Origin of the sequence: Pedobacter sp. ASV28 (assembly GCF_016428855.1) — a bacterium.
Classification (GTDB): domain Bacteria; phylum Bacteroidota; class Bacteroidia; order Sphingobacteriales; family Sphingobacteriaceae; genus Pedobacter.
This window is the reverse complement of record NZ_JAELTN010000009.1, coordinates 1-114,677: the sequence shown is the minus strand read 5'-3', so window position 1 is coordinate 114,677 and position 114,677 is coordinate 1. Positions and strand designations below refer to the sequence as shown.

At 40.4% G+C, this 114,677-nt stretch carries 91 protein-coding genes; 43 read left to right on the top strand and 48 right to left on the bottom strand.

The features are described 5' to 3' along the window. Nucleotides 1-118 precede the first annotated feature (118 nt). A complete protein-coding gene (locus tag JHD79_RS05180; RefSeq protein WP_199118143.1) occupies nt 119-1,897 on the bottom strand; it encodes a carboxypeptidase-like regulatory domain-containing protein in 1,779 nt (592 codons plus the stop codon). A 400-nt stretch (nt 1,898-2,297) separates the two neighbouring features. Here JHD79_RS05180 and JHD79_RS05175 point away from each other — a divergent pair, with 400 nt between their 5' ends. Continuing rightward, nucleotides 2,298-4,589: a helix-turn-helix domain-containing protein gene (locus tag JHD79_RS05175; RefSeq protein WP_199118142.1), complete on the top strand. Its 2,292-nt coding sequence runs from the start codon at nt 2,298-2,300 to the stop codon at nt 4,587-4,589. Nucleotides 4,590-4,919: 330 nt separating this feature from the next. Here JHD79_RS05175 and JHD79_RS05170 read toward each other — a convergent pair whose 3' ends face one another. The 5 genes from JHD79_RS05170 to dapF form a co-directional block, all read right to left on the bottom strand. Then, nucleotides 4,920-6,326, bottom strand: a complete 1,407-nt coding sequence (locus JHD79_RS05170; RefSeq protein ID WP_199118141.1) for an efflux transporter outer membrane subunit — start codon at nt 6,324-6,326, stop codon at nt 4,920-4,922. A gap of 17 nt (nt 6,327-6,343) precedes the next feature. After that, entirely contained in the window at nt 6,344-9,523 is a 3,180-nt protein-coding gene (locus JHD79_RS05165) for an efflux RND transporter permease subunit (protein ID WP_199118140.1), read from the bottom strand. Between the two features lie 37 nt (nt 9,524-9,560). Then, nucleotides 9,561-10,733: an efflux RND transporter periplasmic adaptor subunit gene (locus tag JHD79_RS05160; RefSeq protein ID WP_199118139.1), complete on the bottom strand. Its 1,173-nt coding sequence runs from the start codon at nt 10,731-10,733 to the stop codon at nt 9,561-9,563. Nucleotides 10,734-10,754: 21 nt separating this feature from the next. Beyond that, entirely contained in the window at nt 10,755-11,327 is a 573-nt protein-coding gene (locus JHD79_RS05155) for a TetR/AcrR family transcriptional regulator (RefSeq protein WP_199118138.1), read from the bottom strand. Nucleotides 11,328-11,473: 146 nt separating this feature from the next. Further along, entirely contained in the window at nt 11,474-12,259 is a 786-nt protein-coding gene (gene dapF, locus JHD79_RS05150; protein WP_199118137.1) for a diaminopimelate epimerase, read from the bottom strand. A 177-nt stretch (nt 12,260-12,436) separates the two neighbouring features. Here dapF and JHD79_RS05145 point away from each other — a divergent pair, with 177 nt between their 5' ends. Beyond that, nucleotides 12,437-13,987 (top strand): Do family serine endopeptidase, encoded by a 1,551-nt coding sequence (locus JHD79_RS05145; RefSeq protein WP_233164573.1) that lies wholly within the window; start codon nt 12,437-12,439, stop codon nt 13,985-13,987. A gap of 354 nt (nt 13,988-14,341) precedes the next feature. Here the strand turns inward: JHD79_RS05145 and JHD79_RS05140 are convergent, their stop codons facing one another. The 3 genes from JHD79_RS05140 to JHD79_RS05130 all read right to left on the bottom strand — a co-directional run bounded on the left by JHD79_RS05140 (nt 14,342) and on the right by JHD79_RS05130 (nt 18,003). After that, complete coding sequence (locus tag JHD79_RS05140) at nt 14,342-15,085, bottom strand: DUF4197 domain-containing protein (RefSeq protein WP_199118136.1); 744 nt, start codon at nt 15,083-15,085, stop codon at nt 14,342-14,344. Between the two features lie 95 nt (nt 15,086-15,180). Then, nucleotides 15,181-17,082, bottom strand: a complete 1,902-nt coding sequence (locus JHD79_RS05135; RefSeq protein ID WP_199118135.1) for a VWA domain-containing protein — start codon at nt 17,080-17,082, stop codon at nt 15,181-15,183. Nucleotides 17,083-17,133: 51 nt separating this feature from the next. Next, on the bottom strand, nt 17,134-18,003 hold the full coding sequence (locus JHD79_RS05130; protein WP_199118134.1) for a DUF4349 domain-containing protein: 870 nt from the start codon (nt 18,001-18,003) through the stop codon (nt 17,134-17,136). A gap of 166 nt (nt 18,004-18,169) precedes the next feature. Between JHD79_RS05130 and JHD79_RS05125 the strand changes: the two genes are divergently transcribed. The 3 genes from JHD79_RS05125 to JHD79_RS05115 all read left to right on the top strand — a co-directional run bounded on the left by JHD79_RS05125 (nt 18,170) and on the right by JHD79_RS05115 (nt 20,745). After that, on the top strand, nt 18,170-18,748 hold the full coding sequence (locus JHD79_RS05125) for an RNA polymerase sigma factor (protein WP_199118133.1): 579 nt from the start codon (nt 18,170-18,172) through the stop codon (nt 18,746-18,748). Next, nucleotides 18,738-20,069: a carboxypeptidase-like regulatory domain-containing protein gene (locus JHD79_RS23120; protein WP_199118132.1), complete on the top strand. Its 1,332-nt coding sequence runs from the start codon at nt 18,738-18,740 to the stop codon at nt 20,067-20,069. The genes JHD79_RS05125 and JHD79_RS23120 overlap by 11 nt, the downstream gene beginning before the upstream one ends. A 61-nt stretch (nt 20,070-20,130) precedes the next feature. Beyond that, a complete protein-coding gene (locus tag JHD79_RS05115) occupies nt 20,131-20,745 on the top strand; it encodes an FMN-binding negative transcriptional regulator (RefSeq protein ID WP_199118131.1) in 615 nt (204 codons plus the stop codon). A gap of 97 nt (nt 20,746-20,842) precedes the next feature. On the opposite strand, the gene JHD79_RS05110 is transcribed toward JHD79_RS05115, so the two are convergent. Further along, entirely contained in the window at nt 20,843-22,270 is a 1,428-nt protein-coding gene (locus JHD79_RS05110; protein WP_199118130.1) for an L-serine ammonia-lyase, read from the bottom strand. 169 nt (nt 22,271-22,439) lie between these two features. On the opposite strand from JHD79_RS05110, the gene JHD79_RS05105 reads away from it, so the two are divergent. The 3 genes from JHD79_RS05105 to JHD79_RS05095 are packed head-to-tail and all read left to right on the top strand — an operon-like array spanning nt 22,440 to nt 24,368. Continuing rightward, the gene (locus JHD79_RS05105; protein WP_199118129.1) at nt 22,440-22,934 is read left to right on the top strand and encodes an RDD family protein; all 495 of its coding nucleotides are present in this window, start codon (nt 22,440-22,442) and stop codon (nt 22,932-22,934) included. Nucleotides 22,935-22,969: 35 nt separating this feature from the next. Next, nucleotides 22,970-23,944, top strand: coding sequence for an energy transducer TonB (locus tag JHD79_RS05100; RefSeq protein WP_199118128.1), 975 nt, complete (start codon nt 22,970-22,972; stop codon nt 23,942-23,944). Between the two features lie 25 nt (nt 23,945-23,969). Then, entirely contained in the window at nt 23,970-24,368 is a 399-nt protein-coding gene (locus JHD79_RS05095) for a VOC family protein (RefSeq protein WP_199118127.1), read from the top strand. Nucleotides 24,369-24,512: 144 nt separating this feature from the next. On the opposite strand, the gene JHD79_RS05090 is transcribed toward JHD79_RS05095, so the two are convergent. Then, nucleotides 24,513-25,187, bottom strand: a complete 675-nt coding sequence (locus JHD79_RS05090) for a helix-turn-helix transcriptional regulator (RefSeq protein ID WP_199118126.1) — start codon at nt 25,185-25,187, stop codon at nt 24,513-24,515. Between the two features lie 102 nt (nt 25,188-25,289). Between JHD79_RS05090 and JHD79_RS05085 the strand changes: the two genes are divergently transcribed. Both JHD79_RS05085 and JHD79_RS05080 read left to right on the top strand, forming a co-directional pair. Then, complete coding sequence (locus JHD79_RS05085) at nt 25,290-26,168, top strand: hypothetical protein (RefSeq protein WP_199118125.1); 879 nt, start codon at nt 25,290-25,292, stop codon at nt 26,166-26,168. An 8-nt stretch (nt 26,169-26,176) separates the two neighbouring features. Beyond that, nucleotides 26,177-27,262, top strand: coding sequence for a HEPN domain-containing protein (locus JHD79_RS05080; RefSeq protein WP_199118124.1), 1,086 nt, complete (start codon nt 26,177-26,179; stop codon nt 27,260-27,262). A gap of 9 nt (nt 27,263-27,271) precedes the next feature. On the opposite strand, the gene JHD79_RS05075 is transcribed toward JHD79_RS05080, so the two are convergent. The 13 genes from JHD79_RS05075 to JHD79_RS05015 all read right to left on the bottom strand — a co-directional run bounded on the left by JHD79_RS05075 (nt 27,272) and on the right by JHD79_RS05015 (nt 43,635). Further along, the gene (locus JHD79_RS05075; RefSeq protein ID WP_199118123.1) at nt 27,272-28,966 is read right to left on the bottom strand and encodes a hypothetical protein; all 1,695 of its coding nucleotides are present in this window, start codon (nt 28,964-28,966) and stop codon (nt 27,272-27,274) included. Between the two features lie 3 nt (nt 28,967-28,969). Next, entirely contained in the window at nt 28,970-29,629 is a 660-nt protein-coding gene (locus tag JHD79_RS05070) for an MgtC/SapB family protein (RefSeq protein ID WP_199118122.1), read from the bottom strand. A gap of 220 nt (nt 29,630-29,849) precedes the next feature. Continuing rightward, nucleotides 29,850-31,130 (bottom strand): CotH kinase family protein, encoded by a 1,281-nt coding sequence (locus JHD79_RS05065; RefSeq protein ID WP_199118121.1) that lies wholly within the window; start codon nt 31,128-31,130, stop codon nt 29,850-29,852. A 334-nt stretch (nt 31,131-31,464) separates the two neighbouring features. After that, complete coding sequence (gene groL, locus JHD79_RS05060) at nt 31,465-33,105, bottom strand: chaperonin GroEL (protein WP_199118120.1); 1,641 nt, start codon at nt 33,103-33,105, stop codon at nt 31,465-31,467. A gap of 102 nt (nt 33,106-33,207) precedes the next feature. Beyond that, a complete protein-coding gene (gene groES, locus JHD79_RS05055; RefSeq protein ID WP_199118119.1) occupies nt 33,208-33,486 on the bottom strand; it encodes a co-chaperone GroES in 279 nt (92 codons plus the stop codon). A 233-nt stretch (nt 33,487-33,719) separates the two neighbouring features. Next, nucleotides 33,720-34,706: a methionyl-tRNA formyltransferase gene (locus tag JHD79_RS05050; protein ID WP_199118118.1), complete on the bottom strand. Its 987-nt coding sequence runs from the start codon at nt 34,704-34,706 to the stop codon at nt 33,720-33,722. Further along, nucleotides 34,699-35,442 (bottom strand): hypothetical protein, encoded by a 744-nt coding sequence (locus tag JHD79_RS05045; protein WP_199118117.1) that lies wholly within the window; start codon nt 35,440-35,442, stop codon nt 34,699-34,701. Before JHD79_RS05045 ends, JHD79_RS05050 begins: the two co-directional genes overlap by 8 nt. Before the next feature lie 72 nt (nt 35,443-35,514). Next, nucleotides 35,515-38,103, bottom strand: a complete 2,589-nt coding sequence (locus JHD79_RS05040) for a BamA/TamA family outer membrane protein (protein ID WP_199118116.1) — start codon at nt 38,101-38,103, stop codon at nt 35,515-35,517. A 223-nt stretch (nt 38,104-38,326) separates the two neighbouring features. Then, complete coding sequence (secG, locus tag JHD79_RS05035) at nt 38,327-38,689, bottom strand: preprotein translocase subunit SecG (protein ID WP_199118115.1); 363 nt, start codon at nt 38,687-38,689, stop codon at nt 38,327-38,329. Between the two features lie 13 nt (nt 38,690-38,702). Next, complete coding sequence (locus tag JHD79_RS05030; RefSeq protein ID WP_199118114.1) at nt 38,703-40,229, bottom strand: hypothetical protein; 1,527 nt, start codon at nt 40,227-40,229, stop codon at nt 38,703-38,705. A gap of 34 nt (nt 40,230-40,263) precedes the next feature. Continuing rightward, nucleotides 40,264-40,773 carry an LptE family protein gene (locus tag JHD79_RS05025; protein ID WP_199118113.1) on the bottom strand — a complete coding sequence of 170 codons (510 nt, stop codon included), beginning with the start codon at nt 40,771-40,773 and terminating at the stop codon, nt 40,264-40,266. 2 nt (nt 40,774-40,775) lie between these two features. Further along, nucleotides 40,776-42,008, bottom strand: coding sequence for a sigma-54-dependent Fis family transcriptional regulator (locus JHD79_RS05020; protein WP_199118112.1), 1,233 nt, complete (start codon nt 42,006-42,008; stop codon nt 40,776-40,778). 94 nt (nt 42,009-42,102) lie between these two features. Next, the gene (locus tag JHD79_RS05015) at nt 42,103-43,635 is read right to left on the bottom strand and encodes a MiaB/RimO family radical SAM methylthiotransferase (RefSeq protein WP_199118111.1); all 1,533 of its coding nucleotides are present in this window, start codon (nt 43,633-43,635) and stop codon (nt 42,103-42,105) included. A gap of 143 nt (nt 43,636-43,778) precedes the next feature. Here JHD79_RS05015 and JHD79_RS05010 point away from each other — a divergent pair, with 143 nt between their 5' ends. Together JHD79_RS05010 and JHD79_RS05005 are read left to right on the top strand one after the other, a co-directional pair. Then, entirely contained in the window at nt 43,779-45,494 is a 1,716-nt protein-coding gene (locus tag JHD79_RS05010) for a hypothetical protein (RefSeq protein WP_199118110.1), read from the top strand. Between the two features lie 113 nt (nt 45,495-45,607). Further along, a complete protein-coding gene (locus tag JHD79_RS05005) occupies nt 45,608-47,380 on the top strand; it encodes a hypothetical protein (protein ID WP_199118109.1) in 1,773 nt (590 codons plus the stop codon). Between the two features lie 36 nt (nt 47,381-47,416). On the opposite strand, the gene JHD79_RS05000 is transcribed toward JHD79_RS05005, so the two are convergent. From JHD79_RS05000 to JHD79_RS04985, 4 genes are all read right to left on the bottom strand, one after another. Then, nucleotides 47,417-48,481, bottom strand: a complete 1,065-nt coding sequence (locus JHD79_RS05000) for a branched-chain amino acid aminotransferase (protein WP_199118108.1) — start codon at nt 48,479-48,481, stop codon at nt 47,417-47,419. A 133-nt stretch (nt 48,482-48,614) separates the two neighbouring features. Then, the gene (locus JHD79_RS04995) at nt 48,615-49,580 is read right to left on the bottom strand and encodes a tryptophan 2,3-dioxygenase family protein (RefSeq protein WP_199118107.1); all 966 of its coding nucleotides are present in this window, start codon (nt 49,578-49,580) and stop codon (nt 48,615-48,617) included. A 355-nt stretch (nt 49,581-49,935) separates the two neighbouring features. Beyond that, nucleotides 49,936-51,234, bottom strand: a complete 1,299-nt coding sequence (locus tag JHD79_RS04990) for an HAD-IB family phosphatase (RefSeq protein WP_199118106.1) — start codon at nt 51,232-51,234, stop codon at nt 49,936-49,938. Nucleotides 51,235-51,240: 6 nt separating this feature from the next. Then, nucleotides 51,241-52,203 (bottom strand): NAD-dependent epimerase/dehydratase family protein, encoded by a 963-nt coding sequence (locus tag JHD79_RS04985; RefSeq protein ID WP_199118105.1) that lies wholly within the window; start codon nt 52,201-52,203, stop codon nt 51,241-51,243. Between the two features lie 75 nt (nt 52,204-52,278). On the opposite strand from JHD79_RS04985, the gene JHD79_RS04980 reads away from it, so the two are divergent. Together JHD79_RS04980 and JHD79_RS04975 are read left to right on the top strand one after the other, a co-directional pair. After that, nucleotides 52,279-53,460 (top strand): formimidoylglutamase, encoded by a 1,182-nt coding sequence (locus JHD79_RS04980; RefSeq protein ID WP_199118104.1) that lies wholly within the window; start codon nt 52,279-52,281, stop codon nt 53,458-53,460. Nucleotides 53,461-53,598: 138 nt separating this feature from the next. Beyond that, on the top strand, nt 53,599-54,756 hold the full coding sequence (locus tag JHD79_RS04975; RefSeq protein WP_199118103.1) for a TlpA disulfide reductase family protein: 1,158 nt from the start codon (nt 53,599-53,601) through the stop codon (nt 54,754-54,756). Nucleotides 54,757-55,010: 254 nt separating this feature from the next. Here JHD79_RS04975 and JHD79_RS04970 read toward each other — a convergent pair whose 3' ends face one another. The 6 genes from JHD79_RS04970 to JHD79_RS04945 all read right to left on the bottom strand — a co-directional run bounded on the left by JHD79_RS04970 (nt 55,011) and on the right by JHD79_RS04945 (nt 59,429). Further along, a complete protein-coding gene (locus tag JHD79_RS04970) occupies nt 55,011-55,757 on the bottom strand; it encodes a hypothetical protein (RefSeq protein WP_199118102.1) in 747 nt (248 codons plus the stop codon). 180 nt (nt 55,758-55,937) lie between these two features. Then, complete coding sequence (gene purD, locus JHD79_RS04965; RefSeq protein ID WP_199118101.1) at nt 55,938-57,209, bottom strand: phosphoribosylamine--glycine ligase; 1,272 nt, start codon at nt 57,207-57,209, stop codon at nt 55,938-55,940. Nucleotides 57,210-57,277: 68 nt separating this feature from the next. Then, complete coding sequence (locus JHD79_RS04960) at nt 57,278-57,967, bottom strand: hypothetical protein (RefSeq protein ID WP_199118100.1); 690 nt, start codon at nt 57,965-57,967, stop codon at nt 57,278-57,280. Further along, nucleotides 57,964-58,473 carry a hypothetical protein gene (locus JHD79_RS04955; RefSeq protein WP_199118099.1) on the bottom strand — a complete coding sequence of 170 codons (510 nt, stop codon included), beginning with the start codon at nt 58,471-58,473 and terminating at the stop codon, nt 57,964-57,966. Before JHD79_RS04955 ends, JHD79_RS04960 begins: the two co-directional genes overlap by 4 nt. Next, nucleotides 58,439-58,693 (bottom strand): hypothetical protein, encoded by a 255-nt coding sequence (locus tag JHD79_RS04950; RefSeq protein ID WP_199118098.1) that lies wholly within the window; start codon nt 58,691-58,693, stop codon nt 58,439-58,441. The genes JHD79_RS04955 and JHD79_RS04950 overlap by 35 nt, the downstream gene beginning before the upstream one ends. Before the next feature lie 10 nt (nt 58,694-58,703). Continuing rightward, nucleotides 58,704-59,429, bottom strand: coding sequence for an intradiol ring-cleavage dioxygenase (locus JHD79_RS04945; protein ID WP_199118097.1), 726 nt, complete (start codon nt 59,427-59,429; stop codon nt 58,704-58,706). Nucleotides 59,430-59,639: 210 nt separating this feature from the next. Here JHD79_RS04945 and JHD79_RS04940 point away from each other — a divergent pair, with 210 nt between their 5' ends. Further along, nucleotides 59,640-59,945, top strand: a complete 306-nt coding sequence (locus tag JHD79_RS04940; protein ID WP_199118096.1) for a hypothetical protein — start codon at nt 59,640-59,642, stop codon at nt 59,943-59,945. Between the two features lie 143 nt (nt 59,946-60,088). Beyond that, a complete protein-coding gene (secA, locus tag JHD79_RS04935) occupies nt 60,089-63,397 on the top strand; it encodes a preprotein translocase subunit SecA (RefSeq protein WP_199118095.1) in 3,309 nt (1,102 codons plus the stop codon). Between the two features lie 243 nt (nt 63,398-63,640). Here the strand turns inward: secA and JHD79_RS04930 are convergent, their stop codons facing one another. Next, a complete protein-coding gene (locus tag JHD79_RS04930; RefSeq protein WP_233164572.1) occupies nt 63,641-65,521 on the bottom strand; it encodes a right-handed parallel beta-helix repeat-containing protein in 1,881 nt (626 codons plus the stop codon). Between the two features lie 355 nt (nt 65,522-65,876). Here JHD79_RS04930 and JHD79_RS04925 point away from each other — a divergent pair, with 355 nt between their 5' ends. The 4 genes from JHD79_RS04925 to JHD79_RS04910 all read left to right on the top strand — a co-directional run bounded on the left by JHD79_RS04925 (nt 65,877) and on the right by JHD79_RS04910 (nt 70,186). After that, entirely contained in the window at nt 65,877-66,305 is a 429-nt protein-coding gene (locus JHD79_RS04925) for an SPOR domain-containing protein (RefSeq protein ID WP_199118094.1), read from the top strand. Nucleotides 66,306-66,376: 71 nt separating this feature from the next. Next, nucleotides 66,377-67,561: a M20 family metallopeptidase gene (locus JHD79_RS04920; RefSeq protein ID WP_199118146.1), complete on the top strand. Its 1,185-nt coding sequence runs from the start codon at nt 66,377-66,379 to the stop codon at nt 67,559-67,561. A 56-nt stretch (nt 67,562-67,617) separates the two neighbouring features. After that, complete coding sequence (locus JHD79_RS04915) at nt 67,618-68,565, top strand: hypothetical protein (RefSeq protein ID WP_199118145.1); 948 nt, start codon at nt 67,618-67,620, stop codon at nt 68,563-68,565. 55 nt (nt 68,566-68,620) lie between these two features. Then, the gene (locus JHD79_RS04910) at nt 68,621-70,186 is read left to right on the top strand and encodes a serine hydrolase (protein WP_199118093.1); all 1,566 of its coding nucleotides are present in this window, start codon (nt 68,621-68,623) and stop codon (nt 70,184-70,186) included. Here JHD79_RS04910 and JHD79_RS04905 read toward each other — a convergent pair. Beyond that, nucleotides 70,183-70,683, bottom strand: a complete 501-nt coding sequence (locus tag JHD79_RS04905) for a hypothetical protein (RefSeq protein ID WP_233164570.1) — start codon at nt 70,681-70,683, stop codon at nt 70,183-70,185. The genes JHD79_RS04910 and JHD79_RS04905 overlap by 4 nt on opposite strands. A 92-nt stretch (nt 70,684-70,775) precedes the next feature. Here JHD79_RS04905 and JHD79_RS04900 point away from each other — a divergent pair, with 92 nt between their 5' ends. The 4 genes from JHD79_RS04900 to JHD79_RS04885 all read left to right on the top strand — a co-directional run bounded on the left by JHD79_RS04900 (nt 70,776) and on the right by JHD79_RS04885 (nt 75,022). Then, the gene (locus tag JHD79_RS04900; protein WP_199118091.1) at nt 70,776-71,432 is read left to right on the top strand and encodes an SGNH/GDSL hydrolase family protein; all 657 of its coding nucleotides are present in this window, start codon (nt 70,776-70,778) and stop codon (nt 71,430-71,432) included. 77 nt (nt 71,433-71,509) lie between these two features. Continuing rightward, on the top strand, nt 71,510-73,483 hold the full coding sequence (gene dnaG, locus JHD79_RS04895; RefSeq protein WP_199118090.1) for a DNA primase: 1,974 nt from the start codon (nt 71,510-71,512) through the stop codon (nt 73,481-73,483). Between the two features lie 116 nt (nt 73,484-73,599). Next, nucleotides 73,600-73,965, top strand: a complete 366-nt coding sequence (locus JHD79_RS04890) for a YraN family protein (RefSeq protein WP_199118089.1) — start codon at nt 73,600-73,602, stop codon at nt 73,963-73,965. Next, entirely contained in the window at nt 73,943-75,022 is a 1,080-nt protein-coding gene (locus JHD79_RS04885; protein ID WP_233164576.1) for a glutaminyl-peptide cyclotransferase, read from the top strand. The genes JHD79_RS04890 and JHD79_RS04885 overlap by 23 nt, the downstream gene beginning before the upstream one ends. Nucleotides 75,023-75,094: 72 nt before the next feature. Here JHD79_RS04885 and JHD79_RS04880 read toward each other — a convergent pair whose 3' ends face one another. From JHD79_RS04880 to JHD79_RS04870, 3 genes are all read right to left on the bottom strand, one after another. After that, nucleotides 75,095-75,625, bottom strand: coding sequence for a DUF4251 domain-containing protein (locus JHD79_RS04880; RefSeq protein WP_199118087.1), 531 nt, complete (start codon nt 75,623-75,625; stop codon nt 75,095-75,097). A 79-nt stretch (nt 75,626-75,704) separates the two neighbouring features. Continuing rightward, nucleotides 75,705-77,351, bottom strand: coding sequence for a glucose-6-phosphate isomerase (pgi, locus tag JHD79_RS04875; protein WP_199118086.1), 1,647 nt, complete (start codon nt 77,349-77,351; stop codon nt 75,705-75,707). Between the two features lie 199 nt (nt 77,352-77,550). Further along, nucleotides 77,551-78,855 carry an erythromycin esterase family protein gene (locus JHD79_RS04870; RefSeq protein WP_199118085.1) on the bottom strand — a complete coding sequence of 435 codons (1,305 nt, stop codon included), beginning with the start codon at nt 78,853-78,855 and terminating at the stop codon, nt 77,551-77,553. 171 nt (nt 78,856-79,026) lie between these two features. Between JHD79_RS04870 and JHD79_RS23115 the strand changes: the two genes are divergently transcribed. The 5 genes from JHD79_RS23115 to JHD79_RS04845 all read left to right on the top strand — a co-directional run bounded on the left by JHD79_RS23115 (nt 79,027) and on the right by JHD79_RS04845 (nt 84,786). After that, nucleotides 79,027-80,085 (top strand): histidine kinase, encoded by a 1,059-nt coding sequence (locus JHD79_RS23115; protein ID WP_199118084.1) that lies wholly within the window; start codon nt 79,027-79,029, stop codon nt 80,083-80,085. After that, entirely contained in the window at nt 80,082-80,762 is a 681-nt protein-coding gene (locus JHD79_RS04860; protein WP_199118083.1) for a LytTR family DNA-binding domain-containing protein, read from the top strand. The genes JHD79_RS23115 and JHD79_RS04860 overlap by 4 nt, the downstream gene beginning before the upstream one ends. Nucleotides 80,763-80,839: 77 nt before the next feature. Further along, a complete protein-coding gene (locus JHD79_RS04855) occupies nt 80,840-82,147 on the top strand; it encodes an amidohydrolase (protein WP_199118082.1) in 1,308 nt (435 codons plus the stop codon). Nucleotides 82,148-82,541: 394 nt separating this feature from the next. Continuing rightward, nucleotides 82,542-83,616, top strand: a protein-coding gene (gene prfB / locus JHD79_RS04850) for a peptide chain release factor 2 (RefSeq protein ID WP_199118081.1) whose coding sequence is annotated in 2 segments (ribosomal slippage) — nt 82,542-82,601 and nt 82,603-83,616 — 1,074 coding nt in all. Because the reading frame shifts where the segments join, the coding sequence is not laid out codon by codon here. Between the two features lie 231 nt (nt 83,617-83,847). Then, on the top strand, nt 83,848-84,786 hold the full coding sequence (locus JHD79_RS04845) for an alpha/beta hydrolase (RefSeq protein ID WP_199118080.1): 939 nt from the start codon (nt 83,848-83,850) through the stop codon (nt 84,784-84,786). A gap of 40 nt (nt 84,787-84,826) precedes the next feature. Here the strand turns inward: JHD79_RS04845 and rsgA are convergent, their stop codons facing one another. Both rsgA and JHD79_RS04835 read right to left on the bottom strand, forming a co-directional pair. After that, on the bottom strand, nt 84,827-85,747 hold the full coding sequence (rsgA, locus tag JHD79_RS04840) for a ribosome small subunit-dependent GTPase A (protein WP_199118144.1): 921 nt from the start codon (nt 85,745-85,747) through the stop codon (nt 84,827-84,829). Between the two features lie 178 nt (nt 85,748-85,925). Then, the gene (locus tag JHD79_RS04835) at nt 85,926-86,714 is read right to left on the bottom strand and encodes an HAD-IIA family hydrolase (RefSeq protein WP_199118079.1); all 789 of its coding nucleotides are present in this window, start codon (nt 86,712-86,714) and stop codon (nt 85,926-85,928) included. A 259-nt stretch (nt 86,715-86,973) separates the two neighbouring features. On the opposite strand from JHD79_RS04835, the gene JHD79_RS04830 reads away from it, so the two are divergent. From JHD79_RS04830 to JHD79_RS04815, 4 genes are all read left to right on the top strand, one after another. Further along, nucleotides 86,974-87,252, top strand: coding sequence for a SelT/SelW/SelH family protein (locus JHD79_RS04830; protein ID WP_199118078.1), 279 nt, complete (start codon nt 86,974-86,976; stop codon nt 87,250-87,252). 135 nt (nt 87,253-87,387) lie between these two features. Beyond that, nucleotides 87,388-90,318, top strand: a complete 2,931-nt coding sequence (locus JHD79_RS04825) for a DEAD/DEAH box helicase (RefSeq protein WP_199118077.1) — start codon at nt 87,388-87,390, stop codon at nt 90,316-90,318. A gap of 315 nt (nt 90,319-90,633) precedes the next feature. Next, complete coding sequence (locus JHD79_RS04820) at nt 90,634-91,395, top strand: carboxypeptidase-like regulatory domain-containing protein (protein WP_233164569.1); 762 nt, start codon at nt 90,634-90,636, stop codon at nt 91,393-91,395. A 133-nt stretch (nt 91,396-91,528) separates the two neighbouring features. After that, the gene (locus JHD79_RS04815; RefSeq protein WP_199118075.1) at nt 91,529-92,719 is read left to right on the top strand and encodes a GEVED domain-containing protein; all 1,191 of its coding nucleotides are present in this window, start codon (nt 91,529-91,531) and stop codon (nt 92,717-92,719) included. 237 nt (nt 92,720-92,956) lie between these two features. Here the strand turns inward: JHD79_RS04815 and JHD79_RS04810 are convergent, their stop codons facing one another. Beyond that, nucleotides 92,957-93,595, bottom strand: coding sequence for a TetR/AcrR family transcriptional regulator (locus tag JHD79_RS04810; protein WP_199118074.1), 639 nt, complete (start codon nt 93,593-93,595; stop codon nt 92,957-92,959). A 140-nt stretch (nt 93,596-93,735) separates the two neighbouring features. Here JHD79_RS04810 and JHD79_RS04805 point away from each other — a divergent pair, with 140 nt between their 5' ends. Next, nucleotides 93,736-94,791, top strand: coding sequence for a hypothetical protein (locus JHD79_RS04805; RefSeq protein ID WP_199118073.1), 1,056 nt, complete (start codon nt 93,736-93,738; stop codon nt 94,789-94,791). A 35-nt stretch (nt 94,792-94,826) separates the two neighbouring features. After that, nucleotides 94,827-95,027, top strand: a complete 201-nt coding sequence (locus tag JHD79_RS04800; RefSeq protein WP_199118072.1) for a hypothetical protein — start codon at nt 94,827-94,829, stop codon at nt 95,025-95,027. Between the two features lie 43 nt (nt 95,028-95,070). On the opposite strand, the gene JHD79_RS04795 is transcribed toward JHD79_RS04800, so the two are convergent. The 4 genes from JHD79_RS04795 to JHD79_RS04780 all read right to left on the bottom strand — a co-directional run bounded on the left by JHD79_RS04795 (nt 95,071) and on the right by JHD79_RS04780 (nt 97,749). After that, on the bottom strand, nt 95,071-96,384 hold the full coding sequence (locus tag JHD79_RS04795) for a hypothetical protein (protein ID WP_199118071.1): 1,314 nt from the start codon (nt 96,382-96,384) through the stop codon (nt 95,071-95,073). A gap of 212 nt (nt 96,385-96,596) precedes the next feature. Next, complete coding sequence (locus JHD79_RS04790) at nt 96,597-96,770, bottom strand: YtxH domain-containing protein (protein ID WP_199118070.1); 174 nt, start codon at nt 96,768-96,770, stop codon at nt 96,597-96,599. Between the two features lie 137 nt (nt 96,771-96,907). Next, nucleotides 96,908-97,354 carry a hypothetical protein gene (locus JHD79_RS04785; protein ID WP_199118069.1) on the bottom strand — a complete coding sequence of 149 codons (447 nt, stop codon included), beginning with the start codon at nt 97,352-97,354 and terminating at the stop codon, nt 96,908-96,910. A 188-nt stretch (nt 97,355-97,542) separates the two neighbouring features. Continuing rightward, a complete protein-coding gene (locus tag JHD79_RS04780) occupies nt 97,543-97,749 on the bottom strand; it encodes a helix-turn-helix transcriptional regulator (RefSeq protein WP_199118068.1) in 207 nt (68 codons plus the stop codon). 1,419 nt (nt 97,750-99,168) lie between these two features. On the opposite strand from JHD79_RS04780, the gene JHD79_RS04775 reads away from it, so the two are divergent. Together JHD79_RS04775 and JHD79_RS04770 are read left to right on the top strand one after the other, a co-directional pair. Continuing rightward, entirely contained in the window at nt 99,169-101,454 is a 2,286-nt protein-coding gene (locus tag JHD79_RS04775; protein ID WP_199118067.1) for a cadherin-like beta sandwich domain-containing protein, read from the top strand. Nucleotides 101,455-101,976: 522 nt separating this feature from the next. Next, the gene (locus tag JHD79_RS04770; RefSeq protein ID WP_199118066.1) at nt 101,977-102,306 is read left to right on the top strand and encodes a hypothetical protein; all 330 of its coding nucleotides are present in this window, start codon (nt 101,977-101,979) and stop codon (nt 102,304-102,306) included. Nucleotides 102,307-102,570: 264 nt separating this feature from the next. Here JHD79_RS04770 and JHD79_RS04765 read toward each other — a convergent pair whose 3' ends face one another. Beyond that, nucleotides 102,571-102,978, bottom strand: coding sequence for a hypothetical protein (locus JHD79_RS04765; RefSeq protein WP_199118065.1), 408 nt, complete (start codon nt 102,976-102,978; stop codon nt 102,571-102,573). 310 nt (nt 102,979-103,288) lie between these two features. On the opposite strand from JHD79_RS04765, the gene JHD79_RS04760 reads away from it, so the two are divergent. The 6 genes from JHD79_RS04760 (at nt 103,289) to JHD79_RS04735 (ending at nt 113,286) form a co-directional block, all read left to right on the top strand. Then, nucleotides 103,289-104,983, top strand: coding sequence for an alpha/beta fold hydrolase (locus tag JHD79_RS04760; protein WP_233164568.1), 1,695 nt, complete (start codon nt 103,289-103,291; stop codon nt 104,981-104,983). A gap of 325 nt (nt 104,984-105,308) precedes the next feature. After that, nucleotides 105,309-105,869, top strand: a complete 561-nt coding sequence (locus JHD79_RS04755) for a hypothetical protein (RefSeq protein ID WP_199118063.1) — start codon at nt 105,309-105,311, stop codon at nt 105,867-105,869. A 588-nt stretch (nt 105,870-106,457) separates the two neighbouring features. Next, nucleotides 106,458-106,877, top strand: coding sequence for a hypothetical protein (locus JHD79_RS04750; protein ID WP_199118062.1), 420 nt, complete (start codon nt 106,458-106,460; stop codon nt 106,875-106,877). 550 nt (nt 106,878-107,427) lie between these two features. Then, nucleotides 107,428-109,998: a cadherin-like beta sandwich domain-containing protein gene (locus tag JHD79_RS04745; protein ID WP_199118061.1), complete on the top strand. Its 2,571-nt coding sequence runs from the start codon at nt 107,428-107,430 to the stop codon at nt 109,996-109,998. 717 nt (nt 109,999-110,715) lie between these two features. Next, complete coding sequence (locus JHD79_RS04740; protein ID WP_199118060.1) at nt 110,716-111,666, top strand: HNH endonuclease; 951 nt, start codon at nt 110,716-110,718, stop codon at nt 111,664-111,666. A 372-nt stretch (nt 111,667-112,038) separates the two neighbouring features. Beyond that, nucleotides 112,039-113,286: a DNA (cytosine-5-)-methyltransferase gene (locus JHD79_RS04735; protein ID WP_199118059.1), complete on the top strand. Its 1,248-nt coding sequence runs from the start codon at nt 112,039-112,041 to the stop codon at nt 113,284-113,286. Here the strand turns inward: JHD79_RS04735 and drmB are convergent. Then, on the bottom strand, nt 113,276-114,677 hold a 1,402-nt coding region (gene drmB / locus JHD79_RS04730), incomplete at its 5' end, for a DUF1998 domain-containing protein (RefSeq protein ID WP_199118058.1). The genes JHD79_RS04735 and drmB overlap by 11 nt on opposite strands.

Below are 114,677 nucleotides of genomic sequence, written 5' to 3'. Positions count from 1 at the left end.
CCCCCCCCCCCCCCCCCCCCCCCCCCCCCCCCCCCCCCCCCCCCCCCCCCCCCCCCCCCCCCCCCCCCCCCCCCCCCCCCCCCCCCCCCCCCCCCCCCCCCCCCCCCCCCCCCCCCTTTTACACACGCAGGTCTCGTGGGCTCGGAGATGTGTATAAGAGACAGGCCCCAATCTGGTTGATCAGTTGGTCTGCTTGGAAATTATTGCTGAATTCAGTGTTCAATTGATCATAACGGCCATCAATAGATGCATCATAAGTTTTTCTATCGGCCTTGCTATTGCTAAAGGTTATACCATAATTGGCCACTAGATTTAAGAATTTGCTGAGCGGTTCGTTATAGGTAATGTTCGATGCCAGTCTGTTGGTGATAATATCGTTATCCTTAAACTGATTGATCAGCTCATTTCTTGTCAACACCTCATCTTCATTAAAGAAATTGTTGTCCGATTTCATATAGCCTTCGCTATTTGATTTATTAAAGGCTTGACTAATGTTGATGGAATAATTTCTGCCGGCTTTTTTTAATTTTTTGGTATAAAATGCATTTAGATTAAATAGTTGTTGTTTGCTTTCGTTGTTGGCCGATCTAGAAGAAGTGTTGAGTAAAGAATTATCTCCCCTTGTGCCAATAGAGGTATAGCTGTTGTTGCTTTCGGTGTTTTTTATGCTTCCATCTATGGTGACTTTTAGGTTGGAAGTGGTATCGATTTTTAAGTTGTAGGTGGCATCGACTTTCTGTCTAAACATATCGCTTTCCGTGATGTTATCACTATTGGTGTTAAAAATACCAGTTGGAAGGTTGTTTTGGCTAATGGTATTTTTGTTTGTTTTTACATTCAGGCCGCCAACTTTGTAGTTGGTGTTAATGCTCTGCTTATCGCTATTCCATTTGTTTTCATAATGTAGACCACCATTATTGGCCTTTGGAATTCCCTCTCCCCAATATCTTCCTCCACCATCCAGCTCATCACTTGAAGACATCATGATCATGCCATCATCCGTTACTTCCATATTCCCACTAGCACCATATTTTCCGGCATCGTCCCAACCTAAGCCTGTTTTACCTGTATTACTCGTAGTGAAATAGGCGGCTATTTTTTCTTTTGCCTTAAATTTGTTGAACATGGCTTGTACCTGATAAAAATCGTCTGTACCATATCCGGCATCTACCTTCCCAAAATAGCCTTGCTTTTTATCTTCTTTTAGCACGATATTTAAGGTTTGCTTTTTCTGCCCATCATCTACGCCGGTAAAGGCAGCCTGATCACTAGATTTTTCAAATAATTGCACCTTGTCTACCATATCGGCACGTAAATTTTTGGTAACAAGGGTAGGGTCGTCACCAAAAAATTCCTCTCCATCTACCAAAACTTTTTCTACCGTTTTTCCTTGTGCGGTAATTTTACCTTGTGCATCAACCGTTACGCCTGGAAACTTTTTTAATAGATCTTCTACACGATCATTAGGCTGTATTTTGTAAGCTGCTGCATTAAATTCAGTCGTATCTCCTTTAATTTTAATCGCTGCTGCCTGACCTTTGATAATTACCTCGTTTAACAACTTGGCCTTTGTCTTCATGTCAATCGTTTTAAAGTCGATAGATTTATTGACGGAATCCAAGGTGAACTTGTTCACAAAATCGGCATATTCAGGATAGGTAACCAATAAAATAAAGTCGCCCTTTTTTAGGTTCTGAAAATTAAAGGCGCCATTTTCGGCTACCCTTGAAAATTTGTATAAGGTAGAGTCTTTGGCATTTAAGATGCTGATGGTTGCGTTCTTTAAATTTACATTTGAAGAAAGGTCTGTTACGCTGCCTCGTATTGAATTGACTTGCGAATAGGCAAAAGTACCGATCAATAAAAGTACCGCTAAGCTAAGTAACGTTTTTTTCATAAAAGAAGTTTGGTGTGCACTAAAATATAACTAATAAGTTAGTTTAAGAAATTAATTTACGATCTTAACATTATTTAACATGTCTTGGTATATTTAAGTCATGATTCAAGGCGGTAGGGCACTGTTTATCCATGACAAAATATTTTTCCTTTCCGCTAAGGTTTTAAGTTGCTACACTGGTAATTGGCATTTTGAACTGTTTGGTCCAGCTCCGTTTGGATAATAAAAGGACTGGTGCTTGGTAAATTAATGTAACTATCAAAGTAAAGCTTGGCTTAATACTTTTACTTTTGTAGTAAGCCGTTGATAAAAGAGACTACCTGTATCAAAATATTTAAATGGCTTAATTTTGATGGCTATTTATTGATCAAGAAACCGAGCTAGATGAGGAGAAACTGATTTGGAAGAAAATAAACACTTACAGCCTGCGGAACTTGCAGCCCGATTTATCAACCATACCGCCAGGCATATTTTTCTGACGGGCAAGGCGGGGACGGGTAAGACTACCTTTTTACGGAATATTGTTGCCCATACCCATAAAAAGGCGGTCATTGTGGCACCTACAGGTATTGCAGCCATTAATGCGGCCGGAGTTACCATTCATTCGTTGTTTCAACTGCCTTTTGGAGCATATGTGCCTAGAATTACACCAGAACAAGAATTGCCCTCCGGTGTACATTACAATACGCCCAAAAGTATTGTTCGGCACCTGAATATGAATTCGATAAAGCGAAGGATACTATTGGATCTGGAGCTTTTGATCATTGATGAGGTGAGTATGCTGCGGGCCGACCTGCTCGATGCCATAGATATGGTATTGCGCTATGTCCGTAAAAATAACGCTCAGAGCTTTGGCGGTGTGCAGTTATTATTTATTGGTGACCTATATCAATTGCCTCCGGTAGTGAAAAATCAAGAATGGGAATTGTTGGGCAAATTTTATCAAAGCGCCTTCTTTTTTGATGCCCTGGCCCTGCAATCTAATCCTCCAATTTACATTGAACTGGAAAAAATCTACCGCCAAGCGGACGAAACATTTATCAGGCTATTGAACAATTTAAGAAATAACATCAGTACTGAAGAAGATTTTTTACTGCTAAAGAGTTATTATAAAGAGCACTATAAGTCTAGTCCAAATGATAATTATATTACCCTGACTACGCACAATAGCAAGGCTGATCGCATGAACCGTGATCATCTTAAAGCTTTGCAGGGTAAGTCTTTTTTTTATCATGCCAATATTGAAAGGGAATTTGCAGAAGGTGCTTATCCGATTGAAAAAACCTTAGAACTTAAAATTGGTGCACAGGTCATGTTCATTAAAAATGATCCTAAAGGAGAAATGCGGTTTTTTAATGGAAAACTAGCCATTGTAACTAATTTAGGCAGCGACTTTATAGAGGTGCTGCCAGATGGGAATAAGTATCCTTTGGTACTGGACCAATATAGCTGGAAAAATATCAGATACACTACCAACAAGACCACAAACGAAATTGAGGAAGAAGAAATAGGTACGTTTACCCATTACCCCTTGAAATTGGCCTGGGCAATTACCGTACATAAAAGTCAGGGTTTAACTTTTGATAAAGCAATTATTGACATAGGTGATGCCTTTGCACCTGGCCAAATTTATGTAGCCTTATCCAGATTGCGCTCATTGGATGGATTGGTATTGACTTCACATCTCAATAGTAGGGCAATTAAACAGGATCAGCATGTAACCTATTATACACGTACCAAAGAACTGCAAGAGAGTTTAAGCGTTCAGATTGTTAAAGAAGCAGATGCTTTTCTAAAGCAATCATTGTTGCAAGCCTTTAATTTGGGCATGTTGGACAATTATGTTTATGAACATGTGTTCAGCTATAGCAAAGATGAAAAACGTTCGGTTAAGCAGACTCATTTACAATGGGCGGTAAAACTACAGCAGGAAGTAATTGCCCTGAAAGTACATGCAGATAAATTTCTGAAGCAAATAGAACGCTTGTTTACATTGAATGATATGGACGGCTTCCATTTATTGATGGAACGCACCCATGCGGCAGCGCATTATTTTAATCCCATTTTGGTTAAATTGAGCGATTATATTTTTGTACATATAGAACAGGTAAAACAGCAGAAACAGACTAAAGAATACTTATATGAGCTTATAGATCTGGAAGCCATGTTCTATGAGCAGTTTAAGAAAATTCGTAAGGCCAAGGCCATGTTGCAGGCTAAACTAGCGGATGAGGAAATCTCAAAGGAAAACCTGGCCGACCTATATGAACTGGCCAAGCGTGAGGAGCAGATGAAAAAGGTATACAGCCTTCCAAATAAAGAGGAATTGGTTAGGGAAGATGTCGCGCTAAAAAGTAAACCTAAAAAGAAAACAGGAGGAGCAAAGGCTCCTAAAATAGATACTAAAGAGGTTACCCTGGCACTCTTTAACGAAGGCAAAACACCAACGGAAATTGCCTTGGAAAGAAAAATGACAAGAGCTACTATAGAAGGTCATTTGGCGCACTATATTGCCAAACAAGAGATTAGTGCCGATAAGGTTATTCCTAAGCATAAGCTTGAAACCATTTTGCATGCCATTAGGAAGTTGAAGAGCATTAAGCTTAATGAACTTAGAGATCATTTGGGCAAAAGCTATGATTTTGGTGAAATTAAAATTGCCATTGCGGCTTTTATGGTAGAAGGGGAATAAGCAAAATATTTAATGGAGACTTATGAAGTTTAACTTTTGTTGGTTATTACTTTTTAAGGGTAAAGTTGAGGCTGTGCCGTTTTAAAACCTCGTAAGCCTGAGTTGTAATGTCATTGTGAGGTACAGCCTACCCCGATTATCGGGGAAGCAATCCTAAAACTAAGGTTTTAACCCTTCAAAAGTTGGTGGATTTCTCCTGGCGTCGAAATGACGATACAAACAAAAACAGCTCCGAATTTTGGTTCGGAGCTGTTTTATTTAGGGATAAATGTAGACAGAAAGTTTCTCAGCTACACTGCATTCCGAGCGAAATGCAGTGTAGCCCGTAAATTACTCCTTCCAGCCTCCCCCTAAAGCGCGGTATAGGTTAACTATGGCCTGAAGCTTTTGAAGTTTATCATTAACCCCACTTAATTGAGCGGCCAATAAACTTTGCTCGGAGGTCAGTACATCGGTGTAATTTGTGGCTGAACTATATTTAAGCAATTCTTTGGTGTAATCAACTGCTTTTTCTAACGAAACTACTTGCTTCGCCCTCGAGTTTTCTTTGTCTAGGGCCGTTTGATAGGCGTACAAAGAATTAGAAACTTCGGTGCCTGCAGTTAACAACGATTTTTGAAAATTGTAATAAGATTCTTGTTGTGCAGCCTTGGCGGAAGTTAACCTTGCTTTATTTTGCCACCTATTGAAAATAGGTTGGGTCAAACCGGCTACAACACTGTAAAAAATAGAATTGTCGAAAAGGTTTTGAAGTTTTAGGCTTGAAATACCCCCATTTGCAGTTAATGTTAATGCTGGATAGAAGTAGGTTTTGGCCAAGTTTGTATTTTCAAAAGCCACCCTAAATGCAAGCTCTGCCTGTTGCACATCGGGCCTGTTTTTTAGCAGCTGCGTAGGAATGCCAATCTGCAAATCTTTGTATTCCTGTTGCGCATCCAAGCTATTTCGATTGATTACGCCCGATGTCCTTACCAATAATATATTTAAGGTATTTTCAGTTTCCCTAATGCTCCTTTTAAGATCGGGAATGGTGACTTCTGCGGCATACCTGTTCGCTTCGCTCTGTACAACTGCCGCCCCATTTACAATACCTGCTTCCTTCAGTTCCTTAATGGTCTCTACACTTTTAATGCGGTTTTGTAAGGTCTGCTCCGTAATTTTTAGTTGCTTGTCAAGTGCCAATAACAGGTAATAGTTGTTGGCAATATTGCTAATCAACTGGGTTTGTACCGCACGTTTGGCCGCATCGGTCTGTAGATAGGAGGCCAGGGCAGAACGTTTTGCGCTACCCAGTTTCCCCCAAACATCAATTTCCCAAGAAGAGCTAAGTTGCGCCCGGTACAGTTGGGTTTCGGTATTGATATTGATCCCGGCAGGAAAGTTTAGTGCCGCTACAGACTGTTTATTGTCGGTAACATTTACATCGGCAGTTAAGGTAGGCAAGAAAGCGGTTTTGCTTAGACGTAAATTGGCTTCGGCACTTTTCATTCTTTCTATAGCACTTTTAAGGTCCAGGTTATTTTCCAGCCCTTCCTTGATCAAGGCCTGCAACGCAGGGTCTGTAAACAAGGTTGAAGTCGGCAGATCGGCAATACTAGTTGTATCGCTGCTCTTTGCATTGCCATACAAACCTTCCGATTTTAAAGTCGGCTGTTCATATTTTTGCGTTATACAAGCTCCCAAACTAAGTAGTACGACGCTTATGGTTAATATCGATATTTTATGATTTCGTGTCATATTTGATAAGCTGAAATTTATGCTTCAGGATCTTTTAATTGTTCAAAATTTAAGTGTGTTTGTGCTTCAATCACACTTTGGTCAAAAGGAGATTTGCTGCTTACCTTTTCTTGCAGAGTTTGGAAAACAATGAACAGTACCGGAATAACGAATACGCCGAATACGGTACCAAACAACATTCCTCCAACAGCACCTGTACCAATAGAGGTATTACCTGCCGCACCTACACCAAATGATAGCATTAAAGGCATAATACCCAGGATAAAGGCAAATGAAGTCATCAAAATAGGACGTAACCTTGCTGTGGCGCCTTCTAAGGCTGCCTGTAAAATGGTCATTCCCCTTCTGCGTCTTTCTACGGCAAATTCTACAATCAGAATAGCATTTTTAGCCAATAGACCAATCAGCATGATGACGGTAATCTGCGTATAGATATTGTTGTCTATGCCAAAAATCTTATCAAAGATGAAAACTCCCGCCAATCCAACAGGAAGAGATAGAATTACAGCGAGAGGCAGTACATAGCTTTCATATTGGGCACAAAGTAGGAAGTAGACAAAAATCAGACACAGTAAGAAGATGAATACGGTTTGGCTTCCTGCCGACTGTTCTTCTCTCGATAAACCAGAGAACTCATAGCCATAACCCTGAGGTAAAATTTTTGCCGCTTCTTCTTGTACAGCCTTCAGGGCATCGCCAGAACTATATCCTGGTTTAGGGTTTCCGGTTATGGCAATTGAGGTATAAAGGTTAAATCTCGAAATGGCTTGTGGCCCATATACCCTTTCAGTAGAGATAAATCCTGTAATCGGTGCCATCACACCACTTGGTGTACGTACGTATACATTGTTCAAACTTTCTAAGTTGGCCCTATACTGTGGGTCGGCCTGATAAACTACCCGATATTGCTTGCCGAATTTGTTGAAATTGGAAGCGTAAACACCGCCATAATAACCTTGCATAACGTTCATCACATCATTTACGTTCAATCTGGCCTGCTTAATTTTAGCAACGTTGGCCGTAATTAAATACTGAGGGAAATTTGGGTTAAATGATGTTGCCGCATACTGAATTTCGGGGCGTTGGTTCAACGCGGCCAAAAACTGATTGCTTACTTGCGCAAAATTTGCAATAGTACCGCCAGTTTTATCCTGCAGCTGGAACTCAAATCCACCGCCAGTACCAAAACCTTGAATGGTTGGTGGGGCGAAGAAGATAATTTTGGCTTCTTTCATATTGGCGGTTTTTGCAAATAGCTCGCCAATAATGGTTTTTACATCACGTTTACGTTCGTTCCATGGTTTTAAACGACTAATTACCATACCATATGAGCTGCCCGAACCACTAATCAGTGCCCTTCCCACTACTTTAAGTGTCAACCTTACTTCTGGAACAGTCCTTACAATACTATCTATTTTACTTACCACTTCATCGGTTCTTTCTTGTGAAGTACCCGGTGGCAGCGATATATCAGAAAATATAGAGCCTAAATCTTCGTTAGGGACAAAACCTTTGGGCGTAGTATTCATGGCCCATACTAGGGCTACAATAAAGGCCAAAAGCCCTATGCCCGCCATCCATTTTCTTTTGGCCAAGAAATAAACGGAACCTTTATACTTACGGGTCATGGTTTCAAAGGAGGTATTGAAAGCGGCGTAAAAGCGCTTAACAAAGCCTTTCTTGCCATGTTCTGCATCATCTTTATGCGGTTTTAGGAACAAGGCACATAATGCAGGGCTTAAAGTTAGGGCATTGATAGCCGATAGGATAATGGAAATGGCCAAGGTTAATCCGAATTGCTTAAAGAATACACCCGACGAACCACTGATGAAACTCACCGGAATAAATACGGCAGCCATAACCAAGGTGATGGAGATAATGGCCCCGGTGATCTCGTCCATCGCATCAATGGTGGCTTTTCTGGCAGATTTATAGCCTTGGTCTAACTTGGCGTGTACGGCCTCGACCACCACAATGGCATCATCTACCACAATACCGATGGCAAGTACTAGTGCAAATAAGGTAAGCAGGTTTATGGTAAAGCCAAATAAGCTTAAGAAAAAGAAGGTACCTACAATGGCTACTGGTACAGAAATAGCAGGAATCAAGGTAGATTTAAAATCCTGTAGGAATATAAATACGACAATAAACACCAGGATAAAGGCTTCTACCAGGGTATGCAGCACCTTTTCTATAGAGGCATCCAAAAAGTCGTTCACATTGGTTAGTACCTCATAGTTAATGCCTTTTGGAAAATCAACTTTTGCATTTTCCAACGCTTTAAGTGCGCCATCTATTACCTCTTTTGCATTAGATCCGGCCGTTTGGTTAACGGCAAAGCCTAGGGCCGATTTGCCATTGAGCTTCACAGAACTGGCATAGCTCTGTGCACCCATCTCAATTCTGGCTACATCTTTTAGCTTTAAAACCTGTCCATTCTCTGCCGTTCTAATAATAATATCGCCAAACTGTGCTTCATCCTTTAATCTACCAGTATATTTTAAGGTGTATTGAAAAGATTGCTGGCCCTGTTCGCCTAGCTGGCCTGGCGCTGCTTCTATATTCTGATCGGCCAATGCGGCATTAATGTCACTAGGTATTAGACTGTAAGCGGCCATTACATCTGGCTTGAGCCATAAACGCATGGTATAAATAGACTGGCCAAAGGCATTTACATCGCCCACACCATTAATCCTTTTTACTTGGGGAATAAGGTTAATCTCTGCATAGTTCTGTAAGAACTTCTGGTCATATGCCGGGTCATCGCTGTACAGCGCAAAGATCAGTACGTTACTGGACTGTCTTTTTGCCGTAATTACCCCAGCTCGGGTTACCTCTGCGGGAAGTAAGCTGGTTGCCCTTGCCACACGGTTTTGTACATTTACTGCCGCCAAATCTGGATTGGTACCTAATTTAAAATTGATGGTAATGGTAGCCGAACCATCATTTCCTGCCGAAGAGGTCATGTAGGTCATGTCTTCCACTCCGTTGATCTGCTCTTCGAGAGGAACGACAACGCTGCTCATTACCACATCGGCATTGGCACCTTGGTACGATGCCGATACCTGTACGGTAGGCGGCGCAATTTCTGGATATTGCGAAATAGGCAAGGTTAAAATACCTAGTATCCCTAATATTAAAATAATGATAGAGATAACGGTAGATAGAACCGGCCTTTCGATAAATTTCTTAAACATATTTTCTTATGAAAAGTTGAATGACAAATGAGCTACTTTATTTTTTTGCGTCGGCAAATACAGAGTCTGCAGGTTTGATTACAGGTTTTATTTTGTCGCCATCTTTTAAGGAAGCGAAGCCTTCCAATATAATTTTATCTCCTGCCTTTAAACCACTGGTTACCACAAAGAAGTTGCCCTTGGTCAGCTCCATAATCTCAATATTGGTACTTTTTATTCCACCCGTATCGGTAACCAGGTAAACAAACTTTTTACCCTGAATATCGGTGGTAGATTTTTGAGGAACCAATAAGGCATTTTGAAGATGCTGTGGAAGTCTGATCGAAGCACTAGATCCAGATCTTAATAAACCGTTTGGATTGGGAAATGTAGCCCTTAAGCTAGAGGAACCCGTTTGGGTGTTGATTTGACCGCTAATCGTTTCAATTTTTCCCTTTTCTGCGTAGGTAGTGCCGTCTGCCAATACCAACGATACACTTGGAATTTGCCTGATTTTATCTTCTAAGGTTTTGCCCTTGGTATTTCTTGAGATGGTCAATAGCTGCTTTTCGTTTAAAGAAAAATAGGCATATATTTTTGAAATGCTCGAAACGGTAGTTAAGGGTAGTTGGCTATTGCTGCTCACTAAAGCGCCAACTTTGTAGGGGATGGTGCCTATTACGCCATTTACTGGACTGGAAACAATGGTATAGCCCAAGTTTACCTGTGCATTTACCAATGCAGCTTTAGCTTGTGCAAGATTAGCCTTTTTACTGGTAAGTGTAAGTGCTGCATTTTCTAGGTCAAACTTGCTGATGATATCCTTGTCTACCAATGGTTTGGTTTTGTTATACTGTAATTGTGCCGCATTAACTTCAGCTTCTGCACTTTTAATGGAAGCCTGCGCAGTTCTCACGGCTTGTTCATACTGAGGGGCATTAATGGCAAATAAGGGCTGTCCCTGTTTTACGGTAGCACCTTCATCAACATATATTTTTTCAATGAACCCGTCTATTTTCGGTCTGATGTCGACATTTTGTTGGCCCTCTAGCGTTGCAGGGTAGTCACTCTCTAAGGTGGTGTTCTGCTCGTCAATTTGAACAACAGGATAGGATTGTGGTCCGGTAGGTTTGCCTGCGGCTCCTTTGGCATTTTTGTCGCCCGAGCCACAAGATGCTAAAAATAGGCCTGTTGCGCCGCTTAATAATACTAAAAGTGAGGATTGTTTCATTATGGTGTGGTATTGAGGTTTTTAATTGAAAATAGTTGCTAAAATAAGTTGCTTTCTTTCTGCAATGAGGGTATTGTATTTTTCCTTAGAGAGGTCCAATAACTTTCTATATAATGGGGCCATAATAACTGGAAAGGCCATTAGGGAGAACAGGTTGAACAAGAATTGTATGGGCTCTGATTTTCTGATGGTACCCTTTTCCATTTCAAGGGTAACTTCGTCCATGAAATGAATGAGTGCAGTACTTTTCTTCTTTTCTTTCAGGGCGAAATTTTTACTGCATATTTCCGTAATGAGAAAGGATTCGCGATAAGGATATTTCAAGAGCTCCTTCATATAGACATCTATAAAGAGCTCTATTTTATTCCTAAAAGGAACCAATGAATAGATGACTTTGTCCAATTGTGATTTCAGATCTTCTACGGCTTCTCTATATACCGTTTGGAATAAGAGATCACGAGACCGGAAATAATAGTTGATCAGCGAGCGGTTTACGCCTGCTTCGTCGGCAATTTCCTGTGTGGTGGCATGTAGATATCCCTTATTGAAAAATAATTCCTTTGCAGTTTCCTTAATGAGTTGTTCTTTGTTCAAAGTAAACGTTAACTTAATTGTTTAACAATTTTGTTAACAAAAATAGAATGTGCGGTGACTTTGAAAGTCAGAGAAATCTCATTTAATCAATTGATTAAATTTTGTTACAAAAGTGCCTACCTATAACAATTGTTTAAGCCAAAAGTTTATAGGTTCAGCTCTCCTTCAAAAACCCTTTCGGCAGGGCCACATAAAAATACATCGGTAAATTTTTTGCCATCATAGTTGAAGTTGATCTGTAGGTTGCCGCCTAGTACCTTAATGGGCGTTTCTATATGGCCGAGCTGGTTTTGCTGTGCGGCCATGGCCATAGCTACAGCCGTAACGCCAGTACCGCAAGCGTAGGTTTCGTCTTCTACACCGCGTTCAAAGGTGCGAACGAAAAGATGATCGGACTTTTTCTCTACAAAATTGACGTTAATCCCATTTACTTTATAGGTATTGTTATTCCGAATATTATAACCATGGGTATACACATCGAGGCCTGCTAAATTCTCAACTTCCTTTACATAATGGGGCGATCCGGTATTGAGTACAAATGCATTTTCATCTTTATTAATGCTTTCAACATCAATCATTTGTAGTTCTACCCAATTGCCTTCGGCTGTAATTTTGGCATAATGAGGCCCATCTACTGCCAAAAAATTAGTTTCACTGCCAATCACCCCTAAATGTTTGGCAAAGGCCACTATGCATCTGCCACCATTGCCGCACATGCTTCCTAAATTGCCATCAGCATTATAATAAGCCATCTCAAAATCGTACTCATTACTGGCCAACAAGAACATCAAACCATCGGCGCCAATGCCAAATCTACGGTTGCATAGTTGTGCAACTATCTTATTATCAATGTTTTTTATTTCGCTGTTTCTGTGGTCGATTAAAATAAAATCATTGCCGGCTCCTTGGTATTTATGAAATTTAATGTTCATTATTTCTTCATTTAAGCTTAAAATATTTGTGTTGAAAAAGTTAAAACATAATCAATAAAATAGTTTTAACATTTTTTAACAACCCTTTAGGTGTATTAAGTATACAAATATCGTTTATATGGTATTAAATTTGAATAATTGAGAAGTAAAAAGAATTAAAAATTAAATTAATATACAATGATAAAGAAAATAGGATTAATTGTCTTTGCTGCGTTCTTGGGAGGCGCAGTAGCAGTTGGCGCCTATAAATTACTAGAGCGCCGTAGTGATAATTTTTCGCTGGCAGACAGACAGAATACTATGTTTGCAAGCAATAGAATTGGAGTATCCTCAGCGGGAGCACCCGATTTTGTGCAGGCAGCAGCAGCAGTTTCTCCAGCGGTAGTTCATATCAAGACCACTTATGAAAGCAAGTCGGGCGGTAACTCAGGCGGTATGCAGGATATGTTCGAGCAATTTTTTGGCTTTGGTGGTGGTATGCAACGCGTACCTAGGCAACCACAGGCGGCCTCTGGTTCTGGTGTGATCTTAACTTCAGATGGTTATATTGTAACCAACAACCACGTGGTGGATAAAGCTGATAAAATAGAAGTGTTTTTGTCCAATAGGCGTAAGGTTACCGCTAAGGTGATTGGAAAGGATCCTAATACAGATTTGGCCTTGATCAAAGTTGATGCTACTGATCTGCCTTTTGTGAAAATGGGTAATTCTGATAATGTACAGGTTGGCGAGTGGGTATTGGCCGTAGGCTTTCCTTTAGATTTGCAAACTACCGTTACTGCAGGTATAGTAAGTGCTAAAGCCCGTAATATAGGTATTCTGAACAAAGAGAATGGTATGATGACGGAAGAGGAATATGATGAATATAGAAGGACTGGTGTAAAACCTAGCCGTACCAACAATTCTATCGAATCTTTTATCCAGACCGATGCCGCGATTAACCCAGGAAACAGTGGTGGTGCGTTAGTGAATGCAAGCGGCGAATTGGTGGGAATCAATGCGGCTATAGCATCGCAGACTGGTAGGAATGAAGGTTATGGTTTTGCTATTCCAGTAAACCTGGCCAAAAAAATCTTGGAAGATTTCAAGAAATATGGCTCAGTTAAACGCGGTTACATTGGCGTTTCATTCCAAGCTTTAGATGCAGATGTAGCTGAACAGTTGAAGATCAAGGAAAATACAGGCTTATATGTAAGTGAGGTTTCTCCTAATGGTGCGGCAGCAGCAGCAGGGATCAAATCGGGCGATATCATCAAAAAGGTAAATGGCATTGCCATCTTTGACTCGCCAGATCTACAAGAGCGAATTGGCCGTATGAGCCCTGGCGATAAAGTAGAGTTGACCGTATTGAAAGCAGACGGTGGCCAGAAAAATGTAAGCGTAACCCTTAAAGGAGAAAGCTCGGTGGCTTTGGCTGCTAAAAAAGAGAATGAGAAAGCTACAGGGGCTAGTATAAGCAAATTAGGTGCTAGCTTTGCCCCTGCTTCTGAAGCGGTAAAAGCTAAGTACAATGTTAAAAATGGTGTAGTGGTAACGAATGTGGTACCGGGTCAGTTATTTGATTATTGGGATGTGAAAAAAGGCTTGCTGATTACTAAAGTAAATGGTGTAGCGGTGAATAGCGCAGCAGATATTGAAAAGGCATTGCCTACTTCTAGAGATGGTAGAACAACCATTACCGGCGTAAATGATGAGGGTTCTTTTACCTTCTCTTTTAACGGCAACTAATTACAGCACATAAATAAATGATTTAAAAAGAAGATATCGCAAACGGGTATCTTCTTTTTTTATAAGTATAGTGGCTATAGTCGTTATTAGTTGCCATACACAAAAAGTAATTCCGATGAGGGTATTTTGTTTTTCAAATTAAACATTAAGGCAATGGCTGATGTGGGCACAAACAGAAAAAGCATCCAAAACGGATGCTTTTTAAAGGATAGCTAAGTCTATTTATGCTGTGCCTGCCCTACACGGATCGCCCGTTCACAGGACTTTTTTGATCTTGTCTTTCAGTATAACAAGCTAGCAAAAATTTGGTTTACCTATTTGAAATTTTTATTAACAAATTAACAAGTTTGTTAATTATTTCTTGGTGTCTGCATAACCGAATACTTTTTGTAATAATCCGGTAGAACGGGCCCCAATATTGTCTCTTATCTTTAGTTCTTCCTGTGCCACTTGCACAAACATGCCATCAATTGCTTTCTGGGCTACATACTCGGTCAGATTGGTTGTAACTGGTTTTACAAATGGAACCTTGTTGTAGGCACTTGCGGCATCGGTCCAGTATTTGGTCGCACCAACCTTGCTTAGGCTATTGGAAATGACAGGAGAAAACTTCTCCATTAGCTGGGCAGTGGTTACTCTTTTAAAATATTGGGTAGCTGCATCTTTATTACCCAATAGGATATTGGTCGCGTCAGCAATGGTCATTTGTTTGATTGCCGCTATAAAAATAGGCTTTGCTTCTTTCGCAGCATCTTCTGCAGCACGGTTAAGGCTCAGAATGACATTGTCTGCCAACGCATTTAAACCCAGGCCACGTAAAGTACTTTCTACCTTTTGCGCTTCTGTAGGAAATACAATTTTAATGGCCATATTTCCAAAGAAACCATCTTTTGCAGAAAGCCTGTCGGCTCCAGCTGAAGTACCGATCTCTAAAGCTTGTTTTAAGGCATTGCCTATTTCCAAGCTACTGGGGGTACCTGCGTTGGCACCTGTGGCCACCTGATTTAGAATATTTCCTATTTTACTTTGACTTTGTGCATCGCAACTGCTTAGGCAAAGTGTAGCAGCTGCCAATGCGTATAGACCTGTTTTTTTCACTGTTTTATAATTTTTGAGTAAAAGAAATTATCTAAATGAACGGTTATTTAAGCCGCTAGAAATCTTTTAGGTTTCTGCTTCCTAAAACAGTATTCCTATTTTTTAGACATTTCCATGCCCGTAAAATTACGTAAATCTTTTGCCATTAGTTGTGCAGACTTGGCCAATCTTATAAATTCTGCCCGATATCCTTCTCCATCTTTCCCCTTTGCGCCGTCTGCAAGGTTGATGAGCTGTTCGAATGTGCTTTCCTGAACAAATTCCGATTGGCGGAGTAGCATGCCAAACATGGCTACAGAAGCAGAAAATCTGAAGTTATCGCTGGTTTTGCTCAGTTTGTCCTGATAGCTGTCGTTAACCGCTTGTTGCAGTAATCTGCTCTTGTTCCCATCAGGATTTTTGTAGCGCAATTTAACGGTAAGCATTTCGTTGGTGTAGCCAGATGATGATGAGGTGTTTTTTTGGTACTTAAGTGCGTCGGTTTTTTTAACAAACTTGCTTTCTACGCCAACAGGAATAATTTCGTACAAAGCGGTAACAGTATGGCCAGTACCCATTTCGCCCGCGTCTTTTTGATCATCATTAAAATCTTCGTTATTTAGCAACCTATTTTCGTAGCCAATTAAACGATAGGCCTGCACTTTTTTCGGATTAAATTCTATCTGTAATTTTACATCTTTGGCTACGGTAAATAAAGTTCCGCCAAATTCATTTATCAGTACTTTTCTAGCTTCGTTAATGTTATCTATATAAGCGTAATTGCCGTTGCCTTTGTTGGCCAAAACTTCCATCTTGCTATCTTTATAATTGCCCATGCCAAAGCCCAGAACGGTTAAGAATACACCGCTTTTACGTTTTTCTTCAATAAGTGTCTGCATATCGGCATCGCTATTGGCGCCAACATTAAAATCGCCATCGGTTGCTAAGATGATGCGGTTATTACCCCCTTTAATAAAATTATCGGTAGCTACTTTGTAAGCTAAACTGATACCCGCACCACCAGCAGTAGAACCCCCGGCGCTAAGTTTGTTCAAAGCCTCTTTAATGGCTTGTTTTTTATCGCCCGGTGTAGAAGGGAGGACCAAGCCAGAATTGCCGGCGTAAACTACAATGGCCACTTTATCTTGATCCCGCAGATTATCGGTAAGGAGGTGTAAGGAGCTTATTAGTAAGGGAAGTTTGTTGTATGCTTCCATCGACCCCGAAACATCGATTAAGAAAACTAAATTCGATGCTGGTAGGTTATCATTGGGAATAGTTTTCGCTTGCAAACCAATGTGTACCAAACGATGTTTGTTATTCCAAGGGGCTGTACCAATTTCGGTTACGATATTTACCGGATCATTACCTTTAGGCTGCTCATAATTGTAATCGAAATAGTTGATCATTTCTTCAATACGTACGGCATCTTTTGGCGGTAAACTACCACCATTAATAAACCTGCGCATATTGCTATAGGAAGCCGCATCTACATCGATAGAGAAAGTAGAAAGTGGATTGTCAGTAGCTTTTTTGAAAGTGTTTTCGGTAATGTGTGCATAGTTCTCGGTATTTTGAATACGATAGACATCTCTCATAATTCTATTTTCTGCCCTACTTCCATATAATGAAGGTGCGCTCATGGCTATAGAGGAAACAGAGCCTGTGAGGGCCATTTTCTTTTGAACCCCATAGCCAACTACACTGATTTCGTTAAGTGCGGTTACATCTTCTTTTAACCTCACATTAACCAGATTGGATTTTCCAATGGCCATTTTTTCGGTTTGATAACCTAGATGTGTTATCTGCAAGTGTGTGTCTTTTGTTGGGATTTTAAAACTGTATTTACCGCTAGTGTTGGTTGTTGTTGTTGTGTTGCTGGGCAAACTTTTAATCATTACACCTGACATGGCTAGCCCATCGGTATTGGTAACTGTACCAAAAAGCTGTCTGGTCGAGGAGCCTTTGTATCCAAAAAACAGGAACAAAGTAATAATGGAGGTGAGTAATGTTTTCATATCTTGGAATTTTAAATGATCAAATTTTGAGTGATTAAGGGCCTAAAACCTTTAATTGATTGGTTTTCTGTTTTTTCGGGTTTTAATTATTCGTCTGATAGCGAAAAATGAAATAGATGTAACGATGAGAAAAGGCCAAATTCCTATCGCCCAAAGCGTAAAATCTACGATAGAAACCCACCCTTGTATGATAGCGGTTTTAACCCTTGTGAAGAAGCTATCTCGGTAATTGTTGGCGAACTCTTTTTCTTTATATAGGCTAATATTTAAGGTGCTAAATGCAACTTGGTCTTTCAGGTAATTTAACCGCCCTTCTTTACTTTCTATTTCTTCTTGAAGGCTCCTGATATTTTCCTCAACCGCCATAATATCTTTAACCGTCGAAGCTTTTGAAAGTATTTCTTTATAGCGTTTTAAATAATCGCGTTTGTTGGTCAAACGAGTTTCAATGTCAATATACTCTTCGGTAACGTCTCTGGTCTGTATGTTTTTGCTTTCTATTTTATCCCTCCCATTTTCTATCCCTACAATTAGCTTCTCAAAGTTGGGTGCCGGTATACGAATTTTAAGGGTGTAAGAAATAGATTGTTCGTTATTTTGTAGATCTTCGTTTTCATAATAGGCATTAAGTGTTTTTAACAAATAGTCAATTCCTTTTTTACTAGCGTTGATGTCGCTGCTCTTTACCGTAATATTGCCATCTTTAATGATTTTCTGTTTATCGACAATGGTTTTGTTGTTTAAATTTTCTCTTTTGGTTTCTAAAAGGTTTTCCCCAATTTTGTCATATGACGGTGCAGGAGCCATTAATCTCATCTGCGAAACTTGTTCGTTAGCTACAGCACTCATAGCTTTTTCTTTGCTATTACAAGAGCATAAAATGCTAAGCGTACAGCATAGTATTAAAATTTTGGTTCTCATATCCTAAGTTTTTTGGTGGATAATGGTTTAATTAAAGTCTATATTTTGTTCTAATAGCTCAGACTTACCAACTTTCTTTTTAGGGTAGATGTGGCTATCGGTAATTTTCCATATCTATCTCGAAAAATATTTTTATACTTGGAGAAATTTAGGCATTACTAAGCGTTTGAAGTTTATCAAGAATACATCCCGAATTGGAGAGCAAGATGATCTCTCGCTAGTCACCGCTTATCAAAAAAGCGGGGATTTGGAAGTATTAGGTACGCTTTACAATAAGTATATGCACTTGGTTTTTGGGGTTTGCTTCAACTATTTTAAGGATGAAGAGCAAAGTAAGGATGCGGTAATGCAGATTTTTGAAGAGCTGGTGGTCAAATTGCGCATCCATCAGGTACAGAATTTTAAAAGTTGGCTACATGTGCTGACCAGAAACCATTGTTTAATGGCTTTGCGAAAGTCGTCCAAAAATCCAACGGTAACTATGGAAGATAATTTTGTGGAAAACAGCGATGTTGTGCATCTAGATATCGACGACACAAAAGAAACACAGTTGACCATCATGGAAAAATGTATGGAAACCCTTTCGGAAGAACAAAGAAGAAGCGTAGATTTATTCTATCTTCAGGAAAAGTGCTATAAAGAGGTGGCCGATCTTACGGGGTATGATATACTGAAAGTGAAGAGCTATATCCAAAATGGAAAAAGGAATTTGAAGATTTGTATAGAAAAGAACAGTGGGCAATAACGAATGGTTAGATATTGATGTACTGGATGATTACCTAGAAGGTAAGCTAGATGCCGGTATGATGTATAAGGTTGAGCGAATTTCGCTCGAAGACCCTTTTGTTGCCCAAGCTTTAGCCGGATTAAGCGAATCGAAGAAACGAGCGCAAAGCTTATCACTTTTGCAAAAACAGTTGCAGGAACGGGTAGCCCAAAAACCTGTAGAGCGAAAAATGTGGCGTATCACTTCACAAAGATTAAGTATTGCGGCAACGGCTGCCGTGCTATTTATTACGGTGAGCGTATTGTTTTGGATGCGTAGAGAAAACCACCAGCAAAAACAAGCAGAAATTGCAAGTAATAAGGCTAAAAATATTGAAGTTGATATTAAACCAGAGATAACCGCTGCAGCACCTGCAGATACTTTCTTGGCAAAGTCAAAACCTGAAACATTGATCAATCAGGAAAAAGTGGTACGGGCATTAGATAAAACCTTACACAAAGGAAGTGGGGCCGTAGCCATGAATAAATCAACTAAAAATGAAGCTTTGGACCATTCGGTACTTCATGATAAGCCAGTGGCCGCAACGAAGCTGAAACGGGAAATAAGCGATTCGCAGATTAATATGTCGGCTGCGGTTCCTACCAAAGTACCCGCGCCACCTGTACAGGCATTAGAGGGCAGGGTAGCAGGTATTCAGGTACAGGCGAGCCATGGCTCGGTGAAAGGTGTGGTATTGGATGGTCAGGGAAGGCCTATTCCAGGGGCTAACGTGAGGATGGCAGGAAATAATATGGAAACCATCACTAATATAAGTGGCGAGTTTGCCCTGCCGGTGGGTAAAGAAGGTGAAAAAGTTTCATTAGAGGTGGCTTCAATTGGTTATAACAAAAAAAATATAGAGGCAAAAGCCGATGAAAAACTTAATATTCGTTTAGAAGAAAATAGCGCTGCATTGAGTGAAGTGGTGGTAGTGGGCTACGGGACCAATCGGAAGAAAAACATGACGGGAGCGGTGTCCAAATTAAAATCAGATACTGCTTTTGATGCTACCTTATCAGGGAAATTTCCTAGGTCAACAGTTGCTAACCCGGCCAGTCCATTGGCAGGATGGGAAGCCTATAATAATTACCTGAAATCAAATAATGGCTTGTACAGAAATGGAGATATGCTGGTAGAATTGCAGTTCACCGTAAAAGAAGATGGTTCGCCAAGCCGTATTAAAGTGCTGAGATCTCCAAACAAAGAAATGGAGAAAGAGGCTATACGGTTACTGAATGCGGGACCAAAATGGATCTATGACAAAAGCAAGAATAAAGGCATGTTGAAGATAACTTTCTAAACTCTTATTGAATTGAAAAGGCCATCCTATTCATACGCTCATCTATTAATCAAGTTATTCCATGTACAAAGTTTCCAAATTTTTAGAAAAAGATATAGATAAGCTTATTGCGTTTATACAATCAAACCCTTTTGCGGTATTGATAGGCTCAATTGACCATATTCCATCAGCTACGCAGGTTCCCTTGCAAGTACAAAGGGATGGAGATCACATTAAACTGATTGGTCATGTCATGAAAAAAACCGACCATCATGAAGCATTCTTGGCCAATGAGAATGTATTGGCCCTGTTTACGGGGGCACATGCGTATATCAGCGCCTCTGTTTATGAAAATCCGGCTTCGGCCTCTACTTGGAATTACAGGTCGGTACAGGCAAAAGGAACAATTAGGCTACTGGACAATGATGAGACCAGAACAGTGATCAAAAACCTGACAAATGAGTATGAAGCACAGGATAGCCCGGCAGCTTTTCATGTGATGTCTGATGAATATATTAATCAACATTTAAGGGCAATTGCTGGTTTTGTGATTACGGTAACACAGATAGAAGGTATTTTCAAATTGAGCCAGAATCATTCATATAGCAATAGGGAAAATATTGTTAATCAACTTTCGCAAAGCGATGATGCCGGGGCACAAGAAATTGCAAAACAGATGAAGGACTTAAATTGTTAGGTTGCTTTATTGTTGAATTTAGGACTTTTTCCCGCTGACTACACAGATTTCTTCCACAGATCTCTGCCGATTTTAGGACTTTCTACTTTCAACTTCTTTAGCATTCAGGTAAACTAATAGGAATATTAGTAGCTAAACCGCCATCAGAAGTTTCTTTGTATTTAGAGTTCATATCTAGTGCGGTTTCCCACATGGTATTTACTACGGCATCTAAACTTACTTTTGCCTTGTCGGGATTACTCTGTAAAGCCAACTGGCTAGCGGTAATGGCCTTAATAGCCCCCATGGTATTGCGTTCAATGCACGGTATTTGCACCAAGCCGCCAATAGGATCGCATGTGAGCCCCAAATGGTGCTCCATGGCAATCTCTGCAGCCATAAGTACCTGTCGTTGCGAGCCGCCCAAACATTCGGTCAGTGCCGCCGCCGCCATTGCCGATGATACGCCAATTTCGGCCTGGCAACCACCCATGGCTGCGGAAATGGTGGCTCCTTTTTTAAAAATACTGCCTATTTCACTGGCGCAGGCAATAAACTGGATAATCTTATCTTCGCTATAACCATTACAAAAGGTGGTGAAATATTGCAATACCGCAGGAATTACACCAGACGCCCCGTTGGTTGGCGCAGTGACTACTCTTCCAAAAGCTGCGTTTTCTTCGTTTACGGCAAGGGCAAAACAGCTTACCCAATCTAAAATATAATTAAATCCATTACCTCCATTTCGTATAGCAGTTACCCAGCTGTTGTAATCTGTATAGGCCTGATCGCCAATCAAGCGTTGGTTCAGTTTGGCAGCACGACGGGCCACGTCTAATCCGCCAGGTAAAAAACCTCCAGTGTGGCATCCCCTATAAATACATTCCTGGATGACTTTGTAATGCTGAAGGATCCCTTTCTTGGTTTCTGCTTCGGGGCGCCATGCAGCCTCGTTTTCCATCACAATTTCACTCACCTTTAAACCTGTAGACAGGCACCAATGCAAAAGCTCGCTGGCCTTTTCTATGGGAAATGGCAGTTCTACCTGGTCTTTTTCACTTTGGTTTTCCCCCTCCTTCACTACAAACCCCCCGCCTATACTGTAATAGGTTTCGGAAATGGCCTTGCCCGAAGAGAGAAAGGCTTGAAAGGTGACCGCATTTGGATGAAAGGGCAGACTTTCGGAGAAAAGGAAAATCAGGTCTTCATGATAGGAAAAATTAATTTCGAATTGCCCGGACAAGGATAATTTTTGATCATTCTTGATTTGTGCTACGGTACTATCAATGGCATTTACATCAAAAGTAACGGGATCGCCACCAGAAAGTCCCAACAGAATGGCGATATCGGTACCGTGTCCTTTTCCGGTTTTGGCCAATGAGCCATATAGTAGAATTTTGACCTGTTCTACATGGTCTAACAGATTTTGGTCGGCCAAAGATTTGGTGAACTGCTGGGCAGCACGCCAAGGCCCCAAAGTGTGAGAACTCGATGGGCCAATTCCTATCTTAAAGATGTCAAAAACTGAAATTTGTTCATTAGGCATAATACAAAGCTACGATTGTTTTGTGATTTGAAGTATAGTGAAAGTTTTGTTTGTCATTAAATAAGATTTGGTGACAATATTCGAGCCCTTTTAAAATCATTTATATATTTGTGCAGAAGACGAAAACATTGTGTTTGTTAGTCTTATTATTTATCTAAATAGCAGCGTTGTGATACAAGAAAGCACCTACGGAGATAATATTGAATATTGTAGCGCTAGCTTAGGTAAAAGATTGGCCAACTATATCATTGATTTGATCGCTTTTTATATTATCATTTTTTTTGCCGGGTTTATCATGGAGTTGGCTTTTCCGGGAATTATCTCGGCAGCAAACATTAATGGTTTGCTAGATAAGTTGCTAACTTTATGCCTGTATGGTTTGGTAATGTTTATTATCGAGATGGTTTTTCAGGGAAAATCGTTGGGCAAATTGATTACTGGAACAAAAGCGGTGAATAGGAATGGCGAAATACCAACGATTAACCAGTTTTTAGCAAGAAATTTTATAAGAGCAGTTCCGTTTAACGCATTTAGTGCTTTAGGAAGTCCTTGCTCTCCATGGCATGATAACTGGTCTGATACAATTGTTGTTGACGAGAAATTATTAAATCTTCAGCAGAGAAAGGATGTTTTTTTCGCTGAGCTTAAGAACAAGCCATTATAAAAAGCATTTGAACAAACTTATAACCTACTTATCTCTTGAAACCAACTTTTCTGTTCATCTTTTTACTGATTTATAGTTTTTGTGTTAATGCACAAAAAAAGAAGTATACTTTCTTTTTTAAGGATAACGGCGTAGAAGTACAGCATTTGGATAGTGCTGATTATATTCGTAATATAGAAGCCCCAGCTGCGGGGGAATTTCATTATAGAATTGAAGAGACTTTCCGTAACGGTATCAAAAAGCTGGACGGTCGCCTATCATCTTTCAGTCCAAACTTGATTTTTGAAGGTTTGGTTTACACCTATTACAGAAACGGTGGCCAGGAAACCATTATAAAATATGTAGAAAACAAACCTGTAGATACTGCACATTATTTTTTTGCAAATGGAGCCGTTCAAAAACAAGTAGAATATTTGCCAGCTAAAACCTCAGAACAAGAAATTGGACCTAAGGCTAAGTTGGTTTATCAAGCAGATTCTTTAGGGAAAGTTTATGTTAAAGGAGGTTATGGTCATTTAGTTGAGCATACAGAACTTGCTAAAGATACCTTGGTTGAAGAGGGCGATTATGAAGATGGTTTTAAATATGGCAGATGGACAGGGAAACATCTTTCGGGCAAATCTAATTTCGTTGAAAACTATGTTTCTGGAAAACTAATTGAAGGTGTAAACACCGTGGATGATAGTGTTTATAAGTATAAAGTGGTTGAGGTTATGCCACAATTTGAAGGAGGACTAGCCAAATTTTATAAATATTTGAGCAAGAGAGTAAGGTATCCTGATGATGCCTTGAGAAAAAATATCTCAGGAGTTGTAGTAATCAGCTTTATTATAGAGAAAGATGGACGAATAACAGAAGCTAATATTATACGGTCAGTTTATCCTTCAATTGATAAAGAAGCTATCCGTGTTATTTTATCTTCGCCAAAATGGATACCGGGTATACAACGTGGTTTGCCTGTCAGGGTAAAATATAATATCCCATTAACTTTTGGACTAGGATTTGAATAAATTTTAATTATAAACACCCTTAAATATGAAAAAAGTAACAGGCATTGGTGGTGTATTTTTTAAATGCGATAACCCACAAGATATGAACGAATGGTACGCCAAAAACCTTGGATTGGCTACCAGTGCATATGGAACAACATTTGAGTGGCGACAGGCCGATAATCCATCAAAAGAAGGATCAACATCTTGGTGTACTTTTCCGCAGGATACGAAGTACTTCAATCCATCAAGCAAGCCGTTTATGATTAATTACCGGGTGGAGAATATTGTTGCCCTGGTAGAAGAACTCAAAAAGAACAACGTGACCATTGTTGATGAGATTGCAACATACGATTATGGTAAATTTGTCCATGTGCTCGATCCGGAAGGGAATATTATTGAGCTTTGGGAACCCAAAGATGATGTGGATCAGGATAGTGTGTAAGAGTAAGCATTCTTGGGGCGTACCCCCTAAAAAAAGCACTGGCCTTCCCCTTTTAGGGAAGGCCAGTGCTTTAGCGGATTAAATCTTGTTGGAGGGGCGTATTTTTTGCTGTTATAACTGACTTTGTATAATACGCAATTAAGTTTAGATCATGTTCCTGGTAATCTTTCCCTTGATGATGTAAAGGGAGAGGATATCGGCCTTGTTAATAATGGTATCGCCCTTAAAATTAGGGTTTGACGACTTGAGCACAATTTTTTTCGAATCAGGGTGTTCATGTATGATTTTGATACATTTCAGCTCGTTCGCATTTTCGTTGGTCATAATAACATAGGCCTCGCCCCATTGGATCACGTCAATGTTCTTAACTTCTTTAACCGCTATAATTTCTCCAGAAGCATATTTGGGGTACATACTATCTCCATATACCGGAAGATAGGCTGTACAATCGTTAAAGGGCCTGTAGTTCACAAAATAATCAGGCTTTTCTTCCATTACCTGTAGCGTTTTACTTCTCGTGTCAGATAAGTTGATGTTATAATAGGGCACACCGATATCACTTGTAGCAATAGGACCTGTTTCAAGGAATTGGTTACCTTCCCCACTTTCCAACCATTCAATGTTTACGTGCAGTGATTGTTTCAGTTTGTATTTTATAGCATCTGAAATTTTCATTCCTCCCTTTGCCCTTAAAATATCTGATAATGATCCAGGTTGGATCCCAAGTTTATAGGCAAAATCTTTCTGCGTAATATTCAATTCTTTGACAATTAATTTTAGTCTCTGATTTTCAGTTTGTTGTACTTTTTGTTTGTTCATATCTAATTTTTTATTAGATAATGTTAGATATATCTAATATATTTGAATGGCTAAAGGAAATTAGCGAAATAATTTTAGCCATTCACCTCAAATTTTTATACTATGGGCAAGATAGCAAAATCGGCAAAAAGATTACTCAACAAAGTAGTAAATAAAAGCTATGTGTATGATTTTATGGATGATCCACATGAGTTTTTACAGACCTTTTTTAATTTCACCACGCTAGAGGAGTATCTGGAAACATTAAAGAATTGGCATAAATTAATGTATAGTGATAAGATTGAACCAGTAACCAATCCAGCCAATATATTGTTCGATCATAAAATGACCTGTAACTTGGTTAATGCAGCTTGGTTGCTCCAGTTTCAAGAGCAGACGGTGGTTGGTGAACTGCTTAAGTGCTCTCCCGTAGATCAGGAACGCTATTTGAACGAAGAGAGGGCGCAGTTGAAAACCTATCCCAAAGGGCTAACAAAAGAAGAATTACTGGATCCATACCATGTCGTTAAAAATAGCTTCAGCACTTTCAGCCTTAAGGAATATCACCAATATTTATATCATTGGTTAAATGAAAGTTTAAGTACCTGTAGAAGCACAGATGGCCAACGTTCGAATAAAAAAATATATAGAAATTTGCGCAAATTAGCAGGAAGCTGTTGGCTGATCCTCCAACGAGAATCAGGAAATATAACCCTTACTGCAAAGCCCCATGATAGGCCTATTTTTAAGGAGGAGAAAAATACTGTTATAGGAGAAACGCCGGAAGAAAAAGTGTTAAAATTACTTCCCAATCTGAAAAGGTTTATGGATGCCATATCGCCCTTGCGCTTAAATATCAGTTTGAGGAAGATGTTGGTTGATTACTTGCTTTATAATATTAATGGCTTGCCTACCGATGCTGAAAATGTATTAAGCGATTTTTATTGGCTTACCGATTTTGTAGATGAAATTCAGGAAAATCTGGTCACTACATTTGAATAGGAGGGGAGATGGAAACAGTTGAATATTTAGCGAATACAACAGGCACTGTTAATGAGGTTGACCATCATCGTATTGTTGAACTCTTTTTTGATAAATATACCCATTCGGATATTTATCATAAGCTCTCTTCACTTTATAGATTGTACCGTACTCAATCTAATGTTACAGAGGCAGCACTATGTGATCAACAAAATTTTCTGGAGAGTCTGATGGATCTTTTAAGGAGCATGAGTGCCATCTCACAGGATGTGAAAGGTATACATGATATTAGCAAGTTTGCATTCCGTGCAGAATATACAGTGATGTCTTTGAACGGCATCATATCACTATTAAAAGAGGCTATTCCCATAGGTACAATTTACAACATCAGTAAATCCATCCAAAAACCAGATCTTATTATCGTATTGGAGAAATCATGTACCAAATGCTACGAGGAGTTTGAAGATATGCTCAGTCTGTCTCTTTTGGGCTACCCAGATGGCGTTTGCACCATCCATAGCTATGGAAGTTTATGCCACCAGATCAACACCGGAAATTTTTTCTATAATTCGGTCTGTATAGAGGATAATATAGTATACAGGAAAGATAATGAGGTTATTGTCAAAAAGTTTTCGCCAGAATTGTTTGTCAAGATAAGATTGAATATAGAAAGTATTTTTAAGGCCGATATGGAAAGGGTGGCGGGATTTTTGAAGGGAGCAGATTATTATCTGGGCATACAGGGATGTACCATGCCGGTTTTTATGCTGCAACAAGCTTGTGAGCTTACCTACCGCTGCCTGTTGAACGTACTCAAAGGAAAGGACATCAAGTGCCATTCGCTTTATGTACTGCGAAAAAATGTAAGGCGGTTTGCCCCAGAAATTATTGGCGTATTTTCTATGGTAGAGGAGGAGGAACTAGCCTTTTTGAAATTATTGGAAGAAGGGTATACCAAGGCCAGATATCAACGTGAATATGAGGTCGATCGATCCACTATTCTTTTTTTAAGAGATAAATTGAGGGAATTATACCAAAAAGTAATTCACTTATTTGATTATAAAATGGAAAGCTTTAGTTGCGAATTTAATAATGTAGGCCCGCTTGCTATATAGAACTAAATGCTAGGGCAAACTTGATGATGGATTATCATTAAGGTTATATTTTTTTCTTAATACATTGCTGATGGTGTTGGCATTTTCAATAATTGTTTCAGGATAGCCTAATGCTGTTAAAATGGCAATTCCATTTTTGTTTTTTAATAGGCCTGCTTTGATTTTGTAATCGAAAATAAGACGGGTGTCTGCCGCTCTTTCCTCGAATGAATAAGTTAGATATTCTGGACCAAGTAGTTCTGCAAGTTCAAGGTCATGTGTGGAAACAAATACAAAGTTCTTATGGCAGGTAAGATAGGATAAAATGGCCTTTGCTGCTGAAATCCGTTCTATGGTATTGGTCCCTCTAAAAATTTCATCAATAATAACGAGGCTGTTTGTTTGCTGAGCACTTTTCTCTAAGATATTTAATATGGATAAGGCCTCTGCCTGAAAATAACTTTTATGTTCTTCTATATTGTCATTAATTCTAATGCTGGTAAAAATGGACATAAAAGGCGCCATGGAATTTTTGGTACATGAGGTAAACAGGGTTTGCGAAAGGATGGCGTTGATTACAATTGCCCTTATGAAAGTGGTCTTTCCAGACATGTTCGAACCGGTAATTAAGTTGCCTTGACTAAGCGAGGCTATTATAGAGTTAGGTATACAGTTTTCAATCAATGGGTGGTATAGGTCAACTAATTGCAGCTTGTCGGTATTGGCCGTAAAATTGGGCTTGGAATAATAGGGGAGGCCAACCCTTAGCGATTGGATAGAAATGGCAGTGTCTATTTTGGTTATATAATCAAATAGAAGCTTAATATTTGCTTTTTGCTGGTTAATATTATTGATGGACACCAGGAACATTAGTGGTTCTATGAGCAGTAAGGTTTTAATAAGCTCGAATATGCCGGATGAGATATCTGTGGAGTCGTTCTTGGTAGCATCATCCTGAAAATTGATGAAACTTAATGTTTTTCTGAGCGGCTTTAACTCTTTTAAACTTTTTGCTATTGTATCGGCATTTTTAATAAGCAAGCTACATTTTTGGGCCACTCCCATTAATAGATAAAGTTGGGGTAGCGAATGTACGTATCTGGCTATTTTCTTTTTATTGGTATAGTGTATGTAGAAATTAAAAAAAGTAAGGCCAAGTGTAATTAAAAATAAATATTGGTTTCTTTCGGTAATGGTAAATACAAGTGATAATAGCCATAATATGCCTGCTGCCTTAATGTATATGGCTAGCCAGCTTTGGTAAAGTGCGTGGTACACAGAGGTAAAAAGTTCATGTATATAATAAGCATTTCTATGGCTTAACTTAATTAGTTCGGCCTCGCACTTTATTCTTAAATCATCGTCAGATTGAAATTGTTCTGTAAGGCCGTCTAATTCATGCAATAGCTCCAAGTTTTTTTGGCCTTTCCTTAAATGTTGATAAAGATATTGTTGGCCAGGCTTTGAATTGGTTCTGTCTATATAGGCAAAGAGTTTTTCAAGGTCAATATCTTGAGCTATTTCATCGGTTAGCATTTCTCCCGTATGCTGATGGATGCACTCGTGGTATTGGGAGATTAGCTTGAAATTTCTGTCTTCAATTGTAGGCTTGCCCCATTTATCGATAATATATGTTATTCTCTTTAACTTTTTCTGCTTGTTCTGGTATTGTAAATAGCATATAGCTATAATACCTGCGGCCAAAGCTACAATGAGATAGAGCATAACTTAAAAATCAAATTCAATTATGCTACTGTCCTGTAACATGGCCTCTACAAATTCATGGTGGTGCTTTGGATTTCCAATGACATCCCAAGTGCCGGTAATTACCCCATTGGCCAATTGATGTTTCCCACGGCTAGGTTTTAGCCGATGCTGCTTGAAGATCAGTTCGTAGTTGTCCAGATCTTTATTCTGGTATTTTTTAACAATTCTATAGGTGCGTTTGGTAAAGCGTCTCTCTGCAATGTTCTCAATATAGGGGAACACCAGTAGGGAAATAAGTACCACAATGGTAACCCCAATGGCCTGTATAAAATAGCCTGATCCAACAGCCATTCCAATAGCGGCCACAATCCAGATGACACAAGCAGTAGTTAATCCTTTGACCCTATTTTCTTCTTTGAAGATGACGCCCGCACCCAGAAAGCCAATGCCGGTGACAATGTTAGAGGCAATGCGATCATGACTAACATCACCTATTTTAATAGACAAGACCGTGAAAAGGGCGGCACCGAGACCTATCATGATCATGGTTTTTAATCCTGCCGATTTGCTACGGTATTCGCGTTCGGCTCCAATAAGACCACATAATAGAATGGTCAACAAAAATTTATTGACTTCTACAATTGTAAGAAACTGATTTCTATCGCCTAATACTTCCCACATAATTAAATGAATTGCAGGGTTAAGATAGTGAAAAAGGATTAGGGTGCAAAAATGAAAGCATAAGTAGCCATTTTTTGGCTGAATGTTTTTTATTCTAGGGGGACAATCTCAGGAAATTACCCTTCCAAACCGCTGAGTTTTCCAAAGTGAGGGGGAGTAAAATGAGACACCCCTCAGCATGAAATGCTGAGGGGTGCTAAAATTTTTTTAAGCCATTAGTTTATAATGCATTTACGTAAGTGGTAATATAATTAGCCCTTTTTCTTAAATAAGTTTTAAGGTTCTTTTTTATTTGTGGAAAGTTGCTTGCAAATGGGCTCCATTCTGTATCAAAATGCCATCTTTCAGACTTCCATCGCTTAAGATCTTCGGATTGAGACACTCTCATCGATGCGGCATAAAATTCAATATATTTCAATAGCTCATCAAGTTTGTTGTTCTTATAGTTGGTCCAAGTTGATTTGTATAGGCTTTTAACTTCAGGGTCGTTTAAGAACCTATTGAAAAATAGGGCTCCAATCCTGCTGTCTCCAGACTTTAAAAGTGGTATTGTCGTATAGTCGGGGGTGAAATATTGCCGTGTGCCTTCATCTAGGCCAAAACTCCAGTCAAAATCCCAAATAGGGCCCATGGTATATTTTCCATTGGCAGTTTTGTTCATGTAGACGCTTTTGGGATGGTTCATTTCTAGGTTGCCCGTAAGGTTGTAAACAATAAGGTAGTTAACCAATTGTTGCTTGTCGAAGAAATTGCCATAGTTGTTGTTTGGAAAGTTGCTGGATTTAACTAATGCTTCAAAATCCTCGAAGTTTTTTTTGATACCATTGAACTGTTCCTGGCTTGCTATATCTGGGCTTTTTATCATGACCGGTAAATTATAGGCTGCGGATTTAAATTGATAGCTTTCGTCAAAGTAAGTATCTAGCTCTAGCAGTACCCCATCATTACCAATGTTTACCCTTCCAGACTTGACCTCAATTTGTTGGGTAAGATTGTAATTGCCCTGATAAACACCATTAAGAGTTACATCTACCGGCGTAATGGTATTGGTAAATGGCATGCCTAATTGTTGTCCTATTTTCATAGCCGCGGCATTGGTCATAAAAGTATAGTCTTGGTAGTTTGCCAATAACACCCAGTCTTTAGCTGCTTCTAGTCCAAAAATAGCTGCTGCTTTATCTAGTTTAACCCTGTAAGGCTTTTTTGGCTTGTTCCAAGTACTATTTCCACGGCCCTTGATGCGCATGGTGCTAATGGCAAGGTCGCTGTTTACATTTTTGCCATCAATTTTTATGGTTCCATTAAGATAATCATCTTTACTTATAATCTCTTGCCCACCGGTTGTTTCGATATAAATGTGAGGAATAATGGCAGGAACGCTTTCGTCTAGTTTGGCTTCTTCTACAATTTCTTCTGGAATTTCTTCTGTTGGTTTCTGTTTTTTACATGAAAGAGAAAATATTGTAATTAAAGTAAGTAGTGCGTAAATTTTAAATTTCATATTTGCTTTATAGAATTGTGAAATAGGAGGGTATTTTATTCAACTGATTGCGTGTTAATTTTCCCAAATTTCCATTGGGGGTTAGATGGGTTTGGAGGTCTAGATCATTTTTTGTAGTTGTAGGGGCAGTTTTAAATGGTTTTAGTTCTACTTTTTGCAATAATTAGTCCATTGTTTATGCTTGTCTGAATATTTGGTTAAATTTTTGGGCTTTTAAGGGGGCTAAATTAAAAATCCCTCAAAACTTTCGTCTTGAGGGATTTTTGGTATGTTGATTTTGATAAACTCAGCATTGCATTTTTATTGGCCGTCCTGATTATCAGATTAGGGTATATTACATCATACCGCCCATGCCGCCACCCATTGGAGGATGTGCACCTGCGCCAGCGCCTGCTTCTTCAGGCTCGTCTGCCAATACTACTTCGGTAGTTAATAGCATTGCTGCAATTGAAGCGGCATTTTCTAAGGCTACACGAGATACCTTGGTTGGATCAATAACACCAGCACCAATTAAATTTTCGTAAACATCAGTACGTGCATTGTAACCAAAATCTGCTTTACCTTCTTTTACTTTTTGTACTACAATAGAACCTTCAATACCTGCATTTTCACAGATTTGACGTAAAGGTTCTTCGATAGCACGTTTAACGATAGCGATACCAGTAGTTTCGTCTTCGTTATCGCCTTTTAGGTCAGCTAAAGCTTCTACCGCACGGATGAAAGCTACACCACCACCTGCTACAATACCTTCTTCTACCGCTGCACGAGTGGCATGTAAAGCATCGTCAACACGGTCTTTTTTCTCTTTCATTTCCACTTCAGAAGCTGCACCAACGTACAATACCGCAACACCACCTGAAAGTTTAGCTAAACGTTCTTGTAGTTTTTCTTTATCGTAGTCAGAAGTTGTAGTTTCTATTTGCGCTTTGATTTGGCCAACACGGGCTTTAATATCATCTGTTTTGCCAGAACCATTGATTACTGTAGTGTTATCTTTGTCGATAACTACTTTTTCTGCAGTACCTAAGTAGGTTAGATCAGCATTTTCTAATTTATAACCTCTTTCTTCAGAAATTACAGTACCACCAGTTAAAATAGCGATGTCTTCTAACATTGCTTTTCTTCTGTCGCCAAAACCTGGAGCTTTAACCGCTGCCACTTTCAGTGAACCACGAATTTTGTTCACTACCAAAGTAGCTAAAGCTTCGCCATCCAGATCTTCAGCAATAATTAAAAGCGGTTTACCAGTTTGAACTGTTTTTTCCAATACTGGCAACAATTCTTTCATGTTGCTGATTTTTTTGTCGTAGATTAAAATATATGGAGAATCTAATTCAGCTTCCATTTTATCTGCGTTGGTTACAAAATATGGAGAAAGGTAACCTCTATCAAACTGCATACCTTCTACCGTTTTTACTTCAGTTTCGGTACCTTTTGCTTCTTCAACAGTAATTACACCGTCCTTGCCTACTTTTTGCATGGCTTCAGCAATTAAGGCGCCAATTACTTCGTCGTTATTTGCAGAGATGGCAGCCACTTGTTTGATTTTGTTGTTGTCATCGCCAACAGCTTGCGATTGTGTTTTTAAGTTAGCCACAACTGCGCTAACTGCTTTGTCGATACCACGTTTCAAATCCATTGGATTTGCACCAGCAGCAACGTTTTTAATCCCTGCGGTAACAATTGCCTGAGCTAAAACGGTAGCTGTTGTAGTTCCATCACCTGCAATATCTGCAGTTTTAGAAGCGACTTCTTTAACCATCTGAGCACCCATGTTTTCGATTGGGTCTTTCAAGTCAATTTCTTTAGCTACAGTTACACCATCTTTAGTGATGGATGGTGAACCAAATTTTTTGTCGATGATTACATTACGACCTTTAGGACCTAAAGTTACTTTTACTGCGTTTGCCAAGGTATCAACGCCTTTTTTCAGTGCGTCTCTAGCTTCAACGTTATATTTTACCTGTTTTGCCATTGCTTAATTTTATTTGAAAGTTTTAATGTTTTAAAGTTGAAAAGTTTTTCAACTACTAATCAATTAACATTGCAACATTTTAACGTTACAACATTTCAATTTTTATCCGATTACAGCGTAAATATCACTTTCACGCATAATCAAGTATTCTTTGCCTTCGTGAGTAATTTCAGTTCCGGCAAATTTGCCATACAATACTACATCACCAACTTTAACGGTCATTGGTTCATCTTTTTTACCAGCGCCAACAGCAACCACGGTTCCTTGTTGAGGTTTTTCTTTAGCCGTATCAGGAATATAGATGCCTGACGCGGTTTTTTCTTCGGCAGGAGCAGCTTCTACTACAATCCTGTCGCCAATTGGTTTTAAATTTAAAGCCATAACTCTATAATATTATTTAGTTTTTTAATGTGATTTTATGCTTTATAGATTATCAGTTTTTGTGCCAAGCTGCTTTTGCTTGCCAAATTTACACAGCTTGTCAGTCTGCCTGAAATTTGTGAGATTGTTGTGTGTCAGTCTGACAGTTTACAGGTGATCTTTATCATTTTTTGGCCAGTTCTGGTTCATCGATTCTGGTATAGGTTTTAGATTTAGGAACGACAAGAATAAGCTCAGAGATCAAAGTTCCCCTGTGGGTTTCTCTCGAAAATTTTAATGGAATGGCTTCCGTTGTGCAGCGTTTCACCTTTGTTTAGTATAATATCTGATTCATATTTGGTTACCAATAATAATCCTCCATTACATTTGATCAAGATTTTTTCGTAAGGGAATACTTGTACAATATCGCCAATATTTGAATCATCGTATCCGAACTCTGAAAAATCGAACACCTGAGCACTAATTATTTTTACCCTTATTCCCTTATTTACAAATGTGAATGCACCATTAAATGGATAGCTAACAGCTCTAATAAATCTTTCGATGGTATAGACATCCTGCGACCAATCGATCAAGCTATCGGATGGGCTTCTTTTAGGGTAGTAAGTTGGCATTACCTGAATGTTTTGTTCCTTTAACTGAAATTGATGATGGAGCAGGTCGTCGATGTTTTTTTTGATGAGATATAGCATTGACAAGCTATTTTTTAGGTGTAGTGTTTCTGCATTATCTACCTCGCCGATCTGAAATTTATAGGTGTCCAAGACCTGCCCACTATCTATTCCTTTATCATATTTAAAAAGAGAGGTATAGAATTGTTTCTTTCCTTCTATAAGCGCCCAGTTTAAAGGAGATCGGCCTCTGCCCAAAGGTAAGCCCATTGCACTGCCATGCATGCCAAAGGCACCTATGGTAAGTAGGTCAAGAATATTTTCGGGAATGAGCCTTTGCCAGCCCATTACAAAGCATAGGTCAATGCAGTTGTCTTTAAAGAATAGGTAATCAATATCTCTGTTCAGGCTGTAGCTAGAGGCAACATGATAGGCAATCTGATTTTGTTGGCAAAAGGGCCGTAGGTCCGTATAGTCGGCAACTTCGTTTCTTTTTGCCATATCTGCATCTATGGTGACCAAACAAAATATGTTCAAATGGCTGATCAGGTTTTCTAGTAAAAACTGGGTTGTTGACTTACACCCTATTATTGCAATTCGTTTAAACATGATCTGAGATTTTTCTAAATGGAATAGAATTGTCGTAGAAATATTGCTTAAGGCTTGTTTTTTTTTGACTGAAATGCTCGGTTAATATTTCTAGGTTGTTATTTCCTTCTACAAACCACCAAATGGGATGCGTTAATAAATGAATGGAATGGAGGTTGCTGAACTCTTCCGATTCTATTGGATTTCCAAAACGCCATGCCCCGGTAGAATCGGCAAAATACTTAATGTCCTTAAAGTATTTTTTTTGGTAAGTATGCGGTATATTGGCAATAGGTTCATCATGGTTTTGAAAAAAATCATTTGGTCTGTGTATGCTTATGATATCTATTTCGGTGTTAAAAACATGTTTGAAATAAGTTATTTCCTCAATGAAGCCTTCTTTAAAATCATCATAGATACTTGGGTCGAAATGTATACTAATGTCATGCCCCATATGCTGAATAGCTTTAATAAGATCGAAATTAGGTTTGCTAAAGGGGTTGTAGAATTCCGATCTCAGTAAAAAAAAGAAAGTGCTTTGTATACCAAGCTGCTTTTCTACCAAAGCTGCTTTATAAGCAAATGATATATCGAAATCGATATCGTGCCGTAATACGATCTGGCCATTTTTATCTTGCGGTTCCCTGAATTTTTTAAAAGTATATCCCCTCTTAAGGAAAGCGGAAAGAAAATCGGAATAGGAACCTAAACAGTTGTATTTTGTATTTAGGAGCGATAAAGATTGAGGGTTAATCATATTGTTAATGGTATTTTTAAGTTAAGGCCAGACCAATTAGGGTTAAATATAAAATGATTTTAATCATTTCTGCTAAAACCTAAATCCCATAGTTACATAGCTTAAGGTGCTTTCGTTCGAAGTACCCAATACGGCTTGCAACATAATCAGGTCGGCAGGGGAGAAGAACAGGCCTCCGCCATATCCATTGTGCCATGTATTAGATTGTATACCCTTGGACCAAACTCTTCCAACGTCGTGAAACCCGATTAGCCCTATTTTTCCAGGAAAAAGATAGGAGTTGAAATCGAGGACCTTTAACCTTACTTCAAAGTTGTTATAAGCGAGGGTAGTTCCTGTAAAGCGGCCCCTATAGAAACCACGCAAATTGATTGAGCCACCTAATTTTACCATTTGAAAAAATGCTGGATCGCCAAAGGCAAAGCCAAAGCCACTTCTGTTGGCAATGGTTAAAACTTCATGCTGGTCTGGATTTATATAGGCGCTTAAATCAGTGTTGAAAATGCCCGATCGTTTCTGTTCGCCATTGAGCTGTTGCAGCCCAGTTAAGCTGCTTTGCCAATATATTCCTTTCGTAGGTTGTAGGGGGTGGTTTCGGGAATCGTAGGTAGCGGCAAACCGAAGTCCTGTATACCATTTGGTGCCAAATACATTCTCACTAGGGAACTGCTGGTCGAACAAGGCTAGGAATTTTTCGCCATTATTGGATAGCGAGCTATTATAAAATTGTGCGGCAATACCTGCGCTCAGTTCTAGTTTGCCAAAGGTGTGTTGTAAGTTTATATCTGCATCTACCAGGTCATACCTGTTCCTAAAGAAAGGTATTTTTTCATCCTGGTCATCGTCTTTTTTATCTTTATTGTATTGAACAAACTTGGTATTGTTTCCAATGCCAAAAAAATTACTTACGTTATTTGGACCCAAAGAAGAGAGCTTAATGTTTAGATCATTGTTCCCGATAAGTTTTTTCCAGTCTGCCTCATAAGTAATGAAAAATGACTTTCTGGCCAGTGAGTATTTTGATATCAGTTCATGTCTAAAAGCATAAGGTTCACGTCTAAAACCCTGTTTGGTATCTCGAAAACCAAAATTGACAGAAACACCGATATCATTGTTGTACTCTGGTAAAATAATGGGTTCAAATCGATCATAAACAAAGCTTTTCCGGTCATAAGAATTAACAACGGTGTCTTTTCCTAAACGAATTCGAGCTAAATCCTTATTTGGAAGAACATTTTTCTCGTCCTTTCTATCGTAGATAAATAGCTTCTTTTTATTGGTAAATTCAGGATTGATCTCGAAAATGTCTTTGTCATCACCCCCCACCAAACGTACTTTTATCCCTGACTTTCCCTCTCCCTCAATTTTAAAAACATCGTTTCCTTTAAAACCATATAGCCTTATTTCTTTAGTCACCTTCGGATCGAAAATGCGGTCATATATGGTTTGCTCTATACTGCCATCTTTTTTTGTCTTGTTAACCGTGAGGTGAATTTTCCCTTCACTAAGATAACGCAATATAAATTGTTCATGTTTGTCGCTTGCAGGTACTTCCACAAAAATAGAGATAAAGCGATAGTAGGCCAAGGCCTGTTCCTTTAGCCTATTTCTCCTTTGGATGAAAGTTTTGGCCAGTTCTATACCAGAGATATTATATATTTCTGGGGGCATGCGTCTCATGGCCTCGTAAATTAATGTGTCTGTAAGCTGTTGCTGTACATATTCAATTTGTGCTTGCCACTCTTTTTCACTTAGCCCATTTAAAAAAGACCTATCAAAATATCTGGCATTGAAATTCCAGCCGTTAATGTCTCTTATTTCTTCTTTATAGGGCTGGAATTTCGACTTAAGCCATTGATGGGAGACTATCCAGGGGAAAAGTCCTGATGTTTTATAGAATACCTGATCTCTATCTCTGGGTATTGGAGCGTACTGGATTTGTTTGCTGATCTTGGTCCTATCCCATCTCCACTGGTCCTCATGGCGATCCCAATCGCCCAATAGCATGTCCAATAGTCTGGCCCTAAGTACCAACTGTTGATCAATAGTCACGTCGTTATCCTTCTGTAATTCGTTGATCAACTTATCCGTATTGATGCTTTTTTCTGTTTCATCAGGAATTCTTTCCTCGAATAAAAATACCTGATTGGCAAAGTCCTTTCTGTATTCTTCCAAACCTTCGTCATCTGCTACATATACAACTTCGGGGTTAAGGTGGGGTACCTGTAGCGCTTGGGCCAGCAGAGGCACCACCAGTGCCGCAAATGGATTGGCGGTAGAAACCTGATCCTGTAAGATATCTTTGGCAACAGTTTGTTTTAAGTTGGCCGGTAGAGCCCGCTCTGGATATTTTTGTAAGGTGCGCAAAACATACTGCCTACCGTTTTTATCCTCTAAGCGTAAAGAGCGGGTTTGCATACCTCCTCCCAATTTCACAATCTTCAGGCCTCCTTTTTCTTTCCTTATATTAAAGACCCTAATATGTACCTGACTTGCCCAGGCTTTACGGTAATTCTCTCCGAATAATAGACGATGGAATTGGCTAACCTCATTATAGGCCGGAGATACGGCTATTCTGATACTATCGGGAGTTGACTGTTGTGCATATGTAAAAATACCATGCAGCAATAACAGCGCTATCCATAATAATCGTGTTTTCAAATAAATTATTATTTATTAAGCTAAAGATAGTAAAGAGGATATCCAAAAAAGCTTAAATTGTTTCTTTTTTGAAAGATTAGTTTACGTGGTCATCGCCATAGACTCCAAATCTTAATACGAAAATAGCCATTAATAGGTTGGCCGAATAATTAAGGTTACCCCAATAAAAAAGCTACTTAACGTTTAATGGTTAAGTAGCTTTTCGTAAATAAAGTTATTAAAATTATTTTTTAGTGCTGTCGCTCGCTTTTGGAGTAGCAGCAGGTGTTGCTGATTTGCTTGCCGGAGCACCACCACCTAAGATAGAAGGTGCTGCCGCTTTGTTAATGTGCTCGTCAATTTTTGAATTGGATGCTATACCTGAACCAGATTTGCTCATGGCCGTAATGGCTAGAGAGAATACAATGATTAAAGCTAACAGTACCCAAGTTCCTTTTTCAAGAACATCGCCCGTACGCTGTACACCAAACATGTTGCTGCCTGCACCACCAGTAGCTAAACCACCACCTTTAGGGTTTTGTATTAAAACAAAAAGGCCAAGGGCAATACAAACAATGACCAATAAAATAATTAATAAGGTAATCATATATGTAATGTTGTTAAATTTTCTTTTCTAAAGATTGTATAAGGTCGGCAAAGTAACGGCTTTTTTCTGGAATTTTCAAACTTAATTTTTGATAAGTATCTATTGCCTTGTGATAAAGCATTTGCTCGATATAGACCTCGGCCAAAGTTTCAGATACCAGGTCATAGTTGTCTTCAGCACTGCTCTTTGCCTTGTTCTCATTGTTGATCTGATCTGGTTTTAAAGGTTTGATCTGAGGCTCGTTTTTAATGAAATTGTTTATGATGTCATTTCCCTTTGTGTGTGGTTGCAGTGATGCTTCACCTCCCGCTTCGTCAGTTTGGACAAAAGGTGCCTGTATATGAAAAATATGTTCTACGTATTGATGCTGAAGATCTTGAGTGCTGCCCTGCTTAATAGGAGACACGAAAGGCCTGAAAATTTGCTCGTGGTCCTTTCTGGTTTTGGCCAACCACCATAAAAAGGTGAAAGGCAATTTATCATCATCATATTTGCTTACTACTTTTTCATCTTGTTTGTCTATAGAAAAGGTAATTCTATGTACTGTAGATGGCTCAACAACATAAGTGGGTTCTTCTTCATTGAGGATTTCAGGGCTAAAACTTTTTTCAAAAGCAAAAAAATCGGCAGAAACAATGCTTTCGAGAGCCAGTTCATCGGGTGTCGCTTCGTTTGTCTTTTCATGAGAAATTCCCTTGGCCTTTTCCACTTCGTGGGCTTGATCTGGAGCTTCTACTGTTTCAATAATAGGCGTAAAGCCGGGCTTTTCTATAATTGATGGATTTTCAGCGGGTGCTTCCTGAATTTCAAATTCTTCATTGCTTTCTATGGAAGGGGTTGCTAGAAGGGCGTCTGAGCGTGTTTGAGCATTCTCCTCACTTATATAACCTTCTGGTGTGGTTATGTTTGAAAGTATTTCTTCATCAGCCACATTTAGCTTAAGCAGTGCAATTTCGCCAATTTCTTCGAAAACTTCTTGCTCATCCAATTCCTTGTCTTCAAGGACTATTTCTTTGTATACTGTCGTTTCCTTAACTGCTATCGAATCTTCCTCGGACAAATAAGAAACGTTTTCTGTGCTTAGGGTGCTTTCCTCTTCCTGCTTTTCCGTAACAATGGTGAGCTGCTCTTGTTCATGGCCTGATGTTGTTGCCTGTGTTGATGAAATGGTATAATGGTCGGCGTGTTCTATATCAGGTTTTTGTGAACTGGCTGTCATTAGATTGGCCCCTATATTTGCTTTCTTCTTTTGCCAGATAGGGTAAGTAATGATATTAAGCTCTTCAATTACAGATAGCTCTTGGGGCTCATGAATAATTGTATGCAAAATGCTACCATTATTGTAGGTCGCAGCTTTGGCAAATACCGCATTTTGGTTTTCATTATTTACACTAGCTTTTGCCAACAACAAGTAGAGTGGCTGATAGTAGGGGAATTTTTCAATTAGATTTTTCAACAATGGCGTATGCTCTTGTGTGACCAATGATGGTTTCGCGAGTAGCTTCTCCAATTGCTGCTTCATCTCTAGGTTCAACTCCATTTTGCTAAGTTAATAATTGAAAATGCAAATTTGTCTACCATTGTGCAAAAGCACGATTAAAAATATTCTCGGTAAGCTGGGTATTTACCTTTTTGATCAAACCTTGTTCAAGGCTTTGTAAAGTTCGACCTTCTAAAGTAAAATCTGTAAAGGCACTAAAGGTTTCGTCAAAACTGTTTTTTATTTTTCCCGTATCCAGACTGTTGGTGTATTTGACTGAAACGGTGATGGTCAGACGGTTTCCTCCAGCGGTTGGTCGGGTATTGTCTTGAAAAGCAATGGGTTTGATCTCGTATCCTGTAATTCTTCCTTCAAATACGGCATCTGCTTCACCTTGAGTAATGGTCAGGCTACTTTGCGTCCTTATTCTTTCTTTCAAGTCTTCCGTAAATTGCTGGCTTAGGTTGGGTACTACCAGTGGTGCATTGTTCTCAAAGAAACGAACGTTTATGGTTTTCATTCCAGGAGGGATAGAGGCCCCATTGAACTTATAACTACAGCCAATAAACGTCACCGCAATAAATAGCCAGATTATTTTTTTCATGGTTAGTTAAGATTTAATTCTTTGATTTTTCTGTAAAGTGTACGTTCCGAAATACCTAATTCCTGTGCTGCAAACTTACGCTTGCCTTTATGCTTTTTTAATGCCTTTTTGATCAGGTCAGATTCTTTATCTATTAACGATAAAGATTCTTCCACTTCTTCAGCATCATGGGCATAATTAAAATCTGTAGCATTGTTGGCCACTGGGTGTTTGATCGTGAGCGTAGGCTCTGTAGGGTTGCTTAAATCAACTTCTTGATAAAGCTGGTTAATGAACTGAGGATTGTCGGCCATGATGTGTGCCGTATTCCCGCCGTTTTGGATAATTTCAGCCACCAGTTTTTTTAACTCCATCATATCCTTCTTCATGTCAAACAATACTTTATAAAGAATATCACGTTCAGAAAAATCCTCTTTATTGCCATTTTTTATTGCCATTGGCAGATTGTTGTTCTGCTCGTTGGGAATATAGTTAAGCAATGCCTGTGCGCTTACGTTCCTGTCTTTTTCCAACACACATACCTGTTCTGCAATGTTTTTCAATTGGCGTACATTTCCGGGCCAGCTGTAATTGCTCAATAATTGTATGGCATCTGGTTCCAATTGTATGCTTGGGCTACGGTATTTATCGCTAAAGTCGGCGGCGAATTTGCGAAAGAGCAAGTAGACGTCTTCCTTACGTTCACTTAAAGAAGGGATACGTAGGGGAACTGTATTCAAACGGTAGTATAGGTCTTCGCGAAATTTGCCATTCCTTACACTATTGTAAACATCCACATTGGTCGCCGCAATAATCCGTACATCAGTTTTCTGAACTTTAGAAGAGCCTACACGTAGGTATTCACCACTCTCTAAAATTCGAAGTAGGCGTGCCTGGGTACCCAAAGGTAATTCGGCTACCTCATCTAAGAAAATGGTACCGCCATTAGCGACCTCAAAATAACCTTTACGTGCTTCATGTGCACCTGTAAAAGAACCTTTTTCATGCCCGAAAAGTTCAGAATCAATAGTGCCTTCTGGGATGGCACCGCAGTTAACCGCTATAAAAGGTCCATGTTTACGAGCGCTCAGCTGGTGTATGATATGTGAAAACACTTCTTTACCGCTCCCACTTTCGCCAGTAATCAATACCGACATATCTGTAGGGGCTACCTGTCTAGCTGTATCTATTGCACGGTTTAAAAGCGGAGAGCCACCAATTATACCGAATCTATTTTTAATATCTTGTATATCCATTTTGTTAGGTTATGAGCTACGTGTTGTGAGTTATCTGTTAAGTGCCTAAGCCCATAACCTAATAACTCGCAACCCACAACATTTCAAATCGTTTTTATTCTACAATGCTTCCAATAAGGGTAGCAGAGGTACAACGTTCTATATAAACATTTGCGTATGCTCCTGGTTTTACCGAATCGACCACAGGAAAAACCACCATGGCATTTTCATCATTACGGCCTCTATACTCTTGGTCTGATTTTTTAGAAAATCCTTCAATTAAAACCTTTACCGTTTTGCCTACGAAATCCTGAAGGCAGGCTAAGGAATCTTCCTGTTGTTTTTTGAAGATTTCGGCCAGTCTTCTGGCTTTTACATCCTCTGGTATGTCATCTGGGTATTTGCGTGCGGCTAAAGTTCCCGGGCGCTCTGAGTAAGAGAAGGTATAAGCAAAATTATAACGGGCATAATCCATAATGCTTAATGTGTCTTGATGTTCCTCTTCAGTTTCACTACAAAATCCAGCAATAATGTCGGAAGAAATGGCACAGCCAGGAATGATTTTTTTGATGGCATCGATTCTGTTAATATACCATTCACGGGTATATGTACGGTTCATCAGCTTTAGAATCCTATTGTTGCCCGACTGTACAGGAAGGTGAATATAGTTACAGATGTTTTCGTATTTGGCGATGGTGTACAACACCTCATCGGTAATATCTTTAGGATGCGAAGTAGAGAAACGAACCCTTAGTTCTGGGCTAATTTCGGCAACTAACGCAAGTAACTGTGCGAAATTTACAGCACCTACCGAATGTTCTTTAATTAAAGCTGATGGTAAATCGGTTTTGTTGCTCAATGCTTCTAGCAGGGCGTCGCCTGTTAAGGTATTCATCTCGTCAGTAGCATCATCTACTGCTTTTTTCTCTATCGCAGATGAACTCCACAAATATGAATCTACGTTTTGCCCCAATAAAGTAACTTCCCTATAGCCGTTTTCGAATAATTCTCTTGCTTCTTGAACAATGGAAAAAGGATCTCTGCTTCTTTCTCTCCCCCTGGTAAAAGGAACTACGCAGAATGAACACATATTGTCGCAACCACGCATAATGGTAACAAATGCAGTAATCCCATTGGTATTTAATCTAACCGGACTAATATCTGCATAAGTTTCTTCACGAGATAAGATTACGTTAACCGCTTTATGGCCATCTTCTACTTGGCTAATTAACCCTGGCAAATCGCGGTAGGCATCTGGACCAACTACTACATCCACCAATTTCTCTTCCTCTAAAAACTTGGCTTTTAAACGTTCCGCCATGCAGCCCAACACGCCCACAATTAATTTTGGATTTTTCTTCTTTTCTATTCCAAATTGCGATAAACGATTACGAACACGTTGTTCCGCATTCTCGCGTATAGAGCAAGTGTTAATGAAAATGACATCGGCGCTTTGGTAGTCACTAGTGGTTTCGAACCCAGTTTCAGACAAAATAGACGCTACGATTTCGCTATCTGCAAAATTCATTTGGCACCCATAGCTTTCAATGTAAAGCTTTTTGCCATCGCCACTTTTTCCTTCTAACAACATTGCTTCCCCTTGGCGGGTTTCATCATGTGTCTTATCCTGAAGCTTAAAATCTATCATTAATTATTAAAATTTTTGTAGGGCTTCAAAAATACAAAAATTAAATGATAAATGACAGAATGGCAGGAATTTTACAATCCCTTTATCGTTCTAAAACAATAATGTTTTGATTTTGTCTTTAAAGGTACAAATAGAAGAACCTTATGGACAAAACTACATTCTATCGTAAACGTAAATTCTGGTATTGGCTTGGCGGTATATTAGGTGCCATTATTATGGTGTTAGGGGTTACGGCAATGATCTTAAGTGCCAAGTGGAAACCTATGCTTACCACCAAAATAAAAGAAGGGGTTAGTAGTGCCTCTAATGGCTTATATCATATAGACTTTAAGGACATACATTTAAATCTGTTCACCGGAACTGCGATTTTAGATAGCATCATCCTTATGCCAGATACCAATGTTTTCCAACAATTAAAGCTAAAGAAAGAAGCGCCTGCACATCTTTTTAGGATAAAGTTGGCGCAACTGAAAATCTCAAGAGTGGGACTTCTTACTGCATATTTCAAAAAGCAGGTAGCATTAGGGGCAATTATTCTCGATCATCCATCCATCGATATGGTTTACCATAAAGTGCCTAAAAGGCAAGATAGGGTCAAGGACCAACGCAGTTTGTATCAACAGATTTCAAAAACCTTAAAATCAATTTCGGTGGGACAAATTAAAGTTATTGATGCTGATTTTGATTATTATAATGGGGGGAAAAAGTTGAATGCGATTAAGCATCTTTCCGTAAATGTTAAAGACATACTGATAGACTCGGCAGCCCAGTTTGATACCACTAGGGTATTTCACAGTAAAAACATAGGTTTTGAACTGGCTGGTTATAAATCTGAAACTAAAGATAATATGTATACCCTCCGGCTAGATACACTAAGGGGCTCTATTACAGGGAAAGACTTGGAAATAAGGGGTTTTAGAATGATACCTAAGCATGCTAAATTGGCATTTAGCAGAAAATATAGTTCTCAAAAAGATCGTTATGATCTAGATTTTAAAACCATCAGTCTATCGGGTATAGATTATGTAGGTCTGAACAATAATGGTGAATTAAGTGTCAAGGTTATTGAACTGGGTCCGGCCATTGTAGATGTATTTATGAATAGGGAATTGCCTCCTCCTGCTATAGATAAGGCTAAAAATTTTCCACATGTGGCCTTACAGCGCTTACCTATTCCAATGGCGGTTGAAAGGGTGAAATTGAATGAAGTGAATGTGGCCTATGGCGAATATAATCCTAAAAAAAAGGAGATTGGTACGGTAAAGCTGGTTAAGCTACAGGGTGTAATGAATAATCTAACTAATGATAGTAATAGATTGTCGGTACAGAACCATGCCTATGCAGATTTGACCACTTTTGTAATGGGGGTAGGCAAGATGAATGTAAAGATTGATTTCAACCTTACGGCAAAAAATGCGGCTTTTCACTATAAGGGAACTATTGGGGCATTTGACATGAAGGTGTTAAATGCTATTTCTAAACCATTAGGGCAAATAGAAATAGAAGAAGGGAAAGTGAGGGGGGCTGATTTTGATATTTCGGCCAACCTGAATGGTGCAAATGGCGTAGTGAATTTTTATTACAACGATTTAAAAATAAAAATGCTGGGCCAAACAGATGAAGGTAAGGAAAAGAAAAAAGGCCTACTTTCTTTTTTGGCCAATACCATCCTGATCAAAGATGATAATGTTTATGGAAAGGAGGGAAGAACGGTAAAAGTAACCCACGAGCGTGTGCCCCAAGCTTCGTTTTTTAATTTAATGTGGAAGCCTGTGTTTTCGGGAATAAGGGAAATTGTAGGTATAGGCATAGTGCCAATGAAGAAAATGCCAGCTCCTAAATCACCCATCAAAAAATAGGTGCTTTTAATAGCGCGCCACAATTGATGTTTTTTAAATAAAACTGTATCTTGGATTTGGTTAATATCCCAATCCAGATTATGGCGAAAAGCACCTTTAAAAAAAGCAGATTATTGAAGTGGATTTTAGGTGTTTTTACGGGCTTGGCCTTGGTTGTGGGAGGACTTTCATGGTACATTTCTTATCAAATTAGACCTTTTGTAAAGCAAGAACTTGGCGAAATAGTGCAAAAGGCCACCAATGGCCTCTATAGGATAGATTTTGAACAGGTAAGTACCAACTTGATTACGGGCAACGCCTATATCACAAAAGTTAAACTCATTCCTGATACGAATGTATATAAAAGATTGCTGGGACAGTCCGAAGCGCCCAACAACCTGTATTTTATTGACCTTGGCAAGTTGAGCATCAAAAAGTTCCATCCTTTTAAGGCCTACTTCGCCCGGCAGCTTGAAATAGATCTGTTGTTGTTTGATCGGCCCAAAATTACCATGATGAACAAGTCCTTGCCATTCAACGAAAATAAACCTCCACAACCAGAAAAATCGCCTTACGACTATATCAAGGCTATATTTAGCTCTTTACAGGTAAAAACCATAGACTTTAAGAATGCAAGTTTTAAGTACGTAAATAATAATGGAGAAAAACCAGATATAGATACGATTTCAAATATCAGTATTACTTTAAAGGATTGGTTAATCGATTCGCTTTCTGCTACCGACAAAAGTCGGTTTTACCTGCTCAAAGACGTATATGTGTACCTCAATGACTACACTTATGCTACGCCAGATAGCATGTACTATATCAAAATGAGCCAATTTGAATTTACCGCATCTACGGGTAGGGTAAACATTAAAGAGTTTGCACTGCAGCCAAGATATACCGAACAGGAGTTTGCAAAGGTAAATGGGTATGCAAGGGATAGGTATTCCTTACAGTTAAACCATATCGATTTATTGGGGATTAATCTGCCGGCCTATATAAAGAATAGAGAAGTGTGGGCCAATGAAATGGATATTGCCAACGGTAGGCTATCGGTTTTTAATGATAATTCATATCCTAAGCTCATTAAAGATAAAACAGGCAGGTTTCCTCATCAATTGCTACAAAAGATCAATATTCCCATTACCCTAAAAAAGATCAATCTTCAGAACTTGGACATCAGCTATGCCGAGTTTGATGCCAAAAGTAGGCAAAGGGGGAGGATCAGTTTTAATCGGACATCGGGAACAATAACCAATGTCACCAACCAGCCAAAATCTAAAAAGATCAACCCCATAATAGGAGCTAACTTGGAAACTTATTTGATGGGACAGGGAAAGCTGAATGTTGACTTCAAGTTCAATTTGTTAAAACCCAAAGCTGATTTTTCATATAAGGGACAGTTGGTGAATATGGACGGTAGGCAACTGAACTATGTTACAAAGCCACTTGCATTATTGCAGATTAAAAGTTGTATGGTGCGAAAATTTGCTTTTGATATCCAAGCTAATGAAGATTTGGCAAAAGGTACGGTTGATTTTGTTTATAATGACCTGTCATTAGGCCTCTTAAAAAAGCACGCGGGCAGGGAAAAGCTAGTGAGATTGGGTATCTTGTCATTGTTGGCGAATGCGATGGTGATCTATTCAGATAATCCTACCGCTAACGGCAAATATACCGTAGCACCAATTTACTATAAACGTAAGCCAACCGGTTCTTTTTTCAATTTTGTTTGGAAAACCTTGTTCCAGGGTGTAAAGTACAGTGTGGGGTTCACCCCTCAAAAAGAAGCGGAAATAAAAGGTTATGTTGCTAAGTTTGAGAAAATGAAAGATGATAGGGAAAAACGTAGGATACGGAGGGAATTAAGGAGGATAGAAAGAGAAAAAATAAATGATGGGTAAAAACAAAGGCTTCGAATTTCGAAGCCTTTTAAGGTATTAGATGATCCAGTTCCAGCCAAAAGTGTCTGGAGCTAAGCCATATTTAATATCATTTAGTTTTTTGGCAATTCCGTTAGAAATAGTCCTTGTTGCAGGATCGGTCAAAGTGTAATCAGTCCCTTGGTAGTTGATCACCCCAATATGGGTAACGGTAGCAGCAGTACCGGCAGCAAAGGCCTCGGTAAGTTTACCACTCTCAATGCCTTCGATAATTTCTTTTACAGACAGCCTTCTTTCTTCTACAGGAATGCCATCAGCTTTTGCCAACTGAATAATGGTGTCTCTGGTTACTCCGTCTAAAACGGTATTTCTTACCGAAGGGGTAACAAGTTTTCCATCAATAACAAATAAGAGGTTAGCTGTACCAGCTTCCTCGATATATTCATGGGTTTGGGCATCTGTCCATAACAATTGGTCAAAACCTTCTTGTTTTGCTACCTCAAAAGGATATAAAGAGCGTGCATAATTACCGGCAGTTTTAGCAAAACCTACACCACCATCATCAGCTCTGGTAAATTCGGTCTCTATTTTTACCCTTAATGCCTTGTTGTAATATTTTCCCGTCGGTGTAGTCAAGATCGCAAAAGTATAAGTGTCTGAAGCTTTCACGCCTAGAAATGGATCTGTAGCATACATCACGGGTCTAATGTACAATGCATAGTCTTCTTGTGCAGGAACCCATTTTTCATCAATACCAATTAGCGTAGCCATACCTTGCATGAAGATCTCTTCAGGAACTTCGGCCATCGCCATTCTTTTTGCCGATTTATTAAAGCGCAGGAAGTTTTTGTCGGCTCTAAAGATGCTGATTTTGCCATCTGGCAATCTATAGGCTTTAATGCCTTCGAAAATCGCCTGTCCATAATGTAGTGCAGAAATAGCAGGGCTCATTGGTATAGGGCCGTAAGGAACAACTCTAGGGTTTTTCCATACGCCATCTTCGTAGTCGCATAAAAACATATGATCGGTAAAAACTTTACCGAACGGTAACTGCGAAAAATCTGTAACTGTTAAGCGGGTTTTTTCAGCTTTAGTTACTTTGATGTCTAATGTTTCGGTCATTTTATAGAGTTTTAAATGTACGGGCTATCGAACCATGGTTGGAGGGTAATTTTATGTCCGTTATTCGGTAGCCGGTCATCAATTTGTTGCAAAACTACTAAAAATCAAGTGTTTTTTTAATTTTTACTAAGAATTAATCTTTGCGCTTTAGTGTTTGCAAAACACTAAGTACCCACCCTTTTCCCCATTCTTCCATTTGCTCATCGGTCCATAAAAATGGGTAGAAGATGCGTTTCTGAAAACGTGGCGGCAGGTATTTTTGCCAATTGGTTCCACCAGTCGCCGCAATGTCTACTGGGTCTTTTTCCAGGTACCTTACAGCTGACTTATAGTGTGCCAGGGGCCATTCTACATTTACATACAAATCTAATTTGCGGAGTTCTTCCGCCAGTAAAGTTACCTCTTCACCTTTTGCTTCTAATTGTTTGTAAAGTGATGCAAAATTTGTGTGTTCTCTTTCCTTAGCCAATGCTAAAAATTGGATTGCATATTTGTTGATGAACTGTTTTAGCGTTAATGTTTGTTTGCCGCTGGCTAATTCTGTGGCCCCAAATTTCCAGTAAATGTATTCGAATTTTTCTTCGATCGTAGCATTCGCTAATGCTTCCCTTTTGGTTTTATCTACCAATTGGGTAAAGTCTGTTGCGGAGATTTCTATCATGCGGTACTGGCCAGATTGGAAACCACTAGCAGGTAGTAAAGACATGCGGAACTTTAGGAACTGTTCTTTTTCCATGCCGTTTACCATCACTTCGAAAGAGGTAGTCAATGCATTAAAATAGGCATTGATGCGTTTTATACGATCAGTGAAAAATTTGGCGCTCAGATTTTGATGTTCGGCAATTTGCCTGCACTCGTGCAAAGCTAATTTGAAATACAGTTCCGTAATCTGATGGTACATAATAAATATTTCTTCATCAGGGAATGGCGTTTTTGGGCTTTGAAGGCTCAGTAAGGTATCTAAATGTATATAATCCCAATAGGTAAGGAAGTCTGCATAGAGGAGACCATCTAGGTAGGAGGTCATGTCCTGTCCCATGGCCTCGTATTTTTCTTGTAGCTGGGCTAGCTTTTCTTTAATTTGTGTAGTAAGTTCCATTTGTTTTGTCTAGAACACGGTGGCCCGTATTTGTTTTTTAAAAAGCTGATCCTGAAACGAATCCCATAGCTATCGGATCAGGGTGAGACACTATTTTCGTCATGCCGACCAATAGCGCAGCGGAAAGCTATGCACTAAATTGGTTGCAGAATCTTTTAAAATAAAGACAGTAATTAGCTTGGCCTATCTATGATAAGAGTAAAATTGGAAAAATGCAGGGGAGATGATTTAGGATGTGTTTTTATGTTTATAGCATTAAGATTGCTTCGAAAAGCTCGCAATGATGCGGTTTGAGACGTCATTGCAAGGCACGAAGCAATCTTAGAGTGGTGGGTTAAAAACATCATTATAAAATTTAATACAATACCCTAAACTTAATGGTATGTTCAATCTTTTTTAACGATTTAAACAGCTGCTTATCATACTCTGCATTAATGTCGGTAATGGCATAGCCGATGGTAGAGTTGGTCATTAGAAACTGGCCTACAATATTAATATTATGCTTAGCAAAAATGGTATTGATTTGTGCCATAATACCAGGTACGTTCTTATGTATGTGTATCAATCGGTGTGATTTCTCAATGGCCGGCAGTTGCAAATTCGGGAAATTGCTACTTAAATAAGTAGTGCCTTTGTTCATAAAATCTGCCACACGTTTTGGAATAAACAGGGAGTTTCTGGGGTTGGATTTCGGGTCATCGAAAACGACAACGCCCATTTCGTTGCAAGTTTGGAAAGAAAGTTTGTTTCTAGCGCTGCCTAAATAACCAATGGTTTTCAGTTTTACTGCCCGCTTTAGCTTTTCCTCTTCAATTTTTTCGCCGTTGGCTAAGATCAGCATGCCAACATCTGCCACATATTTTTCTTCAAATTCTGTCTTATGCCTAATGGAAAAGCCATCCTTTTTAAGGAAGGCAATGGTTTCTGCTGGTACATCGCCAATAACCAAGCATAATATCCTGTTCTTTGGATAGGATATGGCCCTTGGCAGATTATTAACGTAAAGAAATTCGTCAAAACTAGGTGTAACGTGATCTGCTTTCGTGACGATACTTTCCCTGGCTATATTTTCGGTAAAGGCAAAGAATTTTTTGATCAGCCCGCTTTCGCGAAGCTGAAAGTCGGAATAGCCATCGCCAATGCCATATAAATCACCCTGTAGGTTGAGTTGTTGCATTAGTTTTACCTTTCCTCCTTCTTCACTTAAAGGATTGGAATGGTCATAGTCTATAATCTTGCCATCTCCAGTTGTTACAAAAGTGTTGGCATAGATATTTTCCTTTTTGATATGGTACTGGCTAACCACTGGTGTAATGAACTCCTTAAAGCCACCTGAAACGATAAGTACTTCGTCGGCATGGGCCTTAAAAAAAGCAGCGTTGCGTGAAAAGGATTTAGACACTTTCTTTTTTAGGTGCTTGATCAGCTTTTTTAAGTGTTCTTCATTGGCTTCCAATAACTTTACCCTTTGCGCTAAACTTTCGGAAAAGGATAATTTGCCTTCCATTGCCAAGTTGGTGTAATCTTCGATTTTTTGATAGATAGCCTCTCTGTTTGGATGTTTGCTTAAGGATATTCTTGCCAGTTCGTCCAGGGCTTCTACTTGGGTAAAGGTGCTATCGAAATCAATGATATAAAAGTTATGCTGTTTCATTTAGGGTTATTTGAGTGCATTGCAAACATCAAGAATGCTCTGTGTTAAAGGTTTGAATTTAAAGTTTAAGGTGTTGGTCACCTTAATGTTGCTATAGTAGCTAAGGTTAAAACTGCTTCTTGCTGCATCTTTGGTAAGGGCAGGCGCTTTCCCAGTAAAGAGAGAAGCGATTTTGGCCAAGCGCCATGCTATGCCCAGCATCCAGGGCCTGGCCTGATTGGAGGGGGGCTTGAGGTTAAAGCCGTTGGCAATCTGGGAAAATAAGTCCTTGTAGTTAAGATTTTCGGCGCTTATGGTGTATCGTTCTGCGCTAATGCCGCTATCCATTAATAAAATCATGCATTTGGCCACATCCTCAACATCTACAATGCCAGTGGCTCCGTTCGTGTAGAATTTAAGTCCGTCTTTTACCAGTTTGAAAATAGCGCCACTGCCTGTATATCCAGCATTTTTGCCGATAATAACCGAAGGATTTACAATAACGGCATCCAGGCCTTCGGCAATGCCGCGCCATACTTCCATTTCGCCTTCATATTTGGATATGGCATAGGAGTGCACTTTGGAGTCGTATTCCCAGAAGTCTTTCTCGGTAATCAGGGCATTGTTTTTTGCATTGCCCAAGGCAGCTACAGAACTTACGTGGAGCAAACGTACGGCATGCTCCAGGCAGAGGTCTACGATATTCGCCGTGCCCTCAATATTTATTTTTAATAATTTTTTCTTGTCTTTTGGATCGAATGAGATAAAGGCGGCGCAATGGTAAACTTGGGTAATGTTTTCAAAGGCTTCGGCCAAACTTTCTGGTTCGTTAATGTCGGCAATGTGCCAATCGATCAATGTTTTGCCTTGTAAAATGTCGGGAATTTTAGAGGTACTTCTTTTAATAGCCCTGACCTGTATGTTCTGGTCCGTAAGCTGCCTTACTAACTCTGCTCCTAAAAATCCTGTAGCGCCTGTAACCAGTATCATTTCATTTTTTTAAAGATGTATGTTAAAATGTGCGCTCAAAAATAGATATTTGAGGTCAAACATTTAAATAGCTTTATGACTTTGTCAGATTTTTTTTCGCCAATAGATCCTGAAAAATTTACGCCAAAAAAAGGTTTCTATACCAGTCAATTGGGGATGAAGGTAGATTTTTTTACTGAGACTTTCCCGGAATTGGAAGAAGGAAAGTATGATATTGCCATTATTGGGGTAAAGGATGATAGGGGAGCTATAGATAATAATGGTTGTTCATTGGCACCCGACTATTTTAGGGAACAGTTTTATTTGTTGAACGAGGGGCCGTTTGCAGCTAAAATCATCGATCTGGGCAATATTATTGCGGGGCAGGAAGTTTCTGATACTTATTTTGCCGTTAAAACCGCGGTTGCCGAACTGGTAAAACTGAATATTGTGCCCATTATTATCGGTGGAGGACAAGACATTACCTATGCCCAGTATATGGGGTATGAAAGTTTAGAACAAAAGGTTGACCTTGTGGTGGTAGATTCTAAGTTTGATTTGGACGAAGATGACCACGAAGGGGTGGCCACTACTTCACAAACCTTCCTGAGCAAAATATTTCTACACCAGCCCAATTACCTGTTTAACTACAGCAACATTGGCTATCAAACTTATTTTGTGAGCCAGGATAGTTTGAGGGTAATGGATAAACTTTACTTTGATGTGCACCGTTTGGGTGAGTTTGTAGGGGATCTATCAATATCAGAACCCATCATACGTAATGCAAATATGATCAGTTTTGATATGGGGGCCATCAGGTGGAGCGACGCCTGTGCCAATATGAACGTAGTGCCAAATGGTTTTTATGGCGAAGATGCCTGTAGGATTTCGCGATATGCCGGAATGAGCGATAAGCTAACCTCCATAGGATTTTATGAATTCAATCCGGCATTCGATAATAATGGACAAACCGCTATGTTGTTGTCGCAGATGGTTTGGTATTTTGTGGATGGGTTTTATAGCCGTAAGAAAGACTTTCCGCTTATGCCCAAATCTCAATACATCATTTATAGGGCAAGTGTAAAAGGAGAAGCTACAGAGGTTAACTTTGTGAAGAGTAAAAAGTCTGACCGATGGTGGATGCAGGTTCCTTACCCGGCCAATGGCTCTAAAAATGAGCGCTATCATTTGGTGCCATGTCGCTATGAAGATTATAATACCGCTGTAAAAGGAGAGATGCCCGACCTTTGGTGGCGCACTTATCAAAAACTAACTTGATAGTTACAATAATAGTGTTCATATTCGTATATTTGATTGACAACTTATTTCACTAAAAAATTAAGCGATTATGATGATTAAAACTCTGTAGTCTTAAGACGTCATGAAGGCTTTCACCACTAAAAAAATTATAAACTCATGAAAAGATTAATTCTTTCTGCCATGCTGATAGCCCCGCTTGGATTATTGGCACAATCTGACTTTACCTTAAAGGGCAATACCAAGACATTGGCCACTGGAGATAAAGTGTATTTGGTATACATGGATAACGGGCAACGGATTACAGATTCTACCCTTGTAAATAATGGAGCCTTTGAATTTAAAGGGAAGCTTCAGGCCACTACCCCGGTAATGGGTAATCTGTTTAGAAACGTAAATCCATATAAAAAAGGGGCCAATACCCGTTTTATGGATTATAGCTCATTATATGTAGAACCTGGAAATATCACGGTAAATAGTGTAGATTCCTTAAAATCGTCTATAAATGGTGGAACTCCTGTTAATATCGATAATGCAAAATTAAATGCGTTATTGAAACCGTTGACAGATAAAGAGAAAGCATTGAATGACGAATATGCAGCTTATACAAAAGAACAAAAAGAAGATAAAGCGCTTATGGATGTTCTTATTGGAAAATTCAATGTAATTAGAGATCAGAAAACACCAATTTATTTGAGTTTTGTGAAAAATAATCCTAATTCATACGTCAGCTTGGTACAGCTTAATACTCTGGCCAGCAATGATAAAGTAATTGGTGAAGTGGAAAAACTGTATGCTACATTGTCTGCCGATCTAAAGGCCTCAAAAATGGGCTTAGCTATACCTGTTACCATTGAGGCGACTAAAAAAACGGCAATAGGGGTAACGGCAATGGATTTTGCACAAAATGATCCTAATGGCAAACCGATAAAACTATCTGATTTTAAAGGTAAGTATGTGTTGGTTGACTTTTGGGCTTCTTGGTGTGGTCCATGTAGAAACGAAAACCCTAACGTGGTAGAAGCTTATGCGAAGTTTAAAGATAAGAACTTTACCATTCTGGGCGTTTCTTTAGATGGAGGCACCACTAAAACAACAAAAGAAGATTGGTTGAAAGCTATAGAAGATGATAAGTTGACTTGGGCGCATGTTTCAGATATGCAGGGTTGGAGTAATGAAGTCTCTAAGGCTTGGGGAATTAGAAGCATACCTGCAAATTTCCTGATCGATCCGAACGGTAAGATTGTGGCTAAGGATTTAAGAGGAGATGCGCTACATAAAAAACTAACAGAGCTTTTGGGCAGTAAGTCCAAATAAATGATGCGTCATTAGATTTAAAAGGCGTCCTGCTAAAAAGCAGGACGCCTTTTTTTAAATACTTAGTTGGTGCTTTATGGTGAATATTTAATCTGGTTTCGAGATAAGAAATGGTCATCGTTTTTCGACATTAGCCTGCTAAGTCCCGCGTTCGGCTCTAAGACTGGCACATTCGGTGGTTTTGGTTCTTTTTCAGGAAATTGCGTGGTGATCTTGGGCGCAATAAAAAAACAATAGACCAACAACGAAAGTTGTTAAATAGCTAAGCCCAAGGCAATAAAAATAATGCCTACAAAAGAGACCAAAAAAGCAGGCCTTCCAAATAATAAACCTAAAACAATGCCTGCAAGAATTAAAAAGGCGCCAATCCATATATAGCTGATGGAGTTCTGTCGCTCTACATCGATAGTTTGTGACTTTTCCTTCCTTTCATTTTCGGCTTTTATGGAAGAAGGAACCTCAGTGTGGACTTCTGTTTTTTCTTGAACCTGGCTGGGCCTTTTTTCTTGTTTTGTTTCCTGTGGGCGAATGTTGGGTTTTGCTGTGGCAAGGTCCTCGCTAGGTTGAGAAGGAACTGTGTGGGTTGGTGCCTGGGGTTTATTTATTGCTATTTGTTTTTTTTCTGCCTTAATAGGGGCAGGCAATACAGGTTTATCCGTTTTTGGGCGATTAGGTTCTTTGTTTGCCTTTGCCGCTATTTCGCTATGGGAAGGGGCTACAATCTCTTTGATGAGGTTGCGTTCCTTAATGGGTTTAACTGTAGGCTTGGTTGGTTTTGCCTGTCGTTTATAATGGGGTACGTTGGCCTTGCTGATCAGGATGGGGGTATTATTGGCAGGCAGTTGGATGATTTCTTTTGTTGGTGTTAGTTCCTTTACGCTCACTACAATACTTACCCTGTTTGTTGTTTCTTCTTGCTGGCAAAAAGAAAAAAAGGGGACCAATATCCCTCCGGCAAGTAAAAGAATACGAAGTTTTAAGATATGTAGGTTATTGCTCAAGTTATAAGTTTATTTACTTCTTGTAAAAAGCATGCCAATTGCTTATAAAGACATTTTTGCCATAAAAAATCCCGATAAAGTTACTGCAAGTGACCTAATCGGGATGTTGATAATTGCACTTGTAAATACAAGTTTACAAATAAATGTTGATAATTGAGAAAAAACTACCTCATAGCGGGGCTATATTAAATCGAAGCCTATGTCTTCCCTGAAATATTTACCATCAAAATATATCCTTGCTGCGTCTGCAGTGGCACACTGTAAGGCTTCAAATTGATTGCTTTTAAGGCTGGTAATGGCTAAAACACGACCTCCATTGCTCTTCACAACACCGCCCTCCAAAGTGGTGCCTGCGTGGAAAACATAGGAATTCCTAACATTATCCAATCCTGAAATCGCTTTCCCCTTTTCGTATTCGCCTGGGTAACCACCGGCCACAATAACTACTGTGGCTGCATTTTTGGGATTTATTTTAAGCTGGTAACTGTCCAGTTTTTTATGGGCGCTTGCTATGAAAAGTTCCACAAGATCATTTTCAATTCTAGGGATGACACTCTCGGTTTCTGGGTCGCCCATCCGACAGTTGTATTCAATAACATAAGGTTCTTCGCCAACCTTGATCAGGCCAAAGAAGATAAAGCCTGTGTAATCAATTTTATCTTTTGTTAAACCATCTATGGTAGGTTTGATAATGTTTTTTTCAATCTTATCTAAAAAACTCGGATTTGCGAATGGTACCGGAGAAACCGATCCCATGCCCCCGGTGTTTAGTCCGCTATCGCCTTGTCCAATACGTTTGTAATCTTTTGCTTCTGGTAGGATGACATAATTACTTCCGTCTGTGAGCACAAACACTGAAAGTTCGATACCTGTTAAAAACTCTTCGACCACTACCGTAGAGCCGGCATTCCCGAATTTGCCATCGAGCATAAGTTTCAGTTCGTCCTGCGCTTCTTGGTGGTTGTCTATAATGAGTACGCCTTTGCCTGCGGCCAGCCCGTCTGCCTTGAGCACAATAGGCAAAGTGTGCCCGGCAAGATAGGATAGTCCTTCCTGTAGGGTTTGGTTGGTAAACGATCTGGATTTGGCGGTAGGAATGTGGTGACGCTCCATAAACTGCTTAGAAAAATCTTTACTGCCTTCCAAAATAGCGCCCTCTTTTTTGGGGCCAATAACAGGGATGTGGGAAAGTTGCTCGTCATTGACAAAAAAATCGTGAATGCCTAATACCAAGGGTTCCTCAGGGCCAACTACCAAAAGCTCAATTTCTTCTTTTAGGGCAAAAGCCTTTAACGCCTCAAAATCATTTGGACTGATGTTTACATTTTTGCCGTAGCTAGCGGTACCTGCATTTCCCGGAGCGATAAAAAGATTTGAGCAATGTGCTGATTGGCTGAGTTTCCAGGCAAAAGCACTTTCTCTTCCGCCAGAACCGATTAATAAGATATTCATTTAACAAAGATATTGCTTTATGCTTATAAGCAATATAAAATGTAAAATTAGGCGTAGTGGTAATAACCTTATATAGCCAGGGCTATCATTAGGATAACGGCATTGTGGCTTAGGGCTTCAATTTCTATTTCCGCTGTATCCCACAAGGCAATACCGTCTCTTTCATGTAATAGGCGGCCTTCTACTTCGAATGCCCCCGAAAGTACAAAAAGATAAGATAAACTTTGTTGGTTAAGCGCATATTTACATTCTCCTCGAGCATGGAAATGCCCTAAGTTTAGTTGGAAGGGAAAGGTATTGTGGTTTACAGGCTTCAATTGGTTAACCTCAGACAGATCTACATTGAAAAAATGAGGTGAAAATGGCTGTGTTTCCCCATCTTTAATCCCAATAAACAGATAGCTGATCAGGTCATCATAATATGGGTTTTTTAACTTTATAAATGAATTCTTCTCAGCAAAGACCATTAGGCATTCCCCAACCTCTATGTCGGTTTCGTTCTCTTTCTCGTCAAAGTAATTGACCGTTCCTGTAATTGGAAGAACAATAATGTAGCCCTTTTCCTGTGTGTAGAAGCCCAAGGAGGCATTCGGTGCCAAAAGGTCGTCATGCAGGGCATATAGGCTGCCCACTGCTTCTTTAGCAGGATTGTTGAATGCTTCGAAGTTGAAGGAACAATATCTCCTTAAATTCTTGTTTTCGACCACTCCTCTTTGGTCCGATAAAAATATCTTGCCCTGTGAAATTGTTTTCATCATTTTATGGAATGTATGGTTAGGTACGGAGGTATGATGAAGAGATCTGTGAATTCTTCTTCCCCCTCTTTAAGAGGAGCGGCATCAACTTTCGAAGTAAGCAGATATGGCCCAATTTGTTCCAGAAAATAGAGGTCTTCACTATAAAAATTGAGAGCCACCAGATGCTTTTCTATGTCTTGCAAGTCAGAGTTGATCAGTTCGAATCTAAAATGCTTGAATTTTAAAAAATGTAGCCCTAAATTGTTCGTAATGTCGGGAATGACCTCGCCCAGCTGCTTCAGGTAATTGGTGATGGCTCCGCCTACTAAGAAATGTAGCTTTTCTGCGCCAGGAGAAAAATGAATAAGCTCACCGAAGGTATGATATTTTTTTTCTTGGTTATAGAGTTGAGACTGCATTTTAAACTCTTTGTAAGAATCTGTAAACACTAGCTTGTCCCAAGCATTGTTGTTGTTGATGCCAATTATTTTTCTATAACGCAAGGTGATGATTTTTTTTGCTGTCATTTTTCTCTTTTTTGATGATGAGCACTACGATCAATAGGAATAGGAGCGACATCAAAGCGGAAAAGGGTAAATAAATCTCTTTTATAAACTTGCCAAATGCATTTGTGCTTGTTGGTTTTGGGTCTGCCTGTATTGCCATGCGCTGTTCAGATCTATAGCTGCCTATGGAAAGAATGGCCAATAGAAAAATACCTACAACAGAAATAAGGAGCTTTTTCATATGGCTAAACCTAGGCGGGTACGCTAAGTTGGATATTCAGTACAAAGCCTGCAGACGTACTGCCGGAAACAGTGGCAATCTGGATACCGGTCGTATCATCACTGAAGACGTTGTCGTTTTTATTATAGGTGTAACCAGACATCCCCTTGCTATAGCCGTTCACTAAAGCAACCGCTGAACCAGAGCCTTCGGGGAAGGCAATCTGGGTAACTTTTAGAGAAGTACCCGCAGCATTATAGACATGTACATGTATATGGGTGGCCCTACCCGAATACCAGCCAGGGAAAATGGAGGTGAAAGTAACCAGCCCGTTAGAATCGGTAGTTTGTCTGCCCCTTAAAAAATGTACAGACTGATAATTGGTAGATTGCATACTTGTATTCCCATATTCTGAATAATTGCCCTCGGCGTCACAATGCCATATGTCTACAATGGCGCCAGCAAGTGCGGCACAACCATTGTTACTGTTTCCTATCACTATTTTGGCCGTAAGTTTATAACCACTTCTGCCATCAGTAATATCGCTGCGAACATATGAGGCTGGTGATTTGGTAGGAAATGGTCCTTCCGTTTCGGTGGGTGCCACAACACAGGAGCTGGTAGAAGATCCGCCAGTTGGGGTAGTGGTTACGCCTACACTGTCGTCTATTACACTGGATTTTTTGCAGGCATTAAGAATAGCAGGAGTAGAGGCCGCTCCAATGAGTAGGCTTCTCAAAAAGTTTTTTCTTTCCATGATCTTCGTTGAAAGTAGATTTGCTAAATTCTGTGTCAAAGATGTTTGGATAGCAGTAAATTGAGGTTGTTGTGTCGGTAGATGATAGTGTTGTATCGATAAATTCTTACAGTGCGGATTGGTTAAAGGGAAGATATGGTTTGGTAAATAGCGATTTAACTCCATTCAAATTTCGATATGTAAAAGATTAAAATTAGATTTGCCGCCATAATGAGGCACATTGTCACCATATCTCTAGTTTTTTTCAGTCTTGCCCATCTCGCCAAAGCAGAGCAACGGATGGACGGTTTGAGATTGTTAACGGAGGGCTATTGTAAAAGACAGCAGCTCGGTGCCGAAAATATAGTGCTGGGGGTGCAGCACCCAGATGATGAAAAACACCATTTTTTTTTATCGTATGGAGAATTGGCTTTAATTGGCACGGCAGCCAAAGAACAAGTGCCCACTTACAGCGTTTGTAACCATATCGTAGCTTATTTGAGTATTAGGCAAAACGCAAAAAACAACAGCCCCTAAATTTTTTCGCACAGGTGTCTTCCCTTTGACACAATAGGGCCTTGTGATGCCCAAGATATAACTGCCAAGTTGACTTAGCTTTGAGCAATGGCTTGGTTGTTGTAAGTTGATTATTTTTTTATTATAAAATATACCCATAAAACATGTTAGGATTTTTAGCCAAGATATTTGGAAGCAAATCAGAAAGAGATATAAAGGCGCTCCAGCCCATAGTTGTTCAAATTAATGAAGAATATGGTAAGCTGGCTTCATTAAATAATGATGAGCTTAGAAATAAAACCACACAATTTAAAGAAACGATTACTTCGGCATTGGCTGACATAGATGCAAAAATTGCTGATCTAAAAGCACAGGCCGAGAATGAGACCTTGTCATTGCAGGAGAAAACCAGTCTTTATGATGAGGTTGATGCTTTAGGAAAAGAACGTAATGTAGAGCTTGAGAAGGTTTTGCAGAAGCTTTTGCCTGAGGCTTTTGCCGTTGTTAAAGAAACTTCTCGCCGTTTAAGTGAAAATGAATTCCTAGAGGTAACGGCTACGCCATTCGACAGGGAAATAGCTGCTAGAAAAAGCAATGTTAAGATTGTTGGAGATAAGGCATTGTGGGCAAATCGTTGGGAAGCTGCAGGTAGTGAGGTGGTATGGAATATGGTTCACTATGACGTGCAGTTGATTGGCGGTATGGTGTTGCACAGCGGTAAAATAGCAGAAATGGCTACAGGTGAGGGTAAGACTTTGGTAAGTACCTTACCTGCCTACCTCAACGCACTTGCAGGCCAAGGTGTACACGTAGTAACCGTTAACGACTATCTTGCCCGTCGTGACTCGGAATGGAATGGACCATTGTTTGAATTTCATGGCTTAAGTGTAGACTGCATTGATAAGCATCAACCTAACTCACAAGAACGCAGAGATGCTTATTTGGCCGATATTACCTATGGTACCAACAATGAGTTCGGCTTTGACTATCTGCGTGACAACATGTCGCAAACACCTGATCAATTGGTGCAGCGTAAACTGCACTTTGCCATGGTAGATGAGGTGGATTCGGTTTTGATTGATGATGCACGTACGCCATTGATCATTTCTGGACCGGTCCCATTTGGCGACCAGCATGAATTCCATGAATTAAAACCACGTATCGAACGTTTGGTGAATGCACAAAAAGCCTATGTTACGCAGGCATTAAATCAAGCTAAAAACCTCATCAATAGCGGTAACGCGGGTACGGAAGAAGGCGATGGAGGAATGGCCCTATTACGTGCACACAGAGGTTTGCCAAAAAATAAGGCGCTGATCAAGTTCTTGAGTGAAGGGAGCAATAAGCAAACCTTGCTTAAAACGGAGAACTTCTACATGGCAGATCAATCTAAAAATATGCCCAAGGTTGATGCCGAATTGTTTTTCTATATCGATGAGAAAAATAATCAGGTAGAACTGACCGAAAAAGGTATTGAGTTGATTACGCAATCTGGAGAAGATCCTAGCTTCTTTGTGTTGCCAGATGTAGGTACGGAAATTGCCGAAATTGAGAAATCTACCCTAAGTAGTGAAGATAAGATAGCGAGAAAAGATAACTTGATGCGCGACTATTCTGTAAAGGCCGAACGCATCCATTCCATCAACCAATTGTTAAAAGCCTACACCTTGTTTGAAAAAGATGTAGAATACATTATTGACGAGGGTAAGATTAAAATTGTAGATGAGCAGACTGGGCGTATCATGGATGGTCGTCGTTATTCAGATGGCCTGCACCAGGCCATTGAGGCCAAAGAGAATGTGAAGGTAGAAGATGCTTCACAAACTTATGCCACCATTACCTTGCAAAACTATTTCCGTATGTACCATAAACTTTGTGGTATGACGGGTACGGCCACTACCGAAGCGGGCGAATTTTGGTCTATCTACAAACTTGATGTGGTAGAAATTCCCACTAACAGGGTCATGTCTAGAAAAGACGAACAAGATTATGTGTATCGTACGGTAAGGGAAAAATATAATGCAGTAGCAGAAGAAATCGTAAAATTAACAGAAGCTGGACGTCCGGTATTGGTAGGGACTACTTCCGTAGAGATTTCGGAGCTGTTAAGCCGGATGTTGAAACTTCGTGGGATTAAGCATAATGTGCTGAATGCCAAAATGCACCAGAAAGAAGCCGATATTGTGGCAGAAGCTGGTCAGGCAGGTACGGTAACCATTGCGACCAATATGGCTGGACGTGGTACCGATATTAAATTAGGTGCAGGTGTTAAAGATGCCGGAGGTTTGGCCATTATCGGTACAGAGCGCCATGAGTCTCGTCGTGTAGACAGACAGTTACGTGGCCGTGCAGGTCGCCAGGGTGATCCGGGAACCTCACAGTTCTTCGTATCATTAGAAGATAACCTGATGCGTTTGTTCGGATCAGAACGTATCTCTAATATCATGGTAAAAATGGGTATCGAAGAAGGCGAAGTTATTCAGCATTCCATGATCACCAACTCTATTGAAAGGGCACAGAAAAAAGTAGAAGAAAATAACTTCGGCGTGCGTAAGCGTTTATTGGAGTATGATGATGTAATGAACTCACAACGCACGGTGATCTATTCCAAGCGTCGTAATGCCTTATTCGGTGATCGTTTGGATGTAGACATGAACAACATGATTTTCGATGTGGCGGAAGATGTGGTAACTGAATATAAGGAAAGCTCCAATTATGAAGGTTTTAAATTGGAAGTGATCAAGAATTTCTCGGTCGATACGGAAATCAGTGAGCAAGATTTCAACAGCAAGAAAATCCATGATTTAACCGATGAGCTGTTTGAAGAAGTGACTGCATTTTACACCCGTAAATCTGAGGGTATTGTCAATCAGGCCTTACCTGTGCTCAAACAGGTATATGCAGATAGGGGAGATGTAATTGAGCAGATCGTAGTGCCATTTACCGATGGAATGCGCCACATTCAAGTACCTGTAGCTTTGAAAAAGGCAATAGAGAACAATGGCAGGGAAGTGACCAAGGCCTTTGAGAAAACGATTATATTGGCCTTGATAGACGATAGCTGGAAAGAGCACTTGCGTGAGATGGACGATTTGAAACAATCCGTTCAAAACGCGGTTTACGAGCAGAAAGACCCATTAATTATCTATAAGATGGAAGCTTTTAATTTATTTAAGGGTATGCTAAGCGTGGTAAACAAGGAAGTGGTAAGCTTCTTGTTTAAAGGAGGTATCCCCATCCAGCAAGAACCAGAGCAGGTAAGAGAAGCGGTTGCACCTAAGGCACCTACGGCAAATATTCGTACTTCGAAACCGGAATATGGGCAGGCTACAAGCGCTGGTGTACCTATGGATGATACCAGGGAAATTGTTCCTCCTCAACCGATTAGAAAAGAGGTAACCATTGGTCGTAATGAGCCTTGCCCTTGCGGTAGTGGCAAAAAATATAAGAACTGCCACGGTGCAAATGCCTAAAATTTAGAAAGGCTTCAGCAATTTGCTGAAGCCTTTTTTATGCCTAAAATGGATGAACTTTTAGTAGTTAACCTAAGTTGCGGATAGAAATGCTGATTGTTTTATGAGTGTTGACCCCCTAAGTCCCTCGTTCATCTTTAAGGTATGGCAGGCCGTAGGCCAATATCGATTTAGAACCGATTTAAGAGGGGCTAGGGCTTTACATGATACAAACCAGCTACGTTCAATCGTTCAATAATTACTTTAGTCGTTTACTTTTATGTCTTTTGTATTGTCGAATTTGACATCGTAATGATTGCCCGAAATATGGAACTTCCTTACCTTTTGTAGGTAAAATGGGTTTTTGTTAGGATGGAATGCTGGATAATCTTGATTGTGTTTTATCGTGTTGCCTGTAAAGCTTAAACCGTCTACCGATTTTGCATATAGGATTGGATGATCGAACGTTTCAAAATAATTGTCTTTAATGGTTATGCCGCTGTGGAAATACTTTGTTTGTTTTTTTAAATTAGGTATTTCGGGGTAAATAGAAATAATGGCATTGGTAAACTGAAATAAGCTCGTCAATGAATTTATAAAGCGGTTGTTTCTGATCATTACCGAAGTGCAGGCACCAGTCTCGAACCATCCGTTAGAATCACCACATAGTACAATTGCCGAACCAGAGGTATGGTCAAAAAGGTTATTTTCTATAATTGTTCTACGCGGGGTGCTAAACAGTGCTCCACGGGCCCTGTTGTTGCGGATGGTATTGTTTGCAAATAGCACTTCCGGTGTCCAGGTCATATTTTCAATACCAAAGGCAGCTGCTTCATTAATGGCTTTGTCAACAGGTTTTTTCAGCTTAATCTCAAACTCTTTTGCACCGTTATAGCTGGGTTTATCTACTGCTTTAATTTCCACAATGGTGTTTTCGTGACCAATATTTTCCATGGTCTCTGCAGCTATAAATTTTACCTTATCGCCCACTCGACCCCATTCAAATCCAAAAGATTGGCCATGCATGTACTTGGCAACAAAAGTAAAATCGTTTTTTCTTTTGATGATCTTGAGGTATGTGCCATGGATATTGATCGCATCATCCATCATGCCCTCATATAGGCCATTTATGGATGTGATTTTGCCCTTGCAGCCTGAAAAATGTGTGGCGTCGGCCTGAGTGGTAAAATAACGAGGGTCGTCTTTCCCCCTTAAACTTACTTTAAATTGATCTAATTTGATATTCTCCGAAACCTGTACCAAAAGCCCCATACCTTCGCTGTAATGTACATTTACATTTTTTAGTACAAGGTTTTTGGCATGATATACAAAAATACCTGGATTAGGTCTTTCCCAAGAACGCATGGCTACTACTGTTCCCGGAATAAGCTTTTTGTTTCTCCAATTTTTTGCTTCAATAATGCCCGGCCTTAGTTCGGTAACCTCTTTTGTGCCTATCCTAATATCGCCACTATTAAAAACTAAATGTTTGGTGGTCTTTTCAAAGGCTATACCACTTGAAGGACTTATCTCCCAACCCTCTCCTTTATGAAAGAAAATACCTTTGCGGATTTCATATTTTACCCATGGAGCGGTTTGATAGGTAATCGTTCCGGTCAGTGTATCATTCTTTAAAATTTCTACCTGACAGATTTGTGGGGTTTCAAAGTCAACTTGTATGTTTTTAACCGTAAGGTCTTGAACATCTTCCAGTACTATTGGTAGCATTCTGCCATGAAATATAAATTCAGCCCCATTGCCTTCTATATTTAGTTTAGAGAAGTCCTTTATCAAAAGGCCAATGCTTTTGGGATTGGTTTGGTCATGGTTTGAAACGTAATACTCCTTTACTATAGCATCTTCTGGGAAAAAATCGTACCTGCCAGGAGCAAAGGTTATGGTTTGGGCATTTCCTCTAGATTTTTGGGCCTTGATCTTGGCCAATGCCTCGGCAAAAGCGCGGCAACTGCTTTTGCCGGTATTTGGTTTTACGCCATAGTCTATGAGGTGGTATACACTGTTTTGCGCCAATAAAGTATGTTGCGCAAATAACACTGCCCAAAAAAAGACCATAATCCCGAAGTAGTTTTTTTTAAAAAAGAATGTGCGACCAGTATGGTGCAAATTGAAAGTTAGGTTTAACATGTTTTTGGAAGATAGATGTGATGTAGTTGATCATTTTACCATTAATTCATGGTTTTTTACATGATAAATGTAAAAAAGATTTTGAACTTTCTCTTTAGGTAAAGTTAAAACCATATTCTTTTTACGGCAAATAGATGGCCTTTGGAGTGTACAAAGGAGGTTTACAAAGTTTTTAAAAAATATAGAGGCCATTTATGCATAGGAAGTAGGCTACTTTTATGTGTCTGTGATGATATGGTGGCTTGCGTAAAGCACAACAGATTTGCAATACCAATATAGAATGCCGAATTTTGCAGGAAGTTCGGCATTTTTCTTTCTTTTTATTATAAGTAAAGAGACAATCTTAATTTAATACATGAATAGGTTTTTATCCATACTTCTTGTTTTTTTTAGTTACCAAGTGTTTGCCCAAACAAAGGGAGAAGTTATGGTGATAAAGGACCCCTTGATAGATAGTTTAATTGCCAAACGCATTGAACTTAATAAAAGCAGACCTACCACCACAAATCCAACGGGTACGGCCATTGTATCGGAAATGGGCTTTCGTGTACAGATCTATTATGGTGCCGACCGGCGGGAGGCCTTTGCCGAACAAGCCAGGTTTAAGGCCGACTATCCCAAGCTGAATACCTATATCACCTATAAGGAGCCAAATTATTATGTGCGTGTAGGCGACTATCGCACCCGATTGGAAGCTCAAAAATTTTTGAACGAACTTAAGGCAACTTATCCAACCTTGTTTATTTTTAGAGAGAAGATAAATGCGCCAATTTTAGAACAATAGCTTAATCGTAAAATTGCTTAATCGTTTAATCATTGTTGAATATAACGATTAACAGTTAACCAACCATCAACATCATGAAAGAAAAAATACAAGAACTATCTGCTCATATTTTTAACGAAGTGGTAGGCTTTCGTCAACATATACATGCCAATCCGGAGCTTTCTTTTAAAGAATTCGAAACCTCAAAATACATTAAAGACAAACTAAGCTCTTGGGGTATTCCCTATACGGAAATGGCCAATACAGGTGTAGTTGGATTAATTCAGGGAAGTATCCCTTCAGACAAGGTAATTGCATTGAGGGCCGATATGGATGCCTTGCCAATTACCGAAGCCAACAACAAACCATATAAATCGAAAAATCTAGGGGTAATGCACGCCTGTGGGCATGATGTGCACAGTTCATCTCTTTTGGGTACAGCTTATATCCTCAATCAATTGAAAGCAGAATTTGCAGGTACCATAAAGTTGGTTTTTCAACCGGCAGAAGAGTTGCTGCCGGGAGGAGCCAGTATCATGATCAAAGAAGGTGTTCTGGAAAACCCTAAGCCTCAGTCTATTGTGGGGCAACATGTAATGCCGTTGATAGAGACAGGAAAGGTAGGCTTTCGTTCGGGAATTTATATGGCTTCAACCGATGAGCTTTATGTTACGGTAACAGGCAAGGGTGGACATGGCGCACAGCCCCATCAAAACATAGATCCTGTACTGATCACGGCACATATTATTGTGGCACTGCAACAGATTGTCAGCAGGAATGCCGACCCACGTTTACCTTCTGTACTCTCTTTCGGAAAGGTAAATGCCCATGGTGCTACCAATATTATTCCTAATGAAGTAAAATTGGAAGGTACCTTCAGAACATTGAATGAAGAGTGGCGCAACGAAGCACATCGATTGATGAAGAAAATGGCCGAAGGCATTGCAGAAAGTATGGGCGGAAGCTGTCATTTTGATATTCATAGGGGATATCCATTCCTGATTAATGAAGAGAAGCTGACCAATGAGGCAAGGGCATGTGCAGAAGATTATTTGGGTGCCGAAAATGTAATTGACCTTGATATATGGATGGCTGCAGAAGATTTCGCCTATTATTCACAGGTAACAAATGCTTGCTTCTATCGTTTAGGTACGGGTAATGCCGCTAAAGGCACTACATATTCTGTGCATACACCAAATTTTGATATAGATGAAGATGCATTGAAAACCTCAACGGGGTTAATGGCCTACATTGCATTAAAACAGTTGGGGAATTAATTGGTTGATTAGTTTGTTTGGTTGGTAGTTGACATATAACTTACAACTCTTTTATGATGAAGAAACTTTGTTTTATTATATCGTTCCTGTTGTTTCTTGTTGACGTAAAGGCTCAGCAGATACCGCGTTTTAATCCCGATACGGTGAAGACCATTCAGCTCGATTCTGTCGTGAATATTAAGGCCAAACGATTAAATATAGAAACATTTATCGACGCCATAATTAATGATACCAGTTTTTATCAGGCTTTTCGCAATATGAAGAAATATACTTTCATTGCCGAAAACAGGGTGTTTACCTACGATAAAAAAAATGAGGTAGATGGAAAGATCTATCGTAAGATAAAGCATAATAACGACGGGCCATATAAAATGGAATACCTCGTCAAAGAAGATAATGGGAAAGTTTATAAGAAGAACGGAAAATACCAGCTTTATACCGTAGAGATGTTCGATTACATCTTTATGAATGCCTATAATACCGATTTTGTACCCCAAGCACCAGTTGCAGATGCCAAGGGAAAAGGCAGCAATGAAAGTTATAAGGATAAACTAAAAACATTGATTTTTAATCCGGGGAGGCCAATAAAGGGCGTACCTTTTATCGGTAATAAAACCCAGATATTTACAGCCAATATGCGTCAATATTATGATTATAGTTTTCATAGTGGCATATACCTAGATTCTATACCTGTTTATTGGTTTAAGGTGACAGTGAAGCCAGACCTGAGCAAATGGACAAAAGACGGCCTGATGATTAAGGAACTGGTCACTATTTTTGATAAACGGAATTTTGAAATCCTGGGACGGTATGTAGATATGAAATACAGCAACCTGCTTTTTGATTTTGATGTACAGATGAATATTGAAATGAGCTATTTCAATGAAGTGAAGTTGCCGACAAAAATCACCTATCAAGGTAATTGGGATTATCCTTTTAAAAAAGAGGAAAGGGCCAGTTTTCTGGTGTTGCATAAAGATTATCGTCTGGGCAAGGGCCAGTAAAATGCCATCAACATTCATAAAAAGATTATTAACTTCGTTGTATTAATCCATTTTTATGAAATTATCATTCTTTAATAAAACCCTGTTCTTTTGCTCGGTTTTGTCGGTTAGCCTTTTTTCTGTGCAGGCACAAGTTTTGAATTCAAAGCAGATAGATAGTGTAGTAGAGAAAACCTTGACCACATTCAATGTGCCAGGAATAGCGGTGGCAGTGCTTAAAGATGGTAAAGTCGTCCATGCAAAGGGTTATGGCGTTCGCTCCATAAAAAATAATTTAAAAGTAGATGAAAATACACTTTTTGGGATAGCCTCTAACACCAAGGCCATGACGGCGGCTTTATTGGGGATGTTGATCGATGAAAAGAAAATCACTTGGGATACCAAAGTGACGGATATTATTCCCGAGTTTAAACTGTACGATCCCTATGTCACCAGCGAGTTTACCATTAGGGACTTGCTCACCCATCGTAGTGGTTTGGGTTTAGGAGCGGGCGATTTGATGATCTGGCCAGATTCATCGACCGTTACCAAAACTCAATTGATACATAACCTGCGTTATCTGAAGCCAGTCTCTTCTTTCCGTAGCAAATATGATTATGATAACCTATTGTATATTGTTGCTGGAGAAGTCATAACCCGGGTTTCGGGTGTAGCTTATGATGAATTTCTGGAAAGCAGGATTTTCAAACCGTTGGGCATGAATAAAACTGCGGCCTCTTGGTACCGCCTAAAAGATAGATCGAATATAATAGATGGCCATGCACCCTACGAAGGGAAGTTACTTCCAGTGGGCTTAAGCTTCGGTGAAATTGCCAATCCGGCGGGTGGGGTTTATGCGAATGTAACGGATATGAGTAAATGGATAAACACCATGATCAATGGAGGTAAATATGGCGATAACCTGGAAAAAACTTTGTTCAGTGCAGCAGTGGCCAAAGAATTATGGACACCGCAGACCATGATCAACAATGGTAATCCTGCTAGTTTTACCAGCTATGGCTTAGGTTGGGTGCTCAGTTCGGTTTATGGCAAGTTCCAGGCTGCCCATACCGGAGGACTATCGGGTATTGTTACCCAGGTAAACATTATTCCCGAGCTAAAATTGGGGATTATCGTATTGACCAATCAGCAATCTGGAGCGGCATTCAACGCCATTTCCAATAGCATAAAAGATGGCTATCTGGGCGTTAAAGGGCAAGATAGAATAAAGACGCTTAACGATAACAGATTGGCCCGCGAAAAGCAGGCGGATGAAACAGTGGCCAAAGTATGGGCAGCTATTGCCGCTGGCCAGCAATCGAACACACTAAAACCAGATATTAAAAATTATATGGCTACCTATAGCGATTCCTGGTTTGGAGAAGTAGTTGTCCGCAATAAAAATGGAAAACTCTACTTTGAAGCAAAGAACTCGCCCAAGCTAAAAGGTGAAATGACCTATTATAAAGGAAATACCTTTATTGTAAAATGGCAGGATAGAAGTTTAGATGCCGATGCATTTGTAAATTTCTCCCTTGATCATAATGGCAAGGCAAATGGATTTACTATCGAAGCCATTTCGCCCTTGACCGACTTTAGCTTCGATTTTCAGGATCTGGATTTTAAGCTAAAAGATAATTAGGGCTTTAAGGCTGCATCGTTAACTACATAGGGGCTTATTTTCTTACTTACATTGTTATAGTCGATTTTCTCTTCGCTAGCTTTGATTTTTAGGATTGGGCCATGAATGGCATTATGCAATAACATGCTTAACGCCACAATGCCAACGGTTCCGGCAGTACCCATAATCAGTGCAGCATTGCCATCGCTAAGTGATTGGGCAGCTGCAATGTTACCGATTACCAATGCGCCCGTAATAATACTGTAACCTATGTCACTACGATATTTGTAAATCTTTATTTTTGTGACCTGGTCAAAAGGGATATAATTGACTAGGTCTCTTTTGTCGGCAATTACTAATGCAGTGTCATTAATAGCGGTAAGTTTGCCCTGAATTTTACCCTTATTTTGTGTGTAGATAATCGCATTATAGGGCGCTTTTTTTCTTTGGGCAAAGACCATGCAGGTCGTGAAGAGCAACAGGACCGTAATGAGAGAGAATCTAGCTTGTGATTTCATGTTGATTTTAAATTTCATTAAAGATAGAAAATTATTCAGCTATGTTAATATTAGCGGCTAAACAATTACCTTTAAAGGTTTAAAACATAAGCATGAAATCAACCATAAAACTAGCATTTTTAGCCTTGATCGGACTAACCCTATTTGCCATGAAACCAAAACCTAAACGTGTATTATTCTTTGGAGATTCGATTACACAACAAGGTGTTAAAAGTAACGGATACATTAACCTGCTTAAAAAGCAGCTCGATACCACAAAATTTGAATTGTTGGGGGCAGGTATTGGAGGAAATAAGGTCTATGACCTTTACCTCAGGCTAGAAGATGACGTGTTGGTCAAAAAACCAGATCTGGTTTTTATTTATGTAGGTATTAATGATGTATGGCATAAGCAAAGTGGCAGGACAGGTACTGATTATGATAAATATCTGAAGTTTTATCAGGCTTTGATTAATAAGATACAAGCCAATGGGAGCAAAATCGTATTGTGTACCCCATCGGTTATTGGAGAAAAAAAAGGTGGTACCAATGAGTTGGATGCCGAACTGGATCATTATGCCTCAGGAATTAGGGCGCTGGCAGTTAAGAACAACCTGCCACTTTGTGATCTTAGAAAAGCCTTTCAAGACTATGAAGAAAAAAATAATAATGAAAACGTTGAAAAAGGTGTGCTCACTACAGATCGCGTACACTTAAATAATGTAGGTAATCAGTTGGTAGCAGAACAGATGCTGACTTTTATAAAATAATGTGGTGAATTTGGTGTTATAGGTTATGGAACTGAATGCATAACCCTTTAGCCCATCACCAAAAGTATTCGATACAAATGATCAATCACGAAACGATAGAGAAGATTAAGGAGACCGCACGTATAGAGGAAGTGGTTGGCGATTTTGTACACCTCAAGAAAAGAGGGACAAGTTTAATTGGGAACTGTCCTTTTCATGGGGAAAAAACCCCATCTTTCCACGTATCGGTAAGTAAGGGCATTTATAAGTGCTTTGGTTGTGGTAAGGCTGGAGATTCGGTCCGCTTCATTATGGACCACGAAAAATACTCGTATCCGGAAGCGTTAAAGTTTTTGGCCAATAAGTATAATATCGAGGTTGAAGAAACGGTAGAGACCAAAGAACAAACTGAAGCCCAAAATGCCAGGGAAAGTTTATACATCGTTTCTCAATTCGCGGCCAATTTCTTTGAAGAACAACTTTGGAACAGTGATGATGGAAGGGCTATTGGCCTGAGCTATTTCAAGGAGCGTGGATTTCGGGAAGACATCATCAAAAAATTTAACCTGGGCTATTCGCCCGATGTTTGGGATTCCCTTACCCAGGCGGCCATCAAGAATCAGCATGCTGAGGAATATCTAGAGAAAACAGGACTGGCCATCAGAAATGATAAAGGTAAGCTGTATGATCGGTTTAGGGGAAGGGTAATGTTTCCCATACACAATTTTACAGGAAGGGTGATAGGTTTTGGAGGACGTACCCTAAAAACAGATAAAAATGTTCCAAAATATGTAAACTCCCCAGAAAGTGATATTTACCATAAGTCAAATGTACTGTATGGTTTGTACCACGCCAAAAAGGCTATTCGCGATCTGGATAACTGCTATCTGGTAGAAGGTTATGCCGATGTGCTTTCTGTACATCAGGCCTATGTTGAAAATGTTGTGGCCTCGTCGGGTACATCATTAACTATTGAACAGATTCGCTTGATTGGTCGATTTACCCAAAATGTAACCATTCTCTATGATGGAGATGCTGCGGGAATTAAGGCATCGCTACGTGGACTGGACATGATCTTGGAAGAGGGACTCAATGTAAAAGTGGTTTCTTTTCCAGATGGCGACGATCCGGATTCCTATATGCACAAGGTAGGTGCTGGGGCCTTCAAGACCTATATTGAAGAAAAAAGACAGGATTTTATCCTATACAAGGCTAATGTGTTGTTGGCGGAAGCAGGAAATGATCCTATTAAGCGGGCTGGAATCATTAGGGATATTGTGGAAAGCATTGCTAAAATACCCGATAATATCAAAGCTTCGGTTTTCATTAGGGAGTGCAGTCATCTCTTGGCCATAGAAGAAAGAATTCTGCTCAATGAGCTGAATACCATGAAAGCGGCCAAACTGAAAAAGGCAAGTGCCCCATCTCGTTCATCCACTTCAAGCTTTGGGCATCCAGATATGCCACCCGATGATCTGTTTGCAGAAGATTTTGCGAATACTGGTGATGGTAGCCTAAATATGGATACTTCTGCTCAGGTAAATACCGATGCTTTGCAGGAACAGGAAATTGTGCGTTTATTACTTACTTTTGGGCACGAGCTGGCCACTTGGGAAGGTACGGACAATATGTACATTGGTTCTTTTATTGTGCAGAATCTGAGCGATGTAACCTTTGAGAATGAGTTGTGCAGAAGAATTATTGATCATTACCGTGCTGAACTTGAAAATGGACAATTGCCTACCATTAACCAATTCCTCAAAAGTGAAGATAGGCAGATTGCCGACCTGGCCATTACCCTTTCTACCTCACCTTATTCCCTAAGTGAAAATTGGTACAATAAACACCAGATCTACGTAAGGGACGAAACAGTCAATTTGAAGGCTACGGTGTTAGGTGGGCTTTATCATTTGAAAAAACGTAAGGTAGATCAAATGCTGACAAATTTACTGAATGAGATCAAGGAGGAAAAAGACATTGCCAACCAGGAGATTCTCATGAGCAAATACGCGCATATCAAAAATGTAGAAAGAGATATATCCAAGTTTTTGGGTTCGGTCATTGTGAAGTAGCCTGCAGATAGGATTATTAAGTATGAAGATATGGGCACTAAGTATCAAGACCTATAGCATTTAAGATAAGATGTGAGTTTTCTGATTCGTGAATTTTTACTTTTAACTTTAATAAGATGGCGCTCCATAATGATATAGGCAAAGCCGGAGAGAAAGCAGCTATAACCTATCTGGAACAGAAGGGATATGAAATCTTGGAAGAGAATTGGGTAACAGGCAAGGCAGAAGTAGATATCATTGCACTTTATGGAAATACCATTATCTTTATAGAAGTTAAAACCCGTAGCTCGGTAACATTTGGTCAGCCCGAAGATTTTGTAGGTCCGGCCAAACAAAAGCAATTAGAGCTGGCAGCACAGGCTTATATCGAAATGAGGTCTCATAAGGGGGAAATTAGATTTGATATCATATCGGTACTTTTAACAAAAGATAAACACTATAACCTCAATCACATTGAAGATGCATTTTGGCCATACCTATAAAATCTGGGTCCCGTTTTTTTTATGGCTTTGCTTCTTACAGCTTGCCTGCAACCAAAGCGTGGTCAACTCCTATATCACATTTAAAAAGCCCTATCAGGGAGAAAGCTTTAGTAGTGGGCAGCGCATAAAGATCGAACTTGATATTCCTGCAAAAACCGAAGTCAATTCGATAACTTATCTTATTGATGGTAATGAGTTTGCCAAGAAATCAACTCATGATTCGGTATGGTTGAATACCGGCAGTTTGCCCTTGGGCTATAGAATGCTAACGGCAATTATAGAAAGACCGGCCAATAAGAAGGATACCATTACCAGTAATATTGTCATTAAAACCGATAAAAAGCCCGCAAAGCTTAAATATACCTTGGTGAACACTTTTCCACATGATACCTCTTCTTATACCCAGGGATTAAGTTATGTAAATGGAAATTTGTTGGAGAGTACCGGAAGAAAAGGCCAATCTGAACTGAAGTGGGTAGATTTAAGGTCGGGAAAGGCCTTGGAAAGCACAAAGTTGAAGCCGGAGTATTTCGGAGAGGGCTCTGTAAAAGTTGGCCATAAGATTATTGTGCTGACTTGGCAAGAAAATGTAGGATTGATCTACGATGCCGCTACATTAAAGGAAATAGGAAGCTTCCCCTATCAAAATAGCAGGGAAGGATGGGGGCTTACCTACGATGGAAAACAGCTATTGCGAAGTGATGGCTCTAACCGAATTTGGCAAATGAATGCCGAAACCTATAAGGAAGAAGGCTATATTGAAGTTTATGACCATACTGGCCCAGTGCAAAGCCTTAACGAACTCGAATATGTTGAAGGTAAGATTTACGCCAATGTATATACCACCAATAGAATTGTGGTCATCAATCCTAAAACAGGTGCGGTAGAAGCGGAGATTGATCTTTCTGCATTGGTGCCCAAAAAATATTTTAAGGATAGTTTTGAGGAGGGCAACAATGTGCTCAATGGTATTGCCTACGATCCCACTAGCAAACGACTATGGGTTACGGGAAAAAAATGGCCAAAGCTCTTTGAGATCAAGCTTCAGCCAAATTAAATGCGATCAATGCCATTTTGCCAAGCGCAACTTATAGCTCAACTCGGGTAATTTTAGCCTAATGAAAAGCCATTATTTAGTTTCATCTTTATTTTCCATCAGATAGCCATTATAAGTAATAGACTGCTTATTGTTGCTATTTAGCGATAGAGTGGCATAGCCACTTTCACTGATACTTAAGGAAAACCGATAACCCTCATTGGTATCTTTGGTATTTACCGTTATATTCCATCCACTTTTTTTACCTTTTGTTGTTTTGTATTCAAATTTCTTGGAGTTGAATTTTACCCCACCTTCTGTTTGGTTCATGGAGGCATTAAATGCCCTTCCATAATAGGGTAGGAAAGAAACGATACTATCTGCCGTTACCTTTAATTGATAATAAGTTTCATTCAGGTTAATGGTACCACCCTGCATGGCACCTGGCATTTTGCTCATCACCCTACTAATGTCCTGCGCATTCATTGGGGTAGCACTTGTTGCTACAAAGGTATAATTCTTGGCCTCCACAATTTTGGCCGTTGTGGCTTTATCTGTTTGTGCGTTGGCCTGTAGCGCAAGGCATAGCCATGCGCCCATAAAGATGGTTTTTAAAGTGCTCATAAAATCTATTTTTTAAATTCAGTCATTTTAAATTGAATTAATTCTATGATGACGAAAACATTAAAAATCCATAAAGGTTTTATCGCCAAGCTTTATATTGGTTGATCAGGCCATTGGTAGAGGAATCGTGAGCGCTTACCTCTTGGTCATCTTTCAGTTCGGGCTGTATCTTTTGTGCCAATTGCTTGCCCAATTCTACTCCCCATTGGTCGAAACTGAAAATGTTCCAGATTACGCCCTGTACAAATATTTTATGCTCATAAATGGCAATCAACTTGCCCAAGCTATAAGGTGTAACCTTTTTCAATAGAATGGAATTGGTAGGCCTGTTTCCTTCAAAAACTTTGAATGGTGCAAGTTTGGCAATTTCTTGGGCTGTTTTACCCGCTTTAGTTAGTTCGGCTACCACTTCTTCTTCCTCCTTACCATTCATTAAAGCTTCAGTTTGGGCAAAATAATTAGATAACAGAATAGGATGGTGTTCGCCAAGTGCATTTAGGCTTTGTGCAGGCGCTATAAAGTCGCATGGAATTAAACGGGTTCCCTGATGGATCAACTGATAAAAAGCATGCTGGCCATTGGTGCCTGGTTCTCCCCATATAATGGGGCCGGTTTCATAATCCACCACCTTGCCATTGCGATCTACATATTTGCCATTGCTTTCCATATCACCCTGCTGGAAATAGGCTGCAAATCGATGTAAATATTGGTCGTAAGGTAAAATGGCCTGTGTTTCTGCATTAAAGAAATTAATATACCAAATCCCTAGCATGCCTAAAATTACCGGTACGTTTTGTTCAAAAGGAGCTTCGGCGAAATGTTTATCGGTAGCGTGTGCACCAGCTAACAATGCTCTGAAGTTTGAAAATCCAATACCCAGACAAATGGAAAGGCCTATGGCACTCCATAAAGAGTATCGGCCACCTACCCAGTCCCAAAACTCGAACATGTTCTCGGTATCAATGCCAAAGGCAGCTACATCTTTTGCATTGGTAGAAAGGGCAGCAAAATGTTTGGCAATATCCGCTTCTGTTGTGCCTTTGCTCAAAAACCACGCCCTGGCCGTATGGGCATTGGTCATGGTTTCTTGTGTAGTAAAGGTTTTTGAAGCGACTAAAAACAGCGTAGTTTCTGGGTTTACCACCTTTAAAGTTTCGGCAATGTGTGTGCCATCTACGTTAGATACAAAGTGTAAATTTAGCCTGGTTTTGTAATGTTTCAATGCTTCGGTAACCATTACGGGGCCCAGGTCAGATCCTCCAATGCCAATGTTGACCACATCGGTAATCTCCTTACCTGTATGGCCTTTCCAGCTTCCCGAGATGATGGCCTCGCTAAATTTTTCCATTTTGGCCAATACTGCATTCACCTCTGGCATTACATCTTTGCCATCCACAAGGATAGGGGTATTGCTTTGGTTGCGCAGGGCAACATGAAGTACTGGACGACCTTCCGTTTCATTTATTTTTTCACCGCTGTACATGGCCTTTATGGCCTCATCCAATTTACATTCCCTAGCCAATTGTATCAGCAGGGCCAATGTGGTATCATCAATCCTATTTTTTGAAAAATCAACCAGCATATCTTCAAACAAAATATTGAACTTTTTAAATCGTTCTGGGTCTTGGGCAAATAAATCCTTGATGGTAGTTTCGTTAATCGTTATAAAATGATCGGCCAAATATTGATAGGCAGTGGTTTCGGTGAAATTAATTTTTGGTAGCATAATCGAATGTTTATGAAGTAAAAATACTAAATAAAAAACTAAACCTGATACCATAGGATGGGGAACTGTTGCGTATTGTCCTCCTTTAAATTCCAATAATATTTATAATTTCTGTTAAAAAACAGCATGGAAAGGAATGCTTTTCATCTTAAAAAAAGCCCATACCTCTAGGGCATGGGCCTGTGCGGAGTCTGAAGGTTTATTTTAATGGTATAGGTGCATGGGTATCTTTGATGAACAGAAAAGCATCAAACATCTTTGCTAAGTTGAGGGTGTCGTAGGTTGATGCATCACTTTTTATCCCAAAGCCGATCAAGCGTAAAGGCTTGGCCAAACCGGCCAGCTTTGTTTTTGAAGGGCTGAAATAAAAGCTAGGTATATCTTTGTTGGCCAACATTTCATCCCAAGAACCCACAATGGGTTTTGCCAAGGGGTAAGCCTTCATTGGGTTACTATTGGTAGGTCTAACATCAATTGTAGCGGCAAAGGTACCATTGGCCGTACCCGTACCCAGAACAAAGTAATTGTTAGGAAACAGCTTGAGCAAATAGCTTCCGGTACCACCTACGGCTCCGGCATAGATTTTTGTTTTGCCCACATGTGCATTATGTGCCCAGATAATCATTTTGCCATTGCTGTCCTTTAAGATCATGGCGGCATTGTTGGCCATTAAACTATCGCGGTCTCCTTCGGCCGTACCACCATAAAAAGGGGCAAAGCCTTGTTTTAAATTCGTGAGTGCCTGTTGAAATTCACCCTTTAAAATAGGGGAAAGTTGGAGGTTAGCCATTTGTTTTTCTATCGAATCGGCAGTGATATAACCACTTTTACTTCCCGAACGCAATAATTTCCAATCAGTCTTGTAGCTTTTATCATTCATGCCGATCCAGGCTTCATCTTGTAGGCTGGCTGCTTGGTATAGACTTTTTACCGCAGGCATCAATGTCAGGTCTTGCCCTTTGGTTAATACTGAAATCAACATTTCAACATCTGGTTTTAGCAAGGGGAAATCTAACCCGCTAAGGGTTATTTTGTGCTGGTGTGTGGCATTGTATTCTTTTACCCAGTTTAGCATTTCTTTGGTTTCTTCATTCTGCCAGATGCTCATCAAATGGCTTTTCATTAATTGGCCTAAGTCTTTGGTTTCACTTACTTGTTGATTTAATGTCCATACGTCACTCAGGTCATTTTCAAAGGCGATATAATCAAACCCTTTTTCTTCGATCAATATTCTACTGATCCAATAACGTACTTTGTAAAACTCGGCCGTACCATGGGTACCTTCACCCAAGCCTACAATCCTTTTGGTACTCATTTCTTTGATCAGGGGACCAATACTGGCCTTAAAGCTTTTATAATCTTTCAACGAAACGGCTTTGATCTCTTTTGCACTCAAGGTGGTGTCGTTGGTTGTGCTTGCTTTTTGTTGTGCCGCTATGGGGCTAGTGTGGCATAGGATCGCCATCATTACGATCACTATATTCAGGTGCATATTTAATTTCATATGTTCTTTTTCTTTCACAAATGAAGGAAGAGTTGCCTGCAGATGACCTATTTATTCGACAAGTAAAGCTTTAGGCGCCATCAATTAAAGTGGCTTTATTTTAGTCGGGCAAAATGTGATGTTCGTCGAACCGGATGGTATAAAAACCAATAATTTTCCGAGTTTTGAAATGTGTTAAAAAAATCGACCCTTACTTTTCCAGTTGTATTTGAGCTGCTCATCTGGCTATTTTACGTTTGCATCTATAAATATTCCTATTATATAGATCATTCGGGGCTTCCCCATATCCCCAATAATGATTTCCCTTATCCTGAAATTTGTTTGTATGCCATCTGTTCTACACTTTACCTCGTTCCTTATTATAAATGGGCTGTACCCCGTTTACTATACCTTAAAAAATATCTTTGGGTGTTAGTGTTGAGCCTGATTTACTTTGTATTCCTCACCACCCTTAACCACATGGCCGTATCGTGGATATTTGCCGAGTTTACCACAGGGATGCCCAGCCATCGTTTTTTTACTACGGGTTATATAGGCTTTTTTATGGATTGGAATATGATCCTAACCGATGCAATTGCTTTTTTATGTGTTGCATTTTCAAGGTTTTCCTATCAAAATGAAGTCCAGCGCCATAGAATAGAAACCGACCACCTTCATTTGCAGCTCAACCTGTTAAAGACACAACTGCAACCCCATTTTTTATTCAATACCTTGAACAGTTTATATGGCATGAGCCTTACAGGGTCAAAGGAAACCCCAAGGTTTATTCTATTGTTGTCGCAAATGATGCAGTATATTTTATACGATTGTGACCAAGAGGAAGTGGCTTTACAAGACGAAATGGTCTTTTTGGAAGGGTATTTTGAATTGGAACAGAAAAAATTTCCGCAGGCTAATATAGTATTGAAAGTTGCTGAAGATATTCCTCCGCTAAAAATCCCACCCTTATTATTCTTGCCCTTGGTAGAAAACAGTTTCAAACATGGGAAACATAAATTGGAAAATGAGGCAGGTGTTTTGGCCGAACTATCGTTTAAGGAGGGTACTTTGGTTTTTAGGATTGAAAATGAAACCTTACCTGCCAATCCTTTACAAACCCAAGCTAAACGAGGAGGAATAGGCCTGAACAATATCAAAAAAAGATTGGAACTGTATTATCCGGGTCGTCATCAACTTTTATTGACTACCGAAGGTCCTATCTTTGTGGCAGAATTAAGCATAAAACCATGATCAGTTGCGTAATATTAGACGATGAACCTTTAGCACATCAGGTGTTGGCGCATTATATTGAAGAGACTCCAGGTTTTAGCTTGGTTGCTAAATTTAGAAATGCGGTTGAAGCCTATGAATACCTGGGCAAAAACAAAATCGATCTCTTGTTCTTGGATATTGAAATGCCTTTAGTAAATGGGGTAAACTTTTTAAAGGCGCTGCCCAATGCGCCTAAAACCATATTTACCACTGCCTATAAGCAATATGCTTTTGAAGGCTTTGAGCTCAATGCCGTAGATTACCTGTTAAAGCCTTTTTCTTACGAACGATTTTTAAAAGCTGTGGCCAAAATAGAAAAGGCCACCGTAGCTACAGAGGGAATAACCAATACCCTGGTGATTAAAGATAAAGACGGGATGCTCAACCTTAAACAACAGGATATTCTTTATGTAGAAGGCTGTAAAGATTATGTAAAGATCGTTACCGAGCAAAAGGTACATATCATTTACCATACCTTAAAAGGGATCTTAGAGAGGCTAAATCCGGAGGTGTTTATTCAGGCGCACCGCTCTTACCTGATCAATAAAATGCAGGTGGTAAGGCTTAGCCATGATCATTTGATTTTGAGCAATCAGACCCTGATTCCAATTGGCAAATCGTATAAAAAGGAACTGCTTTTACATATTAACAGGTAGTTTTTAAGAAATGCGGGCGAGGCATTGAGCTTAGATTTTATTTTTCATTATATTGGCTTAAATTAAGCTAAACCATCATGAAAAAACTATTGCTTTCTGGGCTTTTAATTGTGCCGTTAGGTCTATTCGCCCAAACGTTGGTTCAAAAGACCGAAGCCGCTAAACGTGCAGATGCCATTTCGTCGAAAGTGATAGCGTGGCGTAGGGATTTTCATGAGCATCCAGAGTTGGGCAACCAAGAGAAACGCACTGCAGAGATCATCGCCAAGCATTTGCAGGCTTTAGGCATTGAAGTAAATACGGGAGTGGCCAAAACTGGGGTGGTAGGCCTGCTGAAAGGGGGCAAGCCAGGTCCTGTAATTGCATTGAGGGCCGATATGGATGCCCTTCCCGTAACAGAACGGGTAGACGTACCCTTTGCATCGAAGGTTAAAACAACCTATAATGGTCAGCAGGTAGGAGTTATGCATGCTTGTGGTCATGATTCGCACGTGGCTATCCTAATGGGCGTGGCCGAGGTACTGGCCGGAATGCAGAAGAACCTGGCCGGAACGGTAAAGTTTATTTTCCAGCCCGCAGAAGAAGGCGCACCTGTAGGTGAAGAAGGTGGGGCCGAACTAATGGTGAAGGAAGGGGTATTGGAAAATCCGAAGGTGGATGTTATTTTTGGTCTGCACATTAATTCCCAGACCCCTGTTGGCCAACTTACCTATAGGCCAGGGGGAACCATGGCAGCGGTTAACGATATGAAGATTACCATTACCGGCAAACAGGCGCATGGTGCCTATCCTTGGAGCAGTGTAGACCCTATTGTGGTGGCAGCACAGATAGTGAACAGCCTGCAGACCATTGTTAGCCGAAACTTAAATGTAACAGAAAACCCCGGAGTGGTCACCATTGGTAGTATCCATGGGGGAGTAAGGTCTAATATCATCCCCGAAAAGGTAGAAATGTTGGGTACGGTACGCAATTTCACTAAAGAAGATGAGGCCCTGTTTATTGAGCGCATCAAGACCATTGTCACTAAAACGGCAGAGGCTGCGGGGGCAAAAGCCGAAGTTAAAATCCCATATAGTGCACATTATCCCGTTACCTTTAACGATCTGGAGCTGACAGAAAAAATGTTGCCTTCTTTGCAATATACGGCTGGAGCAGCAAATGTAAAACTAAAACCACCGGTAACTGGTGCGGAGGATTTTTCTTTTTATCAGGAAAAGGTACCTGGTCTGTTCTTTTTCTTGGGCGCCTTACCAAAAGGACAAGATCCATTGAAGGCGGCTTCACATCATACTCCAGATTTCTTTATTGATGAAAGCAGCTTCGATTTGGGGGTAAAAGCATTGTGTAATTTGACTTTGGATTATATGGGAATGAAGAAGAAGTAGGGAAATTACTCGGTGATAATATCGGTTAAAGAAGAACTTTAGCCATTTCGAATGCAGTGTTGGAGAGCTGTCTTTCGTAAACTAAACCCGGTAGCAGCGGAAGTACTTTTTTATTGTATTATTTCGACGAGGAATGAGGAGCAATCTGCTTGTTGGATGCATTTAACTTTGAGATTTCTCTCTGCGTTCGCAATGACGACCTAATGGCACAAAAAAGACGGTAGCATATAAGGGGCTGTAGGCACATAAGAACTATTGTAATTGCTTTCCAAAACAAAATCAACTTTATATTTCCCATTTAGGAAATTAGGGCTAAAACTTGCCATAGAAAACCTTTACACTTTCCAGTCTTCTAATAATTTAATTAATAAGCAACTTTCCTATATTTGCCTTTATGACTAAAGAACAGTTACAGGATTTAAGAGATAGATTAACTTCTCTGAGGGGGTATCTTTGACGTTGATGAGCTTTTATACCAGATTGGCGAAGAGGAAAAGATAACGCTGGATCCTAATTTTTGGGATAATCCCAAACGTGCCGAACAGATCTTGGCCGAAATTAGCACCAAAAAGAAATGGACAGAAGGTTTTGCCAAGGCCAATATAGCTTTTGAAGATACAGCCGTGCTCTATGAATTTCAGCAAAGTGGCGATGCGAGTGAAGAAGAGGTGGAGCAACAGTATCAATTGGCCCTAAAGGCGGTAGAAGATCTGGAACTGAAAAATATGCTCAACAGCAAGGAAGACCAACTGAATGCGGTGCTACAGATTACGGCGGGTGCAGGCGGCACAGAAAGCTGTGATTGGGCCAGTATGCTGATGCGCATGTACATTATGTGGGCAGAGAAAAATGGTTATAAAGTAGCCGAACAAGATTATCAGGAAGGAGATGTGGCAGGGGTAAAGACCGTTACTTTAGAGATCAGTGGCGAGTTTGCCTATGGTTACCTAAAGGGCGAGAATGGGGTACACCGTTTGGTGCGCATTTCTCCGTTTGATTCCAATGCCCGTCGCCATACTTCTTTTGCCTCGGTATATGTTTATCCGTTGGTAGACGATACCATAGAAATCGAGGTAAATCCTGCCGACATCGAATTTGAAACCTTCCGATCTGGTGGTGCGGGCGGACAGAACGTAAACAAGGTAGAAACTGCGGTACGTTTATACCATAAGCCATCGGGCATTATCATTAAAAATCAAGAGTCAAGGTCACAGTTGCAAAATAAGGAAAATGCTATTCGCTTGCTGAAATCGCAATTGTACGAAATTGAAATGCGTAAACGGATGGAGGCAACGGCTGCCATAGAAGGCAATAAGAAAAAAATAGAGTGGGGTTCGCAGATCAGAAGTTACGTGTTGGACGATAGGCGGGTGAAAGATCATCGTACCAATTATCAAACTTCCAATCCAGATGCAGTATTGAACGGAGATATTAATGAATTCCTCAAAGCTTATTTGATGGAGTTTTAAAAAGGCGAGTCGTTTAAATTGTTGGAAAGTGCTTAGGTCGGTATAATCTTGTTGAAGGCTGCCTACAAAAAAGCTTTTTGCTGTCTGATATAGGTGGTTCTTTTTTGGATAAATAAGGGTTGCGCTCGAGGTAGGCTAGGGCATCACTAGCTGAAAACGGCCAACTGCTTTTGTTTTCTAATTTGTTACTTTTATGGTTAAATTTAGTGCTTGAATAAAATATCATAACTAATGACTAAATACTTCGATATATCTTTTGGTTTTCGGGCCTTCGGTCTGCTGACTTTCCTTTTACTAGCTATGACAACGGTAAATGCACAAGAAGTGATTTCTTTATATGGAGGCGCTGTGCCGGGAGCGAGGCCAACCCCATCAGATTATGTAGAAGAAAATGTGCCTAACAAAGATGGGGGCGCAAGGTTGAGCAAGGTGACCAAGCCTGAGCTTATTGTTTATCCCGCAAAAAATCCAACCGGAGCGGCAGTGATCATTTGCCCGGGAGGTGGTTATGCCATCCTTGCCATTGACAAAGAGGGCTATAATGTTGCCAAAAGGTTCAATGAACTGGGCATTACCGCATTTGTGCTGAAGTATCGTCTGCCGAGCGATTTGGTGATGCAGGATAAAACCACGGGGCCTTTGCAAGATGTTTTACAGGCGATGTATTTGGTTCGGAAAAATGCAGCCAATTGGAATATACAGACCAATAAAATAGGAATTGTTGGCTTTTCTGCTGGAGGGCATTTGGCCGCTAGCTTAAGTGTACATTATGCAGATATGAAGGTGCAAAATCAGGAGAACATCAGCTTAAGGCCCGATTTTTCTATTCTCATCTATCCGGTAATCAGTTTTGGCCAATATACTCATTCAGGATCGGTCAACAGGTTGTTGGGCGAAAACCCTACACCAGAGCAAAGGAAATATTTTTCTGCTGAAAGACAGGTAACGGCACAAACCCCTCCTGCCTTTTTGGTACATGCCAATAATGATACAACGGTGCCCGTAAAAAACAGCATTATGTACAATGAGGCCTTGGTGAAGAATGGTGTGCCTGTAGAAATGCATGTCTACCAGGCGGGAGGACATGGTTTTGGCTTATATAATAAGACCACCAAGGACGATTGGTTCGAAAGGTTAAAGAATTGGCTGGAAGCAAATAAGTTCAACTAGCGTTGGCTTGTTTTTTCCTTGAACTTTGTTCGGGTCCCAATTAGGCCCTGGTATCATGCCCGTGATAGATGCTCAGGTAGCTTTCATAGCGGCTAAGCCCAATCTCGCCATTTTCAACGGCTTTGATCACTGCACAGCCGGGCTCGTTAACGTGTCTGCAATTGTTAAACCTACACTGGTTCAGGCGATCGCGCATCTCTACAAAAAAATGGCTCAGTTCCTCTTTTTCAATGTCTACAATGCCCAACTCCCGAATACCTGGCGTATCAATTAAATAACCTCCAAAGGGCAGGTTATACATTTCCGCGAAGGTAGTGGTATGTTGCCCCTTGTCGCTCGATTCGCTTACTTCTCCGGTTTTAAGCTCAAAGCCGGGCAGCAGGGCATTGATCAGGCTTGATTTTCCCACGCCCGAATGGCCGGAAAATAAAGTGACCTTGTCTTTCAGCAAATTTTTAAGCTGCGCTATATTGGTGCCCTTTAAGGCAGAAACCTCATGACATGGGTAGCCGATCTGTTCATAGATCGCCTTGTATTCAGCTAGGATCTCCAAGCCATGCTCACTGAAGAGGTCCAGTTTGTTGAATATCAGAGAGGTTGGGATGCCGTAGGCCTCGGAAGTGACCAAAAAACGGTCTATAAAGCCCAACGATGTGCGGGGTGAGGCTAAGGTAACGATCAGAAAAGCCTGGTCCAGATTGGCCGCAATAACCTGTGCCTGTTTGCTCAGGTTGATCGATTTGCGGATGATATAGTTTTTACGTTGATGTAGCCTGTCTATAACGCCCGTATTGGCATTAGGCTCTAACTCGAAGTCTACCTGGTCGCCAACGGCAATAGGATTGGTGGTTTGTATGCCCTTCATCCTAAATTTACCTTTGATGCGACATTGGTAGGTTTCGCCATCTTCAGCAAATACCTGATACCAACTTCCAGTAGATTTAATGACTAAGCCCTGCATATGATGGGCAAAGGTATGAAAAATGTTGGGTAGCTGTTGCCTTGACCTTTTCATTTTTTGTGAAATGGAATAGCTTTCATTAAGAATGGCCCATCAAGAAAAGGATGGTCATGAAAAACCAGCAAGCTTTTCTTTCGCTGGTTTTTCTATTAAGGCGTTGGCCAGCCTACAAACTTTTTTATGAGGCCTTGTGCTCCCACCAGCTTAGCGGAAATTTGATCTCATCTACAGAACTTGCAATCATATCGGGCTTAAAGGCATAATGACCTAGGGTATCTTTGCTTGATATGCCCGACAGAACCAGTATGGTTTTGTAGCCCATTTGTACCCCACCTTGTATATCGGTCTCCATCGTGTCGCCAATGATGGTTGTCTCACTGGTTTCCAGGCCCAGAAACTTACGTGCCGACCTCATCATCACCGGACTTGGTTTTCCTGTTACAAATGCCTTTCTGCCAGTGGCTTCTTCGATCATTGCCGTAGTGGCTGCAATGCCAAGGTTGTTCCAACCTGGTTTTTTTGGAGAAGGGTCCCTATTGGTGGTAATGAACTTGGCTCCTGCCAAAATCATATCTACCGCCCTTTGCACCATTTCCAATGTGAAATTTCTGCCCTCGCCCAGCACTACAAATTCGGGGTCTGTATTCACCAAGGTAATGCCGTGGGCATGTAGACTACTGATCAGACCGCCTTCTCCCAATACATAGGCCGTACCATTTGGGCTTTGGTCGGAAAGGAATTTGCCAGTAGCCATGGCACTGGTATATACATGGCTTTGTTTTACTTCTATGCCAAGTGCCTTCAGCTTGCGTACCACTTCGAGCGCTGTACGTTGACTGTTGTTGGTCATAAAGGCAAATGGAATACCTTCCTTTAATAGATGCTTAATAAATTTGTCGGCACCAAATATTAGTTCTTCGCCACTGTAAATTACGCCATCCATGTCTATCAACAGGCCCTGTTTCATATTTCTTGAGTTTTATGATGTTATTCAACAAATATAGCCTTTACTTCCCATAAAAAGCAGATAAGAAGGGTTTTTGATGTGGTAATTTTAAGTTTATGCGGAGCATTTAATCGTTGCATTTTTGGGATCAGAGAAATACTGCCATTGGGTGGGATTTATAATCGAAACCTAATTGAAGCAGATTTTAAATCTGTATTTCATCAGGTATGGATTTCGAATCTAGACTAATTGCAAATTTTGCCTATCTTGCCCAGCCATGATGAAACCCTCTGTCACCATAGAATATTGCCCTAAATGTGGCTGGATGCTGCGCTCTGCTTATTTCGCACAGGAACTTCTGACCACTTTTACAGATGAGCTAAACGGTGTAATGCTAAAGCCCAGTGAAACTGGTGGCACCTTTTTGATCTCTGTGGAGGGGGAGCTGATCTTTGATCGAAAAACAGCCGGACGTTTTCCCGAAATTAAGGAGCTTAAACGGTTGGTGCGTGATGTGGTGAATCCAGCTATGCCCCTCGGCCATTCCGATGTCAAATAAATGGGCAGCACCTTTAGTCGAGATTTATAATCACCATCCATTTCAACCTAGACCAAGGATACTTTAGATATTGATCTTCTCCCTTCGTGATCTTGCCTAATTTGGTTTATCTTTAAGCCCTTATAAAATTCTGCCATGAAGGAAAGCGATGACGAACCTATTGATCAGCTCAACTATGAGGTACTTGTGCCCATTGTACAGGCCAACAAGCTGTCTCATTTGCCGGTAAACCCTTCTTATCCGCAGCTTGCACTTGTTTTTAGTCGCCATCGCCATTATCGGCATTTGGTTGTTGAACTGATCAGTGCCGAACGCAGTAGGCAGAACAAGCTCAAAAATCCTTTTCAGCTGTTAGATCCCCTAGACTATGTATGGAAAAGCGAGCAACAGGCGGTGCTCAAATTTTTCACTGGGGTAAGCAAGTTTAGGAACCACTATAACGAAGCCAGTTCAACAGCCGACCTTGAGGCGCTAAAAGCGATTGTGCATAATCCGTTAGGGTTGGAGGTTTATAGGCACGACGAGAAAATCTCCACTACCATAAATGCCAATTCGGTAGTAAAAACCAAGATTTCCCTGCTACAGCCAGCGGTAGAACTTGCTGTAGATGAAAGGGGCGATACCTTTGCCCTGTCGGCAAGGCTGCATTTGAATGGAAAAGCTTATGACCTGGAAACCATAACACTATGTTACCGTTATTTTATTCAGGTTAAACAACAGCTATACCTGGTGCACCATCCTTACTTTTTAACCTTAATCGACTTTTTTAAGCAGCATCATAACAATTTGGTCCTAACACGGTCGGCATATGAAGACTTCCAAACGCAGATCTTGTCATCATTAGAAGAAAAGGTAAAGGTCAATTATTCTTACCTCAAGCCGGCTACTAAAAGTCAAATTATTGAGCAGGGCTTTGACCTGGAAAACGAGCAGCTCATTTATTTATCCGAATCAGCAGATTTTGTGCTGCTTACCCCTGTAATGCGATATGGTGCCCTCGAAATTCCGGTGATTTCGCAAAAGCAAATCCAAACCAAGGATAAGCGTGGACAACTATTTACACTGGCGCGAGACCAGGAAAGGGAGCTGCAATTTATTACCACTATTGCCAAGATGCATCCCTACTTTGCCGATCAGGTAGCCGAGTTTTCCGAGCAGCGTCATGCCGATTGTTTTTATTTGCACCGAAAGCACTTCTTGGAGCCCGAATGGTTTTTGGAGGCCTTTGAAGCTTGGCGGAGCAAGGGCATTGTCATCTTGGGTTTTAATGAGCTCAAGGGCAATCAGCTGAATGCCTATAAAGCCGATATTTCCATCCATGTCATTAGTGGTATAGATTGGTTTGAAACCACCATCAAGGTAAAGTTTAACCAACAAACGGTTTCGCTCAAGCACTTGCACAAATCCATTAGGAACAAGCATAAGTTCGTGCCCTTAGATGATGGTACAATAGGTATCCTGCCCAAGGAGTGGTTGAAAAAGTTTGAAGGCTACTTTAGCGCTGGGGAAATGATCGATGAACATTCGCTGCGTACCCCAAATATTAATTATACGGCAATAGAGGAACTGTATGAAGAAGCTTTTCTTGATCTGGAAACAAAGGAGCGGCTGGCGCTTTACCGCACTAAGTTGGCTACCTTTAAAAATATTGAAAAAATACCTCCCCCGGCAGGATTGCAGGCCAGCCTAAGAGGCTACCAGCAAGAAGGCTTAAACTGGTTAAACTTTTTGGATACCTTTAATTTTGGAGGCTGTTTGGCCGACGATATGGGACTGGGAAAAACCATACAGATTTTAGCTTTTGTGCTCTCGCAGCGCGAAAAAGCGGTGCAGAATACCAACTTGGTGGTGGTACCCGCCTCCTTGGTATTCAATTGGCAGCAAGAAATCAAAAAGTTTGCCCCTAACCTGAAATTGACCACCATTTATGGAGCTACAAGGGTAAGGCATTTGGCCAATTTTGATCCATATGAGGTCGTGCTTACTTCCTATGGAACGCTACTGGCCGATATCAAATGGTTAAAAGGTTACCGCTTCAATTATATTTTTCTGGATGAATCGCAAGTCATCAAAAACCCGGATTCACAACGCTATAAGGCAGTGAAGCTGTTGCAATCACGCAATAAGATCGTAATGACGGGTACACCGATCGAAAATAACACCTTCGATCTATATGGGCAGCTTTCTTTTGCCTGCCCCGGGCTACTGGGTAGCAGGGAGCAGTTCAAACAGCTGTATTCGGTGCCAATAGATCAGTTTAAGGACGCAAAACGTGCGGCCGAACTACACCAACGAATTCATCCTTTTGTGCTGCGGCGCACCAAAGAACAGGTGGCCAAAGAACTGCCCGATAAAACAGAGATGGTCATCTACTGTGAAATGGGCGCTAGGCAGCGCGAAATATATGAGAGCTGCCGTAACGAAATTAGGGATTACCTAATGGGGAAATCGGAAGATGAACTCACCAAGAGCAGTATGCACGTGCTGCAGGGCATTACCAAATTGCGACAGATCTGTAATTCTCCGGCACTATTGGGCCAGGAAAAGTATTATGGTAATGCTTCTGCAAAGATGGAGGTATTGATGGAACAGCTTGAAAGTAAGGCGCCCTACCATAAAATTCTGGTGTTCTCACAATTTGTGGGCATGCTCAACCTGATCAGGGTAGAACTGGAAACACGAAACCTTAAATTTGCCTACCTAAGTGGCCAGACAAAAGATCGCTTGACCGAGGTCAACTCGTTTCAGCAAGACCCAGAAGTAAGGGTATTCCTCATCAGCCTAAAGGCAGGTGGCCTAGGCCTTAACCTTACCCAGGCCGATTATGTATACCTGATTGACCCCTGGTGGAATCCCGCAGTAGAAAATCAGGCCATAGACAGGACCTATCGCATTGGGCAGCATAAAAATGTAATGGCCGTGAGGCTCATCTGCCCCGATACAGTAGAGGAAAAAATCATGCACATGCAGGAAACCAAGAGAGATTTGGCCAAAGGCCTCATCAAAACCGAAACCTCTATCTTTAAATCGCTCAGCAGAGAAAATTTACTTCATTTAATTTCCTAAGGCATCTGTTGTCACGAAATTGGCATGATGTGCCTTGATAGTATCGTCCTAAACGCGCTGCCCTTAGGTTGCCCTATTCGGATGATATGTCGCCGACAGTCAAGAGATTTAATGTATCACCGTTGCTATTGTGGATCGGGTCACTTACCTATAACATTCGAAAAAATATATTGGGTTACCTGCATTGGGGATAAAAATAAATAGATCATGTTTTATGGAAAATAGAAGCTAAGGGCGTCTTCTATAAAATGATAGTCCATGAGCAAAAAACTTAAACTCGATATTCCAAATCCCTGTAGCCAAAAATGGCATAAAATGAGTAAAACCGACCAGGGGAGGTTTTGTAACCATTGCAGTGCAGAAGTAGTTGATTTTGCCGGCATGAGTATATCAGAGCTAAAGAATTATTTCCAAGCTGCGCCCGGGAAAGTTTGCGGTCGTATGGATCAGGTCCAGTTTTATCAGCTTAATCAGGAAACGGTACCCCTTGTGCCTAACCATAGGTTTAGTCTTAAAATAGCAGCGGCATCGTTTATTGCCCTGCTTGTGGCCTGTAAAGGTTCGGCACAGCAAGCCGCAGATAAGCCAACGGTATATCAGGCGCCGGCTGCCAATAGCAAGCTGCAGTCGAATTCAAATCACGTTGAAGATACCTTTATCATAAAGGGATTGGTGAGGGCAAAAGAAAACCTTTCGCCAATTTATGGTGCAATAGTAAACCTACCAAGCTTGAATTTGAAGACCAGCACGAACAATAGTGGTACGTTTGAACTCATGGTAAAAGGTGCTGCCAAACAAAAAGTGAAGTTGTTCATCAATGGCCTGGGGTATGAAGATCAACAAGTAGAGGTAACTTTAGGCCAATCGGCCCAAAACATAACCATCAGCTTAGCTCCAGAAAAATTTCTGATGGGAGAAGTTGTGGTCGTTTCGCCTACTGCACAAAAACAGTCGATATCAATGGGCACCAATGCTACATCTTTTTCAGGCAGGGTAGCAGGTGTAGCCCTATCGGCCCCTGAAAAAACCTCTTTCTTCAAACGCGTTGTTAAATTGATGGGGACCTGGTTTAAATAGTATGTCTGTGCGTGTTTTGTTGCTCGAGGCTTGTGGTCACGACGGGGTTTAAAGCTGGATTTTAAATCCTAGAATTGGGAAATACCCATAAAAAAACACTATTTTTATCTTTTAGTAACTAATAAGCGCTTTTATGATTAACACTTTTACTTCTCTATTTGCCATGCTAGGTACCAGTTTAATGTTTTGCCAAACTGCATTGGTACCTCTGGCAGAATATGGGTTTGGCCAAGCTCAATCCGTCTATCCATTGCCGAAAGACCATAGTAGATCTGATCATTTTACTCATACAGCCCCAATGGGCATTATGATGTTCCAAAGTGGTATCGCCACACTGGCCCCTCCTGCATATTGTACACCTGTGCTCAATTGTACAGATCGGGATAATATTCTAAAGGTAGTGTTCGCCGGTATAGACAATACCTCTACTTGTGGTAATGATGGGTATAATGATTATACTTCCTTGGCTGCCGCTTCGGTAACTGCTGGGCAGTCCTATCCAATTGCGGTAAGTGTGGGAAATGGATGGTCCAGTGAATCTGTAAGCGTATGGATCGACTATAATGACAATGGCATTTTCGAAAATGATGAATTTACTTTTGTGGGCACAGGTTCTGGCAGCACGGTATCGGCCAATATCCCTATCCGCAATGGTGTAAGCGGAATTAAACGCATGAGGGTTAGGGTAGCTGCTGTGGGAGCAGAAGTTGCTACTTGGGCAGAGTCGTGTGATAGTACACAAGAATACGGAGAGACCGAAGACTATTCGATAAATATTATAGGCACACTACCGGTTTCGCTAACTGCCTTCACGGTAAAGGCCATCGGAAATAATGCCTTGCTACAATGGCAGACGGCCAGCGAGCATAACAATGCTAAGTTTATCATCTATCGTAGTAATGGAAATGGAAAAACTGTACAAATAGGAGAGCAGTCCGGTGCCGGTACTTCGGGCGGGCCCAATAACTATTCCCTTTACGATAGATCACCCGTGAACGGTGTTAACTACTACCAATTGTTGCAGGTAGACCATGATGGCAGCATTGCCGAGTTGGGGCTAAAATCCCTAAGTTTTAACCTGTCGTTACTGGAAGTGAAAGCCTATCCCAACCCAACTGCTAAGCAACTCTCTATAAACTTTGCAGCAGGGAGGTTTAGCATGCTCCAGATGAGGGATTTAAGCGGCAAAGTCTTACAACAGCTTAACATATACGAAACCGAAAGCAGCAAGGATATGGATCTGGGAAAATATCCCAGCGGAATCTATCTGCTCAGCGTTGAAGGAAAGGGGCATTATCAAAGTATAAAGGTTGTTAAAAGATAGTGTCCATCTTTGTTTCAGGAAAGCTTTATTCTGCTTAACCACCATCCAGTTAAAACCCGATTTAAATGAGGGAATAATCTATACCCTATTAGGCATAGGGCAGCCGTTGATCAAGTCGGGATGGCAAACCCAGAATAAGGGAATGCTCATGTTGCCCACGTGTAGCTCAGGCGGATTTTTCGATAAGCTGATGTGGTTTCAGATGCCTATTGGCCTCTATAATTTTTTAAGTCAGCGCTATAAATTTTCATAGGTCTGGTCAATAAGGAAGCTCAGTGCTTTCTTGATCTCGTTCCGCCCTTCGGTGCTCGCCATATCCAGTCCGCAGAAGATACTACCATTGTGGGCGGTGGTCATATTGAGGTAATAGAGGCCGGAGACCAGGATGGCCGAGATGGCCCTGAAAGTGGCTGTCTTTTCCTGAAAATGTGGATGTATAATGCTTTCGAAGAGCTGTTCGCCAGTCAATTCCTGCTCGTCGGCAAGCCTTTTCAGGGAGCTGCGCTGCTGAGAAAGGCGCCAGAGCAATACTTTTTGAAGTTCCTTGTTGTTAAAAACGGTATCGAACTGCTCGTGCAACATGTCCTTGACAAAGCCTTGCCCCCCATCGGTAATGACATGCGGAACTTTGTCGCCCTTAATATTGCTCCAAAAATCTTGGGAAAGCACATAATCATCTAGCAACTGGTCGGTGCTGCCGAAATAGCGATAGATGAGCTTCTTGTCAAGTCCTGCCGTGGCGGCAATATCATTTACCTTCAGCGCGGCATAACCCTTGGTACGCAGCAGCTTGCCCACGGCATCCAGCAGCTGTTGCTTGCTTTTTTCCCTACTTTTTTCCCTATTGCTGTCGGTGTTTGGTTTTTCTTCTTCCATAAGAACTTTAAATGGTTTTAAAAGCCGTTCAAAAATAGTTTATTTTTATTGTCACTATTTAGTGACATTATATATATTTGGAAAATAATTGGTGGTTGGGGCAATATTTATGATATAAACCATTTTTTAGAAATAACCAAATGAAAAAAAATCTACGCTTAATGGGGCTGTTTGCCCTAATGTTTGTTATTCAGCTGGCTCATGCACAAAACGGCACGGCCGATGGGACCTATCATTTTGGTAACCTGGGTGCAGACAATAGTGGGGGTGTGGGGTTTAAGAAACAGGGAGACAAATTTGCCGTCAGCAATGCCTACTCATTGGATTCCCGTGACAACAGTATATACTACGCGTTAAGGGATGGCGGTAAGGGTTTGCAGGTTGATCCGGTGATCAAGGCCGAGGGCGGCAGTGTATGTAAGCGCTTTACGCTAAAGGATATGGACCTATATAGCTTTGCGGGTAGCTATTATCAGAAATGGACATACTCCAAGTTTGTAATCACCTTGCGCAATGAGAGCGGCGCACAGATCGCCAGCCACCAGATCTCCTCTAGCATACAGATAGGTGCGGGGGCAATCGGAAAGCTGAAGGACATTCCTTTTACCACACCTTGGCCCGTGGCCGGTTATAACGGGGTGGCCAGAATTGAATTATCCTATATTGCAGTGGCTGATTTTCCAGAGATATTGGGCTTTAAAAACATGACCATTGCCAATGTTTCGGCAGGTGCCTTACCGGTAAGCTTTGGAGAGGTTGATGCGACTGTTGGTGCTGGCCGCCTACAGGTAGACTGGACCACCCATAGCGAGACCAATAATGAACGTTTTGTGGTACAAGCTTCTGCGAATGGAACAGATTGGCAGGATTTGGGCATCGTTGTTTCTAAGGCAGAGGGTGGACGTTCTTTGGGGCTTTTAGCCTACAGTTTCGCTACCAAGTGGGACGGTATGGCCCTGGCCGGTTTTGGGCTTTTGGGACTGTTGCTGTTGCCCACTACCAGGAATAGACTGCTAAGGCTGGGCATGTTGGTATTGATGGTTTCGGTGGTGGTTTCCTGCGCCAAGGAAAAAGACGGGGCGGCAGGATTGGAAAGGGTAGTCTCTGCCACTAAGCCGGTCTATGTTCGTGTGGCCCAAATAGACAGAAATGGAAGTACCAGCTATAGCCAAATGGTGGTGGCCCTTAAGAAATAATAGGTTTTATATACTCTAATACGCTGCCCATGGTTATGGCCATGGGCTTTTTTGTGGTATCTGTAGCGGCTTTCTGTTGGTCTGCTGCTGGTTATGCTTGGCATGTGGGGAGTGGCTTCCTCCTGGTTAGTATGAGTAACCTCCACCCATTGCCAGTCTATCACTATAGTTTAGGCATTGCTGTAATGTGCTCGGTCCAAACCAAAGTACGCAGCATCATTGCTGGCAGTTATTAGCCCTTGCCATTTGCCCTGTTTAATAAATTATAGTTAAGAAACCTTACTGTGCTTTTACGAATATAGTTTGACTGTAAGTGGTAGTACCATCTTTATCTACCTGTGCCAGCCTTAAGTATAAAACATTGCCATCGCCCGACTGTTGATCGGCTTGGAGGTCGATCTGGTTGGCCTCGTTATTTTTTGCACAAGAGGTGGCAAGTACAGCCAACACTGCCAGGAAGGCAAACCAGCGGTAGCGTTTTTTGGAGAAAGGCAACAGTAACAAGCCTAAGAGCGTAAAGCCTGCCAAGCCGAGTGTACTCATATTAATTTCCACTTGGTAGGTGGCGCCAGCAGTGCTGTTGGGCAGGGCGTCTTTGCGAATCAGGTATCTCCAAAATTTGCCATCTCTAGAACTTTCTACGATGAAATGGCTATTGTTTTTTTCTTGGGCAGTTTTCCAGTCCACTTTTAAGATTCCTAACTTATTAAGGTTTGCGGTAAATTGGGTGAGCGTAACGGGCAGTACTGTGGTAAAGTGGTTGGTAGGTACGGTTACCTCGGTGTTGGTCGTGCCAAAGGCATACCTTACCCAGTTGCTTCTTTTCAGCAATGCAGTGCGGATCTGACTGGCTGTAGTGTAGGGTTTGTCGGCACCATTAAATGCTGCAGACTCCACATTATAATTGTACCCACTGGGATCCATAACAAGGGAGCCTAACCAAAAGGCACTTTGTCCAGCCACCAAAGTGGGTGGCAAATCAGAGTTGTTTGGGCCAAGTACTAAGCTGCCTAGATTGTCCCAGCCTGCGTCTGTAGTTAGCATGGTATAATTTCCGGAACTTCCTGTTTGGCTGGCGTTCCAGTGTAGGCCGGCGATGAGCACAGCACCATTGCCACCTGGATCGCCACTTCCACCTTGGAAGGCAAAAAGTTGGTCTCCGCTATTGGATAATGATAATCGAGAAGTTTGCTGTACCAAAGTACCGATGCTCGCACCGTCTAGCGTAGCCGCATAATAATTGGTGCTATTGTTCTCTGGCGTTAAGATCAGCGATACTTCTTTTCCTGCGCTGATTTTGGTGGTTACGGTAAGTTTCACCGTCCCTTCGGTGTTGGCGTTGGCAGGATACCAAGTGTTAGCCTTGTAACCCCTGTCGGTAAAATAGATCACCGTATTTACGGGAATTGTTTTCAATGCAACGAAAGATACCCGATCAAATCGTGGTCCTGTGGTCGATACTCCCGGTTGAGAATCGAAGCCGGTAAAGAGAATGTCGCCAGCGGCGAGTTGGGCTTTTGTTTTTGGGCTGCCTAGCAAAAATACCAAGCCCAAGGTGCATTTGAACAATAGAGAAACGTTAATCTTCCGCATAATTTTTGTATTTTTTGATTTTTCAAAGATAACTAAGAAGGCCTGAATATTTTTATTAAAGTGATTATAAATTAGTCTAAACCGAGTCTAGCGTATTACGTTGTGAAATCTCCCTTGAAAGTAACTATAGCACTCCGTCGAATAATAGATTGGTTATATGCTTACTTATGCTTGGTCCTTTATCACACTCCTTCAACTTCGCAAGTTGAACCTTAAACCACGCCTTTTTGAATATCCTCTTTCATTTTTTTTGCTTTTTCTATCCATTCTGGCACCCGATCTTTTAGTTCCTCAATTTTTGTTCTGCCAAATTCATCTTGTTTGGTGAGGTATTTTATAACCTGGTAAACTGCAATGCCAATTAAGGCGTTTTTAATAAATCCCATCTCTTTTTTATTTAGTGTATAGGGTATAAACATTTTTAACATCAAAACGTTTGGGGCATATGGCTTTGTTCTGTGTTGGCCACCTTATAGGCCTTTGCCGCCCAAGTAACCCACCAATTAACGGAAAAACCAAGCCACTAATCCATCCTCTTCTTTTGCTTGAAATAATGGATTGCCCCTGTGCACCATAAGGCCCATACAATTAAGACGGGCTGGAAAAAGAGCCTGGCCAATCGTGTCCCGTCGGTGTTCAGGCCAAAGGCGTCGCGGTGGTTGAGGTACTGTGCAATATTGCCGGGAAATACCGCTACGTAAAACAGGGCGAGGGCAATACCGGCCTTTGAGCGCTGCTTTTTCAATAGCAACAATGCCAAGCCTAAGGCAATTTCGGCTACGCCAGAAAGCAATACGGTGGTATCCTTGCCAATTGGTACCCAATTGGGCACCTGTGCACGAAATGTCTGCCTTTGAAAGCTTAGGTGGCCAATGCCCGCCAGTACCATAAAAAGTCCAAGTACGATCCTGGTACCGTTCTGCAATTTGCTGGTGGGTACGGCTTGCGGTATGGGATGCTTTGTGGCCATATCACATAAACCCCTGAAAAGGGCAATTGTTTGGTGCTTAGTACTCTAATTGGCAAACTAAAAACTAGCTAACCAATAGCTGGCCAACATTTCTTTTTAGCACTAGGCCTCGCTTGGCCATTGGGGCGAAAATAGCTTTAAAAGCAAAACGATATTTTTTTCACTTCGTTTAACAGAACTTCCCTTAGTTAGGCCTGCTTGCTGCTGTTTAACAGCTCCCTGATGTCTACCTCCAAAAAAACGGAAATCTTATAGAGCTCCTCAATAGAGGGCTGCTGCTTGTTATTGCACCATCTGGACACGGTTTCCTCCCTTTTTCCCAGCTGTTCGGCAAGTGCCTTATTCGATTTTTTCTTTTCCGCCAGCACCACCTTAATCCTATTAAAATCTTTCATTTATGATTTTTAAAGTCATTATTTTGATTTTTAAAATCAATTAACTATATTTGTTATAGTTAATTATAGCGACAAATAGAGTAGGGCCTAGCCTTGCTTGACGATGTTACTCGTCCAAAATCCGCCAGATTTTACCACGAGTTAACCGAGAGTTCGCCTATATACTGGAATTCTTATACTTTTGTATAATCCAGTAGGGCGTACCTCGTAAACTTTTGGGTAGCTTTTTATCCTTGTGGTAAAAAGAAGGTTCTGGCGGAACCATGGCAAAAGTGGAGAGGTACGCCTTATTGGTTTCCTGCCAACAGGTTTCCCTTCGCTTTTACGGGTGCATTGTTTTACATAACCAAAAACCAATCGTTATGGAAACGAAAAAATTAAGCTCCGTACTGTACCATTGCCTCAAGGAGGCGGGGTATGGCCATTTCCTAAAACTCTTAATAAAGAACGTAATCCGTTCACCATCTTAGCGCATGCCAGAACATTCCAAGTGAAAATAACCTGTTAAAAAAAAGAAGCTGCTGTGAAGAGAGCGCACATCAGAGTCTCCATGAGGTTATTTAACTTGGCACCAGCCCTTATAAGTTTTTAGGTTGTAAGATGGCCGTACTATGGTTTATCGCAATTGCCAAGGTAGGCATCTTTTCCCTAATAACAAATACGGTTTTTCGTAACGGCATTAACATAGTGCCGTAGGGGCTGGTTTTGTACTATCTTTTTATAAATAAGCGCTCGCCGCTCTGGTGTGTAATCTCCCGCTACAAGGGCGGAAAGCAATGTTGGTCTAGCGCCGCATTGCCAAAATCATCGGCCTTGTAATATGGCAGCCATAGTCCTCAAAATGAGGATCGACCGGGAGATCCTCCTGAACTGTTCCCGCCCGCTGCCGCAGCCATAATTAAATTAAGAATTTTTAACACGTTGGCGAGAACGCCAACATGAGAGAACTCCAGCGTTGGTGCCCCAGCCAAGGCTTAACTTAACGGCAGTGACCGCAATCCTGAGCTCATGCGTAGCCCCACTTGCTTCCGCTGATTTTTCGCTCAGGGAATTTCTCCGTTGACTGGGATTTGTAATCACGACCCGGTTAAAAGTGGATTTTAAATCCAGTCATAAAAAATAATATTATTGCCATCTCTTTCCATAAATAGATCTTATTCAAAATAAAAGTTTCCATTTCAAGAAGTAGCTTATCGATTATAAATCACTACTTTAATCAGTTTTCTGATGACCTAAAATTGCTTGTCCGCTTTTTCCCTCCATTAAGCTTTTGGTTTTACATGCGTTTATCATTAGTTTTAAACCGTGTAACAGCATAAGCATCGCAAATGACCTCTTATCATCTTACTCCTTGCAGTTATCGCAATGGCTTTGGTGTGGTGTTATTTTGAACAATGCATCCATCAAATTTAAAACCATATGAAAAAACTATTACTTACTTGCATGATTTGGTTAACAGCTATTGCCCTTTGGGCAAAAATGCCCGAGGCCAATGGGGGTGTTTATGTTAAGGCTACCGCAACGGGCGATGGAATTGGCTGGGGTAATGCCGCTGCTCATTCACAAGCTGCTATTGATTTTAAAGGTGTTAGCCCTGATTCGTTTACCCATAAGATTAGTGATGGAAGCTTAACAAGTAATATTGCAACGGTAACCGTAATGGCTATCAATAGGGTTGAGGCCCAAATAACCAACGCTACGACTGTTAATTATACCGTTACCTTCTCTGAACCAGTTTCAGGAGTAGATGCAAGCGATTTTACATTAACTACTTCGGGTGTTACGGGTTCTATAGGTACACCAACCGGTTCTGGTGCCACTTGGACGGTTCCGATTAACTCAATTGTGGGCAATGGCACTCTACGCCTTGACTTTACCGGTACAACGGGAGTAACCCCCAATGTGAGTGCAGCCTATACAACAGGAGAGGTATACACTTTTGATCATTTAGCCCCAACTTTAGTCTCTGGTTCTTATTTTTCGAACAATGGTTATTCAAGTCAATACGCTAAGGTTGGCAATATGATCACACTTTCTGTGGGCTTTAATGAGGCTCTTCAAGCCATAACAATTGCTATTGCTGGACATCCTGTAACAGCCGTGGCATCTAATGGAAATAAAAATTGGACAGCTACCTATAGCTTGGTCACAGGTGACACCGAAGGTAATATTCCATGGACATATTCGGCAACCGATCTTGCTGGAAATGTAAGGCAACAATCGAATACGGACTTCGGTACAGTTTTGATTTTTGACAAAACACCTCCCGTAATCAACATCACCCCAACAGCGGTTACAGCTGCCCCTGGTGCTGATGCATCCTTTACTATAGCTTACGTAGATCCCAATTTTAGTTATTCATCGCTTTCTTCGGGCGATATCACTGTCAATACTACGGGTACAGCCGCATACACCTCTTTAATATTATCTGGAAGCGGTTCAACTTATACGGCGAAATTAACTGGCGTTAGTGGATGGGGTACATTAGGCATTTCGGTAGCCGCAAGCACTGCGCAGGATATTCCAGGGAACATTGCCGGAGCAAGTTCCCCTTCCGCAACCATTCTTATTGCATCAAACAATGCAGATCTATCGGCACTTGGCACAACCGCAGCTGGGTTATCACCTACATTTGACCCCGCTACAGCAGTGTATACGGCTAGTGTTCCCTATGCAACCACGTCTACCACAATTACACCAACTAAGGCTCATGCTGGAGCAACGATAAAAGTTCGAGTTAATGGAAATGCCTATACTACACTAACAAGCGGTTCTTCATCCGGTGCTTTGGCACTGGACGTTGGAGCTAACGTGATAGAGATCTTGGTTACGGCTGAAAATGAGATAACCACAAAAACCTATACCCTAACCGTCACCAGGGTAAACGAAGCCCCAACCATCGAGATATTTCCAGCTGTGCTACTAGATGGGGCGGTAGGCTCGTTCTATAGCCAAACGATCACCGCTTCGGGAGGGACCTCTCCATACACCTACAAAGTTACGGCAGGGTTATTGCCAGATGGACTTACCCTTTCAAATACGGGTACGCTGTCGGGCACCCCAACGGCAGGTGGGATCTCGACCTTTACGGTGACCGCGACCGATGCTTCAACAAGTCCCGGGCCCTATTCAGCTTCTCGTAATTATAGTATTAATACAGAACAGGTTTTGCCAATAACCCTCATAAATTATAGCGTCAAAAAAGATGCTAATTATGCTAAAATTGTTTGGTCTACGGCTTCCGAAAATAATAATCAACGGTTCGAAATCTTAAAATCAACTGATGGGATCACGTTTTTGACTATTGGTTCAATTAAAGGAAATGGGACTACTTCAATTAGCAATAATTATTCTTTTTATGATCGTAACCCATTTCATGGGGCGAGTTATTATAAGTTAATGCAAATTGATAATAATGGCAAAGTAAATGACCTTGGGACCAGATCCTTAAATTTCGATTTAAAAGAAAAAGCACAGGTTTTAATTTCCCCGAATCCTGCACAAGACTTTATTAAAGTGAAATTTAATGATCCTTTTACCAGGATAGAAATATTAGATATGAATGGGAAGATTTTAAAAACACTGTCTGTAAGCTCAGAAGATGATGAGGCAATCATCGATATTTCTTATTTAAAGCCAAATAATTATTTACTCCGATTAAGTAATTCCTCTATGACAGTGGTAAAGAAAATGATTAAGCTTTAAAATATTTACTTATCAAAATTAGACAGGATGAATTTTGTAGAAATAGTTGATGGCTAGCTTTACAAAATTTATCCTGTATTATGGAAAATGTTTTGGTTGATAGCCTTTATGCTCAACTCGTTTTGAGATATATTAATTAACTTATATGACTTTTAACTTTACTTTATGTGATTAACCTTTTAGCAGTTTTCAATCCATTAATTCTTTTTTTAATAAAGAGGTTGCTAAATTTTTAATCTTTTCTTCTCCTGCCTAAGATCCTCCTCAGCTGTTCCCGCCCGCTGCCGCAACTATAATTTAGATTAAGAATTTTTTACACGTTGGCGAGAACGCCAACATGAGAGAACTCCGGCGTTGGTGCCCAGCCAAGGCTTAACTTAACGGCATTGGCCACAACCCTGAGCTCATGCGTAGCCCCACTTGCTTCCGCTGCTTTTTCGTTCAGGGAATTTGCAAGTCTGAACTAAATTTATATCTTTATAAATAACTAAATATCAATTCATTAAATCTAAATTTTAAGCTATGAAAGCTAAACTCTTACTCTTTGCCGCATTCATGCTGGCATTTTCAACTTTTACCGCCCAGTCTGCTTTAAAAGTGCAGCCTCTAAAAGTGGCTACCTCCTCTATCCATATTGGCGTGTTTACCGTAGGTGGGCAAAGCTTTGAGGCTTGGGGCGATAGCAGCGGAAATATTACCGAGCTGTATTTAACAGATAGTGCTGGTCAGCATACAGGTGGCCAGGCCTACAGTTGGTCTGGAACACATGATTTCAATCACCAGATAGATATTTCTTTACAGATCACTTCTGGCGGAAGCCTACTTACCTTTCAGGGACACTGCTGGTATTAAACACATAAAAGCGGAGAAACATAATTTTAACCACAGGTTGCCAACTATTCGGTGGCTTGTGGTTTTTGTATTTTTACTCTACACGCTATTATCCTGAACGTAGCGAAGGAGCTAAAGCCGTTTGTTTATTCCCGCTGATTTCAGGAATTGCCTGTTCCGAGTTGCGGGCAATCTATATTCATTTCCAGTGATGCCAAACCTTCTGAAAATGCAAAAAAAACCGTTTTGGAAGCTTAATGCACAGGTCCATCCAGTACTTATCACCTATTGAATAGCTGCGTAATTGGCTTCCGTAATTTTTCTCCAATAAGCCGTATCAATTTCAACAGCATGTGATGCCCTAAAAAACAGCGAAGGCGAAGTTTCGATCACGCCGTATTTCGATTTTCTTCGACCCACATCCACAATCTTGCCCTTTAAGCGAAAAGCCTTGTATAAATCTCTATAGTTAACCGTATCAGTATATAGTTTTCGGAAATAGTCTCTATCCTCAAAACGTAAATCGCTCACAGATAGCCGATTTGCAACTACACTAAATAGGTTCGTGGTGTCTACATCAACAACCAAATTTTCTGCTTTCTTAAGTATTTCATGGGGTAGATAGACGGTGCCACTATCTACAATAATGTCCTTACAGTCTGTACATTCATCATGATGGACAAGCACTGTCATCAGGCAGGTGTCGCAAACCACGTAGTTGCCACGAAATTCAATTGCGTTTTTTTTCGAAAGCGTTGGGCGCTTTTTGTTGGGGGTGTTACATGCTGCTATTGCGCATATGGATAACAATATTAGAGAATATAGCAGCCGAATTTCATTCATATCAAAGTTTTATCACATTAAAGCTACAAAAATGCTCAATTATTGTAAGCGGACCTGGTCAATATCCAAGAAAACCAAAACCCGTATTAATTTGATTTTCCCTGTATTTTTTAATAAATCAACATGCAACCCTTTTGTAAACCGCAGCGTCTTGCCTCATATGAAAAATGTTGCCGTTCACACCAAAGGCCTGTTCATTACAGGCATGCTCTTATTGTTTATTTTTAGCGCCAGCGCCCAAAGCGTGTTAACAGGTACCGTTAAGGACTTGCAGCATCGCCCAATTGCCTATTGTTCGCTCGGTATTAAAAATAGCAAGGCCGCCACCGTAGCAGATGAACGCGGTGCCTTCAGGTTGATCATCCCCGACAGCTTGGCCGATCGCAATTTGGTCTTTAGTGCAATTGGCTTTGTCGATAGGGAAATGTCTCCTGGCGAAATCAATAAACTAAAGGAGGGAACCGTGGTCATCTTGGAAGAAAAGATTTTTGATATGGCCGAGGTCGTCATTAAGGGAACTAAACTTAAAGAGAAAACAGTTGGACAACGGTCCCGCCCCATGATTACTTTTTCCAAGATGTTCGACCAGCACGTTCCCAGCATCGAGCAAGGTAATGTGTTTGAGATTGAGGAGCAGAGCCTTTTAAAAGCCTATAACTTCTACATTATGCCCAGTTCTAAATTCTCTTCCATTACTTTGAAACTAAACCTATATGCCGTAAGAAATAACCTTCCAGACACCAGCTTGCTTCGTGAAAATATCACGTATCGCACTACTGCCAAAGGCTGGCAACATATCGACCTTACGCCCTATCAACTTGGTTTTAATGGTATGGCCAAAATTGCCCTTACCTTGCAATTGGTAGAACATCAGCCGGATAGTACAAATACTTTTGTATTCGGAATTTCCGCAAAGAAAACCCTGTCAAAAGATTTACTTTTCCGCTACCAAAGTCAGGGAAACTGGGAAAACAATGCAGGGGCTTTTATTGCAAACTTGGAAATAAAGTACAATAAGGAGGTCGGAAAAGCTAAAAAGCCTGCTGAAAAGGTGGTAGAAGAAACCTCCGAAGTGAGCATGCTTGCTGATTATTATCACCATAAGGAAGCTGCCCAAAAAAGCGGATACGGGAAGCGCAAAAACGGCAGATTCATCGACCTGGATGATGCTAAGATTTACACGGAAGAATACGGGGAGGGCGAGCCGCTCCTGTTGCTCCATGGCAATAATGGCAGCATTTCGGATTTCTATCTTCAGATCCCATTTTTGGCTAAACATTTCAAGGTCATCGCCATCGATACACGGGGGCAGGGGCGAAGTACCGACCTTTCTACCCGTGCCTATAGTTATGATGGATTTGCAGCAGATTTGTATAAGATCATTTCTAAACTGGGCCTTAAGAAGGTGAATATCGTAGGCTGGAGCGATGGTGGAAATACCGCACTCAGCTTTAATCTTGCTCATCCAGAAATGGTTAAAAAAATAGTGGCCATTGGGGCTAACCTAAACCCTTCGGGTGTTAAAGACAGTTTAATTGCCTCATTTAAACAGCAGATCGAAGCAGATACGCTTCCTCAGCAGCATAAACTGATCAGGCTGATGCTCGAACATCCTCATATAGAGGCCTCACAATTGAAGCAGATCAGCAATCCGGTATTGGTGATCGCCGGTAGCGATGATGTCATCAAGCCGGAACATACCCAGCTTATCGCAAGCCAGATTAGCGGTGCCCAGCTCGAAATCATTCCTAATGCCACTCACTATGTTCCTTTCGAAAAACCAGCGCAGCTCAATCAGGCCATCCTCCATTTTTTAGCGCTTCCAGAAAAAAATAAAGACAGGCAGCGGAAATGATCGCCTAAATACCGTTTTTTCATTCTTGCCCGGTTAAAGCTGGATCTGTGGGCACCAGGCCTTGGCTCATGAATTCCAGCAGCTGCATAACCGTTTTGAACTGGGGTTGAGCAATTAAAAGCACATGCAAAGCAGCTAATTTCTATTGAATGTGCACCTGTTTTGAGTAGGCAAAAGCACATTCTGGCTTTGGCTCGGCCCCGGCACTAAGGTTTTGGCTAAGGATGGGTAATCGTGTTTCTATTGGTATATTACCTATTATTTGGTATTTGTTAAGTTGTTGAATATCAGTAATTTTATGTGGTAATAGACAAAATTATGCATTATGAAAAGAATTTTATTTTTTCTACTGACATTGGTAATGTCGCTAGGAGTTTCGCATGCCCAAAAACAAGAAGATAAAGTGGAAGCTTTCGAATTAAAAGGGATTGTTTCCTTAATCAACAATAGTTTAGAAAGAGCTTCTGAAGAGCTTGATGGTAGTATGCAGCCTAAATTACAATCTGCCGAGATTGCATTGAGTACCATTTATGATAAAGCTGGAGGTGGTGGCTTTAAGATCATTGCCAAAGCCTCTAAAAAATGGCAAATAGAAAAATCAACTACCTTAACTTTTAGTTATGAGAAAAGCGATCAAAAGGAGATGGTATCTCCTTCATTTGAGACGCATTTAAAAGATGCCGTTGTTTCCGCATCAAAACAATGGGCTGCGGCAAGCACTGGGGTTGCAGGTTTATCTAAAAAAGAGTTCTCTGTAGCGCTATCTTTTAGCTTGAAAAAAACTGGCTCTGCTGGTGTAGAGTTCGAAATATGGGGAATTGGTATCGACGCAACAGTAGATGTAGAGAAAACAGCAGCGCATAAAGTTACCCTTACATTTAAGTAAGTTTTTAAATTAGCAATATTAATAGGTATGGGTATTGTGATGAACGGGACCCATTTTTTATCAATTTTTGTATCAAGGCAAAAGTCAATTAACTCAAAAATTGATAAAAAATCAAGGCTGCTTAACCTGGCTTGCTCCAGCTCGATCAGGCTTTGAGCGCACAAAATGAGCTGTTGCACTTGCTCTCTGGACCTGTACCCATTTTATCGGTAGCGGTGCTTGTGTTTAATAATTAATTGGAGGAGTTTTTTTTGAATGAGTCCCAAGCAAATGCTTGCGCCAGAGGGGGGTGAGGTGGTTAAGAGATAGGTAAACAAATAAGATAATTTAAAAATGAGAAAATTACAGCCACTACCCCGTGGTAACAGCAGTCCCGCTTTCCACTATAGTCCCAATTTTTCATCGAGGGCTGTCGTTGCAATCGGGTTTATTTAACAAAAGCTGGTGATTGCCCTTGCTTAAAACCGAATGGCTGGAATGTCTAGCTGGCAAAGCGAGATCCCGATACGTCGGGAAACCCGCAACTCACAACTCACAACTAAACATATTTCCAGCTCGTTTGTTAAACTCATAGCTAATACATAAACGATGACCAATACCACTCACAAAATTACCAACCAACCTTCTCCTCAAGATGGGTTAGACAATACAGGTACACAAGGTTATGATTCCTTAAGTGACGATGCTTATACCGGTTCCGTAAAAACAGCTCAGCAAACCAGCAATGACCCAAATAAGCAGACCCCTATTACCATTAGCTCACCACCTAATGAAGGTGAAAAAATCATTTTCGATGTGTTGATTAACGAGAAATTAGCCCATGTGATTGTCACAAAGAACGGATCGTGCTTTCATATCAACCTAGATGGTAAAGATAAAGGGCGGTTTGAGCTATATGAGAATGGTAAAATTAAACGTTTCCCACAACCCAAAAGTGACAGTATAGACGATGATATTTATTTTGGCCCTATTGAAGGAAAACTAAAGGCGTTAAATAAATTAGCATAAAATGCGCATTTGTTTGTCATTTCCATATTCCCATCTTTCCCTTAAATTAGCGTAATGGATAAACATTTCGGTCCCAAACAACTAACCTCCCAAAAACCAAACAAGCAATTAACCATTTACTACCGCAACAAAAAAACATTACCCAGCGCAAGAGGCTTTGTCTTGGCATAGGGTGGAGGTGTTTAAATCTTGATGAAAACTTGTTACAGTTCTTCTGCTTCTCTATGCTGTGTTTTTATTCTACTTCGACATCATTTGTGTCTATTGTCGTAGTTGTGATTACGATATTGTTGCTGTATTATTTGTCGTAGTTCTTCCGCTAAAATTTCTTTTTCTACTTCTTTAAGCTATACTTTTATTCCTACTCCGACATCATTTGTACTTGTTGTCGGAGTTGCGGTTATGTTATTCGTTTCGCTACTACTATTGTTGTTGTTTATCTAATTCCCGAATCTTATAGCTAATAGTAGTAGAGCTTTTTTGTTTATTTTATCTGAATAAATCATTTTTAAAGCTAAATTCGCTGTTAATCCATCAAAATAACTTTTATATGAGAAAAAATCTAAATTCAATCCTCTTTCTTTTTAGAACAAATCACAAATGTGTTTTATTGCCGGTACTTATCCTTTTTTCTTCGCTATCTATTCATGCGCAGGTCATACGTTTTGTTAAGACAGGTGCTTCTGGTAATGGTACCTCTTGGAATAATGCCTTGGGTAATATACAAGCTGCTATTGATGTGGCCGATGCCGGCGATGAGATCTATATTGCTGCGGGAGAATACAAGTTAACTGCCAGTATCAATATTACCAAGGCAGTGAAACTATATGGGGGTTTTGCAGGTGCAGAAGCTAGTGTTATCTTTAGAAACGAAAGCTTAATGCATAGTACCAATGCTACAAGAATAACTGCCAATACTACGCTGAAAAATTGTCTAATTAATATTAACCCAACGCTTAACACTACCTCCATTATTCTTGATGGATTACACCTAAGTAATTCCACTTACGGGGCTATTACTATTGCCAGCGGTAACCCGCAAATAAACAAATGTAAATTTGAAAACAACACAGCTGTAGTGGGAGGTGCAATATACATTGCTCAGGGAGAAACCAGTGTGAGCAATAGCATATTTAATCAAAACAAGGCTAGTTTTGATAATCTTTATAGTGCTAACTATCCAATGCCCACAAATTGGACAATTACTAACTATTATTTGGATCCAAGTGCCGAAGTGAGTGGGTGGATAAACGGTGTGAATAAATATGTTGATAAAGAAAAAGCCATGTATTTTGATCTTTCTGCTAGAACGGAGAAGTATTTACACTATATCTATATTGGTTTTGGTAGGGCACAGAGCAGTAATCCAAATAAAGTGGTGCCAGTTAAAATTTACAACGGCACCAGTGGAACACCCGGAGCTCTAATAGGTAGCAAAAACTTAACAATGCGTACCATTATGGACGATGTTCAGGCAAATACTTACACCTACATCGATTTTGAAACTCCACTAGAATTGCCAGCCTCAAAAAAAATATTTATTAGTGTAGATTTAACCGACTTGCAATGGACTTCCTCGGTTAAAGACGTACTTAGCATTGTAAGTAATGCCAGTGGTCAAAGCAATCCATCGGCTACTTGGGAAAAAACAAGCAGCAACATATGGTACAGATATGATAATCCTAGTAGTTGGGGTGCCAATATTTCATTGCTAATACATCCATTTTTGAGCTCAACAGCGCTTAAAACCGAATTTTTAGCTACTGGTGGTGCCATTTATAATGCCACTACCAGCTCATTTAATGCGCTAAATTGTTTGTTTTACAACAACGAAGCGAATTATGGCGGGGCAGTGTTTAATAACGGTACAGCCAACCCTACATTGGACGCAAGCTTAGTTAACAATACTTTTTATAACAATAAAGCCAGTAGTGGTGGTGCTATTTATAACTATAATTATAGCGGCAATGCTAAGGCCTCCATTTACAATAACATTATATGGGGCAATATTGCCGATACATATAAAGATGTAGCTGAAGAGGGCAGTACCAGTGTCGCAAAAAATAACATTACGCAGGGCTATAAAGAGGGGATAGATTTGAATCAGAATATAGATCCTTTGTTTGTTAACCAAGCCAGTGGTAATTTTAACCTACAGGCAGGCAGCGCAGCTATTAATGCTGGCGATGCCAGTTTTATTGCAGGGGTAACTTCAGATTTGGCAGGTGCACAACGTATACAATTTAATGGTTTAGATCTGGGCGCTTATGAAAGTAGCCATCGTTCTGCCAATGCCTTACTTGCTAGTTTAAACCTTAGCGAGGGGACATTAAATCCACTGTTTAACAGCAATACATTGAGCTACAATATAGCGGTAGCTAGCACTGTTACTTCCGTTACGCTTACCGCGGTGCTAAAGGAGCTAAATGCCACGCTTGCCATTAATGACATGGCGGCAGTAAGTGCGCAGCCTAGCAATGCTATAAATTTAAGCGATGGCCAAAATACCGTTACGGTAAAGGTAACGGCACAAGACGGAACTACCATTAAAAACTACACGATAAACATTAATCGGCAAGCGGCATTGCCCGTGGAACTTTTAAGCTTTAAAGTGAAGGCGCAAGGGCAAAGTGCCAAATTGGAATGGACGACACAACAAGAGAAAAATAACCTTAGGTTTGATGTTTACAGAAAGGGAGATGAAGGCGAATTTGTGTTTATCGGTTCCCAAAAAGGAGGAGGAGATAGTAACTTAAAGCAACACTATGTGTTTTATGATACCAATCCATTAGCTGGTAACAGTTATTACCGTTTGGTACAGATAGATCATGATGGAAAACAGAAAGAGATAGGTGTAGCGCCATTTACTTTCGGTATGGGTAGCTCTATAGTAAATGTTTATCCAAACCCTACTAATCATTGGAGCAATATCAGCTTTCAGGCAGGTAAATATCAAAAAGCGATATTAAGCAATATTAATGGCAAAAAATTGATAGAGCAACAGTTGCAGAACACAGATCATTCCCTAAAGCTAAATTTAGCTAATTATACCGCTGGTTATTATGTTTTAACGCTTATAGGGCAAAAAGAACAAGACAGTAAAACCATAATTAAATTTTAGTTTTTGCACCATACCTAAAAGAGAAATAGCAACTATATATAAGGTCAACTTTCCTTATATACAGTTGCTATTTGCTGATCATACATCATTTGCTGTCGTAGTTACGATTATAGGTATTCCTCTTTCTGCTGTGATTATTTGTCGTAGTTCGTCTGCTTAAATTACTTTCCCTGCTTCTTTAAGCTATGCTTTTGTTCCTACTCCGACATTATCTGTATTTGCTGTCGTAGTTACGATGATGGGGAGAAGTTGAAGTGTGTAGAGGCTAAATTTTACATGGTTAAGGATTTGGAATATTAATGGTGTTAGAATAAAAATATTACCTCAGCAACAACACCATTACCCAGCGCAAGAGGCTTTAGCATAGGGGTGAGGTGTTTAAGAGATAGGTAAACAAATAAGATAATTTAAAAATTAGAAAATCACAGCCGCTACCCCGTGGCTACAGCAGCCCCGCTTTCCACTATAGTCCCGATTTTTCATCGGGAGCTGCCGTTGCAATCGGGTTTATTTAACAAAAGCTGGTGATCGCCCTTGGTTAAAATCGAATGGCCGAATGTCTAGCTTGCAAAGCGAGATCCCGATACGTCGGGAAATAGCCCGTCAAACCAATAACTCGCAACCCACAACTCATTTCCATATTCTCAATCTTTCTTTTAAATTAGCCTTAACCAAACCCGAAAAACTAAACACCAAGCATCTAAAAAACTAATCAATTTGCTCCAAAAATACGCCAAAGCTTTTTCACATCTTAAACGTGGATCCACGCCATACGGTGCGGCACCACATAAGCCCATTTTGCTGTTAACCCTCATCGAGCTCATCGAAAAAGGCATCGTAACCGATAACCGTATATTGGTAGATGCCCAATTGGTAGGTACCTTTAAAGAAAACTGGCAGTTGTTGGTTACTACAGCCAACATTGAAGACCTTACCCAACCATTTTACTATTTGCAGAACGATGGAGTAGACGGGAAATCTTTTTGGCTGCTTCACCCTAAGCCAGGTTACCAAATTAACCAGCCCATTAAGTCTTTAAGTAAATTAGCTGAAGCATGTGCATTTGGTGCTTTAGCTAATGAGCTTTGGTTACTTCTACTAGATGCCCAAAGTAGGGAGTTTTTGCGACAAGTATTATTAGACACCTACTTCCCAGAACAAGTAGTTTTCTTTCGGGCTGCAAAACAGGTTGGTAAAGAATATCTGCAATTACAGACCCAAAGTATCTTGAATGATGCTGCACCAAAATATGGCAAACGACGAGTATATACTACCGAGGAAATTATTGTACGTGATGGTTTATTCCAGCGCTGGGTAACGAATGCCTATGATTATCAATGTAGTTTCACGGGAATGAAGCTGAGCAATTCTTTTAACTATAACTTCGTTGATGCCTGCCATATCATTCCCTTTGCCCTAAGTTTTAATGATAGCCGTACCAACGGCATTGCCCTTTGCCCCAACATGCATCGAGCTTTCGACCGTGGCCTGCTCAGTATCGATGAAAACTACCGCATCTTAGTATCCCAACATGTAACTGAAGATACAACCCATCCTTATGCACTCAACGCATTAAAAGGGAAGCGCATCATATTACCGCAACAACAAAACCATTACCCCGCGCAGGAAGCTTTGGCTTGGCATAGGGGAGAGGTGTTTAAGGGGTAGGTAATGACTGCAAAAAGAAAAGCTTACGGAAACAAAAGTTATTTTTAACATTGATTTGATCGATCACTGGAATCTGAAAAAGCATTCTTTATATTTTGTTTAGACAGCAAATCTAAGCCGTATTATTAAAATTGATGAAATTTCCTTTTCAAAATATGTTAAGATATATTCGATACAAGGTATTTCTAACTTACTTAGAATGAGCGTTGGCATTTTAGTGAAAAGCACTGGATCCATATGGCAAAACATATACAAGGTTATTTGAATATGACGTTCACATAATGAAGTTGCAAATATTACCTTACGTTCGTCCCACTTTTTGAAACGATTTATATAAATCTTCGTATCTTTACGTTTTTATCTATATTAATCGTGAACTATATCGATCTCTTTGCTGGTGCAGGAGGCCTTTCTGAAGGTTTCAAACGGGCAGGTTATACACCTATTGCCCATGTAGAGATTGATGAAGCTGCTTCCTATTCACTAAGGACTAGAGCAGCCTATTACCACCTCAAAGAGAATAATCAGTTTGATACTTACCTCTCTTACCTGAGAGGTGAAATTCCAAGAAACGAGCTTTACAGTAAAATACCTGAAGAAGTACTAACTTCCGTAATCAATTTAGGTATTGGCGATGAAAACAATACTGAAATATTTAACCAAATAGATCGAAGTCTAGATGGTAACAGAGAGGTAGACCTCGTTGTTGGCGGGCCGCCTTGTCAAGCTTATTCACTAGTAGGAAGAGCAAGGTCTGAGCATAACATGAAGAAAGACCCACGTAATTTTCTTTATGTGCAATACGCTAATTATCTAGAAAAATACCAACCTAAAATGTTTGTATTCGAGAACGTATTAGGACTAAAATCTGCTGGGGGTGGGGTGTACTTACAGAATATGGAAAAGCTTTTTAACAAAAAAGGTTACAACATCCATATCTTCTCAGTGAAAGCAGAAAACTTCGGCGTATTACAGAAACGTAGGCGTTTAATCATCATTGGCTGGCGACAAGATTTTATACCTAATCTACCAGATTTAGATAATTACGAAAGTGGCTTAACTTCAAACGTATCTAGTTTATTTGCCGACTTGCCTATCATACAAGCTGGAGAGGGAGCAGATAAATTCTCTGAATACACTCAAGATAGAAATGATTATTTAGCGGCTGCACATATTCGTAACGGCATTACCACGCTTACTCAACATATAGCTAGACCGCATAGATTACAGGATAAGGAAATTTATCGTATTGCTGTTGATAAGTGGAATAATCAAAAAGAACGTCTAAACTACAATGATTTGCCCGATTATTTAAAAACCCATGAAAATAGAACCTCATTTTTTGATAGGTTTAAAGTAGTAGCTGCAGACTTGGATGCATCACAAACCGTAGTGGCACACATTGCAAAGGATGGACATTATTATATCCATCCTGATGAATTGCAAAATAGGTCTATATCCGTTAGAGAAGCTGCTCGCTTACAGTCTTTCCCCGACGATTTTTACTTTGAAGGTATAAAAGAAGGAGCAAATCGTACCGCTGCTTTTAAGCAAATTGGTAATGCTGTACCGCCTTTAATGGGCAAAAAAATAGCAGATAATTTATCTACTATTTTTTAAAATTAAAATATCCAATTGAAGGATTATCTAATTCTCCTATCAACATTGCTCTGTCAAGCAACATATTTGATTCTTCACAACAAGTTTCGGGTAACAAGGCACAATTATGACATGCTGCAAGATTGCATGAGTTCGGTCCCTGACCAAGACTGTCAATACAGATTGGGTCGCTTGAACACCACCTTGCATTTTCAATCGCATTGTAAACTATTGTTTCAAGATTGCCTGGTTTGCCTTGTCTTACAAGTCCACCTAATGAACCTTCTGAATCACCGGATGCGGTATAAATCAGAACTCCATTCATGGTGTCGTCCGGAAATTCAAGATTACAATAAATCCTTTCTCTCAATGCAGAGCTTCCGTAACCACATTCGTAACTGAATTGGTTAATCACCAAATGGGCAAAGGTATGAATCAAAACAAATTCAGGTTTGATTTCTCTGCGTTTATGTCCCTTTGCTTCCCGTGGTCTGTTGTAATTGTCGGATAAGAATTTTGTTCTCTTTTTCACTTCTTCATTATCTGACCATGCTTTCAAACGTTTATCGTTAAACTCGAAGAATACTCCTTCTCCTCTCACAACGATTGCCGGAAGCCATTCAATTTTTTGTCCAAGTTTGATGAAGTTCTTTTTCTCTGTTAAAGATTTTCCGTCATCTGGAAGCCATCTTGAAAAACCAACGAATGCCCTTGTCTCTCTCAGCTTATGCAACAAACCAATACTTGTAAATTCATTGCAGATTGCTCCGCCTGTTTCCAAATCATCATAAGTATTCGCCTGATTTTTCGTAACAAAGAAATCTTGGTTTTCTCCCCCTGCTTCTGCAAGTATTGCATCGTATTCCATCTTGCGGTATTTCTCCTCCGAATCATCAGCCGTTGAATTGTCAGCACCTGAAATTCTTTTTGTTGCTGCTTCCAATAACTTTTCTGTGTAGAGTTCTTTTTTCTCCTCTGCAAAATTTCTTTCTGCAACTAATTCAAATCTCATTCTTTGAAAATTTCCGTTCTCCATTCCGGTTGTGAGAAATCCCCAATTCTTTTCCAGCACTTCAACTAATCTTCTGTCAACTGATTTTTCCCATTGAGGCAAATAAATTGAACTGCGAACCTGTGAGAAGTAAACATTGGATGCACCCTTTTGAACTACAATTAAATTTTCTCCGCAATGAGAAGCATTATTTCTTTCTACTTCCTGACCCAACCACGGTCTGCCACCGGAACAAGTAATTCCAATTTTGGTTAGTGAATTCTCATTGAATGCACCTGCCATTGTTTTGTGCACTCCGCAACTGCAAGTGATTTCAATACCTGACAATGCACCTGAACTTCTTCCTGCCCTCAATCTCAAATTATGTTGTCCTTCGGGTTGTGTTCCTCCATGCACCCCT

Excerpts from the sequence above, each read along its gene's own strand:
- JHD79_RS05180 (WP_199118143.1), bottom strand. The coding sequence starts at position 1,897 with ATGAAAAAAACGTTACTTAGCTTAGCGGTACTTTTATTGATCGGTACT.
- JHD79_RS05170 (WP_199118141.1), bottom strand. The coding sequence starts at position 6,326 with ATGACACGAAATCATAAAATATCGATATTAACCATAAGCGTCGTACTA.
- JHD79_RS05165 (WP_199118140.1), bottom strand. The coding sequence starts at position 9,523 with ATGTTTAAGAAATTTATCGAAAGGCCGGTTCTATCTACCGTTATCTCT.
- JHD79_RS05160 (WP_199118139.1), bottom strand. The coding sequence starts at position 10,733 with ATGAAACAATCCTCACTTTTAGTATTATTAAGCGGCGCAACAGGCCTA.
- dapF (WP_199118137.1), bottom strand. The coding sequence starts at position 12,259 with ATGAACATTAAATTTCATAAATACCAAGGAGCCGGCAATGATTTTATT.
- JHD79_RS05145 (WP_233164573.1), top strand. The coding sequence starts at position 12,437 with ATGATAAAGAAAATAGGATTAATTGTCTTTGCTGCGTTCTTGGGAGGC.
- JHD79_RS05135 (WP_199118135.1), bottom strand. The coding sequence starts at position 17,082 with ATGAAAACATTACTCACCTCCATTATTACTTTGTTCCTGTTTTTTGGA.
- JHD79_RS05130 (WP_199118134.1), bottom strand. The coding sequence starts at position 18,003 with ATGAGAACCAAAATTTTAATACTATGCTGTACGCTTAGCATTTTATGC.
- JHD79_RS05115 (WP_199118131.1), top strand. The coding sequence starts at position 20,131 with ATGTACAAAGTTTCCAAATTTTTAGAAAAAGATATAGATAAGCTTATT.
- JHD79_RS05110 (WP_199118130.1), bottom strand. The coding sequence starts at position 22,270 with ATGCCTAATGAACAAATTTCAGTTTTTGACATCTTTAAGATAGGAATT.
- JHD79_RS05095 (WP_199118127.1), top strand. The coding sequence starts at position 23,970 with ATGAAAAAAGTAACAGGCATTGGTGGTGTATTTTTTAAATGCGATAAC.
- JHD79_RS05090 (WP_199118126.1), bottom strand. The coding sequence starts at position 25,187 with ATGAACAAACAAAAAGTACAACAAACTGAAAATCAGAGACTAAAATTA.
- JHD79_RS05085 (WP_199118125.1), top strand. The coding sequence starts at position 25,290 with ATGGGCAAGATAGCAAAATCGGCAAAAAGATTACTCAACAAAGTAGTA.
- JHD79_RS05080 (WP_199118124.1), top strand. The coding sequence starts at position 26,177 with ATGGAAACAGTTGAATATTTAGCGAATACAACAGGCACTGTTAATGAG.
- JHD79_RS05075 (WP_199118123.1), bottom strand. The coding sequence starts at position 28,966 with ATGCTCTATCTCATTGTAGCTTTGGCCGCAGGTATTATAGCTATATGC.
- JHD79_RS05070 (WP_199118122.1), bottom strand. The coding sequence starts at position 29,629 with ATGTGGGAAGTATTAGGCGATAGAAATCAGTTTCTTACAATTGTAGAA.
- JHD79_RS05065 (WP_199118121.1), bottom strand. The coding sequence starts at position 31,130 with ATGAAATTTAAAATTTACGCACTACTTACTTTAATTACAATATTTTCT.
- groL (WP_199118120.1), bottom strand. The coding sequence starts at position 33,105 with ATGGCAAAACAGGTAAAATATAACGTTGAAGCTAGAGACGCACTGAAA.
- groES (WP_199118119.1), bottom strand. The coding sequence starts at position 33,486 with ATGGCTTTAAATTTAAAACCAATTGGCGACAGGATTGTAGTAGAAGCT.
- JHD79_RS05050 (WP_199118118.1), bottom strand. The coding sequence starts at position 34,706 with ATGTTTAAACGAATTGCAATAATAGGGTGTAAGTCAACAACCCAGTTT.
- JHD79_RS05045 (WP_199118117.1), bottom strand. The coding sequence starts at position 35,442 with ATGATTAACCCTCAATCTTTATCGCTCCTAAATACAAAATACAACTGT.
- secG (WP_199118115.1), bottom strand. The coding sequence starts at position 38,689 with ATGATTACCTTATTAATTATTTTATTGGTCATTGTTTGTATTGCCCTT.
- JHD79_RS05030 (WP_199118114.1), bottom strand. The coding sequence starts at position 40,229 with ATGGAGTTGAACCTAGAGATGAAGCAGCAATTGGAGAAGCTACTCGCG.
- JHD79_RS05025 (WP_199118113.1), bottom strand. The coding sequence starts at position 40,773 with ATGAAAAAAATAATCTGGCTATTTATTGCGGTGACGTTTATTGGCTGT.
- JHD79_RS05020 (WP_199118112.1), bottom strand. The coding sequence starts at position 42,008 with ATGGATATACAAGATATTAAAAATAGATTCGGTATAATTGGTGGCTCT.
- JHD79_RS05015 (WP_199118111.1), bottom strand. The coding sequence starts at position 43,635 with ATGATAGATTTTAAGCTTCAGGATAAGACACATGATGAAACCCGCCAA.
- JHD79_RS05010 (WP_199118110.1), top strand. The coding sequence starts at position 43,779 with ATGGACAAAACTACATTCTATCGTAAACGTAAATTCTGGTATTGGCTT.
- JHD79_RS05000 (WP_199118108.1), bottom strand. The coding sequence starts at position 48,481 with ATGACCGAAACATTAGACATCAAAGTAACTAAAGCTGAAAAAACCCGC.
- JHD79_RS04995 (WP_199118107.1), bottom strand. The coding sequence starts at position 49,580 with ATGGAACTTACTACACAAATTAAAGAAAAGCTAGCCCAGCTACAAGAA.
- JHD79_RS04990 (WP_199118106.1), bottom strand. The coding sequence starts at position 51,234 with ATGAAACAGCATAACTTTTATATCATTGATTTCGATAGCACCTTTACC.
- JHD79_RS04985 (WP_199118105.1), bottom strand. The coding sequence starts at position 52,203 with ATGATACTGGTTACAGGCGCTACAGGATTTTTAGGAGCAGAGTTAGTA.
- JHD79_RS04980 (WP_199118104.1), top strand. The coding sequence starts at position 52,279 with ATGACTTTGTCAGATTTTTTTTCGCCAATAGATCCTGAAAAATTTACG.
- JHD79_RS04975 (WP_199118103.1), top strand. The coding sequence starts at position 53,599 with ATGAAAAGATTAATTCTTTCTGCCATGCTGATAGCCCCGCTTGGATTA.
- purD (WP_199118101.1), bottom strand. The coding sequence starts at position 57,209 with ATGAATATCTTATTAATCGGTTCTGGCGGAAGAGAAAGTGCTTTTGCC.
- JHD79_RS04960 (WP_199118100.1), bottom strand. The coding sequence starts at position 57,967 with ATGATGAAAACAATTTCACAGGGCAAGATATTTTTATCGGACCAAAGA.
- JHD79_RS04955 (WP_199118099.1), bottom strand. The coding sequence starts at position 58,473 with ATGACAGCAAAAAAAATCATCACCTTGCGTTATAGAAAAATAATTGGC.
- JHD79_RS04950 (WP_199118098.1), bottom strand. The coding sequence starts at position 58,693 with ATGAAAAAGCTCCTTATTTCTGTTGTAGGTATTTTTCTATTGGCCATT.
- JHD79_RS04945 (WP_199118097.1), bottom strand. The coding sequence starts at position 59,429 with ATGGAAAGAAAAAACTTTTTGAGAAGCCTACTCATTGGAGCGGCCTCT.
- JHD79_RS04940 (WP_199118096.1), top strand. The coding sequence starts at position 59,640 with ATGAGGCACATTGTCACCATATCTCTAGTTTTTTTCAGTCTTGCCCAT.
- secA (WP_199118095.1), top strand. The coding sequence starts at position 60,089 with ATGTTAGGATTTTTAGCCAAGATATTTGGAAGCAAATCAGAAAGAGAT.
- JHD79_RS04930 (WP_233164572.1), bottom strand. The coding sequence starts at position 65,521 with ATGTTAAACCTAACTTTCAATTTGCACCATACTGGTCGCACATTCTTT.
- JHD79_RS04925 (WP_199118094.1), top strand. The coding sequence starts at position 65,877 with ATGAATAGGTTTTTATCCATACTTCTTGTTTTTTTTAGTTACCAAGTG.
- JHD79_RS04915 (WP_199118145.1), top strand. The coding sequence starts at position 67,618 with ATGAAGAAACTTTGTTTTATTATATCGTTCCTGTTGTTTCTTGTTGAC.
- JHD79_RS04910 (WP_199118093.1), top strand. The coding sequence starts at position 68,621 with ATGAAATTATCATTCTTTAATAAAACCCTGTTCTTTTGCTCGGTTTTG.
- JHD79_RS04905 (WP_233164570.1), bottom strand. The coding sequence starts at position 70,683 with ATGAAATCACAAGCTAGATTCTCTCTCATTACGGTCCTGTTGCTCTTC.
- JHD79_RS04900 (WP_199118091.1), top strand. The coding sequence starts at position 70,776 with ATGAAATCAACCATAAAACTAGCATTTTTAGCCTTGATCGGACTAACC.
- dnaG (WP_199118090.1), top strand. The coding sequence starts at position 71,510 with ATGATCAATCACGAAACGATAGAGAAGATTAAGGAGACCGCACGTATA.
- JHD79_RS04890 (WP_199118089.1), top strand. The coding sequence starts at position 73,600 with ATGGCGCTCCATAATGATATAGGCAAAGCCGGAGAGAAAGCAGCTATA.
- JHD79_RS04885 (WP_233164576.1), top strand. The coding sequence starts at position 73,943 with ATGCATTTTGGCCATACCTATAAAATCTGGGTCCCGTTTTTTTTATGG.
- JHD79_RS04880 (WP_199118087.1), bottom strand. The coding sequence starts at position 75,625 with ATGAGCACTTTAAAAACCATCTTTATGGGCGCATGGCTATGCCTTGCG.
- pgi (WP_199118086.1), bottom strand. The coding sequence starts at position 77,351 with ATGCTACCAAAAATTAATTTCACCGAAACCACTGCCTATCAATATTTG.
- JHD79_RS04870 (WP_199118085.1), bottom strand. The coding sequence starts at position 78,855 with ATGAAATTAAATATGCACCTGAATATAGTGATCGTAATGATGGCGATC.
- JHD79_RS04860 (WP_199118083.1), top strand. The coding sequence starts at position 80,082 with ATGATCAGTTGCGTAATATTAGACGATGAACCTTTAGCACATCAGGTG.
- JHD79_RS04855 (WP_199118082.1), top strand. The coding sequence starts at position 80,840 with ATGAAAAAACTATTGCTTTCTGGGCTTTTAATTGTGCCGTTAGGTCTA.
- JHD79_RS04845 (WP_199118080.1), top strand. The coding sequence starts at position 83,848 with ATGACTAAATACTTCGATATATCTTTTGGTTTTCGGGCCTTCGGTCTG.
- rsgA (WP_199118144.1), bottom strand. The coding sequence starts at position 85,747 with ATGCAGGGCTTAGTCATTAAATCTACTGGAAGTTGGTATCAGGTATTT.
- JHD79_RS04835 (WP_199118079.1), bottom strand. The coding sequence starts at position 86,714 with ATGAAACAGGGCCTGTTGATAGACATGGATGGCGTAATTTACAGTGGC.
- JHD79_RS04830 (WP_199118078.1), top strand. The coding sequence starts at position 86,974 with ATGAAACCCTCTGTCACCATAGAATATTGCCCTAAATGTGGCTGGATG.
- JHD79_RS04825 (WP_199118077.1), top strand. The coding sequence starts at position 87,388 with ATGAAGGAAAGCGATGACGAACCTATTGATCAGCTCAACTATGAGGTA.
- JHD79_RS04820 (WP_233164569.1), top strand. The coding sequence starts at position 90,634 with ATGAGTAAAACCGACCAGGGGAGGTTTTGTAACCATTGCAGTGCAGAA.
- JHD79_RS04815 (WP_199118075.1), top strand. The coding sequence starts at position 91,529 with ATGATTAACACTTTTACTTCTCTATTTGCCATGCTAGGTACCAGTTTA.
- JHD79_RS04810 (WP_199118074.1), bottom strand. The coding sequence starts at position 93,595 with ATGGAAGAAGAAAAACCAAACACCGACAGCAATAGGGAAAAAAGTAGG.
- JHD79_RS04805 (WP_199118073.1), top strand. The coding sequence starts at position 93,736 with ATGAAAAAAAATCTACGCTTAATGGGGCTGTTTGCCCTAATGTTTGTT.
- JHD79_RS04800 (WP_199118072.1), top strand. The coding sequence starts at position 94,827 with ATGGCCATGGGCTTTTTTGTGGTATCTGTAGCGGCTTTCTGTTGGTCT.
- JHD79_RS04795 (WP_199118071.1), bottom strand. The coding sequence starts at position 96,384 with ATGCGGAAGATTAACGTTTCTCTATTGTTCAAATGCACCTTGGGCTTG.
- JHD79_RS04790 (WP_199118070.1), bottom strand. The coding sequence starts at position 96,770 with ATGGGATTTATTAAAAACGCCTTAATTGGCATTGCAGTTTACCAGGTT.
- JHD79_RS04785 (WP_199118069.1), bottom strand. The coding sequence starts at position 97,354 with ATGGCCACAAAGCATCCCATACCGCAAGCCGTACCCACCAGCAAATTG.
- JHD79_RS04780 (WP_199118068.1), bottom strand. The coding sequence starts at position 97,749 with ATGAAAGATTTTAATAGGATTAAGGTGGTGCTGGCGGAAAAGAAAAAA.
- JHD79_RS04775 (WP_199118067.1), top strand. The coding sequence starts at position 99,169 with ATGAAAAAACTATTACTTACTTGCATGATTTGGTTAACAGCTATTGCC.
- JHD79_RS04770 (WP_199118066.1), top strand. The coding sequence starts at position 101,977 with ATGAAAGCTAAACTCTTACTCTTTGCCGCATTCATGCTGGCATTTTCA.
- JHD79_RS04765 (WP_199118065.1), bottom strand. The coding sequence starts at position 102,978 with ATGACAGTGCTTGTCCATCATGATGAATGTACAGACTGTAAGGACATT.
- JHD79_RS04760 (WP_233164568.1), top strand. The coding sequence starts at position 103,289 with ATGAAAAATGTTGCCGTTCACACCAAAGGCCTGTTCATTACAGGCATG.
- JHD79_RS04755 (WP_199118063.1), top strand. The coding sequence starts at position 105,309 with ATGAAAAGAATTTTATTTTTTCTACTGACATTGGTAATGTCGCTAGGA.
- JHD79_RS04750 (WP_199118062.1), top strand. The coding sequence starts at position 106,458 with ATGACCAATACCACTCACAAAATTACCAACCAACCTTCTCCTCAAGAT.
- JHD79_RS04745 (WP_199118061.1), top strand. The coding sequence starts at position 107,428 with ATGAGAAAAAATCTAAATTCAATCCTCTTTCTTTTTAGAACAAATCAC.